The organism is Aureimonas sp. AU12 (assembly GCF_001463705.1).
GTDB lineage: Bacteria > Pseudomonadota > Alphaproteobacteria > Rhizobiales > Rhizobiaceae > Aureimonas.
Genome location: NZ_BBWH01000001.1, coordinates 109,558 through 199,553 on the forward strand (window position 1 = coordinate 109,558; position 89,996 = coordinate 199,553).

Annotated in this window: 74 protein-coding genes and 1 tRNA gene; 37 read left to right on the forward strand and 38 right to left on the reverse strand. The window is 65.7% G+C overall.

Annotated elements, in window-relative coordinates; all coding sequences use genetic code 11:
* The first annotated feature begins 92 nt into the window (after positions 1 to 92).
* Positions 93 to 1,835, forward strand: coding sequence for an extracellular solute-binding protein (locus tag AUL33_RS00610; RefSeq protein ID WP_244491823.1), 1,743 nt, complete (start codon positions 93 to 95; stop codon positions 1,833 to 1,835).
* A 65-nt stretch (positions 1,836 to 1,900) separates the two neighbouring features.
* On the opposite strand, the gene mfd is transcribed toward AUL33_RS00610, so the two are convergent.
* Both mfd and AUL33_RS00620 read right to left on the reverse strand, forming a co-directional pair.
* Positions 1,901 to 5,413 carry a transcription-repair coupling factor gene (gene mfd, locus AUL33_RS00615; protein ID WP_062202594.1) on the reverse strand — a complete coding sequence of 1,171 codons (3,513 nt, stop codon included), beginning with the start codon at positions 5,411 to 5,413 and terminating at the stop codon, positions 1,901 to 1,903.
* Positions 5,410 to 5,706: a succinate dehydrogenase assembly factor 2 gene (locus AUL33_RS00620; protein WP_062202596.1), complete on the reverse strand. Its 297-nt coding sequence runs from the start codon at positions 5,704 to 5,706 to the stop codon at positions 5,410 to 5,412. Before AUL33_RS00620 ends, mfd begins: the two co-directional genes overlap by 4 nt.
* A 156-nt stretch (positions 5,707 to 5,862) precedes the next feature.
* Between AUL33_RS00620 and recG the strand changes: the two genes are divergently transcribed.
* Positions 5,863 to 7,971, forward strand: a complete 2,109-nt coding sequence (gene recG / locus AUL33_RS00625; RefSeq protein ID WP_062202598.1) for an ATP-dependent DNA helicase RecG — start codon at positions 5,863 to 5,865, stop codon at positions 7,969 to 7,971.
* Between the two features lie 8 nt (positions 7,972 to 7,979).
* Here recG and glmS read toward each other — a convergent pair whose 3' ends face one another.
* From glmS to AUL33_RS00640, 3 genes are all read right to left on the reverse strand, one after another.
* On the reverse strand, positions 7,980 to 9,806 hold the full coding sequence (gene glmS, locus AUL33_RS00630; RefSeq protein ID WP_062202600.1) for a glutamine--fructose-6-phosphate transaminase (isomerizing): 1,827 nt from the start codon (positions 9,804 to 9,806) through the stop codon (positions 7,980 to 7,982).
* A gap of 122 nt (positions 9,807 to 9,928) precedes the next feature.
* The gene (gene glmU, locus AUL33_RS00635; protein WP_062202602.1) at positions 9,929 to 11,293 is read right to left on the reverse strand and encodes a bifunctional UDP-N-acetylglucosamine diphosphorylase/glucosamine-1-phosphate N-acetyltransferase GlmU; all 1,365 of its coding nucleotides are present in this window, start codon (positions 11,291 to 11,293) and stop codon (positions 9,929 to 9,931) included.
* Between the two features lie 65 nt (positions 11,294 to 11,358).
* Positions 11,359 to 12,096, reverse strand: a complete 738-nt coding sequence (locus tag AUL33_RS00640) for a cytochrome c biogenesis CcdA family protein (protein WP_062202606.1) — start codon at positions 12,094 to 12,096, stop codon at positions 11,359 to 11,361.
* 172 nt (positions 12,097 to 12,268) lie between these two features.
* Here AUL33_RS00640 and AUL33_RS00645 point away from each other — a divergent pair.
* From AUL33_RS00645 to AUL33_RS00685, 9 genes are all read left to right on the forward strand, one after another.
* Positions 12,269 to 12,344, forward strand: a tRNA-Lys gene (locus AUL33_RS00645).
* Positions 12,345 to 12,698: 354 nt separating this feature from the next.
* Positions 12,699 to 14,333 carry an ABC transporter ATP-binding protein gene (locus AUL33_RS00650; RefSeq protein ID WP_062202608.1) on the forward strand — a complete coding sequence of 545 codons (1,635 nt, stop codon included), beginning with the start codon at positions 12,699 to 12,701 and terminating at the stop codon, positions 14,331 to 14,333.
* Positions 14,334 to 14,571: 238 nt separating this feature from the next.
* Positions 14,572 to 15,078 carry a MarR family winged helix-turn-helix transcriptional regulator gene (locus AUL33_RS00655; protein WP_062202610.1) on the forward strand — a complete coding sequence of 169 codons (507 nt, stop codon included), beginning with the start codon at positions 14,572 to 14,574 and terminating at the stop codon, positions 15,076 to 15,078.
* Positions 15,075 to 15,788: an SDR family NAD(P)-dependent oxidoreductase gene (locus AUL33_RS00660; protein ID WP_062202612.1), complete on the forward strand. Its 714-nt coding sequence runs from the start codon at positions 15,075 to 15,077 to the stop codon at positions 15,786 to 15,788. Before AUL33_RS00655 ends, AUL33_RS00660 begins: the two co-directional genes overlap by 4 nt.
* Before the next feature lies 1 nt (position 15,789).
* A complete protein-coding gene (locus AUL33_RS00665; protein WP_062202614.1) occupies positions 15,790 to 17,121 on the forward strand; it encodes an FAD-binding oxidoreductase in 1,332 nt (443 codons plus the stop codon).
* 71 nt (positions 17,122 to 17,192) lie between these two features.
* The gene (locus AUL33_RS00670; protein ID WP_062202616.1) at positions 17,193 to 18,857 is read left to right on the forward strand and encodes a peptide ABC transporter substrate-binding protein; all 1,665 of its coding nucleotides are present in this window, start codon (positions 17,193 to 17,195) and stop codon (positions 18,855 to 18,857) included.
* A gap of 111 nt (positions 18,858 to 18,968) precedes the next feature.
* On the forward strand, positions 18,969 to 19,919 hold the full coding sequence (locus tag AUL33_RS00675; protein WP_062202618.1) for an ABC transporter permease: 951 nt from the start codon (positions 18,969 to 18,971) through the stop codon (positions 19,917 to 19,919).
* 10 nt (positions 19,920 to 19,929) lie between these two features.
* The gene (locus AUL33_RS00680) at positions 19,930 to 20,817 is read left to right on the forward strand and encodes an ABC transporter permease (protein ID WP_062202621.1); all 888 of its coding nucleotides are present in this window, start codon (positions 19,930 to 19,932) and stop codon (positions 20,815 to 20,817) included.
* Positions 20,818 to 20,830: 13 nt separating this feature from the next.
* The gene (locus AUL33_RS00685; protein ID WP_062202623.1) at positions 20,831 to 22,153 is read left to right on the forward strand and encodes an FAD-binding oxidoreductase; all 1,323 of its coding nucleotides are present in this window, start codon (positions 20,831 to 20,833) and stop codon (positions 22,151 to 22,153) included.
* Between the two features lie 27 nt (positions 22,154 to 22,180).
* On the opposite strand, the gene cueR is transcribed toward AUL33_RS00685, so the two are convergent.
* Both cueR and AUL33_RS00695 read right to left on the reverse strand, forming a co-directional pair.
* The gene (cueR, locus tag AUL33_RS00690) at positions 22,181 to 22,624 is read right to left on the reverse strand and encodes a Cu(I)-responsive transcriptional regulator (RefSeq protein ID WP_062202624.1); all 444 of its coding nucleotides are present in this window, start codon (positions 22,622 to 22,624) and stop codon (positions 22,181 to 22,183) included.
* Positions 22,625 to 22,711: 87 nt separating this feature from the next.
* Positions 22,712 to 25,207 (reverse strand): heavy metal translocating P-type ATPase, encoded by a 2,496-nt coding sequence (locus AUL33_RS00695; RefSeq protein ID WP_082652226.1) that lies wholly within the window; start codon positions 25,205 to 25,207, stop codon positions 22,712 to 22,714.
* A gap of 299 nt (positions 25,208 to 25,506) precedes the next feature.
* On the opposite strand from AUL33_RS00695, the gene AUL33_RS00700 reads away from it, so the two are divergent.
* Positions 25,507 to 25,929, forward strand: coding sequence for a DUF4864 domain-containing protein (locus AUL33_RS00700; RefSeq protein ID WP_082652227.1), 423 nt, complete (start codon positions 25,507 to 25,509; stop codon positions 25,927 to 25,929).
* Between the two features lie 9 nt (positions 25,930 to 25,938).
* Here AUL33_RS00700 and tgt read toward each other — a convergent pair whose 3' ends face one another.
* The 5 genes from tgt to coaD form a co-directional block, all read right to left on the reverse strand.
* The gene (gene tgt, locus AUL33_RS00705; protein WP_062202628.1) at positions 25,939 to 27,078 is read right to left on the reverse strand and encodes a tRNA guanosine(34) transglycosylase Tgt; all 1,140 of its coding nucleotides are present in this window, start codon (positions 27,076 to 27,078) and stop codon (positions 25,939 to 25,941) included.
* Positions 27,075 to 28,169 (reverse strand): tRNA preQ1(34) S-adenosylmethionine ribosyltransferase-isomerase QueA, encoded by a 1,095-nt coding sequence (queA, locus tag AUL33_RS00710; protein WP_062202630.1) that lies wholly within the window; start codon positions 28,167 to 28,169, stop codon positions 27,075 to 27,077. The genes tgt and queA overlap by 4 nt, the downstream gene beginning before the upstream one ends.
* A gap of 13 nt (positions 28,170 to 28,182) precedes the next feature.
* On the reverse strand, positions 28,183 to 28,653 hold the full coding sequence (locus tag AUL33_RS00715; protein WP_062202631.1) for a peptidylprolyl isomerase: 471 nt from the start codon (positions 28,651 to 28,653) through the stop codon (positions 28,183 to 28,185).
* A 106-nt stretch (positions 28,654 to 28,759) separates the two neighbouring features.
* The gene (locus tag AUL33_RS00720) at positions 28,760 to 29,314 is read right to left on the reverse strand and encodes a peptidylprolyl isomerase (RefSeq protein ID WP_062202633.1); all 555 of its coding nucleotides are present in this window, start codon (positions 29,312 to 29,314) and stop codon (positions 28,760 to 28,762) included.
* 20 nt (positions 29,315 to 29,334) lie between these two features.
* On the reverse strand, positions 29,335 to 29,826 hold the full coding sequence (gene coaD / locus AUL33_RS00725; RefSeq protein ID WP_062202635.1) for a pantetheine-phosphate adenylyltransferase: 492 nt from the start codon (positions 29,824 to 29,826) through the stop codon (positions 29,335 to 29,337).
* Between the two features lie 199 nt (positions 29,827 to 30,025).
* Here coaD and AUL33_RS22910 point away from each other — a divergent pair, with 199 nt between their 5' ends.
* Positions 30,026 to 30,154, forward strand: coding sequence for a hypothetical protein (locus tag AUL33_RS22910; protein WP_280137790.1), 129 nt, complete (start codon positions 30,026 to 30,028; stop codon positions 30,152 to 30,154).
* A gap of 105 nt (positions 30,155 to 30,259) precedes the next feature.
* On the opposite strand, the gene gyrA is transcribed toward AUL33_RS22910, so the two are convergent.
* Entirely contained in the window at positions 30,260 to 33,019 is a 2,760-nt protein-coding gene (gyrA, locus tag AUL33_RS00730; protein ID WP_082652228.1) for a DNA gyrase subunit A, read from the reverse strand.
* Positions 33,020 to 33,305: 286 nt separating this feature from the next.
* Between gyrA and AUL33_RS00735 the strand changes: the two genes are divergently transcribed.
* Both AUL33_RS00735 and AUL33_RS00740 read left to right on the forward strand, forming a co-directional pair.
* Positions 33,306 to 33,944, forward strand: coding sequence for a MarC family protein (locus tag AUL33_RS00735; RefSeq protein WP_062202638.1), 639 nt, complete (start codon positions 33,306 to 33,308; stop codon positions 33,942 to 33,944).
* A 69-nt stretch (positions 33,945 to 34,013) separates the two neighbouring features.
* Entirely contained in the window at positions 34,014 to 34,994 is a 981-nt protein-coding gene (locus AUL33_RS00740; protein ID WP_062202640.1) for a cation diffusion facilitator family transporter, read from the forward strand.
* A gap of 63 nt (positions 34,995 to 35,057) precedes the next feature.
* On the opposite strand, the gene ssb is transcribed toward AUL33_RS00740, so the two are convergent.
* Positions 35,058 to 35,621 (reverse strand): single-stranded DNA-binding protein, encoded by a 564-nt coding sequence (gene ssb / locus AUL33_RS00745; protein WP_062202642.1) that lies wholly within the window; start codon positions 35,619 to 35,621, stop codon positions 35,058 to 35,060.
* 239 nt (positions 35,622 to 35,860) lie between these two features.
* Here ssb and uvrA point away from each other — a divergent pair, with 239 nt between their 5' ends.
* Together uvrA and AUL33_RS00755 are read left to right on the forward strand one after the other, a co-directional pair.
* The gene (gene uvrA / locus AUL33_RS00750; RefSeq protein WP_062202644.1) at positions 35,861 to 38,737 is read left to right on the forward strand and encodes an excinuclease ABC subunit UvrA; all 2,877 of its coding nucleotides are present in this window, start codon (positions 35,861 to 35,863) and stop codon (positions 38,735 to 38,737) included.
* The gene (locus AUL33_RS00755) at positions 38,734 to 39,549 is read left to right on the forward strand and encodes a DUF72 domain-containing protein (RefSeq protein WP_062202646.1); all 816 of its coding nucleotides are present in this window, start codon (positions 38,734 to 38,736) and stop codon (positions 39,547 to 39,549) included. Before uvrA ends, AUL33_RS00755 begins: the two co-directional genes overlap by 4 nt.
* A gap of 3 nt (positions 39,550 to 39,552) precedes the next feature.
* Here the strand turns inward: AUL33_RS00755 and AUL33_RS00760 are convergent, their stop codons facing one another.
* Positions 39,553 to 41,040: an NAD(P)H-hydrate dehydratase gene (locus AUL33_RS00760; RefSeq protein ID WP_244491795.1), complete on the reverse strand. Its 1,488-nt coding sequence runs from the start codon at positions 41,038 to 41,040 to the stop codon at positions 39,553 to 39,555.
* Positions 41,041 to 41,280: 240 nt separating this feature from the next.
* On the opposite strand from AUL33_RS00760, the gene AUL33_RS00765 reads away from it, so the two are divergent.
* The 3 genes from AUL33_RS00765 to AUL33_RS00775 all read left to right on the forward strand — a co-directional run bounded on the left by AUL33_RS00765 (position 41,281) and on the right by AUL33_RS00775 (position 44,171).
* A complete protein-coding gene (locus AUL33_RS00765; RefSeq protein WP_062202648.1) occupies positions 41,281 to 41,619 on the forward strand; it encodes a P-II family nitrogen regulator in 339 nt (112 codons plus the stop codon).
* A gap of 58 nt (positions 41,620 to 41,677) precedes the next feature.
* Positions 41,678 to 43,087 carry a type I glutamate--ammonia ligase gene (glnA, locus tag AUL33_RS00770; RefSeq protein WP_062202649.1) on the forward strand — a complete coding sequence of 470 codons (1,410 nt, stop codon included), beginning with the start codon at positions 41,678 to 41,680 and terminating at the stop codon, positions 43,085 to 43,087.
* Positions 43,088 to 43,229: 142 nt separating this feature from the next.
* Positions 43,230 to 44,171, forward strand: coding sequence for a glutaminase (locus tag AUL33_RS00775; RefSeq protein WP_156419211.1), 942 nt, complete (start codon positions 43,230 to 43,232; stop codon positions 44,169 to 44,171).
* Between the two features lie 28 nt (positions 44,172 to 44,199).
* On the opposite strand, the gene AUL33_RS00780 is transcribed toward AUL33_RS00775, so the two are convergent.
* On the reverse strand, positions 44,200 to 44,394 hold the full coding sequence (locus tag AUL33_RS00780) for a DUF2735 domain-containing protein (protein ID WP_062202651.1): 195 nt from the start codon (positions 44,392 to 44,394) through the stop codon (positions 44,200 to 44,202).
* Positions 44,395 to 44,888: 494 nt separating this feature from the next.
* On the opposite strand from AUL33_RS00780, the gene AUL33_RS00785 reads away from it, so the two are divergent.
* The gene (locus tag AUL33_RS00785; protein WP_062202653.1) at positions 44,889 to 45,935 is read left to right on the forward strand and encodes a glutamine synthetase beta-grasp domain-containing protein; all 1,047 of its coding nucleotides are present in this window, start codon (positions 44,889 to 44,891) and stop codon (positions 45,933 to 45,935) included.
* Between the two features lie 73 nt (positions 45,936 to 46,008).
* Here the strand turns inward: AUL33_RS00785 and AUL33_RS00790 are convergent, their stop codons facing one another.
* Complete coding sequence (locus tag AUL33_RS00790) at positions 46,009 to 46,956, reverse strand: alpha/beta hydrolase (protein ID WP_062202655.1); 948 nt, start codon at positions 46,954 to 46,956, stop codon at positions 46,009 to 46,011.
* A gap of 141 nt (positions 46,957 to 47,097) precedes the next feature.
* Here AUL33_RS00790 and parE point away from each other — a divergent pair, with 141 nt between their 5' ends.
* The 3 genes from parE to AUL33_RS00805 all read left to right on the forward strand — a co-directional run bounded on the left by parE (position 47,098) and on the right by AUL33_RS00805 (position 51,592).
* Entirely contained in the window at positions 47,098 to 49,125 is a 2,028-nt protein-coding gene (gene parE, locus AUL33_RS00795) for a DNA topoisomerase IV subunit B (protein ID WP_062202657.1), read from the forward strand.
* A 40-nt stretch (positions 49,126 to 49,165) separates the two neighbouring features.
* Complete coding sequence (locus tag AUL33_RS00800) at positions 49,166 to 49,732, forward strand: hypothetical protein (RefSeq protein ID WP_062202660.1); 567 nt, start codon at positions 49,166 to 49,168, stop codon at positions 49,730 to 49,732.
* Positions 49,733 to 50,008: 276 nt separating this feature from the next.
* Positions 50,009 to 51,592, forward strand: a complete 1,584-nt coding sequence (locus AUL33_RS00805; protein WP_062202662.1) for a DEAD/DEAH box helicase — start codon at positions 50,009 to 50,011, stop codon at positions 51,590 to 51,592.
* 172 nt (positions 51,593 to 51,764) lie between these two features.
* Here AUL33_RS00805 and sufA read toward each other — a convergent pair whose 3' ends face one another.
* From sufA to AUL33_RS00840, 7 genes are all read right to left on the reverse strand, one after another.
* Positions 51,765 to 52,142, reverse strand: a complete 378-nt coding sequence (gene sufA / locus AUL33_RS00810; RefSeq protein WP_062202755.1) for a Fe-S cluster assembly scaffold SufA — start codon at positions 52,140 to 52,142, stop codon at positions 51,765 to 51,767.
* A gap of 71 nt (positions 52,143 to 52,213) precedes the next feature.
* Positions 52,214 to 52,564, reverse strand: coding sequence for an SUF system Fe-S cluster assembly protein (locus AUL33_RS00815; protein ID WP_244491825.1), 351 nt, complete (start codon positions 52,562 to 52,564; stop codon positions 52,214 to 52,216).
* 96 nt (positions 52,565 to 52,660) lie between these two features.
* The gene (locus AUL33_RS00820; protein ID WP_062202664.1) at positions 52,661 to 53,914 is read right to left on the reverse strand and encodes a cysteine desulfurase; all 1,254 of its coding nucleotides are present in this window, start codon (positions 53,912 to 53,914) and stop codon (positions 52,661 to 52,663) included.
* Between the two features lie 59 nt (positions 53,915 to 53,973).
* Complete coding sequence (gene sufD / locus AUL33_RS00825) at positions 53,974 to 55,218, reverse strand: Fe-S cluster assembly protein SufD (RefSeq protein ID WP_062202667.1); 1,245 nt, start codon at positions 55,216 to 55,218, stop codon at positions 53,974 to 53,976.
* Complete coding sequence (sufC, locus tag AUL33_RS00830) at positions 55,218 to 55,973, reverse strand: Fe-S cluster assembly ATPase SufC (RefSeq protein WP_062202669.1); 756 nt, start codon at positions 55,971 to 55,973, stop codon at positions 55,218 to 55,220. The genes sufD and sufC overlap by 1 nt, the downstream gene beginning before the upstream one ends.
* Positions 55,974 to 56,054: 81 nt before the next feature.
* Positions 56,055 to 57,578: a Fe-S cluster assembly protein SufB gene (gene sufB / locus AUL33_RS00835; RefSeq protein ID WP_062202670.1), complete on the reverse strand. Its 1,524-nt coding sequence runs from the start codon at positions 57,576 to 57,578 to the stop codon at positions 56,055 to 56,057.
* Positions 57,579 to 57,718: 140 nt separating this feature from the next.
* Positions 57,719 to 58,906 carry a cysteine desulfurase family protein gene (locus AUL33_RS00840; protein WP_062202672.1) on the reverse strand — a complete coding sequence of 396 codons (1,188 nt, stop codon included), beginning with the start codon at positions 58,904 to 58,906 and terminating at the stop codon, positions 57,719 to 57,721.
* 192 nt (positions 58,907 to 59,098) lie between these two features.
* On the opposite strand from AUL33_RS00840, the gene AUL33_RS00845 reads away from it, so the two are divergent.
* From AUL33_RS00845 to AUL33_RS00855, 3 genes are all read left to right on the forward strand, one after another.
* The gene (locus AUL33_RS00845; protein ID WP_062202674.1) at positions 59,099 to 59,773 is read left to right on the forward strand and encodes an alpha/beta hydrolase; all 675 of its coding nucleotides are present in this window, start codon (positions 59,099 to 59,101) and stop codon (positions 59,771 to 59,773) included.
* A 98-nt stretch (positions 59,774 to 59,871) separates the two neighbouring features.
* Positions 59,872 to 61,116 (forward strand): tyrosine--tRNA ligase, encoded by a 1,245-nt coding sequence (gene tyrS / locus AUL33_RS00850; RefSeq protein ID WP_062202676.1) that lies wholly within the window; start codon positions 59,872 to 59,874, stop codon positions 61,114 to 61,116.
* 196 nt (positions 61,117 to 61,312) lie between these two features.
* Positions 61,313 to 61,972, forward strand: coding sequence for a hypothetical protein (locus AUL33_RS00855; protein ID WP_062202677.1), 660 nt, complete (start codon positions 61,313 to 61,315; stop codon positions 61,970 to 61,972).
* Here the strand turns inward: AUL33_RS00855 and AUL33_RS00860 are convergent.
* The gene (locus AUL33_RS00860) at positions 61,969 to 65,364 is read right to left on the reverse strand and encodes an AsmA-like C-terminal region-containing protein (RefSeq protein WP_062202679.1); all 3,396 of its coding nucleotides are present in this window, start codon (positions 65,362 to 65,364) and stop codon (positions 61,969 to 61,971) included. The genes AUL33_RS00855 and AUL33_RS00860 overlap by 4 nt on opposite strands.
* Positions 65,365 to 65,605: 241 nt before the next feature.
* Between AUL33_RS00860 and AUL33_RS00865 the strand changes: the two genes are divergently transcribed.
* The 3 genes from AUL33_RS00865 to AUL33_RS00875 all read left to right on the forward strand — a co-directional run bounded on the left by AUL33_RS00865 (position 65,606) and on the right by AUL33_RS00875 (position 68,252).
* A complete protein-coding gene (locus AUL33_RS00865) occupies positions 65,606 to 66,085 on the forward strand; it encodes a peroxiredoxin (protein WP_062202757.1) in 480 nt (159 codons plus the stop codon).
* Positions 66,085 to 66,906 (forward strand): ferritin-like domain-containing protein, encoded by an 822-nt coding sequence (locus AUL33_RS00870; RefSeq protein WP_062202681.1) that lies wholly within the window; start codon positions 66,085 to 66,087, stop codon positions 66,904 to 66,906. Before AUL33_RS00865 ends, AUL33_RS00870 begins: the two co-directional genes overlap by 1 nt.
* 104 nt (positions 66,907 to 67,010) lie before the next feature.
* Complete coding sequence (locus AUL33_RS00875) at positions 67,011 to 68,252, forward strand: M23 family metallopeptidase (RefSeq protein ID WP_192843111.1); 1,242 nt, start codon at positions 67,011 to 67,013, stop codon at positions 68,250 to 68,252.
* Positions 68,253 to 68,322: 70 nt separating this feature from the next.
* Here AUL33_RS00875 and prfB read toward each other — a convergent pair.
* The 3 genes from prfB to AUL33_RS00890 all read right to left on the reverse strand — a co-directional run bounded on the left by prfB (position 68,323) and on the right by AUL33_RS00890 (position 73,439).
* Positions 68,323 to 69,451 (reverse strand): peptide chain release factor 2 gene (gene prfB, locus AUL33_RS00880; RefSeq protein ID WP_156419212.1). Its coding sequence is split into 2 segments (ribosomal slippage): positions 68,323 to 69,381 and positions 69,383 to 69,451, totalling 1,128 coding nucleotides; the frame shifts between segments, so codons are not numbered across the junction.
* A 130-nt stretch (positions 69,452 to 69,581) separates the two neighbouring features.
* On the reverse strand, positions 69,582 to 72,026 hold the full coding sequence (locus tag AUL33_RS00885) for a penicillin-binding protein 1A (protein ID WP_062202686.1): 2,445 nt from the start codon (positions 72,024 to 72,026) through the stop codon (positions 69,582 to 69,584).
* A 207-nt stretch (positions 72,027 to 72,233) separates the two neighbouring features.
* Positions 72,234 to 73,439, reverse strand: a complete 1,206-nt coding sequence (locus AUL33_RS00890) for an N-acetylmuramoyl-L-alanine amidase (RefSeq protein ID WP_062202688.1) — start codon at positions 73,437 to 73,439, stop codon at positions 72,234 to 72,236.
* A 579-nt stretch (positions 73,440 to 74,018) separates the two neighbouring features.
* Here AUL33_RS00890 and AUL33_RS00895 point away from each other — a divergent pair.
* A complete protein-coding gene (locus AUL33_RS00895) occupies positions 74,019 to 76,934 on the forward strand; it encodes a ribonuclease E/G (RefSeq protein ID WP_062202690.1) in 2,916 nt (971 codons plus the stop codon).
* Between the two features lie 77 nt (positions 76,935 to 77,011).
* On the opposite strand, the gene AUL33_RS00900 is transcribed toward AUL33_RS00895, so the two are convergent.
* Positions 77,012 to 78,178: a pyridoxal phosphate-dependent aminotransferase gene (locus tag AUL33_RS00900; RefSeq protein ID WP_062202692.1), complete on the reverse strand. Its 1,167-nt coding sequence runs from the start codon at positions 78,176 to 78,178 to the stop codon at positions 77,012 to 77,014.
* Between the two features lie 116 nt (positions 78,179 to 78,294).
* Between AUL33_RS00900 and AUL33_RS00905 the strand changes: the two genes are divergently transcribed.
* The 5 genes from AUL33_RS00905 (at position 78,295) to aat (ending at position 83,268) form a co-directional block, all read left to right on the forward strand.
* The gene (locus AUL33_RS00905; protein ID WP_062202694.1) at positions 78,295 to 79,689 is read left to right on the forward strand and encodes a M48 family metalloprotease; all 1,395 of its coding nucleotides are present in this window, start codon (positions 78,295 to 78,297) and stop codon (positions 79,687 to 79,689) included.
* A gap of 29 nt (positions 79,690 to 79,718) precedes the next feature.
* Entirely contained in the window at positions 79,719 to 80,471 is a 753-nt protein-coding gene (locus AUL33_RS00910; protein ID WP_244491802.1) for a DsbA family protein, read from the forward strand.
* A gap of 222 nt (positions 80,472 to 80,693) precedes the next feature.
* On the forward strand, positions 80,694 to 81,173 hold the full coding sequence (accB, locus tag AUL33_RS00915) for an acetyl-CoA carboxylase biotin carboxyl carrier protein (protein ID WP_062202698.1): 480 nt from the start codon (positions 80,694 to 80,696) through the stop codon (positions 81,171 to 81,173).
* A 65-nt stretch (positions 81,174 to 81,238) separates the two neighbouring features.
* Positions 81,239 to 82,591, forward strand: a complete 1,353-nt coding sequence (gene accC, locus AUL33_RS00920) for an acetyl-CoA carboxylase biotin carboxylase subunit (protein WP_062202700.1) — start codon at positions 81,239 to 81,241, stop codon at positions 82,589 to 82,591.
* Positions 82,592 to 82,605: 14 nt separating this feature from the next.
* The gene (gene aat, locus AUL33_RS00925; protein WP_062202702.1) at positions 82,606 to 83,268 is read left to right on the forward strand and encodes a leucyl/phenylalanyl-tRNA--protein transferase; all 663 of its coding nucleotides are present in this window, start codon (positions 82,606 to 82,608) and stop codon (positions 83,266 to 83,268) included.
* Here the strand turns inward: aat and AUL33_RS00930 are convergent.
* The 7 genes from AUL33_RS00930 to AUL33_RS00960 form a co-directional block, all read right to left on the reverse strand.
* Positions 83,208 to 83,642 carry a DUF2155 domain-containing protein gene (locus AUL33_RS00930; protein ID WP_062202704.1) on the reverse strand — a complete coding sequence of 145 codons (435 nt, stop codon included), beginning with the start codon at positions 83,640 to 83,642 and terminating at the stop codon, positions 83,208 to 83,210. The two genes, aat and AUL33_RS00930, sit on opposite strands and share 61 nt — an antisense overlap.
* Positions 83,630 to 84,019: an NADH:ubiquinone oxidoreductase subunit NDUFA12 gene (locus tag AUL33_RS00935; RefSeq protein WP_062202707.1), complete on the reverse strand. Its 390-nt coding sequence runs from the start codon at positions 84,017 to 84,019 to the stop codon at positions 83,630 to 83,632. The genes AUL33_RS00930 and AUL33_RS00935 overlap by 13 nt, the downstream gene beginning before the upstream one ends.
* Positions 84,020 to 84,090: 71 nt before the next feature.
* The gene (gene gatB / locus AUL33_RS00940) at positions 84,091 to 85,593 is read right to left on the reverse strand and encodes an Asp-tRNA(Asn)/Glu-tRNA(Gln) amidotransferase subunit GatB (protein WP_062202709.1); all 1,503 of its coding nucleotides are present in this window, start codon (positions 85,591 to 85,593) and stop codon (positions 84,091 to 84,093) included.
* Between the two features lie 63 nt (positions 85,594 to 85,656).
* Positions 85,657 to 87,138 carry an Asp-tRNA(Asn)/Glu-tRNA(Gln) amidotransferase subunit GatA gene (gene gatA / locus AUL33_RS00945; RefSeq protein WP_062202711.1) on the reverse strand — a complete coding sequence of 494 codons (1,482 nt, stop codon included), beginning with the start codon at positions 87,136 to 87,138 and terminating at the stop codon, positions 85,657 to 85,659.
* The gene (locus AUL33_RS00950; RefSeq protein ID WP_062202758.1) at positions 87,135 to 87,554 is read right to left on the reverse strand and encodes a GNAT family N-acetyltransferase; all 420 of its coding nucleotides are present in this window, start codon (positions 87,552 to 87,554) and stop codon (positions 87,135 to 87,137) included. Before AUL33_RS00950 ends, gatA begins: the two co-directional genes overlap by 4 nt.
* A gap of 59 nt (positions 87,555 to 87,613) precedes the next feature.
* The gene (gene gatC, locus AUL33_RS00955; RefSeq protein ID WP_062202712.1) at positions 87,614 to 87,901 is read right to left on the reverse strand and encodes an Asp-tRNA(Asn)/Glu-tRNA(Gln) amidotransferase subunit GatC; all 288 of its coding nucleotides are present in this window, start codon (positions 87,899 to 87,901) and stop codon (positions 87,614 to 87,616) included.
* Between the two features lie 88 nt (positions 87,902 to 87,989).
* On the reverse strand, positions 87,990 to 88,691 hold the full coding sequence (locus AUL33_RS00960) for a metal-dependent hydrolase (protein ID WP_062202714.1): 702 nt from the start codon (positions 88,689 to 88,691) through the stop codon (positions 87,990 to 87,992).
* Between the two features lie 103 nt (positions 88,692 to 88,794).
* Here AUL33_RS00960 and ruvX point away from each other — a divergent pair, with 103 nt between their 5' ends.
* Entirely contained in the window at positions 88,795 to 89,283 is a 489-nt protein-coding gene (gene ruvX / locus AUL33_RS00965; RefSeq protein ID WP_062202715.1) for a Holliday junction resolvase RuvX, read from the forward strand.
* Here ruvX and AUL33_RS00970 read toward each other — a convergent pair.
* Positions 89,226 to 89,552 carry a DUF6105 family protein gene (locus AUL33_RS00970; protein WP_062202716.1) on the reverse strand — a complete coding sequence of 109 codons (327 nt, stop codon included), beginning with the start codon at positions 89,550 to 89,552 and terminating at the stop codon, positions 89,226 to 89,228. The genes ruvX and AUL33_RS00970 overlap by 58 nt on opposite strands.
* Positions 89,552 to 89,996 (reverse strand): hypothetical protein (locus AUL33_RS22445; RefSeq protein WP_192843112.1); only part of this gene is annotated, 445 nt, incomplete at its 5' end. The genes AUL33_RS00970 and AUL33_RS22445, both read right to left, overlap by 1 nt.

Consider the following 89,996-nt stretch of genomic DNA (forward strand, 5'->3'; position numbering starts at 1 on the left):
TGCGGACCGCCGCTTGGTCGGCCTCCCTTGCCCTTCTGGTCGCCGCTGGATCGATCATTCCGGCCTCGGCCGAGCCGCAGCACGGCATCGCCATGCAGGGCGAGCCGAAACTCCCCGACGGCTTCGATCATTTTCCCTATGCCAACGCCGCCGCACCGAAGGGCGGCCGGATGGTCTACGGTGTGTTCGGCGATTTCGACAATCTGAACCCTGTCAGCGTGCGCGGAGCACTCACCACTGCACGCGGCATCTTCGCCGATGCCGAGTTCGGCAATTTTGTCTTCGAACCGCTGATGCAGCGCTCGGCCGACGAGGCCTTCACGTTTTACGGCCTGATCGCTGAAAGCGTCGAGACCGATCCCGAACGCACCTTCGTCGAGTTCCAACTCAACCCCGCCGCCCGGTTCTCGGACGGTCGTCCGGTGCGGCCCGAAGACGTGATCGCCACCGCCGAGCTCCTGAAGGTTCAGGGCAGCGTGCGTCCGCAATATTCGAACTGGCTGTCAAAGGTGGCCGTGGTCGAGAAGCGCGGCGAGCACGGCGTCCGCTTCACCTTCAACGAAAAGGCCGACCGCGAGCTGCCGCTGCTGCTCGCCAGCCTGCCGGTGATGCCGGCCGGCGATTTCGACGCCAGGACGATCGCTGAGACGACGACGAAGCCGCCGGTGGGCTCCGGCCCCTACGTGATCGACCGCGTCGAGCCGGGACAGCGTATCGTCTATCGCCGCAATTCCGACTACTGGGGCAAGGATCTGCCGACCAAGCGTGGCATGGACAATTACGACGAGATTACCGTCGAGTACTACCGCGACCAGAACGCCCAGTTCGAGGCGTTCAAGAAGGGCCTGTCCTACCTCTACATCTACCAGCAGCCCAATCCACGGCACTGGCGCACGGCCTACGACTTCCCCGCCGTCGCCGACGGGCGCGTCGTCAAGGAGGTGTTCCAGACCGGCCGGCCAGCCAATCTGAACGCCTTTTTCTTCAACACGCGCCGTCCCGCCTTTGCGGATGAAAGGGTGCGAGCCGCCCTCGCCCTCCTGTTCGACTTCGAATGGGCCAATGACAATCTCTACTATGGCGCCTACAGCCGCCTCGGCAGCTTCTTCGACAATTCCGAACTCTCGAGCCTCGGTCGTCCGGTGGATGCCCGCGAGAGCGAGCTTCTGGCGCCCTACGCGGCGTCGCTCGACCGAAGCGTTCTGTCGGGCGCTTGGAAGCCGCCGGTCAGCGACGGCACGGGAAGCGATCGTCGGTTGCTGCGCGAGGCCGTCGACCAGCTTCAGGCCGCCGGCTACCGCTTCGAGGGAACGCGGATGATCGGTCCGGATGGGGCGCCGCTCTCCTTCGAGATCCTCGTCCAGTCGATCGACCAGCAGAAGATCGCCCTCGCCTATGCCCGAACCCTCGCCCGCATTGGTGTCGAGGCGAACGTGCGACAGGTGGATGATGCGCAGTATCAGAAGCGCAAGCAGAGCTTCGACTACGACGTGCTGATCTCGGCCTTCTCGGGCACGCTGTCGCCCGGCGCCGAGCAGATCAACCGTTGGGGCTCGGCGGCGCGCGACCGCGCGGGATCGTTCAACTATGCAGGCGTCGCCAGCCCGGCGGTCGATGCAATGATCGCGGCGATGGTCTCGTCGCGCTCGCGCGAGGACTTCGTCTCGGCCGTGCGCGCCTACGACCGCGTCCTCATCAGCGGCCACTACGTCGTCCCGCTCTACTACATCGGCGAACAATGGCTGGCGCGCTGGACCTTCATCCAGCACCCCGCGGTCACGCCGCTGACCGGCTTCTACCTGCCGGCCTTCTGGCGCGAGCCGGGCGCCGGCTGAACGATGCCAACGGGCGGAGCGGCTGATACCGCCCGGTCCGCCGGTCGTGCAACCTGGCCCCTGCCTCAAGCCGCCTTCTTCTGCGCCTCGTCGACGAAGCGTGCGAGCTGCGTCGCGATTCCGGCGGCTCCGTTGAGCCGCTGCTCGGGCTTTTCCCAGTCGCGCATGAGCACGATCGACTGATCCGGCCGGATCTTGGCTGCCGGACCCTGCTCCGAGATGTAGCGCACCAGCGCGCCGGGATTGGCGAAGCTCTTGTCGCGGAACATGACAACCAGGCCCTTCGGCCCAGCGTCGAGCTTCTCGATGTTGGCCTTGCGGCAGAGCGCCTTGATGAAGACGACCTTCAGGAGATGCTCAACCTCGGTCGGCAACGGTCCGAACCGGTCGATCAGCTCGGCGCCGAACGCGTCGATCTCGCGCGCGTCCTGAAGGTCCGCCAGACGCCGGTACAGCGTCATGCGGAGTTGCAGGTCCGGCACATAGCTTTCCGGGATCATCACGGCGGTTCCCAAGGCGATCGTCGGCGACCAGGATCCGTCGGTCTCGATCTCGACACCCTTCATCTCCGCCACGGCCTCCTCCAGCATCTGCTGATAGAGCTCGAAGCCGACCTCCTTGATATGGCCGGACTGTTCGTCGCCGAGCAGGTTGCCGGCGCCGCGCTGGTCGAGGTCGTGGCTGGCGAGCTGGAAGCCGGCGCCGAGCGTATCCAGCGACTGCAGCACCTTGAGGCGGCGGTCGGCGCCCGCCGTCGGCGTCTTGTTGGCCGGGATCGTCATCAGCGCATAGGCGCGCTGCTTCGAGCGCCCGACGCGGCCGCGAAGCTGGTAGAGCTGCGCCAGACCGAACATGTCGGCGCGGTGCACGATCATCGTGTTGGCCGAAGGGATGTCGAGTCCGGACTCGACGATCGTCGTCGACAGCAGCACGTCGTACTGGCCCTCGTAGAAGGCGTTCATGATGTCGTCGAGCTCGCCAGCGGCCATCTGGCCGTGCGCGATAGCGACCTTCAGCTCCGGCACCTGATCGTCCAGGAACTCCTTGATCCCGGCGAGATCCGACAGCCGCGGCGCGACATAAAAGCTTTGACCGCCGCGATAGCGCTCGCGTAGCAGTGTCTCACGTACCACCAGCGGATCGAAGGGCGCGATGAAGGTGCGTACCGCCATGCGGTCCACCGGCGGCGTGGTGATGAGCGACAGTTCGCGCACGCCCGTCAGCGCCAGCTGCAGCGTGCGCGGGATCGGCGTCGCCGAAAGGGTCAGGACGTGGATGTCCGACTTCAGCTCCTTCAGCCGCTCCTTGTGCTTCACGCCAAAATGCTGCTCCTCGTCGATGATCAGCAGGCCGAGATTGCCGAAGGTAACGGCCTTGCCGAGCAGCGCATGGGTGCCGACGACGATGTCGACCGTCCCAGCGGTGATGCCCTTCTTCGTCTCCGCAAGTTCCTTTGCCGTGACGAGGCGCGAGGCCTGCGCCACGTTCAGCGGCAGGCCGCGGAAGCGCTCGGAGAAGGTTTTGAAGTGCTGGCGCGCCAGCAGTGTCGTCGGCACCACGACGGCCACCTGCAGCCCATTCATGGCGGCGATGAAGGCGGCGCGCAGCGCCACCTCCGTCTTGCCGAAGCCGACGTCGCCGCAGACCAGCCGGTCCATCGGCCGGCCGGCCGCAAGGTCGTCGGTGACCGAATCGATCGCCGTCATCTGGTCTTCCGTCTCCTCGTAGGGGAAACGGGCCTGGAACTCGCCCCAGAGGCCGTCCGGCGGCAGGAGCTTGGGGGCGCCGCGCATCTGGCGCTCGGCGGCGATGCGGATAAGCCCGCCGGCCATGTCGAGAAGGCGTTTCTTCAGCTTCGCTTTACGCGCCTGCCAGGCGCCGCCGCCGAGGCGGTCGAGCATCGCTTCCGACCCTTCGCCGCCATAGCGTGACAGGAGCTCGATGTTCTCAACCGGCAGGAAAAGCCGGTCCTCGTTGGCGTAGCGCAGCTCGAGGCAGTCGTGCGGGGCGCCCATCGCCTCGATCGTGCGAAGACCGACGAAGCGCCCGATGCCGTGATCGACGTGAACAACGATGTCGCCCTCGTCGAGGCCGGTGACCTCCGCGATGAAGTCCGAGCCGCGCTTCTTGCGCCGGCCCCGCCGCACCAGCCGGTCGCCGAGAATGTCCTGCTCGCCGACCACGGCGATGCGATCGGTCTCGAAACCGGCCTCGACGCCGAACACGGCGGTGGCGACGATGTTCTTGCCGACCTCCAGGGCCTGTTTCAGCGTATCGACGGCCTTGACGTTGCCGAGCCCGTGCTCCTCGACGACCTGCTTCAACCGCTCGCGCGAGCCTTCGGACCACGCTGCGAGGATGACCTGCTTGCCGTCGGCGCGAAGCCGCGAGATATGCTCCACTGCCGCACCGAAGACGTTGACGTCGCCGGCCTGCCGCTCGGCTGCGAAGTTTCGCCCGCGATGGACGTCGAGATTGACGACGTCGGTCTGGAAGCCGGCGTCGGTGACGGCATAGGACGAGAGGCGGATCGGATCGGCTGCAGCGAGCCCGCCGTTCAGCTCGTCCTCCGTGAGGTAGAGTTCCTGCGGCCCCAGCGGATTGTAGGGCACGGATTCCGCGCTCTTCTCGGCCACGCCGCGCCGCCGCGCCTCGTAATAGTCCTGCACGAGCTTGCGGCGCTCGCCGACCGCCTCCACCACGAGATGGTCGAGTACGAGCGGGAAGCCTTCGATGTAGTCGAACAGCGTTTCCACGCGCTCGTAGAAGATCGGCAGCCAGTGCTCCATGCCGGAGAACCGCCGTCCGTCGCTGACTGAGGTGTAGAGCGCATCGTCGCGCGAGGGTGCGCCGAAGCGCTTCACGTAGTTGGTGCGGAAGCGCGAGATCGTCTCGTCCTTCAGCGTGACTTCCGAGACCGGCGCGAGTTCGAAGCTCTTGCGTTGGCCGCTGGTGCGCTGCGTCGCGGGATCGAACGTCCGGATCGATTCGAGCGTGTCACCGAAGAAGTCGAGGCGCAGCGGCTCCTCGTCGCCCGGCGGGAAGAGATCGAGAATGCCGCCTCGCACCGCGAATTCGCCGCGCTCGCGCACCGTCGTCACCCGCTCGAAGCCGCCGCGCTGCAAGACCCGCACGATATGGTCCATCGCGATCCGGCCGCTCGCCTTGGCCGAAATCGTCTCGTCCTGCAGCACCTGCAGTGGCGGCATCTTCTGCAGCAGCGCATTGGCGCTGGTCAGGATCAGCGCACGGTGCGGGTCGCTGCGCAGCGACCCGATCGCCGACATCGCCGATAGCCTTCGCGCCGCCGCCTCGTTCGAGGGACCGACGCGGTCGTAGGGCAGGCAGTCCCAGGCCGGCAGCGTCAGCACGGGCAGATCGGGCGCGACGAAGCGCAGGGCGTCTTCCAGTTCGCCCATCCGGTTGCCGTCGCGCATCACGAACACGGTCGGCTTGGTCTTGCCGCGATGACGCGCGATCTCGGCGAGCAGGAACGAGTCGTAGCCGTCGAGGACGTTGCCGATCCTCAGCCCCGCGCCCTTCTCCAGCGCCTTCTTGAGGATGGCGGGGTTGCTCATGCGATGTCGGTTCCGTGCAGTTCGTAGAAGGAGCGGATGCGACGAAAGACCGTCGTGTCGTAGTTGGCGGGCGTCTCGGCCGATCCGGTAAGCCAGGTGAAGAGATCGCGGTCGGGCGCTTCCATCAGCAGCTCGAAGACCTCCATCTCCTCGTCATCCAGCTTGTCGATCTCGGCGTCTGCAAAGCGTCCGAGAACGAGATCCATCTCGCGCGTGCCGCGATGCCACGACCGGAACAGCGCCTTGCGCCGGCGCGGGTCGAGATCGCTCGAGGATCGTGTGGTTCCGGTCATCGCGACATCTCCGCTGGCGGCTCGCCGTCGATCGAACGCACGGCAGGACACCGGGACAGCCCTGCGGCGACCCGGCGACTTTGCGTCGGTATATAGTCAGGCCGGCGCAAGCTGTCAGCCTTTGCGCGGGCGAGAACAGACGATAAACGTGCGGCGATGCGCCCCTCGATCCTCGACCCCCTGTTCGCCTCCGTCTCAACGCTCAACGGCGTCGGACCGAAGGTGTCGGCCCTCCTCGCCGGGCTCGTCGCACCGGCGGGGGCGGAGGACGGCGCTCGGGTGCGCGATCTTCTGTTCCACCTGCCGAGCGGGGTCATCGACCGGCGCCGACGCGAGGAGATCGCGACGGCGCCGGAGGGCGTTCTCGTGACGCTGGAGGTGCGGGTCGACCGCTACGTGATGCCCTCGCGCGAGGCGCGCAGCCAGCCGGCGCGGGTGATGGCGCAGGACGCCACCGGCGAGATCGCCCTCACCTACTTCCGCGCCCAGCCGCAATGGCTGGAGAAGCTGCTGCCGATCGGCGAGACGCTGCTCGTCTCCGGCAAGGTCGATTGGTTCAACGGTCGTCCCTCGATGATCCATCCCGATTTCGTCGGCAGCGCCGAGGACGCCGCGTCCCTGCCGTTGGTGGAGCCGGTCTATCCGCTCACCGCTGGCCTTTCATCGCGCGTCCTGCGGCGCGGCGTCGACAGCGCGTTCGCCAAGCTGCCTGCGCTGCCGGAGTGGATCGAACCCAGTGTCCTCAAGCGCGAAGGCTTCCCGGCCTTCGCCGATGCCCTGCAGGCGCTTCATAATCCGGCCGACCCCAGCGATCTCGGCCTGACGAAGCCGAGCTACCGAAGGCTTGCCTATGACGAATTCATGGCGAGTCAGATGGCGCTGGCTTTGGCGCGGCAGAACGCGAGAAAGCAACCGGGCCGGATCCTCGGCACAGACGGTGGCTTGCGCGCCCGCGCTGAAGGCGCGCTGCCCTTCATACTGACCGACGGGCAACGCGGCGCGCTGGCGGAGATCTATGCCGACATGGGCCGGCCCGACCGCATGCTCCGGCTGCTGCAGGGCGATGTCGGCGCGGGCAAGACCGTGGTGGCGCTTCTCGCGATGGCGGCCGCGAAGGAATCGCGGGCACAGTCGGCGCTCCTGGCACCGACCGAGATCCTCGCCCGCCAGCATTTCGCCGGTCTCGCCCGCTACTGCGACGCCGCCGGCCTGTCGATCGTGCTGCTGACGGGCCGCGACAACGGTCGCGTCCGCAAGGCGAAGCTCGAGTCGATCGTCAATGGCGACACCGATATCATCGTCGGCACCCATGCGCTGTTCCAGGACGACGTCGCCTATCACGACCTCGGGCTGGTCGTGGTGGACGAACAGCACCGGTTCGGTGTTCACCAGCGGCTGACGCTGACGCGCAAGGGCCGCGCACCCGACCTTCTCGTGATGACGGCGACGCCGATCCCGCGCACGCTCGTGCTCGCCGCCTTCGGCGACATGGATGTCTCCCGGCTCTACGGCAAGCCGGCAGGCCGCAAGCCGATCACCACAGTCGCCGTTTCATTCGACCGGCTGGACGAGGTCGTCGCCCGCGCCGGCCGCGCCATCGAGGAGGGCGACAAGCTTTACTGGGTCTGCCCACTCGTCGAGGAATCGGAGAAGAGCGACCTGACAGCCGCCGAGGAGCGCGCGGACGTGCTGCGCCAGTTCTTCGGGGACAAGGTGGGCCTCGTCCACGGCCGAATGACGGGGCCGGAAAAGGACACGGCGATGGCGGACTTCAAGTCCGGTCGCACCCGCATCGTCGTCGCCACCACCGTCATCGAGGTCGGCGTCGACGTGCCCGATGCCTCGATCATCGTCATCGAGCATGCCGAGCGGTTCGGTCTCTCGCAGCTCCACCAGCTTCGCGGGCGCGTCGGGCGCGGTGACAAGGCGTCGTCCTGCGTGCTCCTCTACCGCGCACCGCTCGGCGAAACCGCCAAGGCGCGCATCGCTGTGATGCGCGAGACCGAGGACGGTTTCCGCATAGCGGAAGAAGACCTCAAGCTGCGCGGCGAAGGCGATCTTCTCGGCACCCGCCAGTCCGGCCTCCAGAGCTTCCGCATCGCGCGCGTCGAGGAGCACGCCGACCTCATGGAGATCGCCCGCGACGACGCGCGGCTGCTGCTCGCCACCGATCCCGATCTCGCCTCGCCCCGTGGCCAGGCGATGCGCGCCCTCCTCTACCTGTTCGGCAAGGACGACGCGATCCGCCTGCTGCGCGCTGGTTGAGGCTGTCGCTACTCGACGGTAACGGACTTGGCGAGATTGCGGGGCTGGTCGACATCCGTGCCCATCTGCACCGCCGTGTGATAGGCCAGCAGCTGCAGCGGCACGGCGTAGACGATCGGCGTCAGGATCTCCGGCATGTCGGGCAGCACGATCGTGTGCGTCGTCTGGATCGCGCCGGCAGCGGCGCCGCTCTCGTCGGTGAAGAGCACGATCTTGCCGCCGCGCGCGGCAACCTCCTGCATGTTCGAGACCGTCTTCTCGAAGACCCGGTCGTGCGGCGCGATCACCACCACCGGCATCGTCTCGTCGATCAGCGCGATCGGTCCGTGCTTCAGCTCGCCCGCCGCATAGCCTTCCGCGTGGATATAACTGATTTCCTTCAGCTTCAGGGCGCCCTCCATGGCCAGCGGGAACGAGAAGCCCCGGCCGAGGAAAAGCGCGTGGTTGTGCGTGGCCATGTCGCGGGCCAGAAGCTCGATCGCATCCTCGCAGTGGAGCGCGGCATTCACCAGACGCGGCGCTTCGGCCAGCGCCCGCGTCAGTTCCAGTTCGCCGTCGCCGTCGATCACGCCGCGATCGACGCCTGCACGGATGGCGAGGGCCGCAAGCGCCATCAGCTGGCAGGTGAAGGCCTTGGTCGAGGCGACGCCGATCTCGGGTCCCGCCAGCGTCGGGAACATGAAGTCCGCCTCGCGCGCGATCGTCGATTCCTGCACGTTCACGATCGCGGCCGTGCGCAGCCCCTCACCCTTCGCATAGCGCAGCGAAGCCAGCGTGTCGGCGGTCTCGCCGGATTGCGAGACGAAGAGCGCCAGATCGACGTCCGACAGCGGGCTCTCGCGGTAACGGAACTCGGAGGCGACATCGAGATCGCAGGCGATTCGCGCATAACGCTCGAAGAAGTAGCGGCCGACGAGCGCGGCATAGTAGCCAGTGCCGCAAGCGGAGATCGCGATACGTCGCACGTTCGAGAAGTCCAAGGACTGGCCCTGCGGTAGCCGCGTCCGCCCCGTCGTCATGTCGACGAAGGCGCCGAGCGTGTGCGCGAGAACCTCGGGCTGCTCGTAGATCTCCTTCTGCATGAAGTGGCGATGGTTGCCCTTGTCCACGTAGAAGGTTTTGCCGGTGGAACGGCGAAGCGGGCGCTCGACGGGCCGGTCTAGCGCGTCGAAGATCTCGACGCCGCCATGGGTCACCACAACCCAGTCGCCATCTTCGAGATAGCGGACGGCATCCGTGAAGGGCGACAGGGCGATGGCGTCGGAGCCGAGAAACATCTCGCCCTCGCCTTCGCCCACCGCCAATGGGCTGCCTCGGCGCGCGCCGATGAGGAGGTTTTCCTCACCTGAAAAGACGAAAGCCAGCGAAAACGCGCCCTCCAGCCGCTTCAGCGTGGAAGAAACGGCCTCGCGCGGCGAAAGGCCCCGATCCATCTGGCGCGTGACATAGACCGCCACCGCCTCCGAATCCGTCTCGCTTTCGAATCTGTAGCCGTCCGCCTGCAGGTCGGCCTTCAGGTCGCGGAAGTTCTCGATGATCCCGTTATGGACCACTGCCAGCCGCTTCGTCGCATGCGGGTGGGCATTGGCTTCGTTCGGCACGCCATGCGTCGCCCAACGGGTGTGGCCGATGCCGATAGTGCCGACCAGCGGCTCTTCGAGGAGCCTGGCCTCGAGATTGCGCAGCTTGCCTTCGGCGCGCCGACGCTCGAGCCGCCCGTCCTGCAGCGTCGCGATGCCGGCGGAATCATAGCCGCGATACTCGAGCCGCTTCAATGAATCGACGAGACGCGAGGCGACGGGCTCGTGGCTGATGATGCCGATGATGCCGCACATGGGCGCTCTCCGTTTTCGCGAAATGGGCCGGACCTTACCGGCAAATCATGAGTGAAGGCTTCCCACGACGGAAGAACCGGCAGCAAGTGCGACGGAAGCCGTAGAGCCCGCTCGCCCTGAGATCACCCGATCGGTTTGGCCGCCGCCTTCTTGCGGGCGGCGTTGCGCGCATTGATCTCGCGCCCCCGGCCTTCCTTCACCACCTGCCGCGCCCGGCCGAGCGCCAACGCCTCGGGCGGCACGGCGTCGGTGACGACGCTGCCCGACCCCACATAGGCGCCGTCGCCGATCGTCAGGGGCGCGACGAGCGAGGAGTTCGAGCCGATGAAGACGCCGGCGCCGATCTCGGTGACGAACTTGTTGAAGCCGTCGTAATTGCAGGTGATCGTTCCCGCGCCGATATTGGTCTCGGCGCCGATCACGGCATCGCCGAGATAGGTCAGGTGGCTGACCTTCGCGCCGGGGCCGATCCGCGCGTTCTTCGTCTCGACGAAATTGCCGACCTTCGCGCCCGCGCCGAGATCCGTGCCCGGCCGCAGTCGAGCGAACGGGCCGACGGACACGCCCTCGCCGACGCTCGCCCCCTCCAGATGGCTGAACGCATGGATCGTCGCCCCGGACGCCACCGTGACGCCGGGTCCGAAGACGACATGAGGCTCGATCACGACGTCGGCCGCGATCGTGGTGTCGTAAGCGAAGAACACGGTCTCCGGCGCGGCCAGCGTCACGCCGCCCAGCATCATCTGATCGCGCCGGCGGGCCTGCCAGAGGCCCTCGACGCGCGCGAGTTCGACGCGAGTGTTGACGCCCAGCACCTCGGTCTCTTCCGCCTCGACGCACCGCACCGCAAGGCCTCGGCTCGCGGCGACTTCGACGATGTCGGTCAGGTAGAATTCGCCCTTCGCGTTGGCGTTGCCGATGGCGTCGAGAAGGCTCAGCGCCTGCCGACCGTCGATCGCCATCACCCCGCCATTGCAGAACTCGAGACGCCGCTCGGCTTCGCTTGCATCCTTCTCCTCGCGAATGGCGACGAGATCGTCACCCCGAAGGATCAGTCGCCCGTAGCCGGTGGGCCGGGTGGAGCGGAAACCGACGACGCAGACCGCGGCGCCCGCCGCGAGTTCCGAGCGCGCGAGCGCCAGCGTCTCGGGCCGAACCAGCGGCGTGTCGCCGAAGAGGACGATGACGTCGTCGAACCCTTCCGCCAGCGCTTCGCGCGCGGCCAGGACCGCATGCGCGGTGCCGAGACGCTCGGCTTGCACATGCGTCGAAGCGCCGGGAATGGCCCCGCGCACCACGGCCGACACGGTCTCGGCCTCGCGCCCGACCACGACGGCGACACGCCCCGCTCCCACCGCTTCGGCCGCCGCCGCCGCATGAAGCACGAGCGGGCGTCCGGCCACGTCATGCAGCACCTTGGCTTTCGCCGACTTCATGCGCGTGCCCTCGCCGGCGGCGAGCACGATCGAGAGGCAGGTTCTGGACATCTGCGGCTTCCGGCTGTGATCCTCGTCACCGCCGAATAGCACGACTGGCCGCTCCGGCAACCGCCCTATCCGATCCGCTGGAAGGCCGGAAAGGTTTCGAGCAGCCAGAACGACATGGTCTGCATACCGCCGGTGAGGAAGAGGATGCCGGTGACGACGAGAAGCCCGCCCATCACCTTCTCGACCGCGCCGAAATGGCGGCGGAAGCGGGTCATCAGCTGCAATGCGGCACCGGAAAATGCGGCGGCGAGGATGAAGGGAATGCCGAGCCCGGCGGAATAGAAGGCCAGCATGGTCGCGCCTTCCCCGACGCTAGCGCGCGTTCCCGCGATGCCGAGGATCGCGCCGAGCACGGGTCCGATGCAGGGGGTCCAACCGAAGGCGAAGGCTAGACCCATCGCATAGGCGCCGAAGAAACTGCGCGGCCGATCGGGCGCCTGCAGCCGGGCCTCGCGCGAGAACAGGGCGATGCGGAAGACACCGAGAAAGTTGAGCCCCATCGCGATGATGGCGAGGCCCGCGACGATCCCGAGCCAGTCGAGATTGCGGCGCAGGATCTGTCCGACCGACGAGGCGCCGGCACCGAGCGCGACGAACACCGTGGCGAAGCCAAGCACGAAGATCACCGCGGTCAGCACCAAGCGGCCGTAGCCGGCCTTCGGCATCCGCTGCCCCGCCCGCAGATCTTCCATCGACACGCCGGCCATGTAGCAGAGATAGGGCGGCACGAGTGGCAGGACGCAGGGAGACAGGAACGACAGCGCGCCGGCGAGCAGCGCCGTCGGATAGGAAATTTCGAACACGCGGAGCCGAACTCCCTTCTCGAACGACGCTTCACGCGGCCCGTCGGCGACCGCTTCGGCGCGACATTCCGCACCCGTGGGAAACCCGTTTTCATGGCGCAATTGCGGTTGACCCGCCCATACTCCCTTTCTATGGTCCGCGCCATTGCACAGCATCGCTCCCTGCAGGTGAGAGCGCGTAGCTCAGTTGGTAGAGCACGTGACTTTTAATCATGTGGTCGTGGGTTCGAGTCCCACCGCGCTCACCATATTTCCGGATAGTCTGACATAAGGCTCGAAGGCTCAACGACATTCGCAGCTCAGTGTGTTGGAACGCGGTCGCTTCCATCTAGAATTTATCGCGTTTTGGGAATCGCTTGAGTTAGCTTCTGACGATTGAGCCACGCCTGCGTGACCCTATTCTACTCGAATGAGTCGGCGACGCGGGTTCCGGGGTCGTCCGATGAACCGACCGGCTTTGAGACGATGGTTTGAGCCTTTTACCCGGTGTGGAGACATCTGATCCGGGCAGGTCGCGCAATTCGGCACGAAACTTGCTGGCTGGATTTGCTGCCTCGAACCGGAAATGATCCGCATCTCGTGGCCTCGCCGGAGATCTCAGCATGACAGCCAACGCGCCGCAGACCGATGCTTCGCTTCTCGTGGTGGAGGACCTGACCGTCGCGCTTCCCGTCGGTATGGACCGGCCTCATGCGGTGCGAGGCCTGTCGTTCGAACTGCGGGCCGGTGAAATCCTGTGCATCATCGGGGAGTCCGGGTCGGGTAAGTCGGTCACGGCCAACGCGGTGATGGGACTGCTGCCCTCCACGCTGAAGATCGCAAGCGGCCGGATCCGGCTTCAGGGAGCCGATCTTCTTGGGGCCTCGCCGGCGGATCTGCGCTCGCTGCGTGGGCGCATCGTCTCGATCGTGTTCCAGGATCCACTCTCGGCGCTCAACCCGCTGATGACGATCGGTGACCAGATCCTGGAAGTCATGGACGCTCATCCCGCACAGGCCCCGCGTGACCGGGCAGCGCGCGTCGTGGATCTGCTCACCGAGGTCGGCCTGCCCGATCCCGAGACGATCCGGCATCAATACCCGTTCCGGCTTTCCGGTGGCCAGCGCCAGCGCGTGATGATCGCGATGGCGCTGGCCCTCGATCCCGACATCCTCATCGCCGACGAACCGACCACCGCCCTCGACGTGACGACGCAGGCGCAGATCCTCGAACTCATCGCCGCCATTCAGCGGCGCAAATCGATGGGCGTCATGTTCATCACTCATGATTTCGGCGTCGTCGCCGACATCGCCGACCGGGTGATCGTGATGGAAAAGGGCTTCGCGGTGGAGAGTGGCCCGGCGGCAGGCGTGCTGGGTTCGCCCGTCCATCCCTATACGCAGCGCCTCATCGCGGCAGTGCCGCGAATGCGCACTATCGACCGCTCCGTGAAGGACGATTCCCCCGTCGTGCTGGAGGTTCGCTCGCTCGCCAAGACCTATCGCATGAGCGGCTCCTTTTTCGGCCGGGCCCTCGAGATCCAGGCAGTGGACGACGTGTCCTTCACCGTCTGCAAGGGCCAGACGGTCGGCATCGTCGGTGAGTCCGGGTCCGGCAAGTCGACGCTGGGCCGCCTCGTGATGAAGCTGCTCGACAGCGACGGCGGGCAGATCCTCTTCGACGGACGCGACATCGCGCCAATGCCGGAAACCGAGTTCCGGGCCCTTCGCCCCTACATCCAGATGATCTTCCAGGATCCGTTCGCCTCGCTCAATCCGCGGCTGACCGTCGGCCGGCTGCTGACGGTCGGGCCGATGGCGCACGGCGTCTCCGCAACGGAAGCCCGCGCCAAGGCGGCAAGGCTGCTGGCCCTCGTTGGGCTCGACGAAGGCGCCTACGACCGCTATCCGCACGAGTTTTCCGGCGGCCAACGGCAGCGCGTCGGCATCGCGCGGGCGCTGATGTTCGATCCGCTCGTCATTGTCGCAGACGAGGCCGTGTCGGCGCTCGACGTTTCAATCCAGGCGCAGATTCTCGACCTTCTGGAGACAATTCAGGCCGAGACCGGGGTCGCGATGGTTTTCATCACGCATGACCTGCGCGTCGCCAGCCGGCTTTGCGACGTGGTGGGCGTGATGCATCGCGGGCGGATGGTCGAGTTCGGGCCGCCCTCGCAGATCTTCCATCGGCCCGAACATGCCTACACGCAGAGCCTCGTTGCCGCGATCCCGGGGGCGGACTGGGATCACGCGGCCTGAGCAAGGGCCGGATTGCGTTCGCACGCTGCCTGTTCGGCATGCGTGCGGCGCAAAACGAGGCAGAATGTGCAGCCGCTCAAAAATCTCGCGATAAAGCTGAAATTATAGTTGTTCTTGTCCACTATCGGAGGGATAGTCGCCTCATCGAATGAACGTTTCCGCTGTCCCGGGCTCCTCGGGACGAGCCTGTTCGGCATGCGCCGGACCGGGAAGCGGAGGCTTGCGAAGGGCGCGGGGAATGCCGCACGGGTCGGCCGAGATTGCGAATGCGAGGGCGTTGAAGGCCGAGGATATCGACCTCGACATCCTCGACAGGACGCTCAACTTCTTCGTGCGCACGATCAACATCGCGGTGACACGCGATCTCGATCGGCGGCTCGAAGGGCTCGACGTCGCGCGTGGCACTGGCAAGATCACCACCCTCTTTCTCGTCGGCAATCATCCGGGCATCCGCCCTTCCGTCATCGCCGAGGTGATCCTCAAGGACCGCTCGGCCATGGGCCGTGTCCTCGATGACATGGAAGGCCACGGCCTCATCCGGCGCGAGGTGGCCGGCGACGATTCAAGGGCGCAGGCCCTGTTCCTGACCGTGAAGGGCGAGGCCCTCGCCATCACAGTGCGCGCCATCCTCAAGGAGTCGCGCGACTTCTTCGCGGGCACCGACGACGAGGAGTACGCGATGCTCGTGGAGCACCTGCGCCGGATCTACTGGCGCATAGTCGCCAACAAGGGAGCAAGCGCTTGAGCGCGACCGACACCCCCGCGCCGCGCCGCGTCGCCCTGATCTCCGGCGCCTCGCGCGGTATCGGCCTCGCCATCGCCGAGCGCCTCGCCGCCGAGGGCTGGCACCTGTCGTTGGGCATGCGCGAACCGGCTCTGCCCACCTTCGCCGACCCGGAGCGCACCCATCTCCAGCGCTACGATGCCGCGGCCGGCGGCGAGGTCGAATGGGTCGCGGCGGCCCTAGAGCGCTTCGGCCGCATCGACGCGATCGTCGCCAATGCCGGATTGATGATCCCCAAGACCGTCATCGAGGCCGAAGACGAGGATCTCGACGCCATGCTGGCGGTCAACGTCAAGGCGCCGCGTCGGCTGGCCAAGGCTGCCTTCGAGCCGCTGGCCGCCACCGGCCGGGGCCGGGTGATCGTCCTGGCGTCGCTGTCGGGCAAGCGGGTGAAGTCGCCGACATCCGGCCTTTACTCGATGACCAAGTTCGCCGCCGTGGCGCTGGCCCACGGAATTCGACAATGCGGCTTCGACCGTGGCATCCGCGCCACCGCCGTCTGCCCCGGCTTCGTCGGCACCGACATGGCCCGGGCGCTGACCGATCGCGACGAAGCGGCGATGACGAGCGCGGCGGAACTCGCTGGCATCGTCTCGATGCTCATCGGCCTTTCCAACACCGCGAGCGTCGCCGAGTTCGCCGTCAACTGCCAGCTCGAGGAGAGCTTCTGACATGCCCGGTCCCTATGTCGATCCGTTCCACGGCGGTGCCGACCTCCCCGAAAAGGTGGATGTCGTCGTCATCGGCAGTGGCATCATCGGCGCCTCAACGGCGCTGGAACTGGCCGAGCGCGGCGTCTCCGTGGCGCTGTGCGAGAAGGGCGGCATCGGCCACGAGCAGTCCAGCCGCAACTGGGGCTGGGTGCGCATCTCACGCCGCGATCCGCGCGAGGTGCCGCTCATGGCTGAGGCCCTGCGGATCTGGCAGGGGCTCGACGAGCGCATCGGCCGCCCCACCGGCTACACGCGCGCCGGTATCGTCTTCACCTGCGCCGACGACCAGTCGCTGGCCGAGCACGAGCGCTGGGGCCGCAACCTCGAGCCCTACCAGATCGAGCATCGCATGCTTTCGGCGCGCGAGCTCGACGAGCTCCTGCCGGGGTCGCGCATGACCGCAAAGGGCGCGCTCTACACGCCGACCGATGGCCGGGCCGAGCCGCAGAAGGCGGCGCCCGCCATCGCCGAGGCCGCGCGAGAGCATGGCGCCCACGTCCTTACCGAATGTGCCGTGCGCGGCATCGAGACGACCGGCGGGAGGGTGTCCGGCGTCGTCACCGAACGCGGCTCGATCGCCTGTGGCTCGGTGGTTCTGGCCGGCGGAGCGTGGTCGAGCCTCTTCTCGAACCGTTTCGGCATCGACCTGCCGCAGCTGAAGGTCCTCAACAGCGTGCTGCGCACCAAGCCGCTCGAGGGCGGCCCCGACCAGGCGGTCTGGGCGCAGGATTTCGCCATCCGCAAGCGCCGTGACGGCGGCTACACGGTGGCCTCGGGCCACGAGAACGTCGTCGACATCGTGCCCGACTCGTTCCGCCATGCGCGCGATTTCGTGCCCTCGCTGCGCTCCGAATGGCGTTCGCTACGCTTCCGCCTGGGTGGACGTTTCACCGACGAGATGCGCATGGATCGAAACTGGGCGCTCGATGAGGCCTCGCCCTTCGAATACAATCGGGTGCTCGACCCGAAGCCCGTCAAGGCTATCACCGACCGAGCCTTCAAGGCGCTGCGCGAGAACTTCCCGGTCTTCGAGAAGGCCGAGATCGCGCAGGGCTGGGCCGGCTATATCGACGTGACGCCCGACGCCGTGCCGGTGATCTCGCCCGTCGACGCCATTCCCGGTTTTCACATCGCCACCGGGTTTTCCGGCCACGGCTTCGGCATCGGCCCCGCCGCCGGACGCCTGATGGCCGACATCGTCACCGACCGGCCGCCGCTCGTCGACCCCCACGACTTTCGCTTCTCGCGCTTTTCCGACGGCTCGAAGATCGAGCTGATCAGCGGTTTCTAGCGTCCCTCCAACCCGGCGGTGCCGGCCCCCGCGTGCAGCACAGTCCCCTTCCTCGACGACAGGAGTACGCCATGAGCAGCAGCGATCGCACACCCTTCCGCCCCAACCGGCGGCAGGCGCTGACCCTGATGGGCCTCAGCGCCTCCGGCCTCGTGATCTCCGGCCTGCCGCGGTTCGGATCCGCCAGCGCGCAGACGCCGGCCGCGCCGAAGGGCCAGACCGTCATTGGGTTCAGCCAGGAGCCGACCGTCTTCAACCCGCATCTCCTCCATATCGAGGTGGACGAGGGCGTCCATTTCGCGGTCTTCGATCCCCTCTTCGGCGTCGATCCCGCAGGCAAGTTCTATCCCGGCCTCGCCGCCGAGGTGCCGACGGTCGAGAACGGCGGCATTTCCGCCGACGGGCTGCAATGGAAGGTGAAGCTGCGCGAGGGTGTCACCTGGCACGACGGCAAGCCCTTCACCGCCGAGGACGTCAAGTTCACGATCGAACTGCTCGTCGATCCCGACTTCCGCTCCTGGCGGCGCGGCGGCCACGATCTGGTGCGCGATCTCACCGTGGTCTCGCCGACCGAGATCACCTGGCGCATGGACAAGCCCTACGCGCCCTACCCGTCCATTCTGGCGTCCACCTTCATCGTGCCCAAGCACGCCTTCGACGGCGTCGCCGACAAGAACGCCGCGCCCTTCAACAACGCACCGATCGGCACCGGCCCGTTCAAGTGGGTCAACCGGGTCGCCGGCGACCATATCGAGCTGGCGGCCAACACCGACTATTTCGGCGACGGTCCCTATCTCGAGCGCTTCATCTTCAAGTACATTCCGGACCTCAACGTCCTTTACACGCAGTTCAAGTCCGGCGACATCGACGTCGTCGGCCTGCAGTGGATCACGCCGGATCACTACGAGGAAGCCAAGGCCCTCGACGGTAAGGACATTCTCCTTCTGCCCCGCGGCACGGTCGAGTCCGTGACGTTCAACATGGAGAAGCCGCAGTTCAAGGATCTGGCGGTGCGTCAGGCGCTCTACCACGCGCTCGACAAGCAGACGATCATCGACGCGCTCTACTACGGCCTGCCTAAGCCCACCGAGAGCTACACGCCGGCGCAGTCCTTCTACTTCAATCCCGATCTCCCAAAGCACGAATACGATCTCGACAAGGCGAAGGCCCTGCTCGACGAGGCCGGCTGGGTGCCGGGCGCCGATGGCATTCGCGCCAAGGACGGGGTGCGCCTCTCCTTCTCGAACTCCACCACCTCCGGGAACCATCTGCGCGAGCAGGTTCAGCAGTTCATGCAGCAGTCCTTCGGCGAAATCGGTGTCGAGATGACGATCTCGAACCTGCCGCCGGCGGTGATGTGGGGCGAATACTGGATGATGTCGCAGTTCGACACGGTGGTCGTCGGGCTCGACTTCCTCACCGGCCCCGACCCGGACACGTCCGACTACTTCATGTCGACCTCGATCGGCGCCAAGGGCGGCGCCGGTCAGAACTGCTGGCAATATGCCAGCCCCGAAGTCGACAAGCTGCTGACGGACGGCGGCAAGGTCTTCGTGCCGGACGAGCGCAAGGCCGTCTATCTCAAGCTGCAGGAACAGGTCCGCCACGACCTGCCCTTCCTGCCGATGTTCCAGTACGTCTCGGTCGGCGGCTACAAGACGGGCGCCGCGGGCTACGTCCCGAACGTCAACGTGCGCATCGACACCTGGAACGTGAACACCTGGGCCTGGGCCTGACGCATTCGTCGGGGCGGCTCCTGCCGCCCCGCGTCGCGCGTCCCCGCCTCGACCCACGCCTCGCGCCCGGAGCGCTCCGCTCCCGGCCCCGTTCGAAGGGATCGGCTTGCCATGGCTCGATATCTCGCCGGCCGCCTCGGCCAGAGCCTCGTGCTCCTCTTTCTCGTGTCGCTCATCGGCTATTGCGTTCTCCTGCTCGCGCCGGGCGGCCCGATGTCGCAATTCTCGCTGACGCCGGGCATCTCGAAGGCGGAGCTCGACAAGATCGCCGCGCAGATGGGCCTCGATCGCCCGATCCTCGTCCAGTACGCGGACTGGCTCTGGCGCCTGGTCCGCGGCGACTGGGGCACCTCGTTCCGCGATGGACGCCCCGTCTTGGCGATCATTGGCGGCCATCTGCCCGCGACGCTGCTCCTGATGGGCACCTCGACGGCGATCGCCATCGGGCTCGGCACGTTCATCGGCATTCGCGGCGCGGTGAAGCGCTACTCGATCTTCGACTATGCCGCGACGGTCGGCGCTATGGTCGCCCTGTCGGTGCCCACCTTCTGGTTCGGCCTCATCGCCATCTACGTCTTCTCGCTGAAGCTCGGCTGGTTTCCGGCCGGCAACATGTACACGATCGGCGACGCCTCCTTCCTCGACTACGCCTGGCATCTCGTGCTGCCGGCGCTGGTGCTCGCCCTGGTCGATGTCGCGATCTGGAGCCGCTACATGCGCACCGCGACACTCGACGTCATCAATCAGGACTTCGTGCGCACGGCGCGCGCCAAGGGGCTGACCTCGCGCCGGGTGCTCCTGAAGCACGTCGTCGGCAACGCCCTCCTGCCGATGATCACGCTCGCCGGCCTGCAGGTGCCCGCCATCCTCGGCGGCGCGCTCGTCACCGAAACGGTGTTCACCTGGCCGGGCATGGGCCGCCTGTTCCTCGATAGCCTCGGCTACAACGACTATCCCGTTGTGATGGGCCTCCTGATGTTCTCGGCGGTGATGGTGCTGATCGGCAATCTGCTGGCCGATCTCCTCACCGCCTTCGTCGACCCCCGCATCCGACTGGCCTGAGGAGACGGCGATGACCGCGATCACCCCGACCGTGCCGATCCGGCGGAGCGGCACCCTTCGCGACAACCGCACGCTTCGGCGCTTCCTGCGCCATCGGCTCGCGGTGGTGGGGCTCGCCATCATCGTCGTCCTGACGCTCGCCTGCGTCGTAGGGCCTTGGCTCCTGCCCTTCGACCAGCTGCATATCGACCTTCGCGCGCGCTTCGCACCGCCGCTGACCGGCGCCCACATCTTCGGCACAGATCCTCTGGGCCGCGACATCGCCGCGCGCCTGTTCATGGCGGGGCGCATCTCGCTCCTCGTCGGCGTCTGCGCGATGATCGTGTCGATCGCCATCGGCGGCACGATCGGCATCGTGGCGGGCTATCGCGGCGGGCGCCTCGGCACCGTGCTGATGCGCGTCGTCGACGCCTTCCTCGCCTTTCCCTCGATCTTCCTGCTGCTGGCGCTCGCCTCCTTCATCAAGCCGAGCCCGATCATGATCACGCTGATCATCGCGGTGACGAGCTGGATGGAGATCGCGCGCATCGTCGAGGCCGAGGTGCGGTCGCTGCGCGAGCGCGATTTCGTCCTCGCAGCGCGGATGCTCGGCCTCTCCAACGGCTGGATCATGTTCCGCGAGATCCTGCCGAACGTCGCCGGGCCGATCATCGTCGCGGCGACGCTGACGATCGCCCGCGCCATCCTTCTCGAAGCCTATGTCTCGTTCCTCGGCTACGGCATCCAGCCGCCGTTGCCATCCTGGGGCAACATGCTGAACGGTGCCCAGCAATATCTGGCCTCCGCGCCATGGCTCGCCATCGTGCCGGGCGTCGCCATCACGCTCGCCGTCACCGGCTTCAATTTCGTCGGCGACGGCCTGCGCGACGCGCTCGACGCCCGCAGCGACAACGGCTGAGGGGTCCCCGCCCATGCCCCGTTTTTCGCCCTTCGACGCCACCCTCTGGTACGCCACCGCCGAGCCCGCACCGCATACCGAACCGCTCGACGGCGACGTGCAAGCCGATGTCTGCATCGTCGGCGCCGGATATACCGGCCTCACCACGGCGCTTGACCTGGCGCGGGCGGGCGTCCGTGTCACGGTGCTGGAAGCGCAGGAGGCGGGCTTCGGCGGCTCGGGCCGCAATGCCGGCCATTGCACGCCGACCTTCACCCATTACGATCTTCCGGCGCTGCGCCGCATGCTCGGTGAGCCTTGGGCCGAGCGTCTGATCCAGCGCCAGACGCGCGCCAACGACCGCGTCGGCGCGATGATCCGCGACTACCAGATCTCGTGCGAGTGGTTGCAGAACGGCTATGTGATGGGGGCGCTGCACCCCAAGGCGCTGGACGCCGCGAAAGCCAAGGTCGACCAGTACAATGCGGTGGGCGCGAAGACGCGGCTGCTCGGCCGCGACGAGGTGGAGGCGGTGACCGGCTCGCCGCGCTTCCTCGGCGGCTGGTTCCATTCCGAGGCAGGCCATCTCAATCCGCTCGGATACGCCCGTGGCCTCGCGCGCGCCGCGATGCAGGAAGGCGTCACGCTGCACACCGCCTCGGCTGTCACCAGGGCGACGCCGCAGGGTGGGCGCTGGCGGATCGAGACCGCCACCGGCAGCGTCACGGCCGAGAAGGTCATCTTCGCAAGCGGCGCCTACACGGTCGGAGGCTGGCCGAAGCTCGACCGGACCTTCCGCATCCTGCGCGTCTTCGTGGCGGCGACGCAGCCGCTGTCGGACGAGACCCGCCGCACCGTGCTGCCGGAGAACACGACGATCCACGACGGGCGCGGCGACATCTACGTCTACAAGTACGACGCCGCCGGGCGCATCGTCGCCTCGATGTTCCCGATGGGCCGGCGTGGGCGCGACATCGCCTACACGAAGCAGGTCATGAGCGACCGCCTGAAATGGCTGCACCCGCAAATCCGCGAGGAGATCCGCTGGGACTATTTCTGGTTCGGCGAACTCGACATGCAGGTGAAGACCGTGCCGCGCCTCTATGCGCTGGCGCCGGGCGCAGTGGCGCTCACCGGCCTGTCCGGTCGGGGCGTTCCCACCGGCTCGATGCTGGGTGGCATTCTCGCCGAATGGGCGCTCGGGGTGCCAGACGCCGACCTGTCGCTCCGCCTCGAACCCTTGCGCGCCGCGCCCTTCTACATGCGCTTCGGCCCGCAACTCTCGCTGCGGACTCACCGCACCCTCGACAATCTCGCCGCGCGCCGGGCCGGTATGGCGCTTCCGCCGCACGCCTGACGCCGCCTCATGGGTGGCGTCTCGCTGTCAGAGCGTATTCAACCGGCTTGGAATCGGCACCTTCATGTCAGCGCTCTGGCCTTTGCTGGAGGCGAGATCGCGCAGGATGGGGCAGTCCGGCCGGTCGTTGCCATGACAGCAGGATTCGAGATCCTTCAAGGTATCGAGCATGGCTTGAAGCTCCGCGACGCGCCGCTCCAGATCCTCGACATGCGAGCGGACGATCCGCTTGACCTCGCGGCTCGGTCGGTCCCGATCCTGCCAGAGGGCCAGCAGCGCCGAAATCCCGTCCATCGTGAAGCCGAGATTGCGCGCCCGCCGGATGAAGCCGAGCGTGTGGATGTCGCTCTGCGTATAGGTCCGATACCCGGCCGGTGAGCGGCCGGCGGACGGGATGAGCTTCGTCGCCTCGTAATAGCGGATCATCTTGGCCGAGACGCCCGAGGCCTTCGCGGCTTCGCCGATGTTCATCTTGCCGTTCTCCTGCGTGATATCAGGTGCGTCATCGGTCTTTCAGGCCGCAGTCGGTGACGCGGCCTCTACGCCCGACCTGCCGCTTCAATCGGTAGAGGGCACGCGAAAGCTGCGAAGCCGCAGGGCGTTGGCGAGCACGAAGACGCTGGACAGCGCCATCGCGCCCGCTGCAAAGACCGGCGATAGCAGCGTGCCGTTCAGCGGATACAGGATTCCGGCAGCCACCGGCACCAGTGCAATATTGTAGGCGAACGCCCAGAACAGGTTCTGGCTGATGTTGCGGATCGTGGCGCGCGATAGCGCGATCGCGTCCGGTACGCCGGTCAGGGCACCGCTCATCAGCACGACATCGGCGGCCTCGATGGCGATGTCGGTTCCCGTACCGATCGCGAGCCCGATATCGGCCGATGCCAGCGCCGGCGCGTCGTTGATGCCGTCGCCCACGAAGGCCACCGCGCCGTAAGTCGCCCGCAGACGCTCGATCGCGGCGACCTTGCCGTCCGGCATGACCTCCGCCACCACCTCGTCGATCCCCAGCCGCCGGGCGATCGCCTCCGCCGTGCGACGGTTGTCGCCGGTAACCATCGCGACCTTCAGGCCAAGCGCATGAAGTGCTGCGATGGCAGCCGGGGTCGTCTCCTTCACGGGATCGGACACCGCGATGAGCGCGGCCAGCCGACCGTCGATCGCTGCGTAAAGGAGTGACCTGGCGTCGCCTGCCAGCCGAGCCGCCGCCTCGGCAAAGGTGGAAACGTCGAGCCTCATGTGCTGCATCAGGCGATCGGACCCGACCGCGACACGGCGCTCGCCAGCCAACGCCTCGATGCCGAGGCCGGCCGTCGTCTTGAAACCGGACACCGACGGAAGAAGCAGCCCCTCGGCTTCCGCCGCGTCGACGATCGCGCGGCCGATCGGATGCTCCGATCGCGTCTCGACTGCCGCGATCAACGCCAGCACATCGTCGCGCTCGAAGCCGGGCGCGGTGACGAAGTCGGTCAGGACGGGGCGACCCACGGTGAGCGTGCCCGTCTTGTCGAGCGCAACGACCCGCGCGTCTTTAAGGCGCTGCAATGCCTCGCCCTTGCGAAACAGGATACCCGTTTCCGCCGCGCGGCCCGTACCGACCATGATCGAAGTCGGCGTCGCCAGTCCCATGGCGCAGGGGCAGGCGATGATGAGGACGGCGACGGCATTGACGAGGGCGAGGCCCAGCGATGGCGTCGGGCCGAACACCATCCAGACGACGAACGTCAGGGCGGCTGCGGCCATCACCGCCGGCACGAACCAGAGCGTCACGCGGTCCACGAGCGCCTGGATCGGCAGCTTGCCGCCCTGAGCATCTTCGACCAGGCGAATGATGCGGGCCAGAACCGCGGCGTCACCAACATCGCCGGCACGAACCGTCAGCGACCCCGAACCGTTCACGGTTCCGCCAACGACGGTGGAGCCGGCGCGTTTCGACACCGGCACGGGCTCGCCGGTGATCATCGCCTCGTCGACGAAGCTGGCGCCGTCCGTCACCTCGCCATCGACGGCGACGCTTTCGCCGGGTCTCACCAAGACGATATCGCCGCGCGCAACGTCCGAGATCGGTACCGACGTGGCTCTTCCGTCGCGCAGGACGGTCGCCATGTGCGGGCGCAGGCGCACCAGCCGCTGAATCGCCTGCGAGGTGCGACCTCTCGCCCGAGCCTCGAGCGTGCGACCGAGCAGCACGAGGGCGATGATGACCACCGCAGCCTCGTAATAGACATACGCCGTGCCGTCCGGCAGGACGCTCGGGACGAATGTCGCTACGACGGAGTAGAGGTAGGCTGCGCCGGTGCCGAGCGCGACGAGCGAGTTCATATCCGGCGCGCCGCGAAGAAGCGCCGGAACGCCTTTGGCGAAGAAGCGGCGGCCGGGGCCGACCAAAGCCAGCGTCGCGAGGGCGAATTGCGCGGTCCAACTCGTCTGCGTCGAGACGATGTGGACGGGCGCGAACCCGAGCATCAGCCCAAGATGCGACCCCATTTCAAGGACGAAGACCGGCAGGGCCAAGGCGATCGCGACCGCAAGCGAGCGCCTGAGGTCGGCCTCCTCAGCCGCCCGGCGCATCGCCGCGTCGTCGCTGGTGGCGGCACCATCCACCACGACCCGAGCTCCGTAACCGGCATCGGTCGCCGCAGCGACAAGCGCCTGCGTGCTCGATCCGCGCACCGTCACCACCCAAGCGCGGCCCGTCGCGAGGTTCACGTTCGCCTCCCTGACGCCGGGCACGGCCGACAGCGCCTGCTCGACCCGCCCAGTGCAAGAGGCGCAACTCATCTCGTCCACCGCAAGGGTCACGGTCTCGTTGGGAACGTCGTAACCCGCATCCTCGATGGCCGCGATCAGCGCGGCCAACTCCGTCGGTCGCGTCAGATGGATGTCGGCTCGTTCCGTCGCGAGATTGACGTTGGCCTCGCGCACGCCCGGCACCGCAGCCAGCGCACTCTCGACGCGCCCGACACAAGAGGCACAGGACATGCCTGCGATGGGAAGCCTGACCGTCGGGGATGAGATGGGTGGCTCGGGAAACGACGAGGCGGCGAGTGACATGAGGCGCTCACGACTAACAGGATCTGCAACTTCGACGTTGCTCACCCTTCTCATATGGGGCTTCCCATGATGGGAGGGTCAAGGAGCTTCCAAACGCTTGGTGCACCGTCGGCTTCCACAACGGCTCCCCATGGTTCCTCGCAGTTCCTTGACGGGACTGCGTGACGAACGCTGCGTAAGACTCAAATTGGTGGACCCGCGACGTTTTGGCACGCGGAGAGGTTCATCCGGTCGCCGGACTTGCCGAACGGCGGATTGCGCCCGATCCTTGAGAAACGATCATTCGAAGGAGCCCCCGCATGCGCAGCGTTCTCCTCAGCACCGTTTTCGTCATCGGTCTCGCATCGCTCGCCCCGCTTCAGTCCGCATATGCAGACGATGCATCGGACGCGCGTAGCGCGATCAGCGGCCAGCTCGACGCGTTCAAGGCGGCCGACGGCGCGGGTGCCTATGGCTACGCCGCGCCGAACATTCGGCAGATCTTTCCGAACCCGGACATTTTCATGACGATGGTGGAGCGAGGCTATCCGCCGGTCTACCAGTCGAGCAACGTCACCTTCGGCGCCATGAAGCCGGAAGGTGCGGGGCTGCGGCAGGAGGTGTTCCTGTCGGACAAGGCGGGACAGAGTTGGATCGCCAGCTACACACTGGAGCGTCAGCCGGACGGCACGTTGAAGATCTCAGGCTGCCAGATCCGCAAGGGCAACGACGTCGGGGCCTGACGACCGAGGTTAAGCCGCTTTCCTCGCCGCCTCGCCCCTGTCCCATCGGTCGGTGGTCTCAGCTGCGAAGTCGGCGAAGCGGCCGGCCTCGATGGCACGTCGCATGCCGTCCATGAGCGACTGATAGTAGGCGAGGTTGTTCCAGGTCAGCAGCATGCCCGCCAAGGCCTCATCGGATCGGACGAGATGGTGGAGATAGGCGCGTGAATAGTCGCGCGTTGCCGGACAATTCGAGGCCTCGTCCAGCGGCCGCGTGTCTTCGCCATGCCGGGCATTCTTCAGGTTGACCCGGCCATCGGCCGTGAATGCCAGTCCATGGCGCCCCGCTCGGGTCGGCATAACGCAATCGAACATGTCGATGCCGCGTGCCACCGATTGCAGGATGTCATCGGGCGTACCGACGCCCATCAGGTACCGCGGTTTCTCGACCGGAAGGGACGGCAGGGTCTCGTTCAGCGTTTCGAGCATCACCGCTTGTGGCTCGCCCACGGCCAAGCCGCCCACCGCGTAGCCTTTCAGGTCCATCGCCGTCAGCCGTTCGGCCGAACGAATGCGCAGGTCCGGCTTGTCGCCGCCCTGCACGATGCCGAACATCGCCTTGCCCGGCTGCGTGCCGAACGCCTTCGCCGAGCGTTCCGCCCAACGCAACGAAAGCTCCATGGCCCGCTCGATCTCGGGATACTCGGCCGGCAGGCGGATGCACTCGTCGAGCTGCATCTGGATGTCGCTGTCGAGGAGGCCCTGGATCTCGATCGACCGCTCCGGCGTCAGCTCGTGGACCGAGCCGTCGATGTGCGAGCGGAAGGTGACGCCGGCCTCGCTCATCTTGCGCAGATTGGCGAGCGACATGATCTGGAAGCCGCCGGAATCGGTGAGGATCGGATAGGGCCAGCGCGCGAACTCATGCAGCCCACCGAGCCGCCCGACGCGCTCGGCACCCGGTCGCAGCATCAGGTGGTAGGTGTTGCCGAGGATGATGTCGGAGCCGAGATCCCGCACCTGGTCGAGATACATCGCCTTGACCGTGCCGGCCGTACCCACCGGCATGAAGGCAGGCGTGCGGACGGTGCCGCGCGGCATTGAAATCTCGCCGCGACGCGCCTTGCCATCCTGCGCCAGAAGGCGAAACCCGAACTCGGCAGCGGTCATGTCTCGATGTCCATTCGTTCCAGCAGCGACGCGTCGCCGTAGGAATAGAAACGATAGCCCGAAGCGATCGCATGATCGTAGGCGGCCTTCATCCGCTCCAACCCGCAAAAGGCGGAAACAAGCATGAAGAGTGTCGAACGCGGCAGATGGAAATTCGTCATCAGCGCGTCGACGGCACGAAAGCGATAGCCAGGGGTGATGAAAATGCTCGTCGGCGCCTGGAACGGCCGCAATGTCCCGTCTTCGTCCGCCGCGCTCTCAAGCAGCCGCAGCGACGTCGTGCCCACCGCGACGATGCGTCGGCCCTCGCGCTTGGCCGTATTCAGTCGTGCGGCGACGCGCTCGTCGAGGAGACCGATCTCGGCATGCATGCGATGGGCCGCGGTGTCATCGGCCTTCACCGGGAGGAAGGTTCCCGCCCCGACATGCAGCGTCAGATACTCGCTCGCGATCCCAGCCGCTTCCAGCCGCCCGCTCAGTTCCGGCGTAAAATGCAGCCCGGCCGTCGGCGCAGCGACGGCGCCATCGTGACGGGCATAGATCGTCTGATAGTCGGCGCGATCCTGATCGTCCTCGGGCCGCTTCGACGCGATGTAAGGGGGCAACGGCAAGTGACCGACGAGGGCAATGCCGACATCGAGATCGGCGCCCGACCGATCGAAGCGCAGGACCACCTCTCCGCCTTCGCCCTTCTCGGCGACGACGGCCGAGAGCGGAGGGTTCTCGTCCGCTTGACCAACGCCGAACTCGATGCGATCGCCCATGCGAACACGTTTGGCGGGCCGAACGAAGCTACGCCAGGAATCAGGGGTCTCGCGAAGGTGAAGCGTCGCCTCGATGGCTGCGACACCTTCTCCGTCGCGTTGTCCTTCGCGGCGGCGCAGACCGTCGAGCCGCGCGGGAATGACCTTCGTGTCGTTGAAGACGAGCACGTCGCCTTTTCGAAGAAGCGATGGCAGGTCGTCGACCCGGCGGTCGGACACGGATCCGTCCGCCGGGAGATGGAGAAGACGCGCCGCTTCCCGCGGAACGGCCGGACGCAAGGCGATCCGGTCTTCGGGAAGCTCGAAGTCGAAGAGATCGACCTTCACGCGTCAGCTATCCTTAGATGTCAGCGGCGACGCGCAGGGTGGTGATCGCGTCGGGATCGCGAACCGGCTCGCCCTTCTTGATCTGATCGACGACGTCCATGCCCTCGATCACTTCACCCCAGACGGAGTACTGCTTGTCGAGCCAGGGAGCCCGCTCGAAGCAGATGAAGAACTGCGAGTTCGCCGAGTTCGGGTTTGCCGTGCGTGCGGCCGAAACCGTGCCGCGCTTGTGCGACTCGGACGAAAACTCGGCCTTTAGGTCCGGCTTGTCTGAGCCGCCGGTGCCGGTCCCCGTCGGGTCGCCGGTCTGGGCCATGAAGCCATCGATCACGCGGTGGAACACCACGCCATCGTAGAACTTCTCGCGCGCCAGCTCCTTGACGCGGGCGACGTGGCCGGGGGCCAGGTCAGGGCGAAGCTTGATGACGACACGGCCCTTGGTGGTCTCGAGGACGAGCGTGTCTTCCGGGTTCTCGAAGGTCATGGCCTTCCTCCTGGTCTGCAAACGACGGATGGCCCGGGGCTACCGGGCCATCCTGATGGGTGGTCAATGGCCGATCGCCCCTGTGGTTGCAAGGGCGGCAGAGCGCTTACTTGGCGTCGGACGCCATCTTCACGGCGACCATCTTGTCGGGGTTCTCGACCTGACCGTTGTCGGACTCGCTGCCCTTCTTGATCTTGTCGACCACGTCCATGCCCTTCGTGACCTGACCGACCACGGTGTACTGGCCGTTCAGGAAGTCGCCATCGGCCAGCATGATGAAGAACTGCGAATTGGCGGAATCGGGGCTGGACGAGCGTGCCATGCCGACGGTTCCGCGCTTGAACGGCTCCTTCGAGAACTCAGCCTTGAGGTCGGGACGCTCCGAACCACCGGTGCCGGTGCCCGTCGGATCGCCGGTCTGCGCCATGAAGCCGTCGATCACTCGGTGGAACACGACGCCGTTGTAGAAGCCTTCCTTCGCCAGCGCCTCGATCTGTTCGACATGCTTCGGCGCAAGGTCGGGGCGCAGCGCCACGTCGATCTCGCCCTTGTCGGTGGTGATGACCATCGTGTTGGCAGGGCTCGCGGTCTGCGCGAACGCCGCCGGAACCGCGGCCGACGCCATCATCGCCGACAGACCCAAGATCGCGAACAGCTTCATCCAAGTCACTCCCGGGCGGCTCAGGGCCGCCCCAATCTGGTTTTCAGGGCTTGCGCGACAACGTCCGGCACGAAGCTCGATACGTCGCCGCCCATCTGCGCGATCTGGCGGACCAATGTGGCGGTAATGGGCCTCACCGCCGGGGATGCCGGCAGGAACACCGTGGCGATCTCCGGCGCCATCGCGCCGTTCATGCCACTCATCTGCATCTCGTAGTCGAAGTCGGTCGCGTCGCGTAGGCCACGAACGAGCGCCGACACACCTTGGCGACGCGCCTCGTCGATCACCAGATCCGAGAAGAACGAGACGCGCACGCGTCCTCTCCCCTCGACGCATCGCAGCACCAGATCGGCGCGCTCCTCAGCCGAAAACAGAGGGGTTTTGCCAGGGTGGATGCCGATGGCGACGACGATCTCGTCGAACAGCCGCAGGGCGCCCGTCAGGACGTCGAGATGGCCATTTGTCGGCGGGTCGAACGAGCCGGCATAGAGAGCTGTGCGGAGCGTTGTCATCGGAGTAACCAAGATTCGACGAGGCAATCAGGCACGGCGGGGCCGAAGCCTCCCGTTAAAACTTCAGCGATCCTTCGGCCGCAGACTGCAAGTCGGGACGCAACAGAGACAATCAGCATCACTGAACATCGTCTCCACCGAGGCCTGGAACGAAATGGCTTAACGTTCCGTTGATGCAGCACAAACCGGAGAGTTTCCCATGCTCGTCTTCGCTCTCGCCCTCACCATGATGGCATCTCTTGTCACGGCGACTGCCATCGCCATTCACGGCGAAGCCGAGAAGTCGCGAGCCAAGGTTATGGCGCGCTCGAACCGGATCATGCGCTGACCCGACCACAACGAGCGGTCGGAAACTGATTTTCCAGTCCCTAAAGTAACGGGCTGTTGCTAACGCAGCGATACGGGTACAGACCACCGCGTTCGCCATTCTCCATTACTCACCAGTCGACGGTTCATCCGGTCCGCTCACGTCATCGGCGTCCTCGTCCATCTCGGGTAGAGCGTCGCCTCCTTGATCGGGAATACGCTCGACTGACACAACCCGTTCTCCGTCCGCCGTGTTGAAAATCGTCACGCCCTTCGTCGCACGTCCGGCAATTCGAATCCCACCGACGGGAACGCGAATCATCTGTCCGCGATCCGAGATCAGCAGGATCTGGTCACCCTCTTCCACCGGGAAGCCGGCGACGAGCTGGCCGATATCGGCGGCTCGCGAAATGTCGGTCGCGCGAATGCCCTTGCCGCCGCGTCCGCTGGTGCGGAAGTCGTAGGAAGAGGAGCGCTTGCCGAAGCCATACTCGCTCAGCGTCAGCACGAACTCTTCACGCGCACCGAGATAGGCGTAACGCTCGAGGTCGAGCGAAACGCTTTCCTGCGTCTCCTCTTCGATGTCCTCCGAGGTTTCTCCCTCGGCAGTGCGACGCTTGCGGAGATAGTCGGCACGTTCCGCCGGCGTCGCATCGACATGGCGCAGAATCGCCATCGAGATCAGCCGGTCACCCTCGCCAAGCGCCATGCCGCGGACGCCGATCGAGTTGCGTCCCGCGAAGACGCGGACATCGGTTGTCTGGAAGCGGATGCAAAGGCCGGACGAGGCCACGAGCAAGACGTCGTCGTCTTCGGAGCAGGTGGCGACGGCGAGAATCTCGTCCTCCGCCTCTTCCAGCTTCATCGCGATCTTGCCGTTTCGGTTCACCTGCGTGAAATCCGACAGCTTGTTGCGGCGGACCGTACCCTTGGTCGTCGCGAACATGACGTTCAGTTCGGCCGCTGCCGCCTCGTCGTTGGGGAGCGGCAGGATCGACGTGATCCGCTCGCCCTTCTCCAACGGCAGCAGGTTGACCAGCGCCTTGCCGCGCGACTGCGGCGTTGCCAACGGCAGGCGCCAGACCTTCTCCTTGTAGACGATGCCACGCGAGGAGAAGAAGAGAACGGGCGTGTGCGTGTTGGCGACGAAGAGGCGAGTGACCGAGTCCTCCTCGCCCTTCAGCGCCATGCCGGAGCGGCCTTTGCCGCCGCGCCGCTGCGAGCGGTAGGTCGTCAGCGGAACACGCTTGATGTAGCCGCCGTGGCTGACGGTCACGACCATTTCTTCGCGTGGGATCAGGTCCTCGTCGTCGAGATCCGCGGCGCCTTCGAGAAGCTCGGTCCGGCGCGGCGTCGCGAACTCCTCGCGGACCGCGGCGAGCTCTTCCTTGATGATCTCCCGCACGCGCACGCGTGACGAGAGGATCTCCAGATACTCGCGGATTTCCTCGCCGATCTTGTTCAGCTCATCGCCGATCTCGTCGCGGCCGAGGGCCGTCAGGCGCTGGAGACGCAGGTCGAGAATGGCGCGCGCCTGAACCTCTGACAGCCGGTAGGTGCCGGCGTCGCTGATCCGATGCCGGGGATCGTCGATGAGGCGGATGAGCGGGGCGACGTCCTTGGCCTCCCACTCGCGCTCCATCAGCTGCTCGCGCGCCGTCGACGGATCGGGCGCGTGGCGAATGAGCTTGATGATCTCGTCGATATTGGCAACGGCAATGGCCAGACCGACCAGCACGTGCGCCCGCTCGCGCGCCTTGCGCAGCAGGTATTTCGTGCGACGTTGAACAACCTCCTCGCGGAACGAGACGAACGCCGACAGCATGTCGAGCAGCGTCATCTGCTCCGGCTTGCCGCCGTTCAGGGCCACCATGTTGGCGCCGAAGGTCGTCTGCAGCGGCGTGAAGCGATAGAGCTGGTTCAGCACGACATCGGCCGAGGCGTCACGCTTCAACTCGATGACGACGCGATAGCCCTCGCGATCGCTCTCGTCGCGAATGTCCGAGATGCCTTCGATCCGCTTTTCGCGGACCAGATCGGCCATCTTCTCGATCATGGTCGCCTTGTTGACCTGATACGGCACTTCCGTGATCGCGATCAGCTCGCGGTCGCCGCGCATCGGTTCGATCGCGGCGCGGCCGCGCATCAGGATCGAACCGCGTCCCGTCGCATAGGCCGACTGGATTCCCGCCCGGCCGATGACGATCGCGCCGGTCGGGAAGTCCGGACCGGGAATGATCTCCATCAGCTCTTCGAGCGGCAGAGCGGGGTTGTCGATCAGCGCGACGCATCCGTCGATCAACTCGCCGAGATTGTGCGGCGGAATGTTCGTGGCCATGCCGACGGCGATGCCGCCCGAGCCGTTGAGGAGAAGGTTCGGAACGCGCGCCGGGAGCACGACCGGCTCCATCTCGCGCCCGTCATAGTTCTCCTGGAAGTCGACCGTTTCCTTGTCGATGTCGGCCAGGATGGCGTCCGACACCTTTTCGAGCCGGCATTCGGTGTATCGCATGGCCGCAGGCGGATCGCCGTCGATCGAGCCGAAATTGCCCTGCCCGTCGATGAGCGGCGCGCGCAACGAGAAGTCCTGTGCCATGCGCACGAGGGCGTCGTAGATCGACGCATCGCCGTGGGGGTGGAACTTACCCATCACCTCGCCGACGACGCCGGCGGACTTGCGGAACGATTTGTTCCACACAAGACCCATCTCGTGCATGGCGAACAGGACGCGCCGGTGAACCGGCTTCAGCCCGTCGCGCACATCGGGCAGCGCACGGCTGACGATGACGCTCATGGCGTAGTCGAGATACGACCGCTGCATCTCTTCGATGATCGAGACGGGCTCGATACCGCTCGAACGCTCGGGCGGCGTGGGGTCTTGGGTCATGTCGGACAATCAGGCAATCCCGGTCTTCGCTGTTCCCGTTATAGCAAGTCGAAGGCAACGAACGCAAATTTGCCTGACGATAAAACGCATGCAAAATCAACGCACTGGAAGAAATACAACGAAAGCTTGGAAGGTCGCCGGCTCTTCCACGTGTCGAAATGCCGCCCGATCGACTTTGCAGCGGTCTGTTTCTCTGCGACGGAGCGTGAGAATCGGCTCGCGGCGAGCCGCATGGGTCGTCGCTCCAGCGAGACGATCGGAGGATGGAGAGGCACCGGAACTCGCGATGATCGAAACTTTGCTCAACGGGTTCGTGACGCTCTTCGTCATCATCGACCCGCTCGGCCTCGCGCCGCTGTTCCTTGGTTTGACCCCCGGCCTGTCGATGCATGATCGTCGGCAGCTCGCGTTGAAGGCCTGCCTGATCGCCTTCGGCATCCTGACGGCGTTCGGTCTGTTCGGGGTGGCAGTTCTGCAGGGCCTCGGCATCTCGCTCGGTGCCTTTCGCGTTGCCGGCGGCCTCTTCCTGTTCTGGATCGCCTTCGAACTCGTCTTCGAGAAGCGCAAGACGCGCAAGGAGAAGGACGCTCAGACAGCGATGAGCGAGCATGAGGCGTCGGAGATCGCCGCCGTTCCTCTGGCGATCCCGTTGATGGCCGGCCCGGGTGCCATCTCCGCCGTGATTCTTTTGTCCGGTGACCTGCCCGGCGTCGCGGGTCAAACGAGCCTCGTCGCTGTCATCGCAGCCGTCATCGTCGCGACCTATGCGATGCTGTCGATCGCCAACCGGTTCGATCGCCTCATCGGGCAGACCGGACGGGCCGTCGTGACCCGTCTTCTCGGTGTGCTTCTCGCGGCACTGGCCGTGCAATTCGTGGCGGACGGCATCAGCGCACTCGTCCAGCAATCGGGTCTCGCCCTGTAGCCCTGATGTTCCGCTTTCCCGGTTCCGCCCTACCTCACGAACTCGTGTAGGCACGGCAGGAGACGAGGGATGAGCGAAAGCACCGCGGAAGACGGCAGCCGCAAGACAGTTGTCGCGGCCATCGGCGCCAACCTGGCGATTGCCGCGACGAAGTTCGCCGCCGCCTTCTTCACGGGCTCCGCCAGCATGCTGGCGGAAGGCATCCATTCGCTGGTCGACACGACGAACGAGGGCTTCCTGCTCCTCGGCATCCATCGCTCGAAACGTCCGGCCGATGCGATGCATCCGTTCGGCTATGGCACCGAGCTCTACTTCTGGGCCTTCATCATCGCGATCCTGATCTTTGCGCTGGGGTCCGGCTTCTCTCTCTACGATGGCATCGGCAAGCTGGTCGAAGGGACGGGCGAACCCATCGAAAAGCCCGCAGTCGCGCTCGGCGTGCTAGCGCTCTCCTTCATCTTCGAGGGTTACTCTTGGCGCATCGCCTTCGGCGAGTTCCAGAAACTGCGCGGCGGACGCGGGATCATCCAGGATTTTCGTGACCTGAAGGATCCGTCGATCTTCATCGTCCTTTGCGAGGACAGCGCTGCCTTGGTCGGCATCCTCATCGCCGCGGCCGGTATCGGACTGGCCCTGATCACCGGCAATCCGCTGTTCGACGCCGCCGGCTCGGTCGTCATCGGCCTTCTGCTGGCCGCAACCGCCTGGGTTCTGGCGGTCGAGGTCAAGGGCCTGCTGATCGGCGAAGCGGCCTCACCGGCGATCGTCGAAGCCGTTCGTGAAGGTGTCGGCCGTCGGCCGGAAATTGCCGGCGTCAACGAGATCCGCACGCTTCACCGCGGACCGAACGACGTCCTCCTGACGATGAGCGTCGATTTCGAAGACGACATCCTGTCTCAGGATATCGAGGCCGCCGTCAGTGAGATCGAGGAGCGCATTCGCACGCGCTTCCCGATCGTGCGACGCATCTACATCGAGGTCCAGTCGAAGGCGGGCCACCGCTCGGCGTCGCGACATCTCGATGTCGCGATGTCCGGCGAGTCCGCCTGACGAGCGACGATCGCCGACCGCGACACATCGCGGCCGGCGATCGCTTCGCAGATTCCATCGTAATCAGAACGGGATTTCGTCGTCCATGTCGTTTGAGGGACGACCGCCGCCACCGCCGCCACCGAAGCCGCCGCCGCTGCCGCCACCACCACCGGATCGCGAGCCACCCCCGCCACCGCCGGAGCGTCCGCCGCCGCCGCCGCGGTCGTAACCGCCGCCGCCGCCACTGCCACCGCCGCCTTCGAAGCCGCCGCCGTTGCCACCGCCCTCGCCGCCGCGTGCGCCGAGCATCTGCAGCTCGCCGCGGAAGCGCTGAAGCACGACCTCGGTCGCATACTTCTTCTGACCCGACTGGTCGTCCCACGAGCGCGTCTGCAACTGGCCCTCGATGTAAACCGTCGAGCCCTTTTTTAGATACTGCTCGGCCACCTTCACGAGATTCTCGTTGAAGATGACGACGTTATGCCACTCGGTCTTTTCCTTGCGCTCGCCCGACGCCTTGTCGCGCCAGCTTTCCGACGTCGCGATACGCAGGTTGACGACGGAGTCGCCCGAGTTGAGGCGGCGGATTTCCGGGTCGGCTCCGAGATTGCCGACGAGGATCACCTTGTTCACGCTGCCTGCCATGGTCGTCTCCGTTCGAACTCTTTTCTCGCGCGGACCCTATGCCGCGCCCCTCGCTTCGTGAAGCGCCAAACCGCGGATGTCCCCAGTCGCAGCCGTCGAAGCGGAGGTCGCGGGGCTTGCAGCGATCGGAACAAACATGGAACATGCGGATTGACGACGCAAGTCGTCGCAGCAATCCTTTGATTATCTCGCGTGCCTGCCGATATGGAGGCGCAAGATCAGACAGAGCCGGCGGCCCTATGAAAAACGTGATTTCCATTCGCGGCGCGCGCGAGCACAACCTCAAGAACGTCGATCTCGACCTTCCCAGAGACAAGCTGATCGTGATGACGGGGCTGTCGGGGTCCGGCAAATCGTCGCTCGCCTTCGACACGATCTACGCCGAAGGGCAGCGGCGCTATGTCGAGAGCCTGTCGGCCTATGCCCGCCAGTTCCTCGAGATGATGCAGAAGCCGGATGTCGACCAGATCGACGGCCTATCGCCTGCGATCTCGATCGAGCAGAAGACGACGTCGAAGAATCCGCGCTCGACAGTCGGCACCGTCACCGAAATCTACGATTACCTCCGCCTGCTGTTTGCCCGCGTCGGCATCCCCTACTCGCCGGCGACCGGCCTGCCGATCGAGAGCCAGACGGTCAGCCAGATGGTGGACCGGGTGCTCGCGCTGGAGGAAGGCACGCGCCTCTTTCTGCTGGCGCCGATGATCCGCGGGCGTAAGGGGGAGTACAAGAAGGAGCTGGCGGAGCTTCAGAAGAAGGGCTTTCAGCGCGTCCGCATCGACGGCGAGTTCCACGACATCGCCGACGCGCCGACGCTCGACAAGAAGTTCAAACACGACATCGACGTGGTGGTGGATCGCATCGTGGTGCGCGGCGACATCAAGGCGCGCCTGGCCGATTCCATCGAGACCGCGCTTGGGCTCGCCGACGGGTTGGCGGTGGCCGAATATGCCGATGGGCTCGACGAGAACGGCAAGCCGAAGCAGTTGATGTTCTCGGAGAAGTTCGCTTGTCCGGTCTCGGGTTTCACCATTCCCGAGATCGAGCCGCGTCTTTTTTCGTTCAACAATCCGTTCGGCGCCTGCCCCCGCTGCGACGGCCTCGGTGCCCAGCAGCAGATCGACGCCAAGCTCATCGTTCCCGACGAAAGTCGAACGTTGAAGAGCGGCGCCATCGCCCCCTGGGCGAAGTCGACCTCCCCTTATTATGGGCAGACGCTGGATGCGCTGGGCCGGACCTACGGTTTCAAGCAGACCGACCGCTGGTCGGCCCTCTCCGCGACTGCTCAGGATGCCATCCTCAACGGCACCGGCAAGACGCAGATCGAATTCAAGTACAATGACGGCCTGCGGTCCTACTCGACCACCAAGACGTTCGAGGGCATCGTGCCGAACCTCGACCGCCGCTGGAAGGAAACCGATTCCGCTTGGTCGCGCGAAGAGATCGAGCGCTACATGTCGGCGACGCCCTGCCCGGCCTGCGGCGGCTACCGGCTGAAGCCGGAAGCGCTCGCCGTGAAGATCGGCGGCTGCCATATCGGCCAGGTCACCGAACTGTCGATCCGCAAGGCGCGGGACTGGTTCGAGGTGCTGCCCGAGCAGCTGACGCAGAAGCAGAACGAGATCGCGGTCCGCATCCTCAAGGAGATCCGCGAGCGGCTGCGGTTCCTCAACGATGTCGGTCTCGAATACCTGACGCTGTCGCGCGCCTCCGGCACGCTGTCGGGCGGCGAATCGCAACGCATCCGGCTGGCCTCGCAGATCGGCTCGGGCCTCACCGGCGTTCTCTACGTCCTCGACGAACCCTCGATCGGCCTGCATCAGCGCGACAACGAACGCCTTCTCGTGACGCTGAAGCACCTGCGCGACATCGGCAACACCGTGATCGTCGTCGAGCACGACGAGGACGCGATCATGACGGCCGACCATGTCGTGGACATCGGCCCGGCGGCCGGTATCCACGGCGGCGAGGTCATCGCCTTCGGGACGCCCGCCGAGATCATGGCCAATCCGAAATCGCTGACCGGGCGCTATCTCTCCGGTGACCTCGGCGTCGCGCTGCCGGCCAAGCGACGCAAGCCCGAGAAAGGCAAGGCGATCAAGGTCGTCGGCGCCCGCGGCAACAACCTGAAGAACGTCGCCGCCGAGGTGCCGATGGGCGTCTTCACTTGCGTCACGGGTGTCTCCGGCGGCGGCAAGTCTACTTTCCTCATCGAGACCCTGTTCAAGGCGGCGTCCCGCAAGATCTCAGGCTCGCGCGAACTGCCTGCCGACCACGACCGGGTCGAGGGTCTGGAACTGCTCGACAAGGTCATCGACATCGACCAGTCGCCGATCGGGCGCACGCCGCGCTCCAACCCGGCCACCTATACCGGCGCCTTCACGCCGATCCGCGACTGGTTCGCGGGACTGCCGGAATCGAAGGCGCGCGGATACCAGCCCGGCCGCTTCTCCTTCAACGTCAAGGGCGGGCGCTGCGAAGCCTGCCAGGGCGACGGCGTCATCAAGATCGAGATGCACTTCCTGCCTGACGTCTACGTCACCTGCGATGTCTGCCACGGCAAGCGGTACAATCGCGAGACGCTGGATGTGACCTTCAAGGAGAAGTCGATCGCCGACGTTCTCGACATGACGGTCGAGGAAGGCGTCGAGTTCTTCGCGGCGGTGCCTGCGGTGCGCGACAAGCTGGTGACGCTGAACGAGGTGGGCCTCGGCTACGTCAAGGTCGGTCAGCAGGCCAACACGCTGTCCGGCGGCGAGGCGCAGCGCGTCAAGCTGGCGAAGGAGCTGTCGCGACGCGCGACCGGCCGCACCCTCTACATACTCGACGAACCCACCACGGGCCTGCATTTCCATGACGTCGCCAAGCTGCTCGAAGTGCTGCATGAGCTCGTCGACCAGGGAAACACGGTCGTGGTCATCGAGCACAATCTCGAGGTCATCAAGACCGCGGACTGGGTGATCGACATCGGGCCCGAGGGCGGCGACGGCGGCGGCGAGATCGTCGCGACCGGCACGCCGGAGCAGATCGCCAAGTCCGAACGGTCCTGGACCGGGCGCTTCCTCAAGGATCTGCTGCAGCGTCGCCCGCAGCCGAAAGCGCAGGCCGCGGAATGACCAAGCGCGGTACGATCCGAACGGGCATCGGCGGCTGGAACTACGACGACTGGCGCGGCAGCTTCTACCCCGACAAGCTGCCGAAGACGCGTGAGTTGGAATATGCCGCCTCCAAGCTGACGGCGATCGAAGTCAACGGCACGTTCTACCGGTCGCAGACGTCGGCGACCTATGCGAAATGGGCCGGCGAGGTTCCCGACGGGTTCGTGTTCTCGCTGAAGGCGCCACGCTACTGCGTCAACCGCAAGGTGCTGGCCGACGGCGCCGCATCGATCGAGCGTTTCACCCGTTCGGGGATTACCGAACTCGGCGACCATCTCGGCCCGATCCTCTGGCAGCTGGCGGCGACGAAGCGGTTCGAGGCCGAAGATTTTGCTGCATTCCTTTCGCATCTGCCGAAGACGGTCGACGGCATCGCCCTCCGGCATGTCGTGGAGCTTCGCCACGAAAGTTTCCTCGTGCCGGAAGCGGTCGCCCTCTGCCGCAGCGCCGGGGTCGCGATCGTCTACGCCCACAGCGCCGACTACCCTGAGATCGCGGACGTGACCGCCGATTTCGTCTACGGGCGCCTGCAGAGCGGCGACGCCTCGATCGACACCGGCTATCCGCCGGAGCAGCTCGACGCGTGGGCTCGTCGTGCAATGGAATGGTCCGAAGGCCGGGACCCGCTGGATCTTCCGCGCGTCGATCCGGACTCCAGCGGCGCTTCCGTGCCCCGAGACGTCTTCCTCTTCTTCATCCGTGAGGGAAAAGTGCGTGCCCCGCACGCGGCGATGGCGCTGATGGATCGCATCGACAAGTTGCTCGGCTAGCCTTCAAACCAGCAATTCGGACAGAACCTTCGGAACAAGGCCCGGCAGATCTTCAGCAATGAGGCCGGGCCCGAACAGCTCGCCGGCTCGCCCGTGGATCCAGACAGCAGCGCACGCCGCCTCGAAGGTCGGGAGACCTTGTGCCAATTGTGCGGCTATGATTCCGGCCAGAACGTCGCCAGAGCCTGCGGTCGCCAGCCACAGCGACCCGGACGTGTTGATCGCAGCACGACCGTCAGGTGCGGCGATGACAGTATCAGCACCTTTCAGGACGACGACGGCCCCACTACGCGCGGCCGCACGGCGGGCCCGCTCCGGTTTGGCGAGATCTGTTGAGGCCAGATCGGGAAACAGGCGGGCAAATTCTCCGGCATGCGGCGTCAGCACAAGACGAGTGTCTCCCTCCCAGCCGGCGTCGGCTGGGAGGGAGAGCAGGTTCGGTTCGTCCTGAAACGATGTGAGCCCATCTGCGTCGAGCACGAGGCGCCGGTCGCTCGACAGGATCGCGAGGGTGTAGCGACGGGCACGGTCTCCGACGCCGAAACCGGGACCGAGCACGAAGGCATTGAGCCGTCGATCCGACAGCTGATCGGCCAGCGCCTCTTCATCGCCACAGCTTTTGAGCATGATGGCGGTAAGATGCGCGGCATTGACGAGGACGGCCGAGGGCGGCGACAGGACGGTGACGAGCCCTGCCCCACCGCGCAAGGCCGCCATGGCAGAGAGCCTGGCCGCGCCGGTCTGCGAGGCGCCGCCGGACAGCACGGCGACATGGCCGCGGTCGAACTTGTGGCCGGCGGCGGACGGACGAAACAGATGGGCACGCCATAGGTCGGGCTCGCTGGCGTAAAGTGGCGCATGGCCGGCGACCGCCTCCGCGAGCGCCTGCGCCGGCATGCCGATCTGGCGCACGTGAACCCGGCCGCACAAGGTCCGTCCGGTTGCCAGCAGATGTCCGGGCTTGCGGCGCTCGAAAGTGATGCAGTCGTCCGCCTGCACGGCCACCCCGAGCACCTCGCCTGATAGGCCTGATACGCCGCTGGGCAGATCGATGGACAGAACGGGCGTCGCGGATCGGTTCAGCCGTTCGATCGCCTCGCGTGCATCGCCTTCCACCACGCGGCTGAGCCCGGCGCCGAACAGGCCGTCGATCACAAGATCGTAGCACTCTGGATCGAACGAACCGAGCGGACCATCAAACGCATCGCCGACGCTTCGGCTGAGCCCGAACGTGTGCGTCGTCAGGCCCCGTTCCCGGAGATGTCCTGCTGCGGCAACTGCGTCGGCGCCGTTGTCGCCGGGGCCGGCTAGTAGGGCGACCATTCCAGGCCGAGGGACGAGCGCGAGCACCCATTCAGCGACGGCGTTGCCTGCATTGGCGATCAAAGCCGCCGGCATCATGCCCATCCGCGCCGCAGACAGATCTGCGGATTTCATCTCCTGCGGGTCGAAAAGGCGGGTAACAGCCATCGTCGGGTCGTTGTTGCTCATTCGATACTCTTGGTGCCTTAAAATTTCGCAGGTGATGCGCAGGTCTTGATCGTTCGCCCGCGGTTTGCCGGTGGCAAAAAGCCCGGCCTTTCGCTAGATACCGTTGCACGTGCGCATCTGGTCTGACCCGCGTTCGGACACCAGGCCAGGACGAACAAGTTTGTCGGCCCGATCGGCGCAGTTCGATGGCCGGCGCCGGATTTCGGATCCGCTGGGATCCCCCGTGGGAGGCGTAGTGCGTTGAAGAAGGTCGAGGCGATCATCAAGCCCTTCAAGCTGGATGAGGTCAAGGAAGCCCTCCAGGACGTCGGGCTCCAGGGTATCACGGTCATCGAAGCCAAGGGCTTCGGTCGCCAGAAGGGCCATACCGAACTGTATCGCGGGGCCGAATACGTCGTCGATTTCCTGCCCAAGGTGAAGATCGAGATCGTGCTGGCCGACGAGGCCGTGGCAGCGGCCGTCGAGGCGATCCGCAAGGCCGCACAGACCGGCCGGATCGGCGACGGCAAGATCTTCGTCTCGAACATCGAGGAAGCCGTGCGCATCCGGACGGGCGAAGCGGGTATCGACGCCATCTGAGCGCTGTGGCACTCAAGCCCACACAAATTTTCGAGTCGTCCCATCAGGAAGGAACGCCATGACCTCGGCTAACGACATTCTGAAGCAGATCAAGGACAACGACATCAAGTTCGTCGACCTGCGCTTCACCGACCCCAAGGGCAAGCTCCAGCACGTCACGATGGACGTGACGATGGTCGATGAGGACCTGTTCTCGGAAGGCACGATGTTCGACGGGTCGTCGATCGGCGGCTGGAAGGCGATCAACGAGTCCGACATGATCCTGATGCCGGATCCCGACACCGCGCACATGGACCCGTTCTTCGCGCAGTCGACGATGGTCATCATCTGCGACATCCTCGATCCCGTCTCCGGCGAGGCCTACAACCGCGATCCGCGCGGGACGGCCAAGAAGGCCGAAGCGTACCTGAACCAGTCGGGCGTGGGCGACACCGCCTATTTCGGCCCCGAAGCCGAGTTCTTCATCTTCGACGACGTGCGCTACAAGGCGGATCCCTACAACACGGGCTTCAAGCTGGACTCGACCGAGCTGCCGTCGAACGACGACGCCGAGTACGAGACCGGCAACTTGGGACACCGTCCGCGCGTCAAGGGCGGCTATTTCCCGGTTCCCCCGATCGACAGCTGTCAGGACATGCGGTCCGAGATGCTGACCGTGATGGCCGAGATGGGCGTCGCCGTCGAGAAGCACCACCACGAGGTGGCGGCCGCGCAGCACGAGCTCGGCGTCAAGTTCGACACGCTCGTGAAGAACGCCGACAACATGCAGATCTACAAGTACGTGACCCATCAGGTCGCCAATGCCTACGGCAAGACGGCGACCTTCATGCCAAAGCCGATCTTCGGCGACAACGGCTCGGGCATGCACGTTCACCAGTCGATCTGGAAGGGCGGCAAGCCGACCTTCGCCGGCAACGAATACGCCGGTCTCTCGGAGAATGCGCTGTTCTACATCGGTGGCATCATCAAGCATGCCAAGGCGCTGAACGCTTTCACCAACCCGTCGACCAACTCGTTCAAGCGCCTGGTCCCCGGCTACGAAGCGCCCGTGCTGCTCGCCTATTCGGCGCGTAACCGCTCGGCTTCCTGCCGCATTCCGATCGGACAGTCGCCGAAGGCCAAGCGCGTCGAAGTGCGCTTCCCCGATGCGATGGCGAACCCCTACCTTGCCTTCGCCGCGATGCTGATGGCCGGCCTCGACGGCATCAAGAACAAGATCCATCCTGGCGCCGCCATGGACAAGGATCTCTACGATCTGCCGCCGGAAGAGCTGAAGCAGATCCCGACGGTCTGCCGGTCGCTGCGCGAAGCGCTCGAAAGCCTCGACGCTGACCGCGACTTCCTGAAGGCCGGCGGCGTCTTCGACGACGACCAGATCGATGCGTTCATCGAGCTGAAGATGGTCGAGGTGCTGCGCTTCGAGATGACGCCGCATCCGGTCGAGTTCGACATGTACTACTCGGCCTGATCGACGAAGCTGACCGATGAGCGGGAGGCCCTCATGGGCCTCCCGCGCTTCACGCATAATTCCCGCGCTGACCGGTTGACGCCGAAGCGCAGGCAAGTGTGCACGCTGAGGTGGCAGTCCGGGCGACGAGGGTCGGCATCTGATGAGCATGGCGATCCCAGATCTTCAGGACGTCGTCGCCGAGATTGCCGACGAGATGCGCCAACGCGTCGACCGCGGCGATGTCGCCACCTACATTCCCGAGCTCGCTCGCGTCGATCCCGGCCATTTCGGCATTGCCGTCATCGATGCCGAAGGCCATGTCGCGACAGGGGGCGACGCGGATACTCCGTTTTCCATCCAGAGCATCTCGAAGGTCTTCACGCTGACGCTCGCTCTCGGCCTTGCCGGAGATCGGCTCTGGCAGCGGGTCGGGCGCGAGCCCTCGGGCAGCCGCTTCAATTCCATCGTGCAACTCGAGAGCGAGCGCGGCATACCGCGCAACCCCTTCATCAATGCCGGCGCGATCGCCGTCACCGACTTGATCCTGTCGGGGCATCAGCCGCGCGAAGCACTCGGCGAGATCCTGCGCTTCCTGCAGTTCCTGGCGGACGACACGACGATCCAGATCGACAAGGCGGTCGCGGCGTCCGAGCAGCGGACCGGCTTTCGCAATGCCGCTCTCGCCAACTACATGAAGTCTTACGGCGTCCTCGACAATCCCGTCGACTTCACGCTCGGCGTCTACTTTCACCATTGCGCGATCTCGATGTCATGCCGTCAGCTTGCGACGGCCGGGCGTTTCCTGGCGCATCTCGGTCGCAATCCGTCCACCGGCTTTTCCGTGGTCACGCCGGAACGGGCGCGCCGCATCAACGCGGTGATGTTGACCTGCGGTCATTATGACGGCTCAGGCGAATTCGCCTACCGCGTCGGCTTGCCCGGCAAGAGCGGCGTCGGCGGCGGTATTATCGCGATTGCGCCGGGAAAGGCTTCGATTGCCGTCTGGTCTCCGGGTCTCGACGAGTCCGGCAACTCGCATTTGGGCCGTATCGCTCTGGAAGCACTCGCGAAACGGCTCAACCTCTCGATCTTCGGATCGTGAGGCGGCTCAACACTGTGACCGACCAATGCTACGACTTGGGGCGCCCCTGATCCTCGGCGATCGCGGCGGCATGATACCAACTGTCGAACGCGGCGGCGCAGACGGATCGGGATCGGTCGTCCTGTCGCGCATCGACCGGGGCATTTGCCGAGCCGATGGGAAACCGGTTCCGGACGGGGAACGCGATGATCTGGGCGCTGGTCTGCTCGAAGTCAGGTCGCATGGCGGACCTCCTGAGGTGTGACGTCTGTGTCGTGTCCTGTTCAGGTAGTATCGTGGCTCCATTTTACCGCCCCTGCCACTTAAAAAATCATGACTGCGTTTTGTTTTCGCAATCTGGTTGCTATCGACGGCATGCTGCAAAGCAAAATAGGGCAATGTTCTTGTCCTATTCTTCCATAATCGACTGCTGATCGCGCGTTTTACGTTCACAAATCGTCAGCGCAGGATGTGTGCCTATGGATTGGGCAATGTCGATTATTATTTAGGCATGTGGCGGTAGCGTTCAGGGTTCGACAGCAAAGACTTGGAAGGGAAGTCGGGATTGCCGACCTGCAATTCGTCAACTTCGGCGACCTTTGCCGTCTTCGATCGTCACGTGAGTAATGTGGCACGCCGTATGCATCTGTCCTGGCAGCTGGTGGCGGCCAGCTCGATGCGCCGGCTTGCGTCGAGATGCCAAGACACCTCGTTCATCAGCCCGACAGAGGACCCACGATGACAAAGTTCAAGCTCGAGTATATCTGGCTCGATGGCTACACCCCGGTTCCGAACCTGCGTGGCAAGACGCAGATCAAGGAGTTCGAAGAGTTCCCGACGCTCGACCAACTGCCGCTCTGGGGCTTCGATGGCAGCTCGACGATGCAGGCCGAAGGCCGGAGCTCGGACTGCGTGCTCAAGCCGGTCGCTCTCTATCCCGATCCGGTCCGCACGAACGGCGTCCTCGTCATGTGCGAAGTGATGATGCCCGATGGCGTCACCCCGCACGCCTCGAACAAGCGCGCGACGATCCTCGACGACGAAGGCGCCTGGTTCGGTTTCGAGCAGGAGTATTTCTTTTACAAGGACGGCCGCCCGCTCGGCTTTCCCGAGTCCGGCTACCCTGCACCGCAGGGCCCGTATTACACCGGTGTCGGCTATTCGAATGTCGGCGCGGTCGCGCGTGAGATCGTCGAGGAGCATCTGGACATCTGCCTCGCCGCCGGCATCAACCACGAAGGCATCAATGCCGAGGTGGCGAAGGGCCAGTGGGAGTTCCAGGTCTTTGGCAAGGGCTCCAAGCAGGCCGCCGACGAAGTCTGGATGGCGCGCTACCTGCTGCAGCGCCTGACGGAGAGCTACGGCATCGACATCGAGTACCACTGCAAGCCGCTCGGCGACACCGACTGGAACGGCTCGGGCATGCATTGCAACTTCTCGACCGCCTACATGCGCGAGACCGGTGGCAAAGCCTATTTCGACGCACTGATGGCGGCCTTCGAGAGCAATCTCGACGATCACATCGCAGTCTACGGCCCCGACAATCACATGCGCCTGACAGGCAAGCACGAGACCGCGCCGTGGAACAAGTTCAGCCACGGCGTGGCGGATCGTGGCGCCTCGATCCGCGTGCCGCACAGCTTCGTCAACAACGGCTACAAGGGCTATCTCGAGGATCGCCGCCCGAACTCGCAGGGTGACCCCTACCAGATCGCGTCGCAGGTGCTGAAGACCATCGCGTCCGTTCAGACGGGCAAGGAAGTCGGCATCTCCGCCGCAGCCTGATCGCAAGTCGGCTTCGGCCGTCGAAAGTGGTTTCTTCAGAGGCTCTCGCCCCACCCGGCGAGGGCCTTTTTCGTCAGTGTGGGTTCAGCAGCCAGTTGAGCGTATCGCGCCAGTCGATCATACGGACCGGCGTCCCGTGGTTGCCGTCGTCGAAGACCACGAACCGGATCGGATAGCGGGGATCGCGTCGGCGCACGCCTTCGAAAAAGGCAAGTTGTGCGTCCATCGCGTAGACCTTATCGCGCGACCCGTGAGCGAGAAGGATCGGCAAGGGCCGCCCTTCCCGCTCGATCCGATCAAGGCGCGCCATATCGCTGCTGCCGCCGAGCAGCACCAGTCCGTCCACCGCTCGGGATACGTCGCTACCAGCCAGTGCCGTCCAGCAGAGTTCACCGCCCATCGAGCCGCAGGCCAGCATGAGCGGCGCCTCCCCGTGCCTGGCTTTCAGGTCGCGAAGCAGCGCAGCGACCTTCGTCGCGTCCGCCGCGCCGAGCGCACCGCCGTCGACCGTCGCGTAGAGGCCACCTGCCTGGGTGACGAGGTTTTTCAGCCGGTTGAAGTTACCGCCGAAGGTCCAGTCGTTCATGCCGAGTCGCCTGTCGCCATTGCGGCCGTGGACGAAGACGACGATGAGCGACGCCCTCGCGTCATCGCCGACGCTCGCCCATCGCAAGGGGCCGTCTGGCGCCGGGAACACAAGATCGCGGCGGGTCTGATCGGGTGCGAGGTCGACATAGCGCCTCGCGACGCGGCGCTCGGGAATCTCGTCGCGGCGGTCGATGTCGCGAGCCTCCGAGTACGGGACGTCGAGCACACGCCCGCCGTCACGGGACGCGACCGGTTCGGGATAGGCGAAGAGTTCGTCCTTGAAGGGAGCGATCGTCGGCGAGGCCGCGAACGCGCCGCCATTCGCGGTCCCGATCGCGGCGAGGAGGGTCAAGACGACGCGATACCCTGCCATGATGCCTTCTGCCTGCCCGATCCCGATCCGCGAAAGCGCGCCGTTGCGCGCGTGCCGCAATGCTTCTCTAATCGTTCGCAACGCACAGTCCAAGCGACCTCTGCCAGTGAGAACGCTTGCAGAACATCGGCGGAGACGGTACCCAAACCCCATGCGCAACGCGGATCGAAACGAGACGGTGGAACGGGGAGCCTTGTCCTCATGAGCGACGATCTTTTCTCCGGATCGGCTGCCAGGGTTCGCTCGCCCGTCATTCGCGCTCCTGCCCGGGTTTCCAAGCCCGTCGAACCAGTGCCGGCGGCCGACTATACGGCGGCTGACATCGAGGTCCTCGAGGGGTTGGAGCCGGTCCGTCGTCGCCCCGGCATGTATATCGGCGGCACCGACGAGAAGGCGTTGCACCATCTCTTCGCCGAGGTCATCGACAACTCGATGGACGAGGCGGTCGCGGGCCACGCCAGCGTCATCGAGGTTTCGCTTGATGCGGACGGGTTCCTGTCGGTCGCCGACAACGGGCGCGGTATCCCCGTCGACGCCCACCCGAAATATCGCGACAAGTCGGCGCTTGAAGTCATCATGACGACGCTGCATGCCGGCGGCAAGTTCGATTCGAAGGTCTACGAGACGTCCGGCGGTTTGCATGGCGTCGGCGTTTCCGTGGTCAACGCCCTGTCGGACGAACTCGAAGTCGAGATCGCCCGCAATCGCAAGCTCTACCGGCAAACCTACTCGCGCGGCGTCGCGACCTCGAAGCTCATCGAGGTTGGCGACATCCAGAACCGGCGCGGCACGAAGGTCCGATTCAAGCCCGATCCGCAGATCTTCGGCGCGACTGCCAAGTTCGATCCGGCGCGGCTTTTCGGCATGGCGCGGTCGAAGGCCTATCTCTTCGGCGGCGTCGAGATCCGATGGTCCTGCGACCCGACGCTGCTGGCCGCGGACAGCAAGATACAGGCCAAGGCGAGCTTCCATTTCCCCGGCGGCCTGAAGGATTACCTCGCGGCCTCACTCGGCGACGAGCAGCGCGTCACCTCGCAGATCTTTGCGGGCCGAACCGAAAAGACGTCCGGACACGGCGCGGTCGAATGGGCGGTGTCCTGGACCGCCGGCGACGGTGTGATCCGCTCCTACTGCAACACCATCCCGACACCCGAAGGCGGCGCGCATGAGGCCGGACTTCGGGCGGTGCTCCTACGCGGCCTCAAGGCCTTTGCGGAGATTTCCGGCAACAAGAAGGCCTCCTCGATCACCGCCGACGACGTGATGATCACCGCGTCGGCCATGCTGTCGGTCTTCATTCGCGAGCCAGAATTTGTCGGCCAGACGAAGGATCGGCTGGCGACGGTCGAGGCGCAGCGCATCGTCGAGAGCTCGCTCCGCGACTCGTTCGACATCTGGCTGGCCTCCTCGCCGCAGGATGCCGCGCGCCTCATCGAATGGGTGGTCGATCGTGCGGACGAGCGGCTGCGCCGGCGCCAGGAAAAGGAAGTCGGCCGCAAGACCGCAACCCGCAAACTCCGCCTTCCCGGCAAGCTGGCGGATTGCTCGCAGACCGGCGCGGCTGGTGCCGAGCTCTTCATCGTCGAGGGCGACTCGGCTGGCGGCTCGGCCAAGCAGGCGCGCGACCGGGCCCGGCAGGCGATCCTTCCGCTACGTGGCAAGATCCTCAACGTCGCCTCCGCCGGGCGCGAGAAGCTGGGCGCCAACCAGCAGCTTTCCGATCTGATCCAGGCGCTCGGCTGCGGCACGCGCACCAAATATCGTGAGACGGACCTGCGCTATGAGCGCGTGATCATCATGACGGACGCCGACGTCGACGGCGCCCATATTGCCTCGCTGCTGATCACCTTTTTCTTTCAGGAGATGCCGGAGCTCGTCCGCGGGGGCCATCTCTTTCTCGCCGTTCCCCCGCTCTACAAGCTGACGCAGGGCGGCAAGACCATCTATGCGCGCGACGACCGCGACCGCGAGCGGATCACGGCCAAGGAGTTCAAGGGCAAGGGGAAGGTCGAGGTCAGCCGCTTCAAGGGCCTTGGCGAGATGCTGCCGTCGCAGTTGAAGGAGACGACGATGGATCCCCGCAAGCGGACGCTTCTCAACGTCGCGATCGATGAATCCGCAGAGGCGGGAACCGCCGGCGCGGTGGACGCGCTGATGGGGAACAAGCCGGAAGCTCGCTTCCGTTTCATCCAGGACCGTGCGGCCTTCGCCGGGGATCTCGATCTCTGACTTGGACGCTCCACCGACGATCCCGCCAGAAAGTATCACAATGCGTCACGTCACCCTGCCCGTCTCTCTCACCGCTGTTCTCCTCTTCGCGTCCTCGGCCCTTGCCCAGACACCGGAAGTGGCTGCACCGCCCGCCTCCACCGAAAGCGCACCGGCAGCGACAGCGGCAGCGCCGTCCGTCGCTGCCGCGCCGACAGGAAACGAGGCCGAGCGCAATGCCACGGTCCTCGCTGCCATCGCCAACCTCGCGCCGATGATCGGTGACGTGCAGATCGTCGGCCCGTGGGTCGATAGCGCCCGCCACGGCATCTGGCGCACGATCATGACGCAGACCGCCGGCGAGGCGACCGGCAGCCGCTTCTTCGTCCAGCAGATCGAGGAGAAGGACGGCTCGGCTTCGGTCGTGTCCTCGAGCGTCGAGGTGACGGAGATCGCTGCGATCGAAGGCGCGATCACGGGCTACCGCGCCGATCCGCCGGCGGAAGGCGAGGAAAGCAATCTGACGCTCTTCTTCGACATCGTGCCCACGGATGGCGAGATTGCGGAGACCTATGAACTTTTCGTGGCCCCGAACCAGCCCTACCGCTTTGGACCGGCCTCCAACTGAAGAGACGGCTTCGCGCTATCGTCCATGCGCCTTTAACGGCGGCGGTTTGAAACGGTGGCCGGCGGTCACCACCGGGCATCAACAGCTACACGCTGGCGCCTTGCAGAGTAGACGCGATGAACGATCAAGTTTGAGAGCCTTTTTATTAAGTTCGTGAACACCCATATCTTGACGATCGGTTGACATTCTGAATGGCGAAGCCTATCGCCGCGATAGGTTCGCATCGGCTGCCTTTGGCCTTCAACCCGTTCCTTCACCGAGAGACCTCGCGATTTCATGCTATTTTCCGAACTCGGCCTCAGCGCCAAGGTTCTCGCCGCCGTCGAAGCTGCCGGTTACACCGAGCCGACCCCGATTCAGGCCCAGGCGATTCCCTACGCGCTGCAGCGTCGGGACGTTCTGGGAATAGCGCAGACCGGAACCGGCAAGACCGCTTCCTTCGTGCTTCCGATGTTGACGATGCTGGAGCAGGGACGCGCACGCGTCCGCATGCCCCGCACGTTGATCATCGAGCCGACCCGCGAGCTCGCAGCGCAGGTCGAGGAGTCGTTCACCAAGTACGGCACCAACCAGCGCCTCAACGTCGCCCTCCTCATCGGCGGCGTCTCGTTCGAGGAGCAGAACCGCAAGCTCGAGCGCGGTGTCGATGTGCTGATCGCGACGCCGGGCCGCCTGCTTGACCATTTCGAGCGCGGTCGCCTGCTAATGACCGGCGTCGAGATCCTCGTCATTGACGAGGCCGACCGCATGCTCGACATGGGGTTCATTCCCGACATCGAGCGCATCTGCAAGATGATCCCGTTCACGCGCCAGACCCTGTTCTTCTCGGCGACGATGCCGCCGGAGATCACGCGGCTGGCCGACCAGTTCCTGCAGAACCCGGTTCGCGTCGAGGTCGCCAAGGCGTCGTCCACGGCGCTCACTGTCGAGCAGAGGCTGGTGCCGACGCGCAAGGAAGACTTCGAGAAGCGCGAGACGCTGCGCCGTGTCGTGCGCGCACAGGGCGACGAGCTGACGAACGCCATCATCTTCTGCAACCGCAAACGCGACGTGTCGCTGTTGTTCCGCTCTCTCGAGAAGCATGGCTTCTCGGTCGGAGCGTTGCATGGCGACATGGATCAGCGTGCGCGCACGATGACGCTTCAGGGCTTCCGCGACAACAAGATCACCTTACTGGTGGCATCTGACGTCGCCGCGCGTGGCCTCGACATCCCGATGGTCAGCCACGTCTTCAACTTCGATGTGCCGATCCACGCCGAGGACTATGTCCACCGGATAGGCCGGACGGGACGTGCCGGGCGATCCGGCAAGGCCTTTACGATGGTCACGAAGGGCGACAAGAAACATCTCGACTCGATCGAAGCCCTGATCGGCAATCCGATCGCCTGGCTCGACGGTGAAGATCTCGCAAGCTTGCCGCAGGGCGAAGAGCGGACCGAAGAGGGCGTCGAGCGCCGTGGTGCAAAGCGTGGTGCGCCCGCCCGCCGTCCAGGCGAGCGGTCTGAGCGTGGCGAACGTGCGGAGCGTGGAGAGCGTCCCTCGAAGCGGCGGTCGCGTGCCGGCGAGACCGAGGCTTCATCCGACGCGGTCGTTGACGCAGCAAGTGTCGATCTGACAGAGGTCGCGGTGATCGAAGAGGCGGAAGCACCGGCAACGGTCGCAGAAGCGCCCGCGGCGCCTCGTGCCCGCCGACATGAGACACGGCGCCCCGTCGAGCGTGCGGAAGAGCGCGAGGCGCCCGCTCCGCAGCCTCGCCCGGTCCAGCAGGATCGTCGCAATACGAGCGGTCGCGACGACAACAGCCCGACAGGCTTCGGCGACGAGATCCCTGCGTTCATGCTGATCCAGACGTCGATCTGATCACGGCAGTCGCGCTGAAACAAAAAGGCCCGAGGTCAAATGACCTCGGGCCTTTTTGATTTGTAGTGCGTCGTCTGGACGTTGCGATTTCCGATCCACAACAGCCAGTCAGAAGCCGTCCAGATCCGGTATTGAAACCCTCGGCTACTACAAGACGCCGAGGCGAAAACGATCAGGCATCTGCACCTGCGAGTGCCGCAAGGTCGGCCTTCTTGAGCTCAACGGACTCCCCGCAGCCGCAAGCCGAGGTTTGGTTCGGATTGTTGAACACGAAACCGGACCGCAGCGTCGTTTCCTCGTAATCCATCTGCGTTCCCAGAAGGAACAGCACCGCTTCCGGTGAAACGAAGACCTTGGCGCCCGCGTACTCGACGACGTCCTCTCCGGGGGCCGCGGCGTCAGCCAACGCGATCGTGTATTCCATTCCGGCGCAGCCGCCTTTCTTGACGCCCACACGGATGCCGCTCGCCGTGTCGCCTCGCGACGAGACGATGGACCGCACGCGCTCCGAAGCTGCCTCTGTCATGCTCATGATGGCAAAACGGCCCATAAGGTCCTCGCTTCCGGTCTCTATACTCTCGAAGAGATGGTTCGCCTGCGCGGCCAGCGCAAGCGAAGCCTTCAATACCAGCCGACGGCGACCTGGGCCTCTTCACTCATCCGTTCCGGCGTCCATGGCGGGGTGAAGACGAGTTCGACCTTTACGGCCTGCACGCCCTCGACAGTGCCGACGGCATTTTCGACCCAGCCGGGCATTTCGCCGGCGACCGGGCAACCTGGTGCGGTCAACGTCATTTCGATATCGACATTCCGATCGTCGTCGATATCGATTTTGTAGATGAGGCCAAGCTCGTAGATGTCGGCCGGGATTTCCGGGTCGTAGACCGACTTGAGTGCCGCCACGATGTCGTCGGTCAACCGCGTCAGTTCCTCGGCCGGGATCGCCGACGCGGGCTCATCGCCGCTGGCCATCGCGATGTTCGCGGCTGCGACGCTGTTCGATTCAGCTTCGCCCGGCGTGTCCGAAGCAGCTATCGGGTGGGTCTCGTTGTCCATCGTCGTCAATCCTCAGGCGAAGAAGCGCCGCGCCTTTTCGAGCGCCTCGGCCAGCCGATCGATCTCGGCCATCGTGTTGTATAACCCAAACGAAGCCCGGCATGTGGATGTCGCGCCGAACCGTTTGAGAAGAGGCTGGGCGCAATGCGTACCCGCTCGGACGGCGACACCCTCGCGATCGATCACCATAGACACGTCGTGCGAATGAATGCCTTCGAGATCGAAGGAAACGATCGCCCCCTTACCCGGCGCTTCTCCATAGATGCGCAACGAGTTGACCGCGCGCAAGCGCTCGTGTGCGTAATCGCGCAGGCTGTCCTCATGCGCGGCGATCCGATCACGCCCGATCGAGCGCATGTAGTCGAGCGATGCACCGAGGCCGATGGCCTGCACGATCGGCGGCGTTCCTGCCTCGAACCGATGTGGCGGCGCGTTGTATGTGACGTAGTCCTCCGCCACCTCGACGATCATCTCGCCGCCGCCGTTGAACGGCTGCATCCGCTCCAGCATTTCGCGCTTGCCGTAGAGCACACCGATACCGGTCGGCCCGTAAACCTTGTGGCCGGTGAAAACGTAGAAATCGCAATCGAGATCCCGGACATCCACATCGAGATGCACGGCGCCCTGGCTGCCATCGATCAGCACCGGCACGCCGCGCGCATGCGCCAGTGCGACGACCTCCTTGACCGGAACCACGGTACCGAGCACGTTCGACATGTGAGTCACCGCCACCAACTTCGTACGCGGCGACATCGCCCGTTCGAAATCCTCGATCGCGATGGAGCCGTCGTCCGCGACAGGCACGAAGACCAGCTTGGCACCCTTGCGCTCCCGCAGGAAGTGCCAAGGCACGATGTTGGAATGGTGCTCCATGATCGTCAGGACGATCTCGTCACCCTCGCCGATCTCCGGCATTCCATAGCCGTATGAGACGAGGTTAATCGATTCCGTTGCTGATCGGGTGAAGACGATCTCATCGACGCTGCCCGCGTTCAGGAAGGCGCGAACCTTCTCGCGCGCTGCCTCGAATTCCTCCGTCGCCTTGTTCGATAGGAAGTGAAGGCCGCGGTGAACGTTGGCATAATCCTCGGAATATGCCTTGCGAATGGCATCCAACATCGCGAGCGGCTTCTGAGCGGACGCGCCGTTGTCGAGGTAGACCAGCGGCTTGCCGTAAACTTCCTTCGACAGGATCGGGAAGTCGCGCCGGATCGCCTCGACGTCGTAGATCGCAGGCGACACGGCCGCGAGGCTTGGTGCGGACATGGCTCGTATCCTCGTTCCGTTCGGCTCTCAGTGGGCGCCCGTCTCCGGGCGCCCCATCATCAGTGCGGCAAGGCCAGCCAAGCGTCGATCCGGGCCTCAAGGGCCTCGATCGCGGGTTGGTATTCGAGTTCCTCGACGACCTCGCCAACGAACGCCTTCACCAGCAAGGCTCGCGCCGCAGCTTCCGGGATCCCGCGGCTCATCAGGTAGAAAAGATGATCGGCGTTGATCTCACCCGCCGTCGCGCCATGCCCGCATTGGACGTCGTCCGCGAAGATCTCCAGCTCCGGCTTTGCTGAGAACTCGCCCTCGTCGGAGAGAAGCAGCGTATTGCACGCCAGCCGCGCGTCGGTCTTCTGCGCCCCCTTGGCGACGCGGATCATGCCCTGGAATACGCCGTGCCCGCCGAGCAGCACGTTGCGGAAGATCTCGGTCGAGGTCGTGTGCGCGACGTTGTGGTAGAGCGTCGTCGTGACATCGACATGCTGGCCGGCCTGCAGCAGGTTGACGCCGCGAATCTGGATATCGGCACCCTCGCCGACCGTCACCGCATGAACTTCCTGACGGATGATCGCGCCGCCAGCGTTGAGGACAAAGAGGCGAAACTTCGAGTCCGCGCGCAGCGTCACGTTCAACTGGCCGAGATGCGTCTCGTCGGCGCCCTTCTCTTGGACGATGATCCACAGGATATCCGACCCATCGCCGATGTCGAGCGTATGGATCGACGAAGAAAGCGAGGACGAACCGGCCATCGGCTGCCGCTCGACGATCACAGCCTTGGCGCCCGAGCCCACCGAGACGGCCGAAAAGCTTTGGCCACCGCGCGAGTCAGGCTGGGAGCGAAGTTCGATCGGCTGCGTGACGTCGGCACCATCGGCGATGGCGATCGACGTGCCCTTCGCCCCGAGCGCCGCATTGACGACACGCAACGTGTCGAACGGACGATCGAGATGGTTGACCCGCTCGTTCCAGTCCGCCGCATCGGTCGCGAGAGCGATCGAAACACCCGGCGCCAGATCATTGCCAGCGGGCTCTGATCCGAGATCGACGATGGCACTGTGCGGAAGGAACGGCGTCAGATAGCTTGCGTCCGTCGATGCCGACGCGGACACATCGGCCCTGCGTCCCATCAGGGCTCGAAGGTCGGTGTAGTGCCAAGCTTCGACACGTCGGCTGGGAAGACCTTCCGCCCGCAGGAGTTCGAGCGCCGACTGCTGACGTGCGGTGCCGGATGCCTGCATCTCAGCCCGCTCGATAAGGGCGAGCTCGGCTGCCGTCCGTGTGGGGGCCGTGACCACCGACATCAGGCCGCCTCGCCGATGATCTGCGCGTAGCCTTCGTTCTCGAGCTGCAACGCAAGGTCCTTCGTGCCCGAGCGGATGATGCGGCCCTTGTAAAGAACGTGGACCGTATCCGGCACGATGTAGTCGAGCAGGCGCTGGTAGTGCGTGATCACCAGAAACGAGCGATCCGTCGAACGGAGTGCGTTGACGCCATCGGCCACGATCTTCAGCGCGTCGATGTCGAGGCCCGAATCCGTCTCGTCGAGAACGCAGAGCTTGGGCTCGAGCAGCGCCATCTGCAGGATCTCGGCACGCTTCTTCTCGCCGCCTGAGAAGCCGACGTTGAGAGGACGCTTCAGCATCTCCATCTCGATCTTGAGATCGGCGGCGGACGACTTCACACGGCGCAAGAAATCCGGCGTCGTGAGTTCGGCTTCGCCGCGGGCCTTGCGCTGCGAGTTCAGAGCCGTCTTGAGGAAGGTCATCGTGGCGACGCCGGGGATTTCCAGCGGATACTGGAAGGCCAGGAAGACGCCCGAGGCCGCCCGCTCGGCGGCGTCCATTTCGAGGATCGACTCGCCGTTGTAGAGGATGTCGCCAGCGGTCACTTCGTAGTCCTGCCGACCGGCTATGATGTAGGACAGCGTCGACTTGCCAGATCCGTTGGGGCCCATGATCGCAGCGATCTCGCCGTCCTGAACGGTCAGATCGAGCCCGCGCAGGATCTCGGTCTCGGTATCCGCTACGCGGGCATGAAGGTTCTTGATTTCGAGCATCTTGGTTCTTCTAACGGTTCGACAGGACGCGACGGAGGTCTCGCCCGCCGCATCCAAAAACAGGGTTCGGATTGCCGGCGTTTAGCCGACGCTGCCTTCGAGGCTGATGCCGATGAGCTTCTGCGCTTCGACCGCGAACTCCATCGGCAGCTGCTGGATGACGTCCTTGACGAAGCCGTTGACGATCAGCGCCACGGCCTCCTCCTCCGGAATGCCGCGCTGCATGCAGTAGAACAGCTGGTCCTCGGAGATCTTCGACGTCGTCGCCTCGTGCTCGAACTGGGCGGTTGCGTTCTTGGCCTCGATATACGGCACCGTGTGCGCGCCGCAGCCTTCGCCGATCAGCAGCGAGTCGCACTGCGTGAAGTTGCGGGCGTTCGAGGCCTTACGCATCGCGGTCACCTGACCGCGATAGGTGTTGTTCGAATTGCCTGCCGAGATGCCCTTCGAGATGATGCGGCTCGACGTGTTCTTGCCGATGTGGATCATCTTCGTTCCGCTGTCGATCTGCTGACGGCCGTTCGAAACGGCGATCGAGTAGAACTCGCCACGCGAATTGTCGCCGCGCAGGATGCAGGACGGGTACTTCCAGGTGATCGCCGAGCCGGTCTCGACCTGCGTCCACGAAATCCGCGAGTTGGCGCCGCGGCAGTCGCCGCGCTTCGTCACGAAATTGTAGATGCCGCCCTTGCCGTCCTTGTCCCCGGGATACCAGTTCTGAACCGTCGAGTACTTGATCTCGGCATCGTCGAGCGCGACGAGTTCGACCACCGCGGCATGAAGCTGGTTCTCGTCGCGCTGAGGCGCCGTGCAGCCTTCGAGATAGGAGACGTACGAGCCGGCGTCGGCGATGATCAGCGTGCGCTCGAACTGGCCGGTGTTGCGCTCGTTGATGCGGAAGTAGGTCGAGAGCTCCATCGGGCAGCGAACGCCCGGCGGCACGTAAACGAACGATCCGTCGGTGAAGACAGCCGAGTTCATCGTCGCGAAGAAATTGTCGGAGACCGGGACCACCGATCCCAGATACTTCTTCACCAGATCCGGATGCTCGCGGATGGCCTCGGAAATCGGCATGAAGATCACGCCAGCCTTCTGAAGCTCCTTCTTGAAGGTCGTCGCGACCGACACCGAGTCGAAGACCGCGTCGACGGCGACACGACGCTCCACCACTTCGATGGCGTTGCCATCCTCGTCATACTGCGGTGCTGCGACCGGCTTGATCACGCCGGCAAGAATTTCCTGCTCCTTGAGCGGGATACCAAGCTTCTCGTAGGTGCGCAGGATCTCGGGATCGACCTCGGCGAGCGAAGCCGGACCGGTCATCGACTTCGGCGCCGCGTAATAGTGGATGTCCTGGAAGTCGATCGGCGGATAATCGAGGCGCGCCCAGGACGGGCTCTCCATCGTCTTCCAGCGCTCGAACGCCTTCAGCCGCCAGTCGAGCATCCATTCGGGCTCGTCCTTCTTGGCGGAGATCAGGCGGATCGTATCTTCGTTGAGGCCCTTGGGAGCCACGTCCATCTCGATCAGCGTCTCGAAGCCGTATTTGTACTGATCGACGTCGATACGGCGGACCTGATCGATGGTCTCCTGGACTGCTGGCATCGTGTTCTCTCCATCCTCGCCGGATTCAAGGTCCGGTGGTCGGCCTTCCACACCGCCTATAGCGGCAGTTCGTAATCGTTCAAATGGGGTTCTGGCCCGAATCTTGAAGGCAACCCACCAGAATCAGTTCGCTTGCGCGTTCATGCCGCGTTCTCCCTTGGATTGTCCGCATCGACGCGCGATGCGAGACGGGCATAGGCCTTCAGGAACGCGTCGATCTCGGCGCGAGTCGTCGTAAGGCCGAAGCTGACGCGAATGGCGCCGGCCTGTGGATCGATGGGGGCGCCGGCGCGGTGAAGCGCTTCGAGGACATGGCTCGGCCCGACCTTGCCCGACGAGCAGGCCGATCCCGCCGAGACCGCGATACCATCGAGGTCCAGCGCGATCTGGACGGTCTCCGCGGTGAGACGCGGATGATGCACCGAGACCGTTTGCGGCAGGCGATCGGCATCATCTCCAACGATCTGTACCTCACGGCTCACGAGAGCCAGGGCGGTTTCGCAGTGATCTCGGAGAGCCGTCAGAGCATCGTGACCTCCCCGATCGAGAGATCGCTCACCGGCTTCGGCCGCCGCCCCGAAGGCAGCGATCAAGGCCAGCGCTTCCGTGCCGGCGCGCTGGCGGGTCTCCTGTGCGCCTCCGGTCAGAAGGGGCGCAGGACGCCTCTCCGTCGAGCCGAGCACAAAAGCGCCGATTCCCTTCGGCGCCCCGATCTTATGTCCGGAAAGGATCAGCGCATCCGCCCCGATGGCGCGTGTATCGAGGGGAATGCGGGTTGCCATCTGCACGGCATCGACCACGACGACGCATCCTGCCGCATGAGCCGCGGAAACGATCTCAGACAGCGGCTGCAGAACACCGGTCTCGCTGTTGGCAGCCGTGAAGGCCAGAATACCGGGCTCGCCCATCGCCAACCAAGCCGTGAGGGCACGCATATCGACGATGCCGTGCCGATCGACAGGCAAGCGAGTCACTGCCTCCGGATCGAAGCGGCCGCCCTCGCGCAGGCAGGGATGATCGGTGTCGAGCACGGCGAGGCGCGGCAGGCGAACGTGCTGGCCATCGAGCACCCAGTCCGGCGTCAGGCATGTTACCGCGGCTTCGGTGGCGCCGCTGGTGAAGACGACCTCTTCGGCATCGGCGCCGACCAGACGGGCGATCTTCGACCGCGCTTGCGCCATCAAGGCGCGCGCGGAGCGCCCCTCGCGATGTACGGAGGATGGATTGCCGGTCACCTCGAGCGCATCGATCAACGCCGCACGCGCCTCAGGCAGGAGCGGCGCGGAGGCATTGTGGTCGAGGTAGATGCGCCGGGAGGAAACCGTCATCGCGAGACTTCGTCAATCCTTGAGCGGAGGGCAGGAGCGAAAAATATTGTATTCCGACGACCTGCTGGACTACATAGCGCCCCTGAGGGAAACGCGTAGTTTTGAACCGTTCTAAACTGGAACTTACGAGGCTGCCTATCCTCCGTCAAGGCGCCGGGTCTGTCCCGCCGTCGTTCCCCTGAGGTACCAGAAATGCCCGAAGTCATCTTCAACGGCCCGGCCGGACGCCTGGAAGGCCGCTACCAGGCGTCGAAGGAGAAGAACGCGCCGATCGCGATCGTTCTCCATCCGCACCCCCGTTTCGGCGGGACGATGAACAACCAGATCGTTTATCGCCTCTTCTACATGTTCGTCGAACGCGGCTTCACGACGCTGCGCTTCAATTTCCGCGGCATCGGTCGCAGCCAGGGCGAGTTCGATCACGGATCGGGCGAGCTCTCGGATGCCGCGTCGGCGCTCGACTGGATCCAGGGCCTGCACCCCGATTCCAAGCATTGCTGGGTGGCGGGCTATTCGTTCGGCTCGTGGATCGGCATGCAGCTTCTCATGCGCCGCCCCGAGATCGAGGGCTTCATGTCGATCGCGCCGCAGCCCAACTCCTACGACTTCTCGTTCCTCGCGCCCTGCCCGTCGTCCGGGCTGATCATCCATGGCGAGAAGGACCGCGTGGCGCCCCCGAAGGACGTTCAAGGTCTCGTCGACAAGTTGAAGACGCAGAAGGGCATTCTCATCACGCAGAAGACCCTTCTTGGTGCGAACCACTTCTTCACCGACCATTCCGACGAGCTGATGGCGGAGTGCTCCGACTATCTCGACCGGCGCCTCGCCGGCGAACTGTCGGACGTGCGCCCCAAGCGCCTGAAGTAACCGCTCCGCCTCCCGGCGGACACCATCTCCCGATCGCCGCCGACGTGCCGCCCGATCCCGGCGCGCGTCGGCTTCGCGATTCCGACCGAGGACTCCCGATGACCGGGTTCAAATCCGAGTTCATGCACACGCTGTCCGAGCGTGGCTTCATTCACCAGACGTCGGACGACACCGGCTTGGACAAGCTCTTCGCGAGCGAGAGCGTCTCTGGCTATATCGGCTTCGACGCCACGGCCACGAGCCTGCATGCGGGTTCGCTCATCCAGATCATGATGCTGCACTGGATGCAGAAGACCGGCCACAAGCCGATCGCTCTGATGGGCGGCGGCACGTCGATGATCGGTGATCCGTCCTTCAAGGACGAGGCCCGGCGCATGCTGTCGGTGGACGACATCGCCGTGAATATCGAGGGCATCGGCCGACAGTTCGGCCGCTACCTCGATTTCGGTGCCGGCGCGTCGATGGTCAACAATGCCGATTGGCTGCTGGACATCAACTACGTCTCGTTCCTGCGCGACGTCGGCCGCCATTTCTCGGTCAACCGGATGCTCTCGTTCGATTCCGTGAAGCTGCGGCTGGACCGCGAGCAGTCGCTGTCCTTCCTCGAATTCAACTACATGATCCTGCAAGCCTACGACTTCGTCGAGCTGAACCGGCGCCATGGCGTGCGGCTGCAGATGGGCGGCTCCGACCAGTGGGGCAACATCATCAACGGCATCGAGCTCGGTCGGCGCATGGACGGAGCGGAGCTCTACGCCCTCACCTCGCCGCTCCTGACCTCGTCGTCCGGTGCTAAGATGGGCAAGACCGCGAACGGCGCGGTCTGGCTCAACGCCGACATGATGAGTCCCTACGATTTCTGGCAGTATTGGCGCAACACCGAGGACGCCGATGTCGGCCGCTTCCTCAAGCTCTACACGACCCTGCCGATGAACGAGATAGCGCGGCTGGCCGTGCTCGGCGGCGCCGAGATCAACGAGGCCAAGAAGCAGCTGGCGACCGAGATCACCGCCATGCTGCACGGGCGCGCCGCCGCCGACGAGGCCGCGGAGACCGCGCGCAAGACCTTCGAGGAAGGTTCGGTCGCCGCGACGCTGCCGACGATCGAGTTGCCTGCCGCGGAGATCGAGGATGGGATCGGGATCCTCGCGCTCGTGGTCAAGGCGGGTCTCGCCACGTCGAACGGCGAAGCCCGCCGGCACGTCGCGGGCGGTGCCGTCCGCGTCAATGACGAGGCGGTGTCGGACGAGCGGATGACGGTCGGGACGGATGCGTTTCGCGACGGCGCGGTGAAGCTTTCTCTTGGCAAGAAGCGCCACGTGCTGGTGCGCGCCGCCGGCTGATCTCTCCGACACGCGAGGCTTGGAAAGGGGCGGCGCGGGACATCGCGTCGCCCCTTTGCTTCTGCCGTCTGGTCCTCCGGGGAGCCCGGCTTAGGTTCGCTTGCGGATCAGCCAGAGGATGCCTCGTGCCCGCCATCGAACAGACCGCCGTCTCACATACGCAGCGCCAAACCGAGCCCTTGCGAGTGTCGTGCTGATGGCGACGCTCGTCACCGTCCTGCGCAGCGGCGGCCGCTACGACGGCATCTGGGTCGAGCGCCTGGTCGAGGGCTTCCGCCGCCATGCCCCCGCCTTCGATCGCTTCGTCTGCCTCACCGATCTCGCGCTCGATCTTCCGGGTGTCGAATGTATCGCGCTCCGACACGACTGGCCGGCCTGGTGGTCGAAGATGGAAGCTTTTCGTCCGGGCCTCTTCACCGGCACCGTGCTGCTCTGCGACCTCGACACGGTGATCGCCGGCGATGCCTCCGCCCTCGCCCAACCTGGGCTCGCCGCGATGGAAGATCATTTCCACAAGCACCGTCTGTCCAGCGCGCTGCTGCGATGGGACGGCGACGAGCTCGCATTCCTCTACGACGCCTTTGCCGCCGAGCCCGAACGCTGGATGACCCCGGGCGCCTGCGGGCAGGTGCCGAACGCGGTTCACGGCGATCAGGTGGTCATCGACCATCTGCTCCGCAAAGCCGACCGACGGCCCGCCTTCTTCCAGTCGGCCTCGCCCGGGCTCCTCGAATTCTACGATCCGGCCCGATCGCACTACGATGGCGTCGTGATCTTCATCGGAGACGCCAAGCCGGACCTTGCGGGCGAGCCGATCGCGTCGCTCTGGGCCGGACGCGTCCGCGGGCCGGCCTAGCGGGCCGGTTCGTAGGAGAAGATCTGCCGGAAGATGCCGGGCGCGATCGCCGAGATCGGGTTCACTACGAGGCTCGGCGCGGCGAAGGGACCGCTGAGGTGGTAGGTGATCCCGATTAGGCCGCCCTCGTTGCCGTTGCCGAGGATCTGGCCGAGAATCGGGATGGCGCCGAACACCCGGTTGATGCCGTAAGCCGGCATGAACGACCCCGCGATATCGATCCGGCTTTTGGGGTCGTACAGCGTTCCCGCGAAGCTCGAGCCGAAGACCGGACCTCTTACGATCCCGTCGGCGACACGCAGCGTACCGCCGCGATAATTGAGGTTGGCCGAGGCCTGATCGAAGAAGGCGCGCTCCGTCCGCAGGTCCTGCCCGAGCGCTTGGCTGAGGCTGGCGGACTTCGGATCGGGCGCCGAGCCGACGATGCGCGACAGACGCGGTTCGTCGACGAGCGTGACGTTCGCCATCCGCAAGCGCCCGCCGTAGCCGGCATCGGCGGAGCCGACGAGTTCGAGCGTTGCCTGCCCGCCTTCCATGTGGTCGTAGAAGCCGGTGAAGGCGAGCAGCGCACCGGCGTCATTCGAGGCGATGCGGATGGCGCGACTGTCGCCGCGCGGCGACAGGTCCCCGCTGAGCGTGCCGCCGCCGGCCGTGCCCGCAAGGCTCAGCGCGGCCATCTGCCCCTTGGCGCTGGCGTAGTTCAGCGAAAAGTCGCGGATGGCGCGACCATTGAAGCCGCCGAGCTGGTCGATATCGGCGGTCACGTCGAACGTCCCACCGCCCACCCGCCCGGTCTTGTCCTGCCCGATGGTCGATTTCAGTTCGGCGAGGATCGGGCGGGCATCGAACTTGGCTCCCGACAGGTCGATCCCGTAGCCGTTGCCATGGCGGGTCACGTCGACATTCACGTCGTCGCCGGGGTTGAAGGCGACGTTGCGCAGGGCCGCACGCCGTAACCCCGTCTTGTCGATCGAGACCGATCCATCCGCGCGGAAACCGTCGCCGCGCAGTTCGATATCGTCGAGCATCGTGCCGTCGTCGCCCTGCTTGAGGGCGAAGGACAGCGTCGCGGGAACGCCCGCGCCCTTCTTCCAGGCGATGACCGGAAGGTCGAGGGTGGTATCGGTCAACTGCAGCTTGGCGCGCAGCCCGTCCTTGCCGTCCGTCACCTCGGCGGCGATCGGCCCGTCCACGACCTCGGCGAGAGCCGGTACGAGTTCGGCGACCTTCTTCGAGGGCACTTTCAGCGCAATGTCGATCTGACGATCTCCGATTGGCTTCGCGCCGAAGGGGATGGCGAACATGAGGTCGGCTGGCAGACCGTCCATCGCCCCCTTGAGGTCGCCGCTCGCCTGTCCGGGTATCACCCGAACGACGCCGTCGAGCCCGGTGAAGCGGCGACCCTGGATCGGTTGTCCGAGATCGCCATCGGTCAGCCGCGCCTCGACGCCCCAGCCGAGAAGTTGATCCGCCGGTGCGATGCCTTCGCCGAGCCGCAGCGACGCCGTCACGTCCGCATCAACCGAGCCCGACGCGAGCGCCGGATCGGCGTCGAGGGAGCGCAATGCGCGGATCGGATCGGCGTTGGCCACGTCGAGAACGCCCGCCAGCCCGCCGCTCGCCTTGAGGGTCAGGTCGATCATCAGATCGCGCCGATGCCCCTCGGCGGGCTTGCCCAGCACCACGGTCGATGCGCCGATAGCGACGTCGTCATGGGCCTCGACCTTCGCCGAATCGACGAAGACGGTGGTCGTGCTGCCTCGCGTTTCCAGCCGTCCGTTGGCTTCGCGCAGGCGCGGCACCGTGCCGATGGTGAGCACATCGGCCTGTGCCAATGCGAGGTCCAGCCTGAGTTCACGGTCGGTCGGCGCGTTGTCCGGCCTGAACGCGGTCCCCAGCCGGTCGCGCGTCACCTCGATGTCGATCGTCCCAGCGGGGATGCGGGCTTCGTCGCCCACATGGGCGAGAACCCATGCGCGCGCCTTGCCCGAGATCACGAAGGGCCAGAAGGCCTTGATGTCCTCGGCGGCCAGTTCCGAGGCGGCAATGTGGAGCGAGGTCACATCGTCCGGCGCGCCGGCTCGATAGGCCGCCTGCCCTTCGAGCCGCCCGGACGCCGGCAGGAGTTCGAGACGCGTCAGATCCGCCGTCCGTGCCAGGGGGTTCACCTGCCCGTCGATCCAGAAGCTGGCGGTCCGTGGCTCGTCTGCCGCCCTACGTCCGACCTTCGAGATTGCGTTGCCGGCGCCGACGCGAAACTGCAGGCGCTCGGAGTCCACCGCACCGTCAACCACGACGGGCTCGATCGAGCCCTCGGCATCGAAGGCGACGTCCGCGAACCGCATCGGGCTCTTCAGAAGCAGGAGCCGATCTTCGCCCTCCCGATATTCGAGACCAAGAGCGATGCTCTCGATGCGCGTGTGGTTGAGGCCCAGTTGCAGCTGGCCTTCGCCGACATGCAGGCCGGCTCGCAGGACCGGCGTTCCCGTCATCTCCTCCCGGCTCATGCTGGCTTCGAACGAGACATCCGAATCGCTGCCGAACGGACGCTCGTCGAGAACCTGCGTCACCGGTGCGGGCGGCAGCACGTCTTCGAGCTGGATCTGCCCCGATCGCAGGGAGAAGCCCAGAAGTCGCGAGGTTTCGGAATCGAACTGGGCCGCCCCCGCAAGCGCGACTGGGACGAGGCCGATATCGAAGCGGGACGAGAGCTGGAGCGAGCCGTCGAAGCTGCGATGCAACTCGGCGCGGTCGAGCTGCAGTTCCGACGAGGCGCCGAACTGGGCGGGAAGGCCCTCGACGGTGATGTCCGTGAAGGACACCGTGTCGAAATGATAGGCCTGCAGGGCCTGGAGTTGGCGCTCGATCGTGCGGATGGCGCTGTCGGCGGTGCGCGAGATGCGCGAGCGGACAGGTTCGTCCGCCGCTACGACCGCAGGCGACGGCGTCGGCGCGGTTTCGTTGGCCCGCTGCGCCACCACGCGGCGGTAGCGTTCCGAGGCGGTCTCGCTGAAGGCTGCGAGATCGATTCGTGCGCCCTCGATCTCCAGCCGACCGAACTCCAGAGACCCGCCGACGAGCGGCAGCAGGCGAAGCGCCACCGAAACCCGGTCGACATCGGAGCGCAGATCCGGGCGATCCTTGCGCTGCAGGGTCACGCCGTTCCAGTTCAGGGCGAGCGTGCCGTCGCGGCGCACCTCGAAGCTCTGCTCGCCGAGCGACGCCTGATAGGCGGGGCCGAGCAGACGCCCGAGGGCGGCCGTCGTTTGGTCGCGCACGAAGGTTTCGCCTGTTTCCGTCCCGAAGAGAAAGCCGATGGCACCGGCTGCTGCGAGGGAAAGAAAGAGGACGAGACTGACGAGCGCACCGCAGAAGCGGAACAGTCGCCTCATCGGCGAGATCCGCCCGCCGGCCCTCGGCCGGGATGAGAGAGCGCCTGCCGACAGCGGTCGGCTCGAGAGAGTGGCGCCATGGGGGTCCCCGTATCGATCGTATAAACTGTCAGAATCATGAACCCGCCGGGCTGCCGCATAGGATATGCCGCGTTATATCAGCGAGCGCGTCCATCGCGGCAGCCTCGCCGCCACCGGTGGGCCCGTCATGGCGTCGCATTTGGCCGAAAGGAAGGCTTTCATGAGCACACCCGTTGTCGGTGACGATTGTCCCGCGTTCGACTTGCCCGAGGCCGACGGCAGTCGCGTCACGAAGCCGTCGCTGTCCGGCCATCCCTTCGTCCTCTACTTCTACCCGAAGGACGACACGTCGGGCTGCACGCTCGAAGCGATCGAGTTCACCGCGCTGATCGACCAGTTCGACGCCGCCGGCACGCCCGTTCTCGGTGTGTCCCCGGACCCGGTGAAGCAGCACTGCAAGTTCCGCGACAAGCATGCGCTGAAGGTCAAGCTCCTGTCGGACGAGGAAAAATCCCTCATCCAAGCCTTTGGGGTCTGGGCGCAGAAGAGCATGTACGGAAAGACCTACATGGGCGTCGAGCGGACCACCGTGCTGGTCGGTGCTGACGGCCGGATCGCGCAGGTCTGGCCTAAGGTCAAGGTGCCCGGCCATGCGCAGGAGGTGCTGGCGGCTGCGCAGGCGCTCGCGAAGGGCGCCTGATGGCGGCTGAGCGACCGACGACGCTGCGCGGGCTGGCGATCGAGGCCCTGACATCGGCCGATCTCGATGCCAAGCGGCGGCTGACGACCGAGGCGGGCGAACGTTGGTTCGCGCGCCAGCTCGGCCTCTCTGCGCCCGGTGATCCCGCGCTTCCGTCGCGGCCGGGACGACCGGAGAAGCCCGATCTCGTCTCGCCCCGGCACGTGCCGCGTCGCTCGGTCCATTCGCTGGAGGGGCGGATCGCGATGATCCACGCCCTCGCCCATATCGAGCTGAACGCCATCGACCTCGCGCTCGACATCGTGGCGCGCTTCTGCGGCCAGCCGGTTCCCCGGTCGTTCTTCGACGGCTGGATGACGGTCGCGATGGAGGAGGCCAAGCATTTCGGCCTCCTATCCGGCCGGCTCCGCGATCTCGGCTCGCATTACGGCGCGATGCCGGCCCATGACGGGCTATGGCAGGCGGTGGAGGCCACCGCGCACGATCTCACCGCGCGACTCGCCATCGTGCCGCTGATCCTCGAAGCGCGTGGCCTCGACGTGACGCCCTCGCTCCTGCAGAAGCTAGAGGAGGCTCGCGATCCCGAGACCGGCGCCATCCTCGAGATCATCTATAACGACGAGAAGAAGCACGTCGCCATCGGCGCCAAGTGGTTCCGATTCCTCTGCGCGCGCCAGCGGATCGACCCGGCGCGGCGGTTTCAGGAACTCGTGCGCGAGTGCTTCCGCGGCGACGTGAAGCCGCCGTTCAACGACCGGGCGCGGGCCGAAGCTGGGCTGACGCCGACCTTCTACCGGTCTCTCTCGCCGCTTTCGTCCTGACGATCGAACCTTCATCCACCGGAGTTTCAACCCGGCGTTAACCTTAACGATGTTGAATGCCCGAGACGCAGCCGTCCGCGCCGCAAGTTTGGGTCTGTTCGACGATGAGTTTGGTCACGCAACGCGACGTGTTCGGCAAGCGGTCCGCTCCCCATACGATCGTCATCGCGCGCGGCGACAAGGTTCGGCACTGGACTGTTCGCCCCTGGCTCCTAGCCACCGGGACGGCGCTGGCCGGACTGCTCGTCGTCGCCGGGATCGGCGCGACCGGCGTGTTCTTCCTGGGCGGCCATGTCGTCGAGGCCCTGCAGACCCGCGAGGCTCGCGCCACCGCCGCCTACGAGCAGCGCATCGCGGACCTGCGCAACCAACTCGACAAGATCACCACGCGCCAGCACGTCGTGCGGGAAACCGTCGGCGCCGAGGTCGAGAAGCTGATCGACCAGCAGGTCGAACTCGCGGACCGTTTCGAACAGCTGGAGCCGCTGCTGGCCAAGGCCCGAGCGCAGGGCCTGTTGCCATCGTCGGCCCTGCCCTCGCCAGAGATCGCAGCGCCCTCTTCCGACGGCCCTCTGCCAGCCTGGAAGAGCACGGATCTGCGCCGCTCGTTCGACGACGTCCGCGCCCTACCCGGCGAACGGGTGGAACTCGCCGAACTCGCAGGCCACGTGCTGCCGACGATCCGGCGCTCCGCCGAACTGGCCGATGCCGAACAGTCGGCGCAGGTCGCCGCCCTCGCGAAGCGGGCGGAGACGAAGGCCGATCGTGTGGCGACGCTTCTCTCGTCCATCGGCGTCGATCTGCGCGGCGAGGCGACCGATGGCGTCGGCGGACCGTTCGTGCCCGTCTCCGCCGGCGATGGCTTCGCCGACAGCCTGGCGCAGCTCGACGCGTCGCTGAGCCTTCTGGAAAAGCTGAAGACGCGATCCGACCGGCTGCCGTTGGCAGAGCCGATGCCCGGCGGCACGCAGTCTTCGGTCTTCGGCGTGCGGCTCGACCCGTTCTTCGGGCGCGAGGCGATGCACACCGGCGTCGATTTCGCCATCCGCTCGGGAACACCGGTCCATCCGACCGCACCGGGTCGCGTCACCTCGGCGGGCGAGGCCGGCGGTTACGGACTGATGGTCGAGGTCGACCACGGTGCCGGCGTCAGCACGCGCTACGGGCATCTGTCGCGGGTCGACGTCGCGGTGGGTGATGCCGTTGAGACTGGCAACACGATCGGCGCGGTCGGCTCCACCGGACGCAGCACCGGCCCGCATCTCCATTACGAGGTTCGGTTGGCCGATCAGGCCGTCGATCCCGAGCGCTACATCCGCGCTGGTCGCAAGCTCGCCGCCCTCTGAGACCACCGATGAAAAACCCCGGTCGCGCTCTCGCGCCCCGGGGTTCTTGTCTGTCGGTGACGCGACGGCGTCAGTCGATGTCGGCAACCTCCGCGTCTCCGCCGAAAACGCGCTGGGCCAGCGCGCCCTCGATGAACTCGTCGATGCCGCCGTCGAGGATCTGCTGCGGCGAGGTGCTCTCGATGCCGGTGCGCAGGTCTTTCACCAGCTGATAGGGCTGCAGCACGTAGGAGCGGATCTGGTGGCCCCAGCCGATGTCGGTCTTCGACGAGGCGGCGGCGTTGGCCTTCTCCTCCTGCTTGCGCAGTTCCTCCTCGTAGAGCCGGGCGCGCAGCATGTTCCAGGCGGTCGCTCGGTTCTTGTGCTGCGAGCGCTCGCCCTGACACTGCACGACGATGCCGGTTGCCAGATGCGTGATGCGCACGGCCGAGTCCGTCGTGTTGACGTGCTGTCCGCCCGCGCCCGACGCCCGGTAGGTGTCGATGCGGACATCGCCCTCGTTGACGTCGATCTCGATCGAGTCGTCGACGACCGGATAGACCCAGACGGACGCGAACGAGGTGTGCCGACGCGCCTGGCTGTCGTAGGGCGAGATGCGCACCAGACGATGCACGCCCGACTCGACCTTCATCTTGCCGTAGGCGTTGTGGCCTTTCAGCAGGATCGTCGCGGACTTGATGCCAGCCTCTTCGCCCGAATGCTGTTCGAGCAGCTCGACCTTCATCTTCGCGCGCTCGCCCCAGCGCATGTACATGCGCAGAAGCATCGAAGCCCAGTCCTGGCTCTCGGTACCGCCAGCGCCCGAATGCACTTCGAGATAGGTGTCGTTGCCATCCACCTCGCCAGATAGGAGGGTCTCGATCTGACGCTCCGCCACCTGCTTCTTCATCGCGCGGATCGCCGTCTCGGCCTCCTCGACGATGCCGGGGTCACCCTCCTCCTCGCCCATGGCGACGAGTTCGATGTTGTCCTCAAGGCTTCGCTCGAGCGCCTGGATGCCGCTGATCGCGGAATCGAGGCGCTGGCGTTCCTTCATCAGCCGCTGGGCTTCCTGAGGGTCGTTCCAAATGGAGGGATCTTCAGCGGCCGCGTTCAGGCGATCCAGTTCGCGCAGGGACTGATCCCAGTCAAAGATGCCTCCTCAGCAGGCTTACGGCCTGCTTGATGTCGTCGACGATCGATTCGATTTCGGCACGCATGCCGCGACCTCGCTTCTCATGAGAGGGTTGGGGAAGTGGCGCGGACCATAGGGAGGCCCGCCACCTCTGTAAAGCGAACGGGCGGCCCGAAGACCGCCCGCCGCCACCATGAAATCATGCCCGGTCGGGCTCAGAACAAGCCGCCGGCCCCCGAGACGATGGCCTGTTCGGCCTGCGGAGAGATCGCCTGCGCAGTCGGCGCACCGCCGAACCCGTCATCGCCGATCACCTCGTAGCTGTCGGACGGTCCGGTGCCGGGCTTGAAGGCCTCGATCACCGCATCCGAGCCTTCCGAGCTCGTCGCCATGCCGGTCTTCCGGTTCACCGCGATCTGCGTCATTCCGTCGGGAATGCGGAAGTCCACCGCCGGCTTGCCGGCCAGCGCCTGCTTCATGAAGTCGACGAAGACCGGTGCCGCGAAGCCGCCGCCGCTGGCGCCGTGGCCCATGGGCGTCGGGTTGTCGTAGCCGAGATAGATGCCGGTCACGAGGTCGGGCGTGTAGCCCACGAACCAGCTGTCCTTTTCGTCGTTCGTGGTGCCGGTCTTGCCGGCGACGGGAACACCGAGCTCCTTGACGACGGTTGCCGTGCCGCGCTGCACGACGCCCTCCATCATCGACGTGATCTGGTAGGCCGTCATCGGATCGAGCACCTGCTGGCGGTCGTCGACCAGTTCCGGTTCGGCCTGGTCCGCCCAAGCCGTGTCGTTGCAGGCGTCGCACTTGCGGTTGTCGTGCTTGTAGACGGTGCGACCGTAGCGGTCCTGGATCCGGTCGATCAGCGAGGGCTCGATCGAGCGGCCGCCATTGGCCATCACCGAGTAGGCCGAGACCATGCGCATGACCGTGGTTTCGCCCGATCCGAGCGCCATCGGCAGGTAGGGCAGCATCTTGTTGTAGATCCCGAAGCGCTCGGCATAGCCGGCCACGAGATCCATGCCCATGTCGCGGGCCAGACGCACCGTCATCAGGTTGCGGCTCTTCTCGATGCCGAGGCGCAGCGTCGACGGACCGGCGGACTCGCCGCCGTAGTTCTTCGGTTCCCAATATCCGCCGTTGCCGTCGGGGATCGAGATCGGCGCATCCATGATGACCGACGCCGGGGTGTAGCCGTTGTCGAGCGCGGCGGCGTAGACGATCGGCTTGAACGAGGAACCCGGCTGGCGATAGGCCTGCGTCGCGCGGTTGAACTCGGACTGTGCGTAGGAAAAGCCGCCGGCCAGCGCCATGACGCGCCCCGTATGCGGATCCATCGCGACGAGCGCGCCTTGAACCTTCGGAGGCTGGCGAAGACGATAGCCGTCGCCGTCGTCCTTCTTCTCGACATAGACGATGTCGCCGCGCGACAGGACCTGATCGGCGGTGCGAACCGAACCGCTTCGACCCTCGCGGTTCTGACGCAGCGCCCAGCGCATGTCGGCCAGCGCAATCGTGGCCATGTCGCGCTCGGGGCCGAACTTGCCGGACGCCTCGCGACCCGGCTGCAGGCCGACGCTGACCGAATCGTCGGTCGACGCGAGAACGATCGCCAGCCGCCATTCCGGCACGTCCGACAGCGCTTCGACCTTGGCGAGCGGCTCGCCCCAGTCGCCGCCGATCTCGGCAGTGGAGATGGGGCCGCGATAGCCGCGGGCCTGATCGAACTGCAGGAGCGCGCGCTGAAGCGACTTGCGCGCCTCGACCTGCATCACCGGATCGAGCGTCGTGCGGATCGAAAGTCCACCCTCGTAGAGCGCGGTGGTGCCGTAGCGGCCGATGATCTCGCGGCGGACCTCTTCGGTGAAGTATTCGGCGGAGCTCACATAGGCGCCGCTTGGCCGGATGTTGATGCCCAGCGGCGTGGCCTTGGCCTCATCGGCCGCCTCCTGCGTGATCGCGCCGTTCTCGGCCATCCGGTCGATCACCCAGTTGCGGCGACCGATCGCCTCGTCGGGGTTGCGGAACGGATTGTAGTTTTCGGGCGCTTTCGGCAGGGCCGCGAGATACGCGACTTCCTGGATCTCCAGTTCGCTCACCGACTTGTTGAAATAGGACAGCGAGGCCGCCGCGACGCCGTAGGAGCCCATGCCGAGGTAGATCTCGTTAAGGTAGAGTTCGAGGATGCGATCCTTCGAATAGGCCTGCTCGATGCGCAGCGAGAGGATCGCCTCCTTCACCTTGCGCTCCATCGAACGCTCGTTCGTCAGAAGAAAGTTCTTCGCCACCTGCTGGGTGATCGTCGAGCCGCCCTGCATAGGACCGCCCTTGACGTAGACGAGGGCCGCGCGCGCGATGCCCTCGAGATCGACGCCGTGGTGCTCGTAGAAATTCTTGTCCTCGGCCGAAAGGAAGGCGTCCTTCAGGCGCTGGGGAATGGCCTGGATCGGCAGATAGAGGCGCCGCTGCTTGGCATATTCGGCCATGAGGCCACCGTCCGACGCATGGATGCGTGTCATCACCGGCGGTTCGTACTTGGCGAGGACCTGATAGTCCGGAAGGTCCTGGCTCATGCTGTTGACGTAGAAGGCGACGCCTCCCGCGACGAGCAGCGCGAACACCGTCCCGATTCCGAAGAAGTATCCCAGCAGTCTGATCATCGTGTCCCCGTCGCCCGCACACCGGCAACCCTGTCGCCGCGCCGCAGATGCGCCCCGCTGATGGAGCCCAGAAGCGCCGGCGCGACCGCTCTCGTCGCCGCAACCGGTTCGCTTTGCGAATGATCCATAAATGAGGCGGACGCATGTTGCGAGGCGGTTTGGCGCTGCGGCTGTGGCGGTTTCGCAACGTCGGCCCGCAACCGACGCTCAGCGCGGCAGCGTCGCCGGCTGGCCCGTTCGGTGGCGTGCGAATTCGACGATCGAGGCCGCCAGCACCTTGGCGACCTTGCGCTGCCAGTCGCCCGAGGTCAGCAGCTTTTCCTCTTCGGCGTTCGAGAGATAGCCGATCTCGACGAGGATGGAGGGCACGTCGGGTGCACGCAGCACGCGAAATCCGGCGGAGCGCTTGGGGTTGTTAATCAGCTGGATACCACCGTCCTTCAGGTGAGCCACGAGACTGACCGCGAAATGCTCCGAGAAACTCTCGGTCTCGCGGCGCACGAGATCGACGAGGATGTCGTGGATCTCCGGCGCGTCCTGATCCCATTCCGATCCGGCAAAGCGGTCGGACGCATTCTCGCTCTCGGCAATCTCGCGCGACAGGCTGTCCGACGCCTTTTCGGACAGAGTGTAGACCGTCGCGCCGCGCAGATCCTTGAAACGGATCGAATCGGCATGGAGCGAGACGAACAGATTGGCGCCCGCACGCCGTGCGATGGCGGAGCGCTCGTTCAGCGGAATGAAGGTATCGTCGTCGCGGGTGAGGACGACATCGACGCCGGGCGCCGATTTGAGCGCCTCCCGCAAGGCGAGACCGAACGCGAGATTGACGCTCTTCTCGTCCGTGCCTCCGTCGCCGGTCGCGCCGCGATCGACCCCGCCATGGCCGGGATCGACAACGACGGTGAAGCGCTTGCCCGGCTTGGCCGACGGCTGCGCGGCCGGCTCGGCAACCTTCGATGCGAGTGCGACCGGGGCGCTGAAATCGGCGTCGCGGCCGGGCACGAGCGTCAGCACGACCTTCGAGCCCGTCTCGTCGCGGGCGACCTCGAGATCGGGACGCATCGCGTCCGTCAGGGTCAGGATGATGCGGTAGCGATTGTCGGCGACGAGGCCGTGCCGCATGTCCCTGACCACCTCGCTGCCCGAGATCGCGGCGAGCTTCACGGCCGAGACCGTGTCGTCGAGATCGAGCGCGACCCGGTAGGGCTTGCGCAGGAGCACGAGCTGCGGAGCCGCCGTTCCCGCGAGATCGAGCTCCAGCCGGAACGCCTTCTTTTCCTCCGTATGCCGAATCGCCGTGACGATGGTCGGATCGGCGGCGGATGCGTGTCCCCATGCGAGGCCGGACGCGACGGCGAAGAGAATCAGGAGCGCGCGTAGAGCGGTCGAAAAGCGGAGGACGTCGGTCATGAGGCAGGTCGGCTGGCTGAAAGCGGATGCGGGACACAGGGCGGCGATGCGCGGGCGGCGATTACGTCCATAACAGATCCGCGGATTGCCTCGAATGAAGGCGTCCACTTGTTTAGCGGCCTCGCACGGCATAAAAGCGGAAGTGAGGCTTTCGCGTCGATCGCGGTTCGGCTTCGCAGCCCGCCGGCGGACACCATGATGCGTGTCGCCGAACACAGGGCGCGAGGCGGCTCCACGTTCAAGCCCGGTGCGGCGGCTTCCGACAAATTCCCATTCGACCGAGCCATCGTCTCGGCGGAACCGCTGCATGCTTCGACCGCGGGTCTCTCCGCCGGTCTGCGTGCAAATTCATCGGTCGTCAGAAACGGCCACCAGTTGTTGCAGGTCGCTCGCGCGTGTCATCGGCATATTCCCTCCCATCGGCTCCACGGACAGGTTCATCGAACCTCATGCCGTTGCTGTCGGGGACGGTCGCCCACCGACGCGAGACGTCCTTTGCGGACCAGCCTTTCCCGACATTTCGACCGGCGCCGCGCGCCGGAGCGTTGGCAAGTGCTGTGGTCCGGGAGTTGAGAATCCATGGCCAACAAGATGCTGATCGATGCGTCGCACCCGGAAGAAACCCGGGTCGTCGTCGTCAAGGGTAGCCGGATCGAGGAGTTCGACTTCGAGTCCGAGCACAAGAAGCAGATCAAGGGAAACATCTATCTGGCGAAGGTGACGCGGGTCGAACCCTCGCTCCAGGCCGCCTTTGTTGAATATGGCGGCAACCGCCACGGCTTCCTCGCCTTCAGCGAGATCCATCCCGACTACTACCAGATCCCCGTCGCCGACCGTCAGGCGCTGATCGAGGACGAACTCGCCCGCGTCCGCGAGGATGAGGACGCCGAGGACCGCAAGGCCGCCAAGCCCGCCCGCCCGGCCCGCACGCGCCGCGACCGCAACGGCGAGGCGAAGCCTGCCGACGCCGAGGACGGCGACAGCATCTCGGAAGAGGTCTCGGCCGAAGACGCCGAACACGAGCAAGAGCACGACGAGGACGGCGACCACGAGGTCGAGAGCGATCACGAGGTCTTCGACGTCGGCTCCGCGCAGCCGGGACGCTACGAGGACCCCGCCGTCGAGGATGGTATCGCCGAGGGTCAGGACTCCGCATCCGGTGAAGAGGCCTCGACCGAGACCAACGGCGAATCGTCGGGTCGGCACGGTGGCCGTCGCCGCTCGCGCCGCCGCGAACGCGTCAGCTCCGCGGACGTGGGCGACGAGGAGGCCGATCAGGTCGACGAGATCGGCAGCGAAGACGCGATGGAAGAGGTGCCGGTGCGCAACCGGCAGCCGCGCAAGCAGTACAAGATCCAGGAAGTCATCAAGCGTCGCCAGATCCTGCTCGTGCAGGTCGTGAAGGAAGAGCGCGGCAACAAGGGCGCTGCGCTCACCACCTACCTTTCGCTCGCGGGCCGCTACTCCGTGCTGATGCCGAACACCGCCCGCGGCGGCGGCATTTCGCGCAAGATCACCAACGCCGCCGATCGCAAGCGCCTGAAAGAGGTCGCGCGCGACCTCGAAGTGCCGCGCGGCATGGGCATCATCCTGCGCACGGCCGGCGCGATGCGCACGAAGGCCGAGGTCAAGCGCGACTACGAATACCTGATGCGGATGTGGGAAACGGTTCGTTCCCTCACGCTTCAGTCGACGGCGCCGGCCCTCGTCTACGAGGAAGGCAGCCTGATCAAGCGATCGATCCGCGATCTCTACAACAAGGACATCGATCAGGTTCTCGTGGCCGGCGAAAACGGCTACCGCGAGGCCAAGGACTTCATGCGCATGCTGATGCCCAGCCAGTCGAAGGTGGTGCAGCCGTATCGCGATCCGGTTCCGATCTTCGCGCGCCAGGGCATCGAGGCGCAGCTCGACAAGATGCTGCAGCCGAGCGTTACGCTGAAGTCCGGCGGCTACATCATCATCAACCAGACCGAAGCGCTGGTGGCGATCGACGTGAACTCGGGTCGATCGACCCGCGAGCATTCCGTCGAGGACACCGCCTACCAGACCAATCTGGAAGCCGCCGAGGAAGTGGCGCGCCAGCTGCGCCTTCGCGATCTCGCGGGCCTCATCGTCATCGACTTCATCGACATGGACGAGAAGCGGAACAACCGCAACGTCGAGAAGCGCCTGAAGGATTGCCTGAAGGACGACCGCGCCCGTATCCAGATCGGCCGCATCTCACATTTCGGCCTGATGGAAATGAGCCGCCAGCGCATCCGCGCCAGCGTCCTCGAATCGACGATGCAGGTGTGCCCGGTCTGCTCGGGCAACGGCTACATCCGCTCGGCCTCCTCGCTCGCGCTGCATCTCCTGCGCACCATCGAGGAGCACCTGCAGAAGCACGGCACCCATGACCTCATCGTCAAGGTGCCGACCGCGACCGCGCTCTACGTGCTCAACGAGAAGCGCAGCACGATCGACGAACTCGAGCGCCATCACGGCCTTCGCATCGTTCTGGAAGCCGTGGACGGCCACGGCCATCAGCATATCGCCATCGAGCATGGCGCCGAAGCGGTGGCGCGGCCGCGTCCCGAGCCGGTGCAACCGGCCAACATCGAGATCGAAGACGAGGACGACTTCGAAGTCGAGGACGAGATCGACGAGACCGAGGTCGAGGAGACGACAGAAGCCCCTGTGGTCGTCGAAGCCGAGGCCGAAGAACCTGCATCGCCGAGCGAGGAAGAGCGCCGCGACGGCGGCCGCCGTCGTCGCCGTCGGCGGCGGGGCGGACGTCGTGACGAGGCCGGCGAAACTCGCGCGGATGGTGCCGAGGGCGAGGACGCGGAAGGTGGCGACGAGCCCGAGGCCAGCGAGCCGGCAGAGGCGGATGCGATTTCGTCCGAGAGCGATGGCGACGAGGCCGAGAGCGAGGCCAGCCGCGAGCGCAAGCGTCGTCGGCGGGGTCGTCGTGGTGGTCGCCGCACTCGCGAGGATGGCGCGCACGACGTGGCGGTGATGGACGTCGCCGGTGGTGCCGGATCCGGTGAAGACCTGCCCGACGTGATCGACGACGCGGTTGCCGAAGACCGGTACGACGAGGACGAGGCACCGGTCGAGATCGGCGATGTCGCGGACCGTGCGTCCGACCCCGAGACGACCGACGCGGTCGATGCGCTCGAGGGCGTCGATCTCGACGGCGGCCGGCTCGAGGATCTCGAAGCCGATCGCAATGCCGATGCGCCGGACGAAAACGAGGTCATGTCGGCCAGTGCGGAAGCCGGAGCTCTCGTCGACGGCAACCCGCCGCTCGACGAGGTCTTCCCCGACGAAGACGACGCGACCAGCGTTTCCAACGATGTGATCGACAGCGAGATCGCTGCCGTGAACGATCAGCCTGATTCGGCCACGCGCGGTCCGCGGATCAGCGCCAACGGCGGCGAAGCCAGCGATGCGGGGGACGAGAACAAGCCCAAGCGGACGGGTTGGTGGGCGCGTCGCAGCTTCTTCTAAGCGTCGACGTTTCATCATCGAAAAAAAGGGGCGGCTTTCGAGCCGCCCCTTTTCATTTCAACAGTCCACCGCCGTTGTCAGCCGAAGAATGCCGCGAGCCGGTCGAGCGCTTCGCGAATGGCGTCGGGGTGGCCGGCATAGGACAGGCGCATCGTGCGCTCGCCCCGTTCGGGATCGAAGTCGATCCCCGGCGTCATGGCGACGTGGCACTGCGCGAGGATCGTGCGCGCGAGTTCACTGGCATCGCCATATCCTTCCGGAATGCCGGCATAGGCGTAGAAGGCGCCGTCGATCGGCGCGACGTCTGCAAAGCCGAGCTTCGGCAGGGCGTCGGTGACCATGGCGCGGTTCCGGACATAGTCGGCCTTCACCGCCTCAAGTTCGTCGCCGGCGTCGAAGACGGCTGCGGCCGCGACTTGGCTGAGTTCGGGCGCAGAGATGTAGAGGCTCTGCCCGATACGCTCGGCGGCACGCACGAGGCTCGGCGGCAGCACGAGCCACCCGACCCGCCAGCCGGTCATGCAATAGTATTTGGAGAAGGAGTTGACGACGATCGGGCGCGAGGAAAACTCCAGCGCCGACGCCGCCGGCTCGCCATAGACGAGACCGTGGTAGATCTCGTCGGAGATGAAGGTGATCGTCTCGCGGTCCGCGAACTCCACGAGGCGGCGTAGTTCCTCGCGCGGCGTCACCGTGCCCGTCGGGTTCGCGGGGCTCGCGACGAGGACGCCTTGGATGGGCGCCTCGCGGTGGCACGCGGCCAGCCGGTCCGCCGTCAGGATATAGCCATCGCTGCTGTCGACGGGGATCTCGACGGGGATGATGCCGAGCGCCTTCAGAATGTTGCGGTAGGCGGGATATCCGGGCGTCGCGATCGCCACCCGGTCGCCGACGTCGAAGGCGGCGAGGAAGGCTAGGTTGAAGCCGGCGGACGATCCCGTCGTCACCATGATGCGGTCGATGCCGACGTGACACGCATACGTGTCCGCGTAGTGATGGGCGATACGGCTGCGCAGATCGACCCGTCCCAGCGCATCGGTGTAGCCGACATGGCCGACGTCGAGGAAGCGGCGCGTGGCGTCGGCGGCGGGCTTCGGCACCGGCGCGGACGGCTGGCCGACGGCCAGCGAGATGACGGGCTGACCAGCCGCGATCATCCGGTTCGCCTCGGCCAGCACGTCCATCGCGCGGAACGGATCGATCGCGGAGCGCCGGGATGCTTTGATCGGCCGGATATCGTACATGACTGTCTCACAATTGCCGGATTGGGCGTCGGAGTGGATCGGGGCGCCGTCGAGCGGCGAAGCGATCCGTTCGGGCGGTTCTTACGGTCGGGCATGAGGCGATGGGAAGGGCGGCGATGAAAGTTCGGAGCAGGCACTGGGCGGCGCGGGCGCTGACGGTCTTCCTGGCCTCCGCGATCGCGGCCCCCGTCCTCGTCACGCCCGCTGCTGCGCAACGGGCGCCGCAGAGCCGTCTGCCCGTGGTGCGCGACGCCGAGATCGAAGCACTGGTGAAGGACTACGCGACGCCGATCTTGAAAGCGGCGGGCCTCTCGCCGAACCGCGTCGAGATCGTCCTCGTCAACGATCTCAACTTCAACGCCTTCGTGGCGGGTCGACGCATCTTCATCAACACCGGCACGATCCTCGAATCGGAGACGCCGAACGAGACGATCGGCGTGATCGCCCACGAGGTCGGGCATCTCGCCGGCGGCCATCAGGAGCGTCTGCGCGACCAGATTGCGCGGGCGCAGACGATCGCCGTGGTGGCGAGCCTGCTCGGCGCCGGCGTCGCGGCGGCAGGCGCAGCGGCGGGGTCGGGCGCGGTCGCGGGGCTCGGCGGCGGTCTTCTCTCCAGCGGCGGCGGCATCGCGCAGCGCGGGCTCTTCGCCTATCAGCGCACCGAAGAAACGACCGCCGACCGCTCTGCCCTCACCTACCTGCAGAAGACCGGCCAATCGCCGAACGGACTGCTGCAGAGTTTCGAGGGCCTGCAGCGCAAGAACATGCTGTCGGGCGTCTCGCCCAACCAATATCTGTCCTCCCACCCGGCGCCGCAGGACCGCATCGGCTTCCTGCAGACGGCGGCCCACGAAAGTCCGTTCTTCGACAAGGTGGACTCCCCGGCGCTGCAACTCCGCCACGATCTCGCACGCGCCAAGATCGCCGCCTACAACGGCGGCGCCCAGCAGGTCCGGCGTACCTTCGGCCGCGACCTGCACAGCCTGCCGGCGCTCTATGGCGACGCCATCGCCACGCATCTCGCGGGTTCCCCCGCAATGGCGCTGTCCAAGGTCGATGCGCTGATCAAGCAGGATCCGAACAATCCGTGGTTCCTCGAGTTTCGCGGAGAGGTCCTGCTGGTCGCAGGGCGTTCGGAAGAGGCGGCGGCTGCCTTCACGAAGGCGTCGAAGCTCGATCCCACCCGGTCCGGCCTGATCCAGTCCTCGATCGGACAGGCGATCGTTACGGGCGGCAAGTCGGATCGCATGCGTGATGCCATCGGCCAGATCGAACGCGGCCTCGAAGCCGATCCCGGCAACTCTACCGCCTACCAGTATCTGGCTCGCGCCTATGGCGCCATCGGCGAGGTCGGCTCGGCGGAACTGGCGACGGCGGAGGGCTATTGGGAAGCGGGGAACGTGCGACAGGCCAAGATCTTCGCGGCGCGGGCCCAGCAGAAGTTTCGTCCGGGCACGCCGCAATGGCGCAAGGCGCAGGACATCATCACAACTCGCGTCCAACGCAAATGAGCACGTCGACGTCGCCGAAAGGACTGCCCTTGTTCCGTATCCTCCCCCTCGTCGCTCTTGCGGGCGGCCTCACCGCCTTCGCCCTTCCCGCCGCCGCCTTCGACGCGCCGCAGACCCGCGAGATCGAGACGATCGTCCGCAACTATCTCGTCGCCAACCCGGAGGTGCTGCTCGAGGCGATGAAGGCGCTGGAGACCAAGCGGGACGGCGAGGAAAAGGCGACGCAGAAGGCGACCATCGCCACCGTCGCGGCCGACCTGACCACGACACCGGCGGGAACCAGCGTCGGCAATGCCGAGGGCGACGTCACCGTGACCGAATTTTTCGACTACAATTGCGGCTACTGCAAGCGCGCCGCCAGCGACATCGACGCGCTCGTGACGAGCGACCCGAAGCTGCGGGTCGTCATGAAGGAAGTGCCGATCCTCGGGCCGGACTCGCAGGCTGCCAGCCGTGTCAGCCTCGCCTTCCGCACCCTTGCACCGGAGAAGTACGGCGCTTTCCAGAAGAAGCTTCTTGCGACCCGCGCGAAGGTCGACCACGACCGCGCCGTCGAGGTGGCCGGCGAGTTCGGAGTGACGGAGGAGGCTCTCACCCCGCTCCTCGACGGGCCCGAGGTCCGCAACGCGCTGGCCGAATCCGAAAGCCTGCTGACGGCGCTCGGCATCACCGGCACCCCAACCTACATCGTGGGCGACGAACTGGTAGCGGGCGCGGTCGGCGCCGATGTGCTCGCCGGCAAGATCGCCAACCTGCGCACCTGCGGAAGCGCGACCTGCTGAGCGGACGCGCGGGTCAGGCTTCGGCAATTCGACGCTTTCCCCCGCCGCCGGGCCGGTTTATACGCCACACTCGAATGAACGCACCGCCGGTTCGATCCGGGGCCGTATGAGGGAAACGCCCGGGCGTCTCTCCGTCCAGCCCACGAGACCGGACAGGCGGTGGACCGCATCGCCGATCCGCGGATGGACCCATCGCCGGATCCGAGACCTCAAGGGAACGACATGCCGCTCAAGGATTCCGCCGTCGACCGCTCGCTTGTCCGCGAACTCGCCGACATTCTGAACGACACGGACCTGACCGAGATCGAGATCGAGCAGGGCGACCTGCGCATCCGCGTCTCGCGCCAGAAGGAATATGTGGCCGCCGCCGGCTATGCCGCCAGCGTTCCCGGTCCGCAGATGGCCTATGCGCCGCAGCCGCAGGGCGTGCCGATGTCGCCGGTCGCACCCGTCGTAGCGGGGCCTGAGGTCGGCTCGGTGCCCTCGCCGATGGTGGGCACCGTCTATCTGGCCTCGGCGCCGGGCGCCAAGCAGTTCATCGAGATCGGCCAGTCGGTGAGCGAAGGCGAGACGCTCCTCATCATCGAGGCGATGAAGACGATGAACCAGATCCCCGCGCCGCGCTCGGGCGTGATCAAGCGCATCTGCGTCGACAACGGCCAGCCGGTCGAATACGGCGAAGCGCTCGTCGTCATCGGCTGATCCGGTCCGCCGTCGTCCGCCAGAAGCGAAAAACGGTCGATCCGTCGATCGATGAAAGGGCAGTCATGTTCAACAAGGTCCTGATCGCCAACCGGGGCGAGATCGCCCTGCGCGTGCTGCGTGCCTGCAAGGAACTCGGCATCGCGACCGTCGCGGTCCACTCCACCGCCGACAACGCGGCCATGCACGTACGCCTTGCCGACGAGAGCGTCTGTATCGGCCCGCCGCCGGCGCGCGACAGCTATCTGAACATTCCGCAGATCCTTGCCGCCTGCGAGATCTCGGGCGCGGACGCCGTGCATCCCGGCTACGGTTTTCTGTCAGAGAACGCCCGGTTTGCCGACATTCTCGACGCGCACAACGTCACCTTCATCGGCCCGACGGCCGATCACATCCGCATCATGGGCGACAAGATCGAGGCCAAGCGCACCGCCAGGCGTCTCGGCATTCCGGTGGTTCCCGGCTCCCCAGGCGGGATCACCGACGATGACGAGGCGCTGAAGATCGCGGCCGACATCGGCTTTCCGGTGTTGGTGAAGGCATCCGCCGGCGGCGGCGGTCGCGGCATGAAGGTGGCGCACACGGCGGCCGATCTGCCGATGGCGCTTGCCAACGCCCGCCAGGAGGCGGCGGCCGCCTTTGGCGACGACGCCGTCTACCTCGAGAAGTATCTCGGCAAGCCCCGCCATATCGAGGTGCAGGTCTTCGGCGACGGGATGGGCAACGCCATCCATCTCGGCGAACGCGATTGCTCGCTCCAGCGCCGCCACCAGAAGGTTTGGGAAGAGGCCCGCTCGCCGGCCCTCGACGATGCCCAGCGCACGCGGATCGGCGAGATCTGCGCCAATGCCATGGCCGAGCTAAAATATCGCGGCGCCGGGACGATCGAGTTTCTCTACGAGAACGGCGAGTTCTATTTCATCGAGATGAACACGCGCCTGCAGGTCGAGCATCCGGTGACGGAGGCCATCACCGGCCTCGATCTCGTGCACGAGCAGATCCGTGTCGCCGCCGGCCAAGGCCTTTCGGTGAAGCAGTCCGAGATCAACTTCCTCGGTCATGCCATCGAGTGTCGCATCAACGCCGAGGACCCTCGCACCTTCGCGCCGTCGCCCGGCCAGATCACCTACTACCACGCACCGGGCGGCCTTGGCATCCGCGTCGATTCAGGGGTCTATCAGGGTTACACGATCCCGCCCTTCTACGATTCGCTCATCGGCAAGCTGATCGTCCACGGCCGCACCCGCAACGAGTGCCTGATGCGCCTGCGCCGGGCGCTCGACGAGATCATCGTCGACGGTGTGAAGACGACACTGCCGCTCTTCCAGGATCTCGTCGACAATCCCGACATTCAGGCCGGGAACTACGACATCCACTGGCTGGAGCAGTATCTGGCGTCCTCGGCCAAGGCGGCCTGACGCGAGGACGGAGCATGGCGCGGCGGGACGAACTGCGGATCACCCCGGAGCTTCTCCTGCGCGCCTACGCGGCGGGTATTTTTCCGATGGCGGAGGATGCCGACGACCCATCCGTGCACTGGGTCGACCCAACCCATCGCGGCATTCTGCCGCTCGACGGGCTGCACGTGCCGCGCAGCCTCGCGAAGACGATCCGGCGTCAGCCCTTCGAGATGCGGTTCGACTCTGCCTTCGCCGACGTGGTGGACGCCTGCGCGGCGGCGACGCCCGACCGGCCACTGACCTGGATCAACGCCGAAATCCGGGAGCTTTATCTCGGGCTGTTCGCGATGGGCCACGCCCATTCCGTGGAAGCCTGGGCCGATGGTGAACTGGTCGGCGGTCTTTACGGGGTCAGTCTCGGCGCGGCGTTCTTTGGCGAGAGCATGTTCTCACGCCGTACCGACGCCTCGAAGGTTTCGCTCGTCTATCTCTGCGAGCGGCTGCGCCGTGGCGGTTTTACCCTGCTCGATACGCAATTCCTGACGACGCATCTGCAGCGGTTCGGCGCGATCGAGATCGAACGGACCGATTATCGCAACCTTCTGGACGTCGCGCTGGAACGCGACGCCAACTTTCATCCTGCCGGCGGCGCGACGGTCGAATCGCTTTTGCAGTCCTTCAGCCACACGTCGTAGACCGGATGCTCGACGGCATTGAGACCGGGCGAATCCGCGAACATCCAGCCGCTGAAGATGCGCCGGATCTCGCGGTTCAGCGTGATCTCGTCAACCTCGACGAAGCTGTCGGTCTTGGGCGCCTCGTCTTGCGAGCGCGTGAAGCATGCGCGCGGTGTCACCTGCAGCGCGCCGAACTGCACGGTCTCGTCCACATAGACGTCGAACGTCGTGATGCGGCCCGTGATCTTGTCGAGGCCGGAGAAGACTGCGACCTTGTTGGCGATCCGCTCGGCCGCCGCCGGCTGGAGGCCAGCCACGACACAGGCAACGGCGAGGACGGCAGCCCTCGAGAGAGATGCAAGGCGCAAGGCGGTGGCGATCAGGGCTGCCACGCGTCGTAGTCGCCGGTGACGCGCGGACGCTCGGCGGTGTTGAGAAGCGAACCCTTCGGACGATACGCTTTGCCGGTACCCGTCATGTTGGCGACGTGCGGCTTCTCCCACTCGCGGGGCCGGTAGTCCTCCTGCGAGGGCGGCACGTCGACGCGATGATGCATCCAGCCATGCCAGCCCGGCGCGATCGCCGAAGCCTCGGCGGGGCCGTTGTAGATCACCCAGCGGCGCTTGCCGTCGGCGGTCTGGTAGAACAGGTTGCCGCGCTCGTCCTCGCCCACCGGCTTGCCGAAACGCCACGTGTAGAACCGCGTGCCGATCGTCTGGCCATTCCACCAGGTGAAGGTCTGCAGAAGCCAGTCTTTGGTCTTGCTCATCGGCTCTTTCCTCGCGTCGGCAAGGGTTATGATATCAGCGGCGGCAGAAGTCCATGGCGCACGAATGCGCCCTATTCCAGTCCGAGCTTGGCCTTGACGATGTCGTTGACCGCCTGCGGATTGGCCTTACCGCCCATCGCGCGCATCACCTGACCGACGAACCAGCCGGCCAGGGTCGGCTTGGCCTGCGCTTGCGCCACCTTGTCGGGGTTGGCGGCGACGATGTCGTCCACCGCCTTCTCGATCGCCCCGGTGTCCGTGACCTGACGAAGGCCCCGGCTTTCCACCAGCGCGGCGGGGTCGCCGCCCTCGTTCCAGACGATCTCGAAGAGATCCTTGGCGATCTTGCCCGAGATCGTACCGTCGCGGATGAGATCGAGAATCGCGCCGAGCTGCGCAGCCGTCACCGGGGTGTCCTCGATGCCCTTGCCGCTCTTGTTCAACGCGCCGAGGAGATCGTTGATCACCCAGTTCGCCGCCTGCTTGGCATCGCGGCCCGCCGACACGCCTTCGAAGAAGTCGGCGATCGCCTTTTCCGAAACGAGAATCGAGGCGTCATAGGCCGAAAGGCCGGCGACATCGATCAGGCGCTGGCGCTTGTCGTCCGGTAGCTCCGGAAGGTCGGCCTTCAGACTCTCGACGAAGGCGTCGTCGAACTCCAGCGGCAGGAGATCCGGATCGGGGAAATAACGATAGTCATGCGCGTCTTCCTTCGAGCGCATGGCCCGCGTCTCGCCCTTCACCGGATCGAAGAGGCGGGTCTCCTGGTCGATTGAGCCGCCATCCTCCAGGATGGCGATCTGGCGCCGCGCCTCCGATTCGATGGCCTGTCCGACAAAGCGGATCGAGTTGACGTTCTTGATCTCGCAGCGGGTGCCGAACGCGCCACCCGGGCGGCGCACCGAGACATTGACGTCGGCGCGCATCGAGCCTTCGTCCATGTTGCCATCGCAGGTGCCGAGATAGCGCAGGATCGTGCGCAGCTTGGTGAGGTAGGCGCGCGCCTCGTCGGCCGAACGCATGTCCGGCTTGGAGACGATCTCCATCAGGGCGACGCCGGAGCGGTTGAGGTCGACATAGGACATGGTGGCGTGCTGGTCGTGGATCGACTTGCCGGCGTCCTGTTCGAGATGCAGCCGCTCGACGCCGACGTCGATGTCTTCGAACTGGCCCTTCTGATCCGGCCCGACCGAGACGATCACCTGTCCCTCGCCGACGATCGGCTGCTGGAACTGCGAGATCTGGTAGCCCTGCGGCAGGTCCGGGTAGAAGTAGTTCTTGCGGTCGAACACCGAGCGCTTGTTGATCTGCGCCTTGAGGCCGAGCCCGGTGCGCACGGCCTGCCGCACGCAATGCTCGTTGATCACCGGCAGCATGCCGGGCATCGCGGCGTCGACGAGCGAGACGTTGTCGTTCGGCTCCGAGCCGAACTTCGTCGAGGCGCCGGAAAACAGCTTGGCCTCGGACAGGACCTGCGCGTGGACCTCCATGCCGATGACGATTTCCCAATCGCCGGTCATGCCGGCGATGAACTTCTTGGGGTCGGGCGTGCGGGTGTCGACGAGGATGGTCATGGGCGAACTCGGATCAGTGCGGGCAGGACGGACGGACGAAGCGGCGGACGGCTCGGCGGAAACCTACCACCATTGTGCCGGCGTGAAGCGGCCCGCGGCCTTCTCGATGACGGCGGCGGCGGCAAACAGCGTCTCTTCGTCGAACGGGCGACCGATCAGTTGCAGGCCGAGCGGCGTTCCCTCCACGGAGAGCCCGGCAGGAACCGAAATGCCGGGCAGGCCCGCCATGTTCACGGTGATGGTGAAGACGTCGTTCAGATACATCGCCACCGGATCCCGGGCGAGCGCCTCGTCGCCGATCGCGAAGGCCGCCGACGGCGTCGCCGGGGTCAGCAGGGCGTCGACCCCCTCGTCGAAGACGGTCTCGAAGTCGCGCTTGATCAGGGTGCGAACCTTCTGCGCCTGGAGGTAATAGGCGTCGTAATAGCCGGCCGACAGCACGTAGGTGCCGATCATGATGCGGCGCTTCACCTCGCGGCCGAAGCCGGCGGCGCGGGTGTTCTCGTACATTTCGGCAATGTCGCGGCCGGTTTCGCGAAGGCCGTAGCGAACGCCGTCGTAACGCGCGAGGTTCGACGACGCTTCGGCAGGCGCGACGATGTAATAGGCCGGCAGCGCATATTTCGTGTGCGGGAGCGACACGTCGACGATCTCGGCGCCGGCATCGCGCAGCATGGCGATGCCCTTCTGCCAGAGTTCCTCGATCTCCGCCGGCATGCCGTCGACGCGGTACTCGCGCGGGATGCCGATGCGCAGGCCCTTGACCGAGCGCCCGATCGCGGCCTCGTAGTCCGGCACCGCGCGGTCGACGGAGGTCGTATCCTTGGCGTCGACCGACGCCATCGAGCGCAGCAGGATGGCGGCGTCGCGCACGTCGCGCGCGATCGGACCCGCCTGATCGAGCGATGACGCATAAGCGGCGATGCCCCAGCGCGAGCAGCGGCCATAGGTCGGCTTGATGCCGACCGTGCCGGTGAAGGCGGCGGGCTGGCGGATGGAGCCGCCGGTGTCGGTCGCCGTGGCCCCGGCGCAAAGGTGCGCGGCTACGGCCGCGGCGGAGCCACCCGACGAGCCGCCCGGCACGAGCGCGACATCGGAGCCGTCGCGGCGCCACGGATTGACCACCGGCCCGTAGTGGCTCGACTCGTTCGACGACCCCATCGCGAACTCGTCCATGTTGAGCTTGCCGAGCATCACGGCGCCGTCGGCCCAGAGATTGGCCGTCACGGTCGATTCGTAGCGCGGCTTGAACCCGTCGAGGATGTGCGAGGCCGCCTGCATGTGGACGCCTTCGGTGGCGAAGAGATCCTTCACGCCGATCGGAATGCCCTCGAGCGCGCCGGCTTCGCCTCCGGCGATGCGCCGGTCGGACGCCGCCGCCATCTCGATCGCCTTGTCAGGCGTGACCGCAACATAGGCGTTCAGCGCGCCGTTTGCGGCCTCGATCGCGGAGAGATAGGCACCGGTCAGTTCGCTCGCGGTGAAGGTCTTCGCCTTCAGGCCGTCGCGGGCTTCGGCGATCGTCAGGGCGGTCAGTTCGGTCATCGGACAAGCATCTTTTCGTAAAATCGCGAGTAGCCGGAATCGGGATAGTCGAGCACCGCGCTGCAGACGGCGTAGCCGCCCCGCTCATAGACACGCCAGGCCGCTTCGAAGCCGGGCGCCTCGCCGGTTTCGAGCACGAGCCGCGTCAGACCCTTCTCGAGCGCCAGATCCTCGACACTGCGCAACAGTCGGGAGCCCACACGCCGGCCGCGAGCCGCCGGCGTCGTGAACATGCGCTTGACCTCGCCGAGCGCTTCGTCGTGCACCTTCAGCGAGGCCATGCCGATCGCTTCGCCGGAATCACTGCGCGCCACGAGCACGGTGACGGATGGCTCCGCCATCTCCTCGACGGTCAGCTGGAACTGGAACTCCGGGGGCGTCAAGGGCATCATGACGGCGTTGAGTTCGCTTACCATGGCGCGAACGTCGTCCTGCAACGGCGTCTCAGCCCGGATCGAAACGTCCTCGCCCACGGCTACTCGACGACCTTGGGCACGAGGAAGAAGTGGTCGTCGGTTTCGGGCGCGTTGGCGACGATGTCGTCTGCCTTGTGCCCGTCCGTAACGATATCGCTGCGCTTCTTCATCGCCATGGGAATGACGGAGGTCATCGGTTCGACGCCGGACACGTCGACCTCACGAAGCTGCTCGACGAAGCCGAGAATCGAATTGAGCTCGCCCTGCATCGTCACGACTTCCTCGTCGCTGACGGCGATGCGTGCGAGACGCGCGACGCGGCGCACGGTGGCGGTATCGACAGACATGCGGATCCTTCGCGGTGACGCTGATGGCCCCGCTATATCGGCGGCGTCCCGGCGACGCAACGGCGCCGCCGGGACCGAGCCCAAGGTGTCAGATGTCGAAGGCCTCGCCGACGGTCGGCGTCATCACGCGCGAGGCCTCCTCCTCCATCGCAGCCCGGAACTTGTCCGGGTTCGGATCGAGGATGGGCATCGTGCCCCAATGCAGCGGGATGATCGTCTCGAAGTTGAAGTAGCGACGGCAGGCCAGTGCCGCCACGGCGGCGCCCATCGTCAGGCGGTCGCCGACCGGAACGAGGCCGATCTTGGGATGGTGCAGCTCCTCGATGATCGCCATGTCGGCGAAGATGTCGGTGTCGCCCATGTGGTAGACGCTCGGTCCGTCGGCGAAATGCAGCACCAATCCGTTCGGCATGCCGAGATAGGTGATCACACCCTCCTCGGAGATGTCGGACGAAGAGTGGAACGCCTGCGTCAATGTCACCGAGAAGTCGCCGAACTTGATCGTGCCGCCGGTGTTGGCCGGCTCGATGTTGGCGACGCCCTTGCCGGCGAGCCAGCTGACGAGCTCGTAGGTGCCCGCCACCTTGGCGCCCGTGCGTCGGGCGATCTCGACGGTGTCGCCGACATGATCGGAATGGCCGTGGCTGAGGAGGATGTGGGTGGTACCCTCGGTCGCTGCCTTAACGTCGCCGTGGAAGTGCGGATTGCCCGACAGGAAGGGATCGATGAGGATCACGGACGACCCCGTGTCGATCCGGAAGGCCGAGTGGCCGAAATAGGTCATCTTCATGCTAGGTGGTCTCCTGCGCGACACCGACGAGGGTCCGCCCTCGATCTCCGGTGAGTTCGAGGGGGTCAATTAGGGTCGGCGCGTTCGGATCAAGGAGCCGTGCATGCCTGTCGTCGACGTCATCGAGCTGAAGGACCATCTCCCGTCGGGAACCGTTCTCGTCGGTCTCGATCTCGGCACGAAGACGATCGGCGTCGCGGTGTCCGATCTTGGACTGCGCTTCTCGACGCCGCGCGTGGTGATCCGGCGCGTCAAGTTCGGCATCGACGCGGCGGCGTTGTTTAAGCTGCTCGACGAGGTGCGTTGCGGCGGCATCGTGCTTGGCTTGCCGCTGAACATGGATGGCAGCGAAGGGCCGCGTGCGCAGTCGACCCGCGCCTTCGCCCGCAACTACATCAAGCTCGACGAACGCCCGCTGGCCTTCTGGGACGAGCGCCTATCGACCGTCGCGGCCGAGCGCGGGATGCTGGAGATGGACGTTTCGCGCCGCAAGCGCGCCGAGCGAATCGACTCGGCGGCGGCGTCCTTCATTCTTCAGGGTGCGCTCGACAGGCTTTCGGTCCTGCGCGCCAGCGACCCGGACCGCTCATAGCGGCTACGGACCCAGGCTGTGATCGGCTTGCGGCGACGGAAGACGTAGAGCGCCAGGACGATCGCGCTGTCGAGCATCAGCGCCCGTGCCACCATCGGCGGGAGATCGGCGGGCGGGATGCCGAGAACGTTGCCATACATGGTGAAGACGAGATCATACATCGCCCGAGAGAAGAAGAACGTTCCGAGATTGATGTCGTTCGCCGCGAGCGCGAACCACAAGACGAGAAACGTGATCGGCACGAACCAGAGGCCGAGGAACCAGCGCATTATCGTTCACCGGCAGCGCGAGAGCCCTGCTCGGCCCGGTCCCGAGCCTCGCGCGGGATCGAGGCCTCGATTTGGAGCAGCGCCTTGCGGAAGGCGAGGTCGTCTTCTTCGTCCTCCTCATCGTCCGGCGCGTGGAGCATGGCATCGAAACCGAGCGCCAGAAGGCTCAGAGCGACCGACCAGAGGGCGAGATCGATGCGATCGAAGACGGCCGCGAACGGCGCTCCGAAGAGCAGCGCTGCCAGCACCATGGCGGACGACACGCCGACGCCGCCGAACGCCAGCCACTCGCCGCGAAGCGTCCGTCGGGGGTTTGCCGAATTCAGGAGCGCCAGCGCGGCGGCGAGGACGCCGGCCGTGCCAATCGTCAATGCCGCGACGAAGGCACTGCCGATGCCGGTGCTGGCGGGTGCCTCCAGCGCGTGACCCATCATCGCTTTGACA

Bases quoted from the DNA above. Each gene is read 5' to 3' on its own strand.
- gatB (WP_062202709.1), bottom strand. From the start codon at position 85,593: ATGACCATCCTCGTCGACACCCGCACGCCCGACCCCAAGAAGTTCATC.
- AUL33_RS00800 (WP_062202660.1), top strand. From the start codon at position 49,166: ATGCGTCACGTCACCCTGCCCGTCTCTCTCACCGCTGTTCTCCTCTTC.
- AUL33_RS00610 (WP_244491823.1), top strand. From the start codon at position 93: ATGCAGGGCGAGCCGAAACTCCCCGACGGCTTCGATCATTTTCCCTAT.
- AUL33_RS00775 (WP_156419211.1), top strand. From the start codon at position 43,230: ATGAGCATGGCGATCCCAGATCTTCAGGACGTCGTCGCCGAGATTGCC.
- AUL33_RS22910 (WP_280137790.1), top strand. From the start codon at position 30,026: ATGCTCGTCTTCGCTCTCGCCCTCACCATGATGGCATCTCTTGTCACG.
- AUL33_RS00680 (WP_062202621.1), top strand. From the start codon at position 19,930: ATGACCGCGATCACCCCGACCGTGCCGATCCGGCGGAGCGGCACCCTT.
- AUL33_RS00735 (WP_062202638.1), top strand. From the start codon at position 33,306: ATGATCGAAACTTTGCTCAACGGGTTCGTGACGCTCTTCGTCATCATC.
- AUL33_RS00900 (WP_062202692.1), bottom strand. From the start codon at position 78,178: ATGTACGATATCCGGCCGATCAAAGCATCCCGGCGCTCCGCGATCGAT.
- gyrA (WP_082652228.1), bottom strand. From the start codon at position 33,019: ATGACCCAAGACCCCACGCCGCCCGAGCGTTCGAGCGGTATCGAGCCC.
- coaD (WP_062202635.1), bottom strand. From the start codon at position 29,826: ATGACAACGCTCCGCACAGCTCTCTATGCCGGCTCGTTCGACCCGCCG.
- AUL33_RS00970 (WP_062202716.1), bottom strand. From the start codon at position 89,552: ATGCGCTGGTTCCTCGGCCTCTGGTTCGTGCCGATCACGTTTCTCGTC.
- AUL33_RS00665 (WP_062202614.1), top strand. From the start codon at position 15,790: ATGCCCGGTCCCTATGTCGATCCGTTCCACGGCGGTGCCGACCTCCCC.
- sufB (WP_062202670.1), bottom strand. From the start codon at position 57,578: ATGCCAGCAGTCCAGGAGACCATCGATCAGGTCCGCCGTATCGACGTC.
- glmS (WP_062202600.1), bottom strand. From the start codon at position 9,806: ATGTGCGGCATCATCGGCATCATCAGCCACGAGCCCGTCGCCTCGCGT.
- accC (WP_062202700.1), top strand. From the start codon at position 81,239: ATGTTCAACAAGGTCCTGATCGCCAACCGGGGCGAGATCGCCCTGCGC.
- AUL33_RS00685 (WP_062202623.1), top strand. From the start codon at position 20,831: ATGCCCCGTTTTTCGCCCTTCGACGCCACCCTCTGGTACGCCACCGCC.
- tgt (WP_062202628.1), bottom strand. From the start codon at position 27,078: ATGACCGCTGCCGAGTTCGGGTTTCGCCTTCTGGCGCAGGATGGCAAG.
- sufD (WP_062202667.1), bottom strand. From the start codon at position 55,218: ATGTCGGTGGTCACGGCCCCCACACGGACGGCAGCCGAGCTCGCCCTT.
- AUL33_RS00895 (WP_062202690.1), top strand. From the start codon at position 74,019: ATGGCCAACAAGATGCTGATCGATGCGTCGCACCCGGAAGAAACCCGG.
- AUL33_RS00840 (WP_062202672.1), bottom strand. From the start codon at position 58,906: ATGACGGTTTCCTCCCGGCGCATCTACCTCGACCACAATGCCTCCGCG.
- accB (WP_062202698.1), top strand. From the start codon at position 80,694: ATGCCGCTCAAGGATTCCGCCGTCGACCGCTCGCTTGTCCGCGAACTC.
- AUL33_RS00785 (WP_062202653.1), top strand. From the start codon at position 44,889: ATGACAAAGTTCAAGCTCGAGTATATCTGGCTCGATGGCTACACCCCG.
- AUL33_RS00950 (WP_062202758.1), bottom strand. From the start codon at position 87,554: ATGGTAAGCGAACTCAACGCCGTCATGATGCCCTTGACGCCCCCGGAG.
- aat (WP_062202702.1), top strand. From the start codon at position 82,606: ATGGCGCGGCGGGACGAACTGCGGATCACCCCGGAGCTTCTCCTGCGC.
- AUL33_RS00885 (WP_062202686.1), bottom strand. From the start codon at position 72,026: ATGATCAGACTGCTGGGATACTTCTTCGGAATCGGGACGGTGTTCGCG.
- uvrA (WP_062202644.1), top strand. From the start codon at position 35,861: ATGAAAAACGTGATTTCCATTCGCGGCGCGCGCGAGCACAACCTCAAG.
- mfd (WP_062202594.1), bottom strand. From the start codon at position 5,413: ATGAGCAACCCCGCCATCCTCAAGAAGGCGCTGGAGAAGGGCGCGGGG.
- gatA (WP_062202711.1), bottom strand. From the start codon at position 87,138: ATGACCGAACTGACCGCCCTGACGATCGCCGAAGCCCGCGACGGCCTG.
- cueR (WP_062202624.1), bottom strand. From the start codon at position 22,624: ATGAACATCGGCGAAGCCGCGAAGGCCTCGGGCGTCTCGGCCAAGATG.
- AUL33_RS00905 (WP_062202694.1), top strand. From the start codon at position 78,295: ATGAAAGTTCGGAGCAGGCACTGGGCGGCGCGGGCGCTGACGGTCTTC.
- glnA (WP_062202649.1), top strand. From the start codon at position 41,678: ATGACCTCGGCTAACGACATTCTGAAGCAGATCAAGGACAACGACATC.
- AUL33_RS00715 (WP_062202631.1), bottom strand. From the start codon at position 28,653: ATGACCTTCGAGAACCCGGAAGACACGCTCGTCCTCGAGACCACCAAG.
- AUL33_RS00655 (WP_062202610.1), top strand. From the start codon at position 14,572: ATGCCGCACGGGTCGGCCGAGATTGCGAATGCGAGGGCGTTGAAGGCC.
- AUL33_RS00695 (WP_082652226.1), bottom strand. From the start codon at position 25,207: ATGTCACTCGCCGCCTCGTCGTTTCCCGAGCCACCCATCTCATCCCCG.
- parE (WP_062202657.1), top strand. From the start codon at position 47,098: ATGAGCGACGATCTTTTCTCCGGATCGGCTGCCAGGGTTCGCTCGCCC.
- AUL33_RS00855 (WP_062202677.1), top strand. From the start codon at position 61,313: ATGGCGACGCTCGTCACCGTCCTGCGCAGCGGCGGCCGCTACGACGGC.
- AUL33_RS00815 (WP_244491825.1), bottom strand. From the start codon at position 52,564: ATGGCCAGCGGCGATGAGCCCGCGTCGGCGATCCCGGCCGAGGAACTG.
- ssb (WP_062202642.1), bottom strand. From the start codon at position 35,621: ATGGCAGGCAGCGTGAACAAGGTGATCCTCGTCGGCAATCTCGGAGCC.
- AUL33_RS00740 (WP_062202640.1), top strand. From the start codon at position 34,014: ATGAGCGAAAGCACCGCGGAAGACGGCAGCCGCAAGACAGTTGTCGCG.
- AUL33_RS00870 (WP_062202681.1), top strand. From the start codon at position 66,085: ATGGCGGCTGAGCGACCGACGACGCTGCGCGGGCTGGCGATCGAGGCC.
- sufC (WP_062202669.1), bottom strand. From the start codon at position 55,973: ATGCTCGAAATCAAGAACCTTCATGCCCGCGTAGCGGATACCGAGACC.
- ruvX (WP_062202715.1), top strand. From the start codon at position 88,795: ATGCCTGTCGTCGACGTCATCGAGCTGAAGGACCATCTCCCGTCGGGA.
- AUL33_RS00760 (WP_244491795.1), bottom strand. From the start codon at position 41,040: ATGAGCAACAACGACCCGACGATGGCTGTTACCCGCCTTTTCGACCCG.
- AUL33_RS00720 (WP_062202633.1), bottom strand. From the start codon at position 29,314: ATGAAGCTGTTCGCGATCTTGGGTCTGTCGGCGATGATGGCGTCGGCC.
- AUL33_RS00865 (WP_062202757.1), top strand. From the start codon at position 65,606: ATGAGCACACCCGTTGTCGGTGACGATTGTCCCGCGTTCGACTTGCCC.
- AUL33_RS00860 (WP_062202679.1), bottom strand. From the start codon at position 65,364: ATGAGGCGACTGTTCCGCTTCTGCGGTGCGCTCGTCAGTCTCGTCCTC.
- AUL33_RS00780 (WP_062202651.1), bottom strand. From the start codon at position 44,394: ATGCGACCTGACTTCGAGCAGACCAGCGCCCAGATCATCGCGTTCCCC.
- gatC (WP_062202712.1), bottom strand. From the start codon at position 87,901: ATGTCTGTCGATACCGCCACCGTGCGCCGCGTCGCGCGTCTCGCACGC.
- AUL33_RS00875 (WP_192843111.1), top strand. From the start codon at position 67,011: ATGAGTTTGGTCACGCAACGCGACGTGTTCGGCAAGCGGTCCGCTCCC.
- tyrS (WP_062202676.1), top strand. From the start codon at position 59,872: ATGACCGGGTTCAAATCCGAGTTCATGCACACGCTGTCCGAGCGTGGC.
- AUL33_RS00675 (WP_062202618.1), top strand. From the start codon at position 18,969: ATGGCTCGATATCTCGCCGGCCGCCTCGGCCAGAGCCTCGTGCTCCTC.
- AUL33_RS00620 (WP_062202596.1), bottom strand. From the start codon at position 5,706: ATGACCGGAACCACACGATCCTCGAGCGATCTCGACCCGCGCCGGCGC.
- AUL33_RS00650 (WP_062202608.1), top strand. From the start codon at position 12,699: ATGACAGCCAACGCGCCGCAGACCGATGCTTCGCTTCTCGTGGTGGAG.
- recG (WP_062202598.1), top strand. From the start codon at position 5,863: ATGCGCCCCTCGATCCTCGACCCCCTGTTCGCCTCCGTCTCAACGCTC.
- AUL33_RS00890 (WP_062202688.1), bottom strand. From the start codon at position 73,439: ATGACCGACGTCCTCCGCTTTTCGACCGCTCTACGCGCGCTCCTGATT.
- AUL33_RS00700 (WP_082652227.1), top strand. From the start codon at position 25,507: ATGCGCAGCGTTCTCCTCAGCACCGTTTTCGTCATCGGTCTCGCATCG.
- AUL33_RS00820 (WP_062202664.1), bottom strand. From the start codon at position 53,914: ATGTCCGCACCAAGCCTCGCGGCCGTGTCGCCTGCGATCTACGACGTC.
- sufA (WP_062202755.1), bottom strand. From the start codon at position 52,142: ATGGGCCGTTTTGCCATCATGAGCATGACAGAGGCAGCTTCGGAGCGC.
- AUL33_RS00755 (WP_062202646.1), top strand. From the start codon at position 38,734: ATGACCAAGCGCGGTACGATCCGAACGGGCATCGGCGGCTGGAACTAC.
- AUL33_RS00845 (WP_062202674.1), top strand. From the start codon at position 59,099: ATGCCCGAAGTCATCTTCAACGGCCCGGCCGGACGCCTGGAAGGCCGC.
- AUL33_RS00935 (WP_062202707.1), bottom strand. From the start codon at position 84,019: ATGAGCAAGACCAAAGACTGGCTTCTGCAGACCTTCACCTGGTGGAAT.
- AUL33_RS00670 (WP_062202616.1), top strand. From the start codon at position 17,193: ATGAGCAGCAGCGATCGCACACCCTTCCGCCCCAACCGGCGGCAGGCG.
- AUL33_RS00805 (WP_062202662.1), top strand. From the start codon at position 50,009: ATGCTATTTTCCGAACTCGGCCTCAGCGCCAAGGTTCTCGCCGCCGTC.
- glmU (WP_062202602.1), bottom strand. From the start codon at position 11,293: ATGTCCAGAACCTGCCTCTCGATCGTGCTCGCCGCCGGCGAGGGCACG.
- AUL33_RS00960 (WP_062202714.1), bottom strand. From the start codon at position 88,691: ATGAAGATGACCTATTTCGGCCACTCGGCCTTCCGGATCGACACGGGG.